Consider the following 115,343-nt stretch of genomic DNA (forward strand, 5'->3'; position numbering starts at 1 on the left):
GAGAGTAGGACGCCGCCGAACAATCATTGTGGAAATGCCCCGTACCGGGTTACCGGTACGGGGCATTTCTGCGTTCAGGGGGTTGTTTGGAATCCCTTCCGGGATTCCTGCAGAGCGGTGCCCTGCGGGACATGGGTGTCTAGAGACGGCCGGCCGATTTCAGGGCCAGGTAGGCGTCGGCGAGAGCGGGTGCCAGTTTGTCGGGGGTTGCGTCGACGACCGTTACGCCGTGCCGCTTCAGCTTTTCCGCGGTTCGGTCGCGTTGTTCCTGGGACTGGGCTCCCGCAGCGGCTTCGTACACGGACTCCACGGAACCGCGAGCTGCGGTCATCTCCTCGATGCGGGGATCGGCGACGGACGCGACCAGGACCGTATGGCGCTTGGTGAGCTGCGGGAGGACGGGGATAAGGCCTTCTTCCACGGGGGCGGAATCGAGGCCGGTGAGGAGAACGACGAGGGAGCGGCGAGGGGCGCAGGCCAGGGCTGTGGCGCTGAGGCCGTGCGTGTCGGTTTCGACCAGCTCGGGTTCCAGTGGTGCCATCGCGTTGACCAGGGCGGGGAGGAGTTCGCCGGAGGAGCGGCCCTGGACTTGGGCGCGTGTACGGCGGTCGTAGGCCAGGAGGTCGACCCGGTCTCCGGCACGGGAGGCTAGGGCGGCCAGGAGAAGTGCCGCGTCCATGGAGGCGTCGAGTCGTGGGATGTCGCCCACGCGACCGGCGGAGGTGCGGCCGGTGTCCAGGACCAGGAGGATGTGGCGGTCTCGTTCGGGACGCCAGGTGCGTACGGCGACCGTGTTCTGGCGGGCGGTCGCGCGCCAGTCGATGGAGCGGGTGTCGTCGCCGGGAACGTAGTCGCGGAGGCTGTCGAACTCGGTGCCTTCGCCACGGGTCAACACGCTGGTCCGTCCGTCGAGTTCGCGGAGCCGGGCCAGCTTGGAGGGCAGGTGCTTGCGGCTGGCGAAGGGCGGCAGAACGCGGACGGTCCAGGAGACGTCGTGGCTGCCCTGGCGTGCGGCCAGACCGAGAGGTCCGTACGAACGGACGGTGACGCGGTCGGAGCGGCGGTCACCTCGGCGGGTGGGGTTCAACTCTGTGGTGAGACGGCGGCGTTCGCCTGCGGGCACGGTTACCGCGTGGCGGGAGGCCGTTGACTCGGTGGCGGGTTGCCAGCTGCTGGGCGGCCAGGCGTCGCGGACCTGGGCGCGCAGTGGGCGGGGTGAGGGGTTGGTGACGTTCAGCTGGACTGTGGCGGTTTCGCCGAGTCGAACGGATGTGTCACCGGATCGGGTGAATTGGAGCTTTCGCACTGGCGCGGCCAGAGCGTAGTCGCACAGAATTGCGAGTGTCAGGGGTGCATTGACCGCGAGGATCCCCGACCAGTTCGGCGCGAGGATGCCGACGGGAAGTGAGCCGAGGGCCGCGAGCAGGGCGGTTCGTCCGGTGAGGGCCATGGGGTCGTCGCCGTCTCAGCGGGGGACGGGGACGTGGGAGAGGACGGAGGTGATGACGGAGTCGGCGGTGACGCCCTCCATCTCCGCTTCGGGGCGGAGTTGGATGCGGTGACGGAGCGTCGGGAGGGCCAGGGCCTTCACGTCGTCGGGGATGACGTAGTCCCTGCCGGTGAGCCAGGCCCAGGCGCGGGCGGTGGACAGCAGGGCGGTGGCGCCTCGCGGGGAGACGCCGAGCGTCAGTGAGGGGGAATTGCGAGTGGCACGGCAGATGTCGACGACGTAGCCGGTGATTTCAGGGGACACGGAGGTCTTGGCGACCGCGTTCCTGGCGGCTTCCAGATCGGCCGGGCCGGCGACGGGGCGTACGCCCGCCGCCTTCAGGTCCCGGGGGTTGAAGCCTTCGGCGTGACGGGTCAGGACGTCGATCTCGTCCTGGCGGTCGGGGAGGGGAACGGTGAGCTTCAGGAGGAAGCGGTCCAACTGGGCTTCGGGGAGGGGGTAGGTGCCCTCGTACTCGACCGGGTTCTGGGTCGCTGCGACCAGGAAGGGGTCGGGCAGGAGGCGGGGCACGCCGTCGACGGTGACCTGGCGTTCTTCCATCGCTTCGAGGAGGGAGGACTGGGTCTTGGGAGGCGTGCGGTTGATCTCGTCGGCGAGGAGGAGGTTGGTGAATACCGGGCCGGGCTGGAAGGAGAACTCGGCGGTGCGGGCGTCGTAGACCAGGGAGCCGGTGACGTCGCTGGGCATCAGGTCGGGAGTGAACTGGACGCGCTTGGTGTCGAGTTCGAGAGAGGCGGCCAGGGCGCGGACCAGCAGTGTCTTGGCGACGCCGGGGACTCCTTCGAGGAGGACGTGGCCGCGGCAGAGGAGGGCGACGACGAGGCCGGTGACCGCCGGGTCCTGGCCGACCACGGCCTTGGCGATCTCGGCGCGCAGGGCTTCCAGGGAGGCGCGGGCGCGGTCGGGGGTCTCGGCGGGGATCTCTGCGTGCTGGGCGCTCATGAGGCGCGGACCTCTCTTTCGAGGGCGTCGAGTTCGTCGGCCAGGCGGACGAGGCCGGTGTCGTGGGACGGGGTGGGACCGAAGAGGAGGGAGTCGAAGTCTCGGGCGGAGTGGGGGAGTCGGGCGGAGAGGGCCGGCAGGAGGGCCGCCGGGGTGTGTGCGTGGGCGGTGGGGACGCCCAGGAGGGAGGAGAGGCGGGTGCGGGTCGCAGAGCGCAGGGCTGAGGCGGCGCGGTCGCGGGCGTTGGCCCGGCGGTAGAGGCGGGCGCGGCCCTCGGTGGTTTCCGAGGCGCGGATGGCGACGGGCAGACGCTCGGTGACCAGCGGGCCGAGGCGGCGGGCGCGCCACAGGGCGGCGAGCAGTGCGGCCAGGGCGAGTTGGGCGGTTCCCCAGAGCCAGCCGGGCGGGACCTGGGACAGGAAGCCGCCGGTGGTGTCGTCGGAGGAGCCCCGTTCGCCGGTGGCGGTGGGGTCGTCGAGGGAGGGGAGGTACCAGGTCAGGTTGGGCCGGGAGCCGAGGAGTTGGAGGGCGAGGGAGGCGTTGCCCTGCTGGTCCAGGTGCTCGTTCTGGAGGAAGTCGGGGGCGCCGAGGAGGACGGTGTCGCCGTCGGCGGGAGTGGTGAGGCGGAGGAGGGAGGCGTGGCCGTCGACCGGGTAGCAGGCGTCCGAGCCGGAGAGGGAGGGAGAGGCGGAGTAGAGGAGGCCGCCCAGGTCGGCGTGGCCGGCGGTGGTGGCGGCGCGGAGAGAGCAGCGGGGGGCCAGGGCGGTGACCGGGGCTGGTTGGGAGGCGACGTCTACCCCCGGGGCCAGAGTGGAGAGGGTGGTGCGGGAGGGGGCTGCGAGGAGGGTGCGGCCGCCGGAGGAGGAGGTGGCTTGGTGAAGGCGTTGCTGCTGGGAGGAGGTGAGGAGGTTCGGGGAGGTGACGAGCAGGGTGGTGTCGGGGCCGGTGGTGGAGGTGGCCTCGGTGAGCGAGGTGACGACGCGGGTGGAGACGCCGCGCTCCTTGAGGAGTTCCGCGACGGCGCGGGTGCCGGCGGGGGAGGCGGAGCGGGGGTCGAGGGCGTCGTGACGGGAGCCGGACTGGAGGGCGGCGAGGACGATGCCGGAAAGGAGGACGACGCCGACGAACACCAGGAGGCCGCGGGAGCGGGTCCAGAGCTGGCGGGCGGTGGGCGAGATCGAGGTGGAGGGAGGAGCAGTCGAGGGAGAGGGGGGCGTGGTCGAAGTGGAGGGCGGCGTGGTCGTCACAGGGCGGCCCACTCGGAGGTTGGGGTGTCGGCCAGGGAGGGCTTGGCGCGCTCCAGGTCGAGGTCCAGGTCGCGCAGGCGCAGGTACGCGGCTTCGTCGGCGGTGCGATCGCCGTATGTGACGTCGTCGAAGGAGCGGGCGGCGGCGTGCAGGCGGGAGGCGTGGTCGGGCAGGGTACGGCCGGCTTCGGCGGCGGCCTCGTCGGCGGTGCGGCCGGGGCGGGGGTCGAGGAGGGTGCGTTCCTCCAGGGCGCGGACCAGGGCGCGCATGCGTTCCTGGACGGCGGGGTTCCAGCGCTGGGCGGCGGCGTGGGCGTCGGCGGCGGTGCGGTGTTCGGCGGCGCTGCGGGGGCGGTCGTCGAAGAGTGCGGCGGTGGTGGAGGAAGGGGTGCGGCTCGGGGTGCCGAGGCGCCACCACAGGCCGGCCAGGAGAAGTACGACCACCAGGGCGATGACGGCCAGGCCGAGCGGGCCGCCGGGGGTGGCCCCGGCGGCCGTGTCGAAGAGGTTGCCGATCCATTCCCAGAAGCGGTCCAGGGCCCGCTGGAGGAGGTTCGGGTCGTGCTCGTGGTACGCGGGCTTGGACAGTTCGCGTTCCGCCGCTTCGCGGGCGGGGGCGCGTGGGATGTCCAGGGGCGGATCGTCGCCCGTGCGTGCCCGCAGCCAGGCCGCGGCAGTGTCCCCCGTCACCGGCACCGCCGCATCAGCTCCCTGGGGTGTGGTCGGCCGGCTGTTCCGTGCCGTAGCCGGGGAGGCCTGCGGCGCGGGCGAGGTCCAGGTCGAGGGCCTCGCGGCGGATGCGCTGGTCGATGTAGAGGAGGACCGACACGCCTGCGGAGATCGGGTAGGTGATGCAGGCGGCGATCACCGCGCCGATGCTGCTGATCACCAGGAACGCCCAGCCGAACTCCGGAGAGTTCCCTGTCAGCAGTTCGCCCATGCCGCTGCCGTCAGTGAACAGGGCGATGGTGGAGAAGAGCATCACGATGATCATCGAGACGAGGAACGTCAGCAGGGCCGTCACCAGCTGGATGCCGAAGACCCGCCACCAGGAGCCCTGCACCAGCTTCGCGGAGCGGCGCAGCGACTGGCCGATCGACTGGCGTTCCAGCATCAGCGCCGGGGACGCCAGGGAGAAGCGGACCCACAGCCAGATCACGAGGACGGAGGCAGCCAGCACACCGAATGCGGAGAGCAGGGCGCCGCCGACCGAGCCGAGGAGCAGGCCCGGCAGTGCGGCCACGGTCAGGATTGCCATGGCGCCGACCGACAGCAGGAGGGTCAGGCCCAGCAGGTGGGGCAGCCGGGGCTTGGCCTCGCGCCAGGCGTCGCCCAGCGACACCGAGCGGCCCAGCACCGAGCGGCTCACCACGATGGTCAGCAGCGCCGTCGTGAAGAGCGTGCCGACCGTGCTGATCAGCAGGCTGGGCACCAGGCTGATCATGCTGTCCTGCATCGACTCCAGGGACTGACGAAGCGCCTCGGTCGGGTTCGACTCCGGGTCGGCGGTGATCTCCATGGGCGCCGGCAGGACGAACCGCTGGAGGACGATGTCGGCGATCTGGACGAGCACGGCGACGACCACCGTGACGCCCAGCACCGTCCGCCAGTGCGCGCGTGCCGTGGACACCGAGCCGTCGAGGATGTCGCCCAGGCCCAGCGGGCGCAGCGGGATGACACCAGGCTTGGCCGCAGGCGGCGGGCCGCCCCAGCCGCCGGGACCGGGGGCTCCCCAACCGCCGCCCTGCGGGGCTCCGTTCCAGCCCTGCGGGCGGGGCGTCTGGGCGTGGCTGCGCTGCCCGGACGTGCCCGGCGCGGACCACTGGCCGGCCGGAGGCTGCTCCTTCGACCACTTCGCTCCGGATGGCGTGGACTCGGGCGCCCCGCCGGCGGGCCCGCTGCCACCGGAGTTCTCCGGGGGACGGCCGTCGGAGGGGGCGGGTCCGGGCGAAGCCCAGCCCGGAGAGTCGTTCATCGTCGCTCCTTCACGGTGCCCGACCGCGGATGCGGCGGCTGGTTGCCAGCCATCGTGCCATGGGAGGTGTACGGGTGGACCGGCCCCCGCCCCTCCTCTCTCCCCGCAGCACCTTCAATTCCCGGGGTTCCACGGGGCAGACTGGGCGGATGGCTGATCACGACGCGCACAGCACGGTGGGCGCAGAACCGCCCACGCTGCCCTCGCTTCGATGGGAGGAGCCCCCCGAGGGGCCGGTCCTGGTGCTCCTCGACCAGACCCGGCTGCCGGTGGAAGAGGTCGAGCTGGTCTGTACGGACGTACCGGCGCTGGTGCGGGCCATCCAGAGCCTGGCCGTACGGGGAGCCCCGCTGCTGGGGATCGCCGGGGCGTACGGAGTGGCGCTCGCCGCCCGGCGCGGGTTCGACGTCGACCAGGCCGCGGCGCAGCTGGCGGGAGCGCGGCCCACCGCAGTCAACCTCGGGTACGGGGTGCGGCAGGCCGTCGGGGCGTACGCCGACGCCCTGGAGAAGGGGCTCGGCCAGGACGGGGCCGCGCAGGCCGCGCTGGACGCCGCCCGGGAACTGCACCGGGCGGACGCCGCGGCCAGCGCCGCCATGGCCCGGCACGGGCTAGCCCTCCTCGACGAGCTGCTGCCCGGCGGCAGCCACCGCATCCTCACCCACTGCAACACCGGGGCCCTGGTCTCCGGCGGCGAGGGCACCGCCTTCGCCGTGGCGCTCGCCGCACACCGCGCGGGACGGCTGCGGCGGCTGTGGGTGGACGAGACACGGCCGCTGCTCCAGGGCGCGCGCCTCACCGCGTACGAGGCGGCCCGCCACTCCATGGCGTACACCCTCCTGACGGACAACGCGGCGGGTTCGCTGTTCGCGGCGGGCGAGGTCGACGCCGTACTGATCGGCGCGGACCGGATCGCGGCGGACGGTTCGGTGGCGAACAAGGTGGGGAGCTATCCGCTCGCAGTGCTCGCGAAGTACCACCACGTGCCGTTCATCGTGGTCGCACCGCTCACCACGGTCGACCTGGCGACCCCGAACGGGGACGCCATCGAGGTGGAGCAGCGGTCCGGGCTCGAAGTGACGGAATTCACCGGGGGCTTCTCGGCGACGGGTACGGAAGGGGGCGGCGGGCAGGCCGTGGCACCGCTCGGGACACAGGCGTACAACCCCGCCTTCGACGTCACACCACCGGAACTGGTGACGGCGATCGTCACCGAGGACGGCGCCGTCTCCCCCGTGACCGGGACCGCGCTCGCCGAGCTGTGTGCCAGGTCACCACGGGCAACGATGAGCTAATGGGATGATGGCGTTTATGAAAGGTCGCGTTCTCGTAGTTGACGACGACACCGCACTCGCCGAGATGCTCGGCATTGTGTTGCGTGGAGAAGGTTTTGAGCCGTCGTTCGTCGCCGACGGCGACAAAGCGCTGGCTGCGTTCAGGGAGGCCAAGCCCGATCTGGTGCTGCTGGACCTCATGCTGCCCGGACGGGACGGCATCGAGGTGTGCAGGCTCATCCGGGCGGAGTCCGGAGTGCCGATCGTCATGCTGACGGCGAAGAGCGACACCGTGGACGTGGTGGTCGGACTCGAGTCCGGCGCCGACGACTACATCGTCAAGCCGTTCAAGCCCAAGGAGCTCGTCGCCCGCATCCGGGCGAGGCTGAGGAGGTCGGAGGAGCCCGCGCCGGAACAGCTGGCCATAGGTGACCTGGTCATCGACGTCGCAGGACACTCGGTGAAGCGGGAGGGCCAGTCCATCGCACTGACCCCGCTGGAGTTCGACCTGCTGGTCGCGCTCGCCCGCAAGCCCTGGCAGGTGTTCACCCGCGAGGTGCTGCTGGAGCAGGTCTGGGGGTACCGCCACGCCGCGGACACCCGACTGGTCAACGTCCACGTCCAGCGACTGCGCTCCAAGGTCGAGAAGGACCCCGAGCGCCCCGAGATCGTCGTGACCGTACGCGGCGTCGGATACAAGGCCGGACCGAGCTGACATGAACCGAGGCAGTGCTGCTCCGAACCCCGGGGAGCCGGGAAGCCGTACGGAGCGGACTGCCGCGGCGGACCGCCCCGCACGGGGACCCAGGAGCGACGCCCCACCGGGCGTCTCCGGCCACCCGGGACGGCGTACGTCCCGGGCCGGCCGGCTGCGGCAGGGCGGCCGGCTGCTCCAGGACGCGGCCCCCGGCGGGCCCGTCCTGCGCCTCGTCGTACGGCTCGTACGACGCCCCCTGCTGCCCGCGATACGGCTGTGGCGGCGCAACATCCAGCTGCGTGTGGTCGCCACCACTCTGCTGATGTCCCTCGGCGTGGTGCTGCTGCTGGGCTTCGTCGTCATCAGCGCCGTCAGCAACGGCCTGCTCAAGTCCAAGGTCGAAGCCGCCCAGAACCAGGCCCGCGGCGGATTCGCCGTCGCCCAGGAACGCGCCAGCGCTCCAGCCGACGCCGGCAGCAGGGACGGCGCGGAAAGCGGCAACGCCGTACGCAACGTGGCCAACTGGCGCTCCGACCTGGTGGAACAGCTCGCCAGCGGCGGCCAGAAAGCCTTCAACGTGGTCGCCCTCAGCGTCGCCAACGACGAATCCGGCAGCCAGCGCGGCCCCCGCGCCTCCGGCGGCGTCGATCCCCTGGCCAGCGTGCCGCAGGAACTGCGCGACTCCCTCGACCGGCACCCCGAGACCTTCCAGGTCAACTGGCGCATCGTCTACAGCAACGACGCGCAGCCCTCCGAGCCCGGCCTCATCATCGGCAAACGCCTCAACGACATCAGCGGCAACGCGTACCAGCTGTACTACCTCTTCCCGCTCACGCAGGAGGAAGCCTCCCTCAAGGTCGTCACGAACACCCTGCTCACCGCGGGAGTGTTCGTCGTCGTCCTGCTCGGGGCCATCGCCTGGCTCGTCGTGCGCCAGGTCGTCACACCGGTACGGATGGCCGCGGGCGTCGCCGAGCGGCTCTCCGCCGGACGCCTCCAGGAGCGTATGAAGGTCACCGGCGAGGACGACATCGCACGCCTCGGCGAGGCCTTCAACAAGATGGCGCAGAACCTCCAGCTCAAGATCCAGCAGCTGGAGGACCTCTCGCGGATGCAGCGCAGGTTCGTCTCCGACGTCTCGCACGAACTGCGCACACCGCTGACGACGGTGAGGATGGCCGCCGACGTCATCCACGACTCCAAGAGCGACTTCGACCCGGTGACGGCACGCTCCGCCGAGCTGCTGGTCGGGCAGATCGACCGTTTCGAGTCACTGCTGGCAGACCTGCTGGAGATCAGCCGCTTCGACGCCGGGGCCGCCGCGCTGGAGGCCGAGCCGATAGACCTGCGGGAAGTCGTACGACGGGTGATCGACGCGGCGGAACCGCTCGCCGAACGCAAGGGCACCGTCATCCGCGTCGTCGGCGACGAACAGTCCGTCGTCGTCGAGGCCGACGCCCGGCGCGTCGAGCGGGTGCTGCGCAACCTCGTCGTCAACGCCGTCGAGCACGGCGAGGGACGGGACGTGGTGGTACGGCTGGGCGCCGCCCAGGGCGCTGTCGCCGTGGCGGTACGGGACTACGGCGTCGGCCTCAAGCCCGGCGAGGCCACCCGCGTCTTCAGCCGCTTCTGGCGGGCCGACCCCGCACGGGCGCGCACCACCGGCGGCACCGGGCTCGGCCTGTCCATCGCCGTCGAGGACGCCCGGCTGCACGGCGGCTGGCTCCAGGCCTGGGGCGAGCCAGGCGGCGGATCCCAGTTCCGGCTGACCCTGCCCCGTACCGTCGACGAACCCCTGCGCGGATCGCCCATCCCCCTGGAGCCCGAGGACTCGCGGCGGGCACGCGCACGCGTGGCGGAGGCGGAGCGCGCGGCCGGGCGGGATGCCGCGAGTGCACGGCTCGCCTCCTTCCCCGTACAGCAGACAGGAGAGCGGCGCGCCGGGCCCCTACCCGCGCCGCGCACGGCGGCCGTACCGGCGGACCCGACGGCGCTGCCCGGCAACGGTGCACGTGTCGTCTCGCGCAGGGCGGGCGAGGAGACACAGGACGACGGCACCACCGCTGGCACCGGCGCCGGAGACAGCGGCGACAGTGCGAGCGACGGACGCGACAGTGCGAGCAACCGGCGCGACAGTGATGCGGAAGCCGCCGTGACAGAGGCACACGAACGCAGCGACAGTGGTACGGACGACGGCGACGGGGATGCACGCGAGGGCCACGGCAGTGACCGCCGCGCGCCCCGGAACAGGGACCGGGAGGACAGCCCGCGTGGGCGTTGAGGGGCACAGCCGCAGCAGGAAGCGCACGTACGACAGCAGGACCGTCAGGGAACGCGGACTGAGAGCCACCGCCCTGGTGACCGGCGCGGGCCTGCTGCTGACCGCCGCCGGCTGCGGGTCCATGCCCGACCACGGCAACGTGTACGAGGTCAAGGCCTCGCCCCAGGTCGACACCCAGGTGCGCGTCTACAGCGTGCCGCCGCGCCCCGGAGACCGGCCCCGGGCCATCGTCGACGGCTTCATGGAGGCCATGACCAGTGACGACCCGGGCTTCGACACCGCGCGCAAGTACCTCACCCGCAGCGCGTCGAAAGCGTGGAACCCCGGCAGCACCACCACCATCCTCGGCGGCGCGGTGCCCAACCCGGCAGAGACGACTTCCGGCCAGACCGGCGGCGTCCTGGAGTTCAAGATCTCCGGCGAGCGGATCGCCGAACTGGACAAGCAGAGCGCGTACCAGCCGCAGTCCGGTGTGTACGAGCAGACGCTGCGTCTGGTCAAGGAGAAGGGGCCGGGGAAGAAGGACCCCGTGGAGTGGCGCATCGACACCCCGCCGGCGGGGCTGGTGCTCGGCGAGTCCGACTTCCAGCGCATCTTCCGGTCCGTGAACAAGTACTACTTCGCCTCGACGGCGGGCGAGTCCGGGCTGCGCCCGCTGGTCGCCGACCCCGTCTACGTACGCAAGCGCACCGATCCGCAGACCCGGCTCGACCCCGTGGCGCAGGCCGTGAAGGCGGTCATGGACGGGCCGTCCGCCTGGCTCAGCCACTCGGTCCGCTCCAGCTTCCCCACCAGGGCCGGGCTCAAGGCGGGCACCAAGACGCTGCCGATCGGCGACCACAACTCGCTGAAGGTGCCGCTCAACCCCGAGATGGCGGACGCCGAGCGCAAGATCTGCATGGACATGGCGGCCCAGATCCTGTTCACGCTCCAGGACCTGACATCCTCCACCCGGATCGACCAGGTGGAGATGATGCGGCCCGACGACTCGTCGCTGTGCACGCTCCAGAAGTCCAACGCCGGCGACTACGCGCCGGGCGGATTCGTCGGACCGCCCAACCACGAGTACTTCCTGAACGGCGATCGGCACCTCGTACGGATACTCAGCGCCAGCGAGAACGCGCTGTCGGAGCCGGTGCCGGGAGCGATCGGCGAGCGACGGACGGTCGTGCGCTCGGCGGGGGTCTCCCGCGGCGAGAAGACCGTGGCGGCCGTGCTGGACAGCGGGCACGAGCTGAGCGTGGCACCCATCGCGCCGCTCGCGTCGGGCGCGGCCGACGCCAAGATCGTGTACCGCAGCGAGCGCGGGGCCAAGGAGACGCTGTCCGCGCCGAGTTGGGACGGCATGGGCGACCTGTGGTTCGCCGACCGGGACCAGCGGCGGCCGCGTGTGATGCGCCTGGTGGACGGCGGGGGCACGCCGCAGCAGGTGTCGATCGAGCGCCTCGACGAGGGGTACGTCGACTCGCTGCGGGTGTCGGCGGACGGGGTGCGGGTCGCGCTGCTCGTCGTGGGCAAGGACCAGCGCAAGACGCTCAAGATCGGGCGGGTCGAGCGCAGCAACGGCCCCGGCGGCCCCGAGGTCTCGATCGTGGGACTGCGGCCCGCGGCCCCGCAGATGGAGGACGTGACCGCGATGTCCTGGGCCGGGCAGAGCCGGCTCGTGGTGGCGGGCCGGGAGACCGGGGGAGTGCAGCAGATGCGGTACGTCCGTACGGACGGCTCCAGTTCGGCGGAGGGGCTGCTGCCCGGCGCGAACCAGGTGACGGCCGTGGCCGCATCGGACGCCGAGGGGTCGGCGGTGCTGGCGCAGACGAAGGACGACGGGATCGTGCGGCTGCCGCCTGGGGCGAACTGGAAGACGCTGGCGAAGCCCGGGTCGATGCCGGTGTATCCGGGGTAGTGGCGGGGCTCCGTGGGGTTTTCCCCGGGGTTCTGACGGGCTTTCGGGCGGGCCGTCGGGTCGGTTCGAAGGTGCGGGTGGCGGGCTCGACTCCTGGTTTTCCACAGGGTGTTGGGCCCGCCTTCGTGCGTTGTCCACAGGGGTGGCGGGAGGGTGGGGGCCCCGGCACAGTGAGGACATGAAGCAACTGCAGGGAGTTTGGCGGGAATTCACCGCTCTGATCCTGCCGGTGCCCTGCGCGGGATGCGGCAGGCCCCGGGAGCCGTCCGGGGTCTGTGCGGAGTGCGCCGGGGTGCTGTGCGGGGGTGAGCCGGGGCGCGTACGGCCCTGGCCAAAACCGCCGGGACTGCCGGTGGTGCACGCGGCGGCGCGGTACGAGGACGCCCCGAGGGCGGTGCTCCTCGCCCACAAGGAGCGCGGCACGCTCGGGGTGGCGGGGGTGCTGGGGAGGGCGTTGGCGGGGGCGGTGGGGAGTGTGGTGGGGGAGGTGGGTGGAGGGGGTGGGGAGGGAGGGGAGGGGGAGCCCCCGGAGGCGTATCCCCCGGGCAGTTGGGTAAGTGCACCCCCAGTGGACGCGATGCAGGAACTGGTGCTGGTACCCGTGCCGTCCGCCCGGCGTTCGGTCGCCGTGCGGGGGCAGGACCCGGTGCGGCGGATCGCTTTCGCGGCAGCCGGTGAGCTGCGCCGGAGCGGGAGGGCGGCCCGGGTGGTGCCGGTGCTGCGGCAGCGTCGCCGCGTCAGGGACCAGGCGGGCCTGAGCGCCCGTGAGCGGGCGGCGAACCTGGCCGGGGCCCTGGAGGTGGTCCCCGGCGCCGAAAGGCTGCTGGCGGGCTCCTGGCCTGGTTCCGGTGCGGGCTCCTGGGCTGGTTCCCGGGCGGTCTCCCGGGTGGTCCTGGTGGACGACCTGATGACCACCGGTGCCTCGCTGGCCGAGGCGGCCCGTGCGTTGCGGGCCCGGCCGGGAGCGTACGCCAGGCGCAGAGGGAGATCCGAAAGCTCCGAGGAGTCGGAGGAGTACTTCCGTACGCCTGCGGGAAGGCCCGGCAATAGCGGATTCCCGTCGGTCGCGGCAGCGGTTGTCGCGGCCCCGCCGAAATCTTTCGAAATAAACTGGAACTGAGCGGGAACTTGCATCGTTGCAGGTAGTGAGAGGGAAAAACCACCTGAACGGAGGTACGCGCCGGTAGCGGGTGCCGATACCCGGCCGGGCGGGCTATGTTCAGAAGTGAGGAATAGCGGTCGCTGTGCCTCACTTATTGCACTGCCGTGCTGGTTTTCCCTCGCGCCCCGAAAGTCGGGGGTGTGGATCTTCCCCACGGGGGAGGAGGAGAGGAAGTCGCCTAGTCCGAGACTTCGGGACTGAAACCGGAGTCTGGTGCAAAAAGGGAGACGCTCCGCAGCGAGCGGAGCAATCCGGGAACGGAGTTCTGCGTGGACATCGTCGTCAAGGGCCGCAAGACAGAGGTACCCGAGCGGTTCCGCAAGCACGTGGCGGAGAAGCTCAAGCTGGAGAGGATCCAGAAGCTCGACGGCAAGGTGATCAGCCTCGACGTGGAGGTGTCCAAGGAGCCCAACCCCAGGCAGGCGGACCGGTCCGACCGCGTGGAGATCACGGTCCACGGACGCGGTCCCGTGATCCGCGCCGAGGCGTCGGCGGGCGACCCGTACGCGGCGCTCGACCTGGCGACCGGAAAGCTGGAGGCGCGGCTGCGCAAGCAGCACGACAAGCGGCACACCCGCCGCGGCACGGGCAGGCTCTCCGCGGCCGAGGTCGGCGCGAGGGTTCCCGACGCGGCCGTCATGGACAGCGACGGTCAACTGGTCGTGGACCACGCCGAGTCGGACGGCAGCGTCCCCACCAAGAAGATCGGTTCGCTCGAGGTGCAGGGCGACGGACCGCTGATCGTCCGCGAGAAGACCCACGTCGCCGCGCCCATGTCCCTCGACCAGGCGCTCTACGAGATGGAGTTGGTCGGCCACGACTTCTATCTCTTCGTCGACGCGGAGACCAAGGAGCCCAGCGTCGTCTACCGGCGGCACGCCTACGACTACGGCGTCATCCACCTCGACACCGACCCGCTGGCGGAGTCCGAGGCCGGTGGCGCGGGCGGCGCACTCGGCGGATGAGTGACCCCAGGCGGCGCACAGGCCGCCGGACCACCTGAAGGTGGTGTCCCCGGAGGGCGTCCGCACCTCCGGGGACACCGGTGTGTGCACCCTGAAGCGAGTCCTGAAGCGAGCGCTCCGTCGCCGGGGCATGGAATCATGTCACCGCAAGTCAAGAAGTGCTCTGCGGACCGTGGTTGGCGCAGCACACGAACTTCGGGCCATGGCCTCAGGGGGAGGAACGATGGCGGACAGCTTCGGTCCGGTGCACGGCGGCGACTACGCCCGGAATCTTGACCGCGGCCCGAGCCGCGCGGGCGACCGGGACGAGGGCGAGTTCCGCAAGGAGCCGATCAGGGTCCTGGTGGTGGACGACCACGCGCTGTTCCGGCGCGGGCTGGAGATCGTCCTCGCGCAGGAGGAGGACATCCAGGTCGTCGGTGAGGCCGGGGACGGTGCGGAGGCCGTCGACAAGGCGGCCGACCTGTTGCCGGACATCGTGCTGATGGATGTACGGATGCCCCGGCGCGGCGGGATCGAGGCCTGCACCTCGATCAAGGAGGTGGCCCCCAGCGCGAAGATCATCATGTTGACGATCAGCGACGAGGAGGCCGACCTCTACGACGCGATCAAGGCCGGCGCCACGGGATACCTGCTGAAGGAGATCTCCACCGACGAGGTGTCCACGGCGATCCGCGCGGTGGCCGACGGGCAGTCGCAGATCAGCCCGTCGATGGCGTCGAAACTGCTCACCGAGTTCAAGTCGATGATCCAGCGGTCCGACGAGCGCCGGCTGGTGCCCGCGCCCCGGCTCACCGACCGCGAGCTGGAAGTGCTCAAGCTGGTGGCGACCGGGATGAACAACCGCGACATCGCCAAGGAACTGTTCATCTCGGAGAACACCGTCAAGAACCACGTGCGGAACATCCTGGAGAAGCTCCAGCTGCACTCCCGCATGGAGGCCGTCGTGTACGCGATGCGGGAGAAGATCCTGGAGATCCGCTAACCGGAAGCCCCCTTTCGGAAGCTTTCCCGGCCCCTACGCGTCCAGCGCCGCACGCAGCGGCGCATGCAGCTCCGCAGGCGTCGTACGGTCCAGGCGGACCTCCGTGCAGCCCACCCAGGACGCCGCCTCCCACAGCGCCTTCGCCAGGTCCGGCACCGCCTTCGCGGACTCCAGCGAGACCTGCCGGGCCACCAGCACGGTGCCCTCGCGGGCCGGGTCGACCCGGCCCAGCAGCCGGCCGCCCGCCAGCAGCGGCATCGCGAAGTACCCGTGGATCCGCTTGGGCTTGGGGACGTACGCCTCCAGGCGGTGCGTGAAGCCGAAGACCCGCTCCGTGCGCGGCCGGTCCCAGATCAGCGAGTCGAACGGCGACAGCAGTGTCGTGCGGTGCCGTCCGCGCGGGGCGGTGGCCAGGGCCTGAGGGTCCGCCCAGGCGGGCCTCCCCCAGCCCTCGACCTCGACCGGCACCAGGCCCGAGTCCGCGATCACCTCGTCCACCTGGGTGTTCTTCAGCCGGTGGTAGTCGGAGATGTCCTCCCGGGTGCCGACTCCCAGCGAGCGTCCGGCGAGGGCGACCAGGCGTCGTACGCACTCCGTGTCGGAGAGGTCGTCGTGCTGGAAGGTGTCGGGGATCGCGCGCTCGGCGAGGTCGTACACCCGCTTCCAGCCGCGCCGCCGGGTGCACACCACGTCGCCGTACATCAGGGCGCGTTCGACCGCGACCTTGGCCTCCGACCAGTCCCACCACTCGCCGCCGTTCTTCGCGCCGCCCAACTCGGTTGCCGTGAGCGGGCCTTCGGCGCGCAGCTGCTTGATCACGCGGTCGTACGCGCCGTCGCTCAGCTCGTGGTGCCACTGGGGGCGGGCGCGGTAGGCGCGGCGGCGGAAGGCGAAGTGCGGCCACTCCTCGACGGGGAGGATGCAGGCCGCGTGCGACCAGTACTCGAAGGCGTGGGTCTCCTCGGACCAGTACGCGTCCTCGATGCGGCGGCGCTCCACCGCTCCCAGGCGGGCGTACGGAATCAGCTCGTGCGACCGGGCCAGTACGGAGATCGTGTCGAGCTGCACCGCGCCCAGGTGCCGCAGGACGCCGCGCACGCCCGCGCGGCGGTCGAGAGCACCCAGAAATCCCTGTGCGCGCAAGGCGATCCGGCGTGCTTCGTCGGCGGAGAGGGCGACCGTTGCGGGCGGCTGGAAGGTCATGTGAGCAGCCTAGACGGCGGCACTGACATCGGACGCGGGGCGATCTCCGGCATCCGGCGCGGGCTGACGATCCCCGGCGTCCACCCGATCCCCGGCATCCACCCGGTCCCCGCCCTCCCGCGCCGGCAGATACGGGTGCAGTCCCGGCAGCCCCAGGTCCGAGGGGAGCAGCGAGCCCGTCCAGGCGTCCCGGGCGGTGCCCTTGTGGACGGTGCCGGCCCGCTGGGTGCCCTCCATGGTGAAGCCGAGCTTGCGGGCGACGGTGCGCGAGGGCTCGTTGCCGACCTCCGCCCGCCAGATCACCCGGTCGACCGCGAGGGTGGTCAGCGCCCAGCGGATCACCTCGGTCGCCGCCTCGGTGACGTAACCGTGTCCCCTGTGCTCCTTCGCCGTCCAGTAGCCGAGTTCCCAGGTGCCGGGCGCCAGGTGGAAGCCGATGCCGACCGCGCCGAGCAGTTCGCCGCCGCCGCGCGGGCGCACCGCGAAGTGGAAGCCGGTGCCGGTGCGCAGGCCCTCGCCGGAGATCTGCTCGACGAAGAACACCGCGTCCGTGTGTGCGTACGGCGAAGGAACGGTGGTCCAGCGCTGGATGTCGGGGTCCTGTGCGGCGCGGAACACCTCATCGGTGTCGGCGGCGGCGAAGGGGCGCAGTTCGAGGCGCTCTGTGCTCAGCACGAAGGGTTCCATGAACGGATTCTGGTGCCGGCCCGTGCCGAGGGCGAACAGTTTTCGAGTGCTGCCCGGCACCTTCGGGCGGCGCGGGACGTTCACCGTGTTGACAGTGGTGCGGCTTCACAGCTGCGGACCTCCCGGGGCGGCTGGGTCCTCGCTTACGATGGCCGTTGCGGTGGGGCCCGCCTGCCGTGCCCGCGCCAAAGTCAGTACCGACCAGAAGTCACACCGACCCAGTGCACAGGCCCGACCGGCAAGGAGACCAGCCTCAGTGTCCGTCTTCAACAAGCTCATGCGTGCAGGCGAAGGCAAGATCCTGCGCAAACTGCACCGCATCGCGGACCAGGTCAACTCCATCGAAGAGGACTTCGTCAACCTCTCCGACGCCGAGTTGCGCGCCCTGACCGATGAGTACAAGCAGCGTCACGCCGACGGCGAGAGCCTCGATGACCTGATGCCCGAGGCCTTCGCGACCGTCCGCGAGGCGGCCAAGCGCGTCCTCGGCCAGCGTCACTACGACGTTCAGCTGATGGGCGGCGCCGCCCTGCACCTCGGTTACGTCGCCGAGATGAAGACCGGTGAGGGCAAGACCCTCGTCGGCACGCTTCCCGCGTATCTGAACGCACTGTCCGGCAAGGGCGTGCACCTGATCACGACGAACGACTACCTCGCCGAGCGCGACTCCGAGCTGATGGGCCGGGTGCACAAGTTCCTCGGCCTCGAGGTCGGCTGCATCATCGCGAACATGTCGCCGGCGGAGCGTCGCGCACAGTACGCCTGCGACATCACGTACGGCACGAACAACGAGTTCGGCTTCGACTACCTCCGCGACAACATGGCCTGGTCGCAGGAGGAACTCGTCCAGCGCGGCCACAACTTCGCGATCGTCGACGAGGTCGACTCGATCCTCGTCGACGAGGCCCGTACGCCGCTGATCATTTCCGGTCCCGCCGACCAGGCCACCAAGTGGTACGGCGACTTCGCGAAGCTCGTGACCCGCCTGAAGAAGGGCGAGGCGGGCAACCCGCTGAAGGGCATCGAGGAGACCGGCGACTACGAGGTCGACGAGAAGAAGCGCACCGTCGGCATCCACGAGCCGGGCGTCGCCAAGGTCGAGGACTGGCTGGGCATCGACAACCTCTACGAGTCGGTGAACACCCCGCTCGTGGGTTACCTCAACAACGCGATCAAGGCCAAGGAACTCTTCAAGAAGGACAAGGACTACGTCGTCATCGACGGCGAAGTCATGATCGTCGACGAGCACACCGGCCGTGTGCTCGCGGGCCGCCGCTACAACGAGGGCATGCACCAGGCGATCGAGGCGAAGGAAGGGGTGGACATCAAGGACGAGAACCAGACCCTCGCCACGATCACCCTGCAGAACTTCTTCCGCCTCTACGACGGCCTCTCCGGCATGACCGGTACGGCGATGACCGAGGCCGCGGAGTTCCACCAGATCTACAAGCTGGGCGTCGTGCCGATCCCGACCAACCGGGACATGGTCCGCATCGACCAGTCGGACCTGATCTACCGCACCGAGATCGCCAAGTTCGCGGCCGTCGTCGACGACATCGTCGAGAAGCACGAGAAGGGCCAGCCGATCCTGGTCGGCACCACCTCGGTCGAGAAGTCCGAGTACCTCTCGCAGCAGCTCGCCAAGCGTGGTGTGCAGCATGAGGTCCTCAACGCCAAGCAGCACGACCGTGAGGCGCCGATCATCGCCCAGGCCGGCCGCAAGGGCGCCGTCACCGTCGCCACGAACATGGCCGGTCGTGGCACCGACATCAAGCTCGGCGGCAACCCGGACGACCTTGCCGAGGCCGAGCTGCGCCAGCAGGGCCTGGACCCGGAGGAGCACATCGAGGAGTGGGCGGCCGCGCTGCCCGCCGCCCTGGAGCGTGCCGAGGCCGCGGTGAAGGCCGAGCACGACGAGGTGAAGGCGCTCGGCGGTCTGTACGTCCTGGGCACCGAGCGGCACGAGTCGCGCCGTATCGACAACCAGCTGCGCGGTCGTTCCGGCCGTCAGGGCGACCCGGGCGAGTCCCGGTTCTACCTGTCGCTGGGCGACGACCTGATGCGTCTGTTCAAGGCCGCGATGGTCGAGCGCGTCATGGCGATGGCGAACGTCCCCGACGACGTACCGATCGAGAACAAGATGGTCACCCGTGCCATCGCCTCCGCCCAGTCGCAGGTCGAGCAGCAGAACTTCGAGACCCGCAAGAACGTCCTGAAGTACGACGAGGTCCTCAACCGCCAGCGCGAGGTCATCTACGGCGAGCGCCGCCGCGTCCTGAAGGGCGAGGACCTGCACGAGCAGATCAAGCACTTCATGGACGACACGATCGACGCCTACATCCAGGCCGAGACCGTCGAGGGCTTCGCTGAGGAGTGGGATCTGGACCGCCTGTGGGGCGCGTTCAAGCAGCTCTACCCGGTGAAGATCACGGTGGAGGACCTGGAGGACGCGGCGGGCGACCGCGCCGGGATCACCGCCGAGTTCATCTCGGAGTCCGTCAAGGACGACATCTACGCCCAGTACGAGGACCGTGAGAAGCAGCTCGGCTCGGACATCATGCGTGAGCTGGAGCGCCGCGTGGTGCTGTCCGTGCTGGACCGCAAGTGGCGCGAGCACCTCTACGAGATGGACTACCTCCAGGAGGGCATCGGCCTGCGTGCCATGGCGCAGAAGGACCCGCTGGTGGAGTACCAGCGCGAGGGCTTCGACATGTTCAACGCCATGATGGACGGCATCAAGGAGGAGTCCGTCGGCTACCTGTTCAACCTGGAGGTCCAGGTCGAGCAGCAGGTCGAGGAGGTCCCGGTGCAGGACGGTCCCTCGCTCACCAAGGAGGACGCCGTGCCGGCGGGCGCCTCGCGTCCGGAGATCCACGCGAAGGGCCTGGAGGCTCCGCAGCGTCCGGACCGGCTGCACTTCTCCGCGCCGACCGTGGACGGCGAGGGCGGCATCGTCGAGGGCGACTTCGAGAACGCCGCGGACGGTCCGACCCGCTCGGAGTCCGACGGTCTGACCCGTGCCGAGCGCCGCAAGGCGCAGAAGGCCGCGGGCGGTCGTCGCCGCAAGAAGTAGTTCCTTCCCGTACGTCGCCGGGCGCGCGCTCCTTCGGGGGTGCGCGCCCGGCGGCGTTTGCCTCAGGCCCGTGCGGGCACCCTCTCGCCGCCCAGTTCCAGGGCGGTGCAGCGCCAGCGCCGGTCGGGGGTCTGTTCCAGCCGGAAGGCCATGGCGCGCAGTTGCTCGCCGGCGCTGATGCGCGCGAATGCCTCGATGACGCCCCTGCGCGGGCTGAAGCCGTCGCAGCGGCGTACGACGGGACGGGCGCCCCGGGTGCGGAACGGCGTCCTGGGCGCGAGGTCGAGCAGCTGGTCGTAGGCGTCGCGGAACATCAGGTTCAGCATGCTGTGCGCCGGACGCTGTCCGCTGAGCACCGCGAGGAGGCTCTCCGCGAACTGCTGCTGCGGGGTGCGGGGGGTGCTTGGCCGGGTGCGGGCGGTGGAGGGGCCGCGGGAGTCGCGACGGGTGGTGCCGGGCCGGGCCGTCGTCGTGCTGTGCATAAGGATCGCCCCGCTCTGCCGGGCCGGTGTGATACCGGGCGGTAACTTCTGGTGTTGGACCTTGTACGGGTCCGGACCGCGCGGCGGCAAGAGGCGCACGCGGCCCCCGTGCGCGGCCCGCCGAATCACCCATCAGGGTGGCCGCCGGGCCGAAGGGCGGGACGGGCGCGGGGGGCGTGCGGCGCCGGGTGGACGGCCGTGCGGGGGGACCGCCGCCCCGATGGGGGACCCGGAACGTACTCTGGAGGCCCAGCTTGTTGCCCGGTCGAGAAGCCTCTCCGGCCAGGGAAGCGACGACGAAAGCGGCCCCGATGCGCGTTTACCTGCCTCTCACCCTTCCCGGTCTCGCAGCCACGTACAAGGCCGGTGAGCTGGGCCCCGGACCCCTCGTCGCGTACGCGGTGACGCCGGGTCTGCGTGAGTGGTACGTCTCGGACGACATCGAGGAGCTGGAGTACGCGGCCCTCGGGCGTGCCGCCGCCGCCTCGCTGCGGCTGGTCGCCGGGGACCCGGACGCCGAGCGCCGCCGCATCGTGGTCGCGGTCGACGTCGCCGACGACGTGGTGACCGCCGACCCGGACGGGCGGGGCATGGACGCCGGGGCCATCGGCGAGGTGCGCGTGGAGGGATCCGTATCCCTGAAGAAGGCGGCGGCCGTGCACGCGGACGCCGACGACGCGCGTGAGGACGTGACGGCGGCCGCGGCGGCGCTGGGGGCCGCGGACCTCGGGGACGACGACGCGCAGTTCGTGGTGGACGGCGCGGAGGACCACGAACTGCTGTGGTTCGGGGTGCAGGAGATCCCCTCGCTCATCGGCTGACCGGCCCGGATTCGGGCTTGCACCCCTGGTCAGTGGCATTGTCGGACCCGGTGGGTAACGTTCTTTCATGAGGACGCACCTGGTCTGGGACTGGAACGGCACACTGCTCGACGACATCCACGCGGTCGTGGGGGCCTCCAACGCCGCCTTCGCGGAGATCGGCCTGGCGCCGATCACCGTCGAGCGCTACCGCGAGCTGTACTGCATACCGATCCCCAAGTTCTACGAGCGGCTGATGGGCCGCCTGCCCACCGACGCGGAATGGCTCGTCATGGACGCCGCCTTCCACCGCCACTACGTCGAGCTGCGGGCCGCCTGCGGGCTGACCGACGGGGTCGAGGAGATACTCACCGGCTGGGGCGCCGCAGGGCGCAGCCAGTCGCTGCTGAGCATGTACGGGCACGACGAGCTGGTGCCCGTGGTGCGCGGCTACGGCATCGAGCGCCACTTCGTCCGGGTCGACGGCCGCACCGGCCCCTCCGGGGGCACCAAGGCGGAGCACATGGTGCGCCACCTCGCCGCCCTCGAGGACGTCGACCCGGGGCGCGTGGTGGTCATCGGCGACGCCGTCGACGACGCCCTGGCGGCGGCGCACGTCGGCGCGGCCGCCGTGCTCTACACCGGCGGCTCGCACAGCCGGGCCGTGCTGGAGGCCGCCGGGGTGCCCGTGGTGGACTCGCTGGGCGACGCGGTGCGCATCGCGGAGGACATGGCGGCCTGAAGCCCTCGCGCGGCGGCTCCCGCCCGGACGAGCGGGAGCCCGTACGAGGCCTGCTCAGGTCACCGGGGCCTTCGCCCGCAGGACGGTCAGGAACTCGCGCATCCAGCCCGAGTGGTCCGGCCAGGCGCGCGCCGACACCAGCGTGCCGTCGACGACCGTCTCCGCGTCCTGGAAGGTGGCCCCGGCACTCTGCATGTCCAGCTCCAGTGCCGGATACGCGGTGACCCGCCGTCCGCTCAGCGCGCCGACGGCCGCCGTCAGCAGCGGCCCGTGGCAGATCTGCGCGACGGGCTTGTCCGTGTCGAAGAACGCCTTGAGGATCTTGCGCAGCTCCGGGTCGTTGCGCAGGTACTCCGGGGCCCGGCCGCCCGGCACCACCAGCGCCGCGTAGTCGCCGGGGTCCACCTCGGAGAACGCGAGGTCGGCGGGCCAGGTGTAGCCGGGCTTCTCGGTGTACGTGTCGAAGCCCTCCTCGAAGTCGTGCACGACGAAGCGCAGCTGCTTGCGGGCGGGCGCGGCGATGTGGACCTCGTACCCCTCCTCGCGCAGCCGTTGGTAGGGGTAGAGCACTTCGAGGCTTTCGGCGGCATCACCGGTGACGATGAGGATCTTCGCTGACATGGCAGCTCCGCGGGGCCGGGGGAGTGGACGTGGTTCGGCCAACGTGCCTCCAGGCGCGGCTTTTGCCAAGAGGGCGTGCGCCGGCCGTACGCCCCACGCGGTGACCAGGGAGGCACACGGGGCCCCTGCGCCGGAATGGACAAAGCGTCGAACTCCTCCGCACTTTGTCCAACGCCCCGCGAATAACGCCTCCCGGGCAAGGAGGGATAGCCTGGTGCCGTGATCAGCGCGATACGCCTCGGGGGCGGTGCAGCCCCCGGCCTTCGCCCGGCGCACTACCGTGCCCGGGCCTTCGCTGGTTCTCCGACCCCGGACACGACGCCCACACCGGCGTCCGGCCCGGGTGTCATCGCTATCCCACTTCGCGGCATAACGTCGACAGCGACCGGAAACCCCGCGTCGTGGCGTTGTGCTTTCTTCACCACCTACGTCACGCAACGGCGCGCGACAGGAGCCAGAGGACATGCAGACCAAGCTGGACGAAGCCAAGGCCGAGCTGCTCGCACGGGCGGCCCGGGTAGCTGAGAACAGCCCGGCGGGGGGACTAACTCCGACTGGGTCCGAGAGCGAAGGGGCGCCCGACCAGGACGCGCTTCTCGCGTACCTCCAGCGCTACTACCTGCATACCGCCCCGGAGGACCTCAGCGACCGCGACCCGGTCGACGTCTTCGGAGCGGCGCTTTCGCACTACCGGCTGGCGGCGAACCGCCCGCAGGGCACGGCGAACGTACGGGTGCACACCCCGACCGTCGAGGAGAACGGGTGGACGTGCAGTCACTCGGTCGTGGAAGTCGTGACCGACGACATGCCCTTCCTCGTCGACTCGGTGACCAACGAGCTCTCCCGCCAGGGCCGTGGCATCCACGTCGTCATCCACCCGCAGGTGCTGGTGCGCCGTGACGTGACCGGCAAGCTCATCGAGGTGCTCGCCAAGCAGATCACCGGCGAGCTGCCGCACGACGCGATCGTCGAGTCGTGGATCCACGTCGAGATGGACCGCGAGACCGACCGCGGCGACCTCAAGCAGATCACCGCCGATCTGCTGCGCGTCCTGTCCGACGTCCGCGAGGCCGTCGAGGACTGGGAGAAGATGCGCGACAGCGCGCTGCGCATCGCCGACGAGCTGCCCGGCGAGCCCAAGGCCGCCGACCTCCCCGACCAGGAGGTCGAGGAGGCCCGCGAGCTGCTGCGCTGGCTGGCCGCCGACCACTTCACCTTCCTCGGCTACCGAGAGTACGAGCTGACCGGCGACGATTCCCTCGCAGCCGTCCCCGGCACCGGTCTCGGTGTGCTGCGCTCCGACCCGCAGCACCACGAGGACGACGAGACGCACCCCGTCTCCCCGTCGTTCTCCCGGCTGCCCGCCGACGCCCGCGCCAAGGCCCGCGAGCACAAGCTCCTGGTGCTCACCAAGGCCAACAGCCGCGCCACCGTGCACCGCCCCTCCTACCTCGACTACGTCGGTGTGAAGAAGTTCGACGCCGAGGGCAACGTGGTGGGCGAGCGCCGTTTCCTCGGCCTGTTCTCCTCCGCCGCGTACACCGAGTCGGTGCGCCGCGTGCCTGTGATCCGGCGCAAGGTCGCCGAGGTCCTCGAAGGCGCCGGCTTCACCGCCAACAGCCACGACGGCCGCGACCTGCTCCAGATCCTGGAGACCTACCCGCGCGACGAGCTGTTCCAGACGCCCGTCGACCAGCTGCGCTCCGTCGTCACGTCCGTGCTCTACCTCCAGGAGCGCCGCCGGCTGCGGCTGTACCTGCGCCAGGACGAGTACGGCCGCTACTACTCGGCGATCGTCTACCTGCCGCGCGACCGCTACACCACCGGTGTGCGCCTGCGCCTGATCGACATCCTCAAGGAGGAGCTCGGCGGCACCAGCGTCGACTTCACCGCCTGGAACACCGAGTCGATCCTCTCCCGGCTGCACTTCGTCGTCCGCGTCGAGCCGGGCACCGAGCTGACCGTCCTCACCGAGGCCGACGTCGAGCGCATCGAGGCCCGCCTCGCGGAGGCCGCCCGCTCCTGGTCCGACGGCTTCGCCGAGGCCCTCAACGCCGAACTCGGCGAGGAGCGCGCCGCCGAACTGCTGCGCCGGTACGGTCACGCCTTCCCCGAGGGCTACAAGGCCGACCACTCGCCGCGCGCCGCCGTCGCCGACCTGGTGCACCTGGAACAGCTCAGCCAGGGCGTCAAGGACTTCGCGCTCAGCCTGTACGAGCCCGTGGGCGCCGGCCCCGGCGAGCGCCGCTTCAAGATCTACCGCACCGGCGAGCAGGTCTCCCTGTCCGCCGTGCTGCCCGTGCTCCAGCTGCTGGGCGTCGAGGTCGTCGACGAGCGTCCGTACGAGCTGCGCTGCGCGGACCGTACGCACGCCTGGATCTACGACTTCGGGCTGCGCATGCCGCAGAACCCGGGCGGCGGCGACTACCTCGCCGACGACGCCCGCGAGCGCTTCCAGGACGCCTTCGCGGCCGTGTGGACGGGTGCCGCCGAGAACGACGGCTTCAACTCGCTGGTGCTGCGCGCCGGGCTGACCTGGCGTCAGGCGGTCGTGCTGCGCGCGTACGCCAAGTACCTGCGGCAGGCGAAGTCGACCTTCAGCCAGGACTACATGGAGGACACCCTCCGCAACAACGTCCACACCACCCGGCTGCTGGTCTCCCTGTTCGAGGCGCGCATGTCGCCGGAGCGGCAGAAGGCCGGTACCGAGCTCATCGACGGGCTGCTCGAAGAGCTGGACGGCGCGCTGGAGCAGGTCGCCTCGCTCGACGAGGACCGCATCCTGCGCTCCTTCCTGACCGTCATCAAGGCGACGCTGCGCACCAACTTCTTCCAGAAGGCGGACGGCGGGAAGCCGCACGCGTACGTGTCGATGAAGTTCGACCCGCAGGCGATCCCCGACCTCCCCGCGCCGCGACCGGCGTACGAGATCTGGGTGTACTCGCCGCGTGTGGAGGGTGTGCACCTGCGCTTCGGCAAGGTCGCCCGCGGTGGTCTGCGCTGGTCCGACCGGCGCGAGGACTTCCGCACCGAGGTGCTCGGCCTGGTCAAGGCGCAGATGGTGAAGAACACCGTCATCGTGCCGGTCGGCGCCAAGGGCGGCTTCGTCGCGAAGAACCTCCCGGACCCGTCGGTGGACCGCGACGCGTGGCTGGCCGAGGGCATCGCCTCGTACAAGACCTTCATCTCGGCGCTGCTCGACATCACCGACAACATGGTCGCCGGTGAGGTCGTGCCCCCGAAGGACGTCGTACGGCACGACGAGGACGACACGTACCTCGTGGTCGCCGCCGACAAGGGCACCGCGACGTTCTCCGACATCGCCAACGAGATCGCGATCGCGTACAACTTCTGGCTCGGGGACGCCTTCGCGTCCGGCGGCTCGGTCGGCTACGACCACAAGGGCATGGGCATCACCGCCCGCGGTGCCTGGGAGTCCGTCAAGCGGCACTTCCGCGAGCTCGGGCACGACACCCAGACCGAGGACTTCACGGTCGTCGGTGTCGGCGACATGTCGGGTGACGTGTTCGGCAACGGCATGCTGCTGTCCGAGCACATCCGGCTGGTGGCCGCATTCGACCACCGGCACATCTTCATCGACCCGAACCCGGACGCGGCCGTCTCCTACGCCGAGCGCCGTCGCCTGTTCGAGCTGCCGCGCAGCTCCTGGGCCGACTACAACAAGGACCTCCTCTCGCAGGGCGGCGGCATCCACCCGCGCAGCGCCAAGTCCATCCCGGTCAACGCCGCGATGCGCGAGGCCCTGGGGCTGGAGGCGGGCGTCTCCAAGATGACCCCGGCCGACCTCATGCAGGCCATCCTCAAGGCGCCGGTCGACCTGCTGTGGAACGGCGGCATCGGTACGTACGTCAAGTCGTCCGCCGAATCCAACGCCGACGTCGGCGACAAGGCGAACGACGCGATCCGCGTCAACGGCGAGGACCTGCGGGTCAAGGTCGTCGGCGAGGGCGGCAACCTGGGCGCCACCCAACTCGGCCGCATCGAGTTCGCCCGCGAGGGCGGCCGGATCAACACCGACGCCATCGACAACAGCGCCGGCGTGGACACCTCCGACCACGAGGTGAACATCAAGATCCTGCTCAACGCGCTCGTCACCGACGGCGACATGACGGTCAAGCAGCGCAACAAGCTGCTCGCCGAAATGACCGACGAGGTCGGCACCCTGGTGCTGCGCAACAACTACGCGCAGAACACCGCCCTGGCGAACGCCGTCGCCCAGTCGCCGTCGCTGCTGCACGCGCACCAGCGCTTCATGCGCCGCCTCACCCGTGACGGTCACCTGGACCGGGCGCTGGAGTTCCTGCCCAACGACCGCCAGATCCGGGAATTGTTGAACAATTCCAAGGGGCTGTCGCAGCCGGAGCTGGCCGTCCTGCTCGCGTACACGAAGATCACCGTCGCGGACGAGCTGATCTCCACGGGGCTGCCCGACGACCCGCACCTGCGGGTGCTGCTGCACGAGTACTTCCCCGCCGCCCTGCGGGAGAAGTTCGCCGAGCAGATCGACGCGCACGCCCTGCGCCGCGAGATCATCACCACGGTGCTGGTCAACGACACCGTCAACACCGGTGGTTCGACCTTCCTGCACCGGCTGCGCGAGGAGACCGGCGCGTCCATCGAGGAAGTCGTGCGGGCGCAGTTCGCGGCCCGGGCCATCTTCGGTCTCAGCGACGTCTGGGAGGCCGTCGAGGCGCTCGACAACCAGGTCGCCGCCGACGTCCAGACGCAGATCCGGCTGCACTCGCGGCGCCTGGTCGAGCGCGGCACCCGCTGGCTGCTCGGCAACCGTCCGCAGCCGCTGGAGATCGGCGAGACCGTCGAGTTCTTCAGCGCGGGCGTGGCGCGCGTCTGGGACGACCTGCCGAAGCTGCTGCGCGGCGCGGACCTGGAGTGGTACCAGGGCATCCTCGCCGAGCTGACCGCCGCCGGTGTGCCGGAGGACCTGGCACTGCGCGTGGCGGGCTTCTCCTCGGCCTTCCCGATCCTCGACGTGGTGGCCATCGCCGACCGCCTCGACAAGGACCCGATGGACGTCGCCGAGGTGTACTACGACCTCGGTGACCGGCTCGGCATCACGCAGTTGATGGACCGCATCATCGAGCTGCCGCGCGCCGACCGCTGGCAGTCCATGGCCCGCGCCTCCATCCGCGAGGACCTGTACGCCGCCCACGCCGGTCTGACCCAGGACGTGCTGTCCGTCGGGAACGGCAGCTCCACCCCGGAGCAGCGCTACAAGGCGTGGGAGGAGAAGAACGCGGCCCTGCTGGGACGCGCGCGTTCCACCCTGGAGGAGATCCAGGGCTCGGACGACTTCGACCTGGCGAACCTGTCGGTGGCGATGCGCACCATGCGCACGCTGCTGCGCAACCGGGTCTGATCCGGTAGAGCACTGAGGCGAGGGGCCCACCACTTTGTGGCGGGCCCCTCGCGCCGTACTTACTGCGTCACGGTTTCGGGTTGCTTACTGCGTCACGGTTCTGGGTTGCTTCACCGTCGACGCCCACAGCCGGCGGCACGCCAGCACCGCGGCGGCCACCAGCAGTCCGTTGCGTACGAGCATCAGCAGGCAGCCGTACACCGTCCCCGACGTCACCTGCCCGTACGCCAGCGGGTAGGCGAGAGTACTCACGAAGGACGCCACCAGCAGGAGCTTCACCACCGGGCGCAGCACGCTCTCGCGCAGCGTCATGCACACCGCCGACAGCCCGATCAGCCAGATCATGTACTGCGGGCTGATCACCCGGCTGGTGACCACGAACAGCAGCACCGCGCACAGGGCCGCGTCGCACGCCGTCGCCGGTGTCCAGCGCCGCGCCTTCACCCGCCACAGCAGCAGCCAGCCGAACGCCGCCACCGTCAGCGCCAGGGAGACGTGCGCGACGGTGGACACGTACGGGCCGAGGTACTCCATCGCTCCGTAGCGGTACTCGACCCGGTAGGCCCCTTCGTACGGCGCTCCGACGAGCCGGGCGAGCGCCAGCACGGTGCCGCCCAGCGACTCGATCTGCACGCCCCTGTTGCCCTGCTGGCGCAAGAAGTCGAAGGTGTGCGAGAACGCCAGCGCCAGCACCCCCAGCAGCGCCGCGGCCGACACCACGGCCGAACCCCAGGCCGTCTTGGTGGTACGTCCCCGGGGTGCGCCCAGCAGCGCCAGCGCCGGCCACACCTTCACCAGCGCGCCGACGGCGGCCAGCGACCCGGCCAGCACCGGCCGTGCGCGCAGCGCCAGCAGCGAGAGGACCGCCAGGGCGGTCACCTGGACGTCGTACCGCACCAGCGGCACGTGCAGCAGCAGTGGCAGCCCGGCCACCCACACCCAGGCGCCCGCGAGGCGTCCCTGCGGGCGTCCCGCGCGCACCAGTGCGGCGGTGACCACCGCGTCGACGAGGAGGGTGAGCGCGACGAACGCCTGGAAGTAGCTCAGTCCTGGCACCAGCGCCGGTGACAGGATCACCAGGGCGGCGCCCGGCGGGTACTGCCACATCACGTCGTCCAACGGGAAGGCGCCGGTGAGCAGTTGCTCGTACCAGGTGCGGTAGATCCGGTGCACCTCGCCGTTGATGCCGTCGCCGACCCGGCCGAACACCTCCGAGACCAGCAGGACCTGGAGGGTGCGGGTGAGGACCCACACGGCGGCCAGGCGGACGGGCGAGGGCCGGGGAGGGGACCCGGGGGCCGTCTGGGCGACCGGGGCGCTGGGGGCGAGCTGCGGGGGCGTCATCGCCGGGATTTTAGAACGCCCGTGCCCGGAACAGCCGTCAGGCCCGGGCCGTGAGCCGCCGTCGGTCCGTGCCCGGGAGTGCGGTCACCTGCCTTTTGCGGCGACCGACTGTTCGTAGGCGGCCACCACCTCGTCGGCGGGTCCGTCCATCCGCAGTGTGCCCGACTCCAGCCACAGGGCCCGGTCGCAGGTCTCGGTGACGGTCTTGTGGTGGTGGCTGACCAGGAACACCGTGCCCGCCTGTTCGCGCAGTTCGGCGATGCGGCGGCGGCTGCGCTCCTGGAAGCGGGAGTCGCCGGTGGACAGGGCCTCGTCGATCAGGAGCACCTCGTGGGTCTTGGCGGCGGCGATGGAGAACTTCAGGCGGGCCGACATGCCGGAGGAGTAGGTGTTCATCGGCAGCGAGACGAAGTCGCCCTTCTCGTTGATGCCGGAGAACTCGACGATGGAGTCGTAGCGCTCGGCGACCTCCTGGCGGGACATGCCCATCGCGAGAGTGCCGAGGACGACGTTTCGTTCACCCGTCAGATCGTTCAACAATGCGGCGTTCACGCCCAGCAGGGAGGGCTGGCCCCGGGTGAGCACCCGGCCCCGGTCGGCGGGCAGGAGGCCGGCGACCGCCTTGAGGAGGGTGGACTTGCCGGAGCCGTTGGAGCCGATCAGCCCGATCGCCTCGCCCTTGTGCGCGACGAAACTGACGCCCTTGACCGCGTGCACCGTGCGCACGGCGGGGGAGGGTGCGCGGGAGAGCAGCCCGCGCAGGGCCCTGACGGCGTTCCCCCGGCCCGAACCCGCCCCGTGCACGCGGTAGGTGACGTGCAGGCCGTCCACGACGACGGTGGGGGATTCCTCGGCGGTCTGCGGGTGCTCAACCACGGCCGTACCTCTCTTCCGCGCGCCAGAAGTGCACGAAGCCGCCCGCGCCCGCGACGAGCGCCCAGGCGGCGGCCAACGCCCACACGTGCGCCGGGAGCTGCGCGGTGCCGTAGCTGTCGATCAGGGCGTACCGCACCAGTGCGATGTACACGGCCGCCGGATTGCACTCCAGGAGCACGCGCACCACGCCCGGGACGCTGTCGCCCCGGACGAGCTGCGCCACGCTCCACATCACCCCGGACGTGTACATCCAGGTGCGCAGCAGGAACGGCAGCAGTTGCGCCAGGTCCGGTGTGCGGGCCGCCAGCCGGGCCAGCACCAGCGCCACACCGGTGTTGAAGAGGGTCTGGAGCGCCAGGGCAGGCACCACCAGCAGCCAGGAGGGGCGCGGGAGCTGCCCGCAGCACACCAGGACGGCGGCCAGCACGCCCAGCGAGATCAGCAGCTGCTGGAGCTGTTGCAGGGCGTAGGAGACGGGCAGTGCGGCGCGCGGGAAGTGCAGCGCGCGCACCAGGCCGAGGTTGCCGCTGATGGCGCGGGCGCCCGCCATCAGGGTGCTCTGCGTGAACGACCACACGAAGACGCCGGTCACCAGGAACGGCACGAAGTCGCTGACGTCGTCCTTGGTGTGCATCAGCTCGCCGAACACGAAGTAGTACACCGCCGCGTTCAGCAGCGGCGTCAGCACCTGCCACAGCTGGCCGAGCCGGGCGCCGCTGTACTGCGCGGTGAGCCGCGCGGTGGCGAAGGCCGCGACGAAGTGCCGCCGCGACCACAGCTGGTGGACGTACTGCCGCAGACCGGGGCGGGCGCCGCTGACGGTGAGGCCGTGCGCGAGGGCGTAGGCGGTGAGGTCGGGCGGGAGCGGGCGGGGCGGGGCGGTGGAGGTGGCCATGGGGCTGCTTTCGCTCGGTGCGCCGGTTTTGTCGCAGGCGTGGGAGGACGCCGGACGTCCTGCGCCGGGCGGCGTGGTGCCGAGCGGCGAGAGCGTCGGGACGGGACCGTATCGTCGTGGCGTCGACAGTAGGACGCATCGACGTCGAAACGCAACCGTTCCGTCGTGACGCTAGGATTTCGGCCATGACGACCGACCCGAAGACCCCGGACGCCGCAGGAGCAGGCCCCGCCAAGCGAGCCCCCGCCGGGGCCGCGGTGCTGCGCGAGGACGTCACCGAGGCCATCCGCGCCGCCGTCTTCGCCGAACTGGCCGCCGTCGGCTACGCCCGCATGTCCATCGAGGGCATCGCCCGCCGTGCGGGCGTCGGCAAGACGGCCGTCTACCGGCGCTGGAGCTCCAAACTGCACCTCGTCCTCGACCTGGTGTCCGCCGTCGCCGCACAGGGCCTCCCAGCCCCCGCCACGGGCTCCCTGTACGGCGACGTACGCGCCCTGATCGAGGTCCTCGCGCACGCCCTGCGCCACCCCGTCGCCTCCCAGGTGATCCCCGACCTGCTGGTCGAGGCCGTCCGCAACCCGGAGATCGCCGAAGCCATCCGCGCCGCCCTGCTCGACCCCCGCCGCGGTGTCGCCGCCGGACTCGTCCGGGACGCCGTCGCACGCGGCGACCTGCCCGAGGGGACGGACGTCGACCGCGTCCTGGAACTGGTGGCCGGCCCGCTGTACTGGCGGATGGTCGTCGTACGGACCGAAACCACAGAGGGGCCCGAGGGGTACGACACCCACATGGATGACCTCGCGAAGGCGGCCGTCGCCGCGCTCACCGCCTGAACGGGCAGGTGGTGCGGGGAAGATGACGAGAATCGTGGACGGCCGACACACGCGCGGACGTTGACGGCAACAATGGGGGCGCCGCCGTGGTGCGGCATCCTCCATGAGTTGACGTCACAGGGAGAGAACCATGCACCAGTCCGCTTACGACCAGATGGCGCTCTGTGTGAAGGAGTACATGCCCCTGACCAAGCGACACCGCGTCGTCGACCTGGGGTCGCGGATTTCGCCGGGGCAAAGCCTCACCCACCGCGCCCTGTTGGCGGACCACAAGGTGGACTACGTCGGCGTCGACGTCCTCGACGGGCCGAACGTGGACCGGGTCATGGCCGACCCGTACCGCATCCCGCTGAAGTCGCGCAGCGCCGACATCGTCATCTCCGGGCAGGCCTTCGAGCACATCCCGTTCTTCTGGGCCTCCATCATGGAGATCGGCCGGGTGCTGCGGCCCGGCGGGCATGCCTTCATCACCGCCCCCTCGCGCGGCAACGCCCATGACGCACAGGACTGCTGGCGCTACTACCCCGACGGCTTCCGCGCGATGGCCGCCTACTGCGGGCTCGAACTGCGCGAGGCGTTCACCGACTTCCCGCCCATGAAGGGCATCCGGCACGACTACCAGGCCATCGACGCCAAGCACGCCTACTGGGGCGACTCGGTCGGCGTCTTCCGCAAGCCGAGCCGGGCGCCCCACCTGCCGTACCGCATCTCGCGGGCGGTCGTGCGCGAGGTGACGATCCGCTGGGCCAACCACATCGGCGGCGTCGAGGGCATCCCCGCCCCGGGCGCCCACCCGGACCGCAAGCTGGCCGGACGCCCCAAGCAGGTGCCCGCCCCCGCCGCCGAGCCGGTGCAGTAGCCGCCCCTCCCGGAACAGCGGACCACCGGGCGGCCGTCACGCCCGGTGGTCACCCGGATGCCCGCACGTCGCATCCCGAGGGCGCCCACCGGCCCGTTGCAGGGTGACGGGGACATCGATCCCCTCCGGAGGGCGCCCCCGCATGGCCGTCGCATCCCCCGCCGCGCCCCGCACGGCGGCGCGTGGCACGCACCCTGCCGCCCCCCGCCACCGCCCCGCGCCGGCGCCTGTGCGGCGGCTGCCCCCGGCACCGGACCTGGTGCTCGGCGCCGTCGTCTGCTTCCTGGTGTGCATCGCCTGGCGGCTGCCCTGGATCGGCGACCTGGGGCAGCACGCGGCGGTCGTCGAGCGGCTCACCCAGAACCTCTCCGACCCCGGCAGCCCGCTCGTCGCCCGCCCCGGCGACAGCAGCCCGTACTACACGCCCTACACCGTCCTGGCGGCCCTCCTCGCACGGCTGACGGGCCTGCCGACGCTCGCGACGATGAGCGTCTGCGCCACGGCCAACGGCGTCGCCCTGATCGCCGCCCTGCGCTGCTTCGTGCGCACCCTGTCCTCCCGCGCCTGGGCACCGGTGTTCGCCACCCTGTGCATGCTCTTCCTGTGGGGGACGCAACTGTTCCTGTGGAGCGGCCACACCTCCCTGTCGGCACTGTGCCTGTCACTGTCATACCCGAGCATGTTCGCCCTCGCGCTCGGGCTGTACCTGTGGGCGCGCCTCATGCGGGCGACGCGCGGGCACACCGGTGTGCGGCACTGGGCGGTCACCGGGCTGCTGGCCGCCGTGCTGGTGCTCATCCACCCGGTGATGGCGGTGGGGGCGCTGATCGGCTGCGCCGCGGTGTGCGCCGGTACGGTGCGAGGACGCGACCGGGGCATCCTCGCGCGCGGTGCCGCAGCCGCCGCCGGCGCGGTGCTCCCGCTGCTGCTGTGGCCGTACGGGAACGTCCTGTCGGTGCCCGACTCCTCGGCGCTGGACCACTTCCACGTCGTGGCCTACCAGGCGATGCCCGAGCGGTACGGGCTGGCGCTGATCGCCGCACCCGTCCTGCTGCGCCGGTACCGGCGCTCGCGGCGCGATCCCCTGGTGCTCCTGTGCCTGGGCACCGCGGCCGTCACCGCCGCCGGATGGTGCACCGGGCACTACACCTGGGGGCGCGTGCTGCCGTACCTGCTGCTCGGGCTCCAGTGCGCCGTCGCCGTCGAGGTGTGCGCCCGGTGGCCGCGCGCGCGGGTCGAGCGGATCCGCCGCACCCTGCTCGCCGCCGTGCTCGCCGTGGCGCTGCCGCTCGGCGCCTGCGCGCAGGCGGGGGCGGTCCTCTACCTGCTGCCCGCCGACCTGGTGCCGCGTGCGTTCGCCGACCGTGTGCGGTTCCTGCCGCCGTGGCCGGACCTGGAATGGGTGATGCGCCATGTGCACCGGGGGGACGTGGTGTTGACCGACCACTATGTGGCGGAGCGGATGCTCCCCGGCTACGGCGCCTACACGGTGAAGCCCGCCTGGCCGCAACCGGAGATCCCCGTGGCGGAGAGCGACCGAAGAGCCGCCGACGTGGAACGTGCGCTGAGTGGCCGAACTGATGCGCGTCTGCGCCGAAAAGCCGTGTGCAGCGCGGGCGCCGATTGGCTGCTGCTGACCTGGCGACAGTCAATTCCCCCTGGTCAGGGGTTCTTTACGGTGGCCACAGGTCCGGACAAGTCACGTCTCGTACGGGTGGACCTGCACTGCCGAAGCACGTAAACCAAGTGGCCGGATGTTGACGAGATATAGGCGGACGGCGCTATTTCCGCGTACTGTCCGTGCGCATGGTATGGCGTAACGCCGTGAATGGCGTCCTTCAGCAACTGACCGGTTACCAGCTGCGACGCGTCCCGGTTCCAGGCCAACGTCCCCGTCAGGCGGCCCGCCCCGCGGCCGTCGTCCCGGCCCCCGCGCCCAAGCCGAAGCCCAGCCCCAAGCCCAACGTCCTTGAACTGCCCGCCGACTACGACGACGGGGCGAAGGAGATCATCCGTGCGGTGAAGCCGTACTCGATGACCTCTCCCGAGCGGCTCAACGCCTTCATCCTGGCCACCCGGCACATCGTCAAGCACAACATCCCCGGCGCGATCGTGGAGTGCGGTGTGTGGCGCGGCGGCTCCATGCAGGCCTGCGCGAAGACCCTCCTCGCCGAGGGCATCGACGACCGCGAGCTCTACCTCTTCGACACGTTCGAGGGCATGACCCCGCCCACCAAGGAGGACAAGCGGCTCGACGGCAAGTCCGCCGCAGAGCTCCTGGAGGTCTACGGCAAGGACCGGCCGATCTGGGCCGTCGCCTCGCTGGACGACGTCAAGTCCGGCTTCGAGAAGGTTCCTTACCCCGAGGAGCGGCTGCACTACGTGCAGGGCAAGGTCGAGGACACCGTCCCGGACGAGGCCCCGGAGCAGATCTCGATCCTGCGCCTGGACACCGACTGGTACGCCTCGACCAAGCACGAGCTGAAGCACCTGTACTCGCGTCTGGTGAGCGGCGGCGTGCTGCTCATCGACGACTACGGGTACTGGCAGGGCTCGCGGCAGGCCGTCGACGAGTTCCTGGAGGAGACCGGCGAGCAGCTGCTGCTGCTGCGCATGGACGAGGGGCGCATCGCGGTCAAGCCGTAACGCGCACAGGACGGACATGACTGAGGGGCCCGGCGGACAACCGCCGGGCCCCTCAGCCGTCTTTGCGCGCTCTGCTCAGCGCAGCTCCGCCGGGAGCAGGTCCGCGACGGCCTGTGCGGTGGTCCTGGCGTCCTGCTGGGAGGGCAGTACGGATTCGGGCGTGCCGGGGAAGTCGGCGGCGGGGAAGGGGCTCTGAGGGGTGCTGTCGGGTGCGGGGGCCGGGGTGCGGTCCTCCAGCGGTACGAAGCGGGGCAGGCCCTCGGTCTGGCCGAGGAAGACGCGCCGCACCACACGCTCCGCCGCGTGCCCGTCGTCGAACGGGCAGAACCGGGCGCGGAAGGCGGCGCGCAGCTGGGCGGAGCGCGAACCGCGCCAGTGGCCGGTCCGGAAGATGTCGATCAGCTCGTCCTCGGTGCGGGCGATCGCACCGGGCGGGAACTCGCGGATGTCGAAGTAGGTGCCGCGGGACGCCTCGTAGGCCTCCCAGTCGTCGATGTGCAGGACGATCGGCCGGTCGAGGTTGGCGTAGTCGAACATCAGGGACGAGTAGTCCGTGATCAGGGCGTCCGAGGCCAGGCAGAGTGACTCGATCGAGTGATGTTCGCTCACATCGACGATTCGGGCGGAGCTGTGGGAACTCGGCCGGTGCAGCGGACCGTTGGCGAAGTAGTGGGCACGGGTCAGGATCACGTGCCGGGGCCCGAGGGACCGGGCGATGCGTTCGAGGTCGAGCGTCAGGCGCTGGGTCCGCCGGTAGTCGCGGTGCGTCGGAGCGTAGAGGACGGCGGTGGAGCCTTCGGGGATGTTGAGCGAGGCGCGGATGCGGGCGACGTCGTCGGCCGTGGCGCTCTGGAAGACGTCGTTGCGCGGATACCCGTGTTCGAGGGTGGTGTAGGCGGAGGGGTAGGCCCTTCCCCAGACGAGGGAGGAGTGGCGGTTGGAGGACAGCAGGTAGTCCCACTTGTCGGTGTTCGCGAGCAGCTTCTCGAAGTCCATGGCCGCGGCGGGGCGGTCCTGGAGGTCGAGGCCCATCGACTTCAGCGGAGTGCCGTGCTGGGTCTGCAGGAGGACCTGGCCCGGGCGCTTGGTGAGCCGGTGGTCGAAGTTGACGTTGTTCACCAGGTACTTGGCGCGGGCCAGCGCGCTCCAGTACGCGGCCGAGCCGGGGCGCAGCCGGCGGGTGCCGGTGGGGACGGTGTGGGCGTGCGCGGGACCCGTGATCCACGCGGTGCGGACGTGCGGGGCGAGTTCGCGGACCTTCGCCTCGATCGCGGCCGGGTTGCAGGAGTAGCCGCGGTTCCAGTACGCGGCGAACACGGCCTGGTTCTCGCGGACGGGCAGCCGCAGTTGGACGCGGTAGTGCAGCTGCATGGCGGCCGACCGCACGGTGCGCAGCAGGGCGCGGGTGCGGGAGGTGACGGTGCGGCGCACGGCCTGGACGAGGGCGAGTGCCCGGTACGTGCGGTGGCTGCCCAGTCGCACCAGCGCCTGCCGGAGCCGGGTGCGGGGCGAGGGCGCGGCGATCCGCGGGGCGGCGGGGGCGCCGGGGCTGCGGAAGGCTGCGGCCGGGGCGCCGACGCCGGACCCCGGGCCCGTGCCGGTGACCAGGCGCAGGGCGGCGGCGTCACCGGCGGCGGTGCCGGGGGTGGTCCGCCCGGAGGTGCGGCGGGAGCGGGCGCCGGTGGTGCTGCCGGCGCCGGAGCCCCCGGTGACCCCGCCGCTGCCGGCCTGGGGCGGGACGGCGGCTTCCGGGCCGGGGGTGACCGCGGCCTGCGCGGCCGGGGCCGCTGTCGAACCCCTGCCCGCGCTCGTCCCGGCGCCCGCGCCAGCCCCCGCCCCCGCGCCCTTGGCCGCGCTGCCGGTGTCGGGCGTGGTGGAGGCGAGGCGGCGGGAGGCGGACGCGGCTGCGCGGCGGGCGGTGGCGGTCAGGGTGGCCGCACGCCGGGCGGCCGGGGTGCGCTTGCCCGCACCCGCACCCGCACCCGTGCCCGAACCCGCACCCCCACCCAAACCCGCGTCCGTGCCGGAGTCCGAAACCGAACCCGCGCCCCCACCGCCCCCCGCCCCCACGTCCGTCCCCGCCCCGCTCCCCGCCGCCCGGCGGGCCGAAGCGCTGCGGGAGGCGATTCCGCGGGGGTGGGCGGGGAAGCGGGAGGCGGTGTCCGGGGTGCGGTACTGGCGGCAGTGGGCGCGGGCCCGGCGGAAGAACTCCGCCCGGCTGCCCTTCGGGAGGCGTCCCGGCCGCGTGAAGACCGTACCGAAGTGGTCGATCATGCGGCGGTAGATGACCGGCCGCCAACCCGCCAGCTCCGGGCGGGAGTCGAGGAAGGCGAAGACCCGGTCGTACTGGTCGAACAGGTCGAAGTGCTTGCGGGAGGTGGTGGAGAGGATGTTGCCCTGCCGGCGCTGCCGGTAGTGCACGCACACCTCGTCCAGGGTGGAGAGGGAGGCCGCCGACATCAGGACCGGGTAGGTCCAGGGGGTGTCCTCGTAGTAACCGGACGGGAAGACGAAGCCCTCGCGCTCGACGAAGTCCCTGCGGTACGCCTTGTTCCAGGCGACCATCAGCACGCGCAGCAGCCCGGGGCGGTCCGCGAGCGGGAAGGACGCGGGGCCCTCCTCGTGCAACTCGCTGCTGAACTGGTTGCGTTCGACCTCGCCGCTCCAGAACGTACGGGCGTAGTCGAAGACCAGGACGTCGGGCGAGTCGGACTCCTTCAGCCGGTCGGAGATGGACTGGAGTGCGCCGGGCACCAGGGTGTCGTCGCTGTCGAGGAAGAGCAGGTAGTCGCCGCGGGCCCGCTCCATGCCGAGGTTGCGGGCGTTGCCGAGGCCGCCGTTCTCCGCCAGGTGCAGGGGGCGTACACGCGGGTCGCGGGCGGCGTACTCGTCGATGAGGTCGCCGCACGCGTCCGGCGAGCAGTCGTCCACCGCGATCAGTTCGAAGTCGTCGAAGGACTGGGTCAGCACCGAGTCAAGGCACTCCTCCAGGTATTCCTGGACCTGGTAAGCGGGCACGATCACGCTGAACCGGGGCACGGCACATCCATGGGGTCGACGCGGGCAGGGCGGGCCGCGCCCGACAAGGCGGGCGGGCCGTATGCCCGGCAACGGGCCATGTGCGAGGCCGGTTACGCCGGATGCGGCATACGGGGGAAGTTCCCGGGGCTGCTGACACGGAAGAGTGGTTCGCAGACGTCAAGGAGCTGACACGGAAGGGTGGTTCGGCCCATTGGGGCCGAACCACCCTTCACGTACCACCACTTGAGGAGGACCTACTTCACTGCCCCCGCCATCACCCCCGACACGAACTGCTTCTGGAACGCGAAGAAGACGATCAGCGGGATCACCATCGACACGAAAGCGCCCGGCGCCAGCACGTCGATGTTGTTGCCGAACTGGCGGACCTGCTGCTGCAACGCCACCGTGATCGGCGGGTTCGTGGCGTCCGCGAAGATCAGCGCGATCAGCATGTCGTTCCACACCCACAGGAACTGGAAGATCCCCAGCGACGCGATGGCCGGTCCGCCCAGCGGCATGACCACCCGCGTGAACAGCCGGATCTCGCCCGCCCCGTCGAGGCGTGCCGCCTCCAGGAGTTCACGCGGGATCTCCGCGAAGAAGTTCCGCAGCAGGAAGATCGCGAAGGGCAGCCCGAAGGCGACGTGGAAGAGGACGACACCGAAGGTCGTCTCGAAGATGCCGATGACACCGAACAGCTTCGCCACCGGTACGAGCGCCACCTGCACCGGCACCACCAGCAGCCCCACGACCACCATGAACCACCAGTCGCGGCCGGGGAACTCCATCCACGCGAACGCGTACCCGGCCAGCGCCCCGATGACGACGACCAGCACCGTCGCCGGGACGGTGATCAGGGCCGTGCTGAGCAGGGAGTCGAGGACGGTGTCGTTCTGGAGGACCGCGGAGTAGTTCTTGAGGGTCAGCTCGGCCGGTTTGGTGAAGACCTGCCACCAGCCGCTCGCCGCGATGTCGGAGGTGTCCCGCAGCGACGAGATCAGCAGTCCGATCGTCGGCATCAGCCAGAACAGCCCGACCAGGACCAGGAAGACGCGCATCACCCCGCCGCCGGCCGCCGCCGCGATCCGCGCCGGAAGGGACCGCTTCGCCCTGACGATGTCCGTGTTGACCGTCATCGGCCCTGCTCCTTCCGCATACGACGGATGTTGAAGAGCATCACCGGAATCACCAGCAGCAGCAGGAACACCGCGATCGCGGAGCCGATGCCCAGATCGGCGTCGGTGCCGAACGACGACTGGTACAGCTGGAGCGCCAGTACGTTCGCATCGTCCAGCGAGTCGCCCGGCGCGATGATGAACACCAGGTCGAAGATCTTCAGGACGTTGATCATCAGGGTGACCGTGACGACCGCCAGCACCGGTGCCAGCAGCGGCACCGTGATCCGGCGGAACACCTGCCACTCGTTCGCCCCGTCCACCCGGGCCGCTTCCAGGAGTTCACGCGGCAGCCCGGCGAGCCCCGCCGCGATCAGCACCATCGCGAAACCGGCCCACATCCAGATGTACGAGCCGATGATGGCCGGAGTCACCACGTTCGGCCCGAGCCAGTTGACGCCGTTGTACTGCTCGCGGAAGTTGTCGGCGGGCAGCCGCAGTTCGGCGCCGTCAGCCTTGGCGGAGAGGGAGAAGGAGCCGTCGGCCGCGGCCTCGGTGGACTCGACGACCTTGCCGTCCTTGACCGCCTCGATGGTCAGCCCCTTGAGGCCGGACTCCTTGCTGTCGATGACGTTCGGCTTGCCGCCGCCGCCCTTGGTGAAGTCCAGCCACGCCGTCCCGGTGACCCGGTCGGGCGCGGTCGGCGGGGCCTTGGCGAGCTGCACGTCCTTGGGCATCTGGGCCGCCGCGACACCGATCAGCGGCAGATTGACCTGCTGCCCCACCCGTACCGGCACTTTCGTGATGTACGCACCGCCGCCCGCCGCCTTGAGCGGATGGACCGGCAGCGGACGCGCCTTGGGGAAGACGGAGGACTCGGCGAACGTGTCGTGCACGCCCACCCAGACCGCGTTGGCCACCCCCTTGTCCGGGTCCTGCTCGTACACCAGCCGGAAGATGATGCCCGAGGCGAGCATGGAGATCGCCATCGGCATGAAGACGACCAGCTTGAACGCCGTTCCCCAGCGCACCCGTTCGGTGAGCACCGCGAAGATCAGACCCAGCGCGGTGGAGACGGTCGGGGCGACGACCACCCAGATCAGGTTGTTCTTGATCGCGGTCAGGATGGAGTCGTCGGTGAAGAGCGAGACGTAGTTGTCGAAGCCCACGAAGCCGGTGCCGGGCTTGTCGAAGAGGCTGCGGTAGACGGAGTACCCGATGGGGTAGACCACGAGCGCGCCCAGCAGGACCAGCGCGGGCAGCAGGAAGCCGAACGCGATGACCTTGCGTGTGCCGGTGACGCTCTTGCGTTGCCCAGGGACCTTGTCTGGGGTGGCGGGGGGCGGCGTCACGCTCGCCGCACCCCCCGCTGTCGCGGAACCCACGGCGTCAGTTCTTGTACGCCGCGGCCGCTTCGGTCTCCAGCTTCGCTTGCGTGCCCGCGATGTCCTTCGGGCTGCGCACGAAGTCCTGGAGGATCTTCCACTCGCCCTTGCCGGGCGTGCCGCCGAAGGACTGCGGCGCCTGGTCCGACATGTCGAAGCGGAAGTCGTCGCCCGCGCCGATCAGCGCCTTCGCGATGTTGCGCAGCGTGTCGTTGGGGTACGCCGACATGTCCACGGACTTGTTCGGCGAGATGAAGCCGCCGGCGCCCGCCGAGATCTTCGCGGAGTCGGTGGAGGCCAGGAAGGTCATCAGGGCCTTGGTCGCCTTGGTGTCCTTCAGCGCCACCGCGACGTCGCCGCCGGTCACCACCGGTGCCTTGTCACCGACCGCCGGGAACGGGAACACCTTGGCGTCGGTGCCCAGCTTCGCCTTCGCCTGCTCGATGTTGACGGCCACGAAGTCGCCCTCGAAGACCATCGCACCCTTGGGCGCGCTCCCTGCGAAGGTGTTCTCCACGGACTTCGTGAACGCCGTGCCGACCGCGCCCTTCGCGCCGCCGACCAGGTAGTTCTCCTTGCTGAAAAGCTGCGCCATGGTGGTCAGCGCATCCTTCACGGACGAATCGGTCCACTTGATCTCGTGCTTGGCGAGCTGGTCGTACTTCTCCGGGCCCGCCTGCGAGAGGTAGATGTTCTCGAACCAGTCGGTGAGCGTCCAGCCGTCCGAGCCGCCCACCGAGACCGGGACGACACCCGACTGGGAGATCGTTTCCGCAGTGGCCAGGAAGTCCTTCCAGGTCTTGGGCTCGCTGGCCCCCGCGTCCTCGAAGTATTTGGTGTTGTACCAGATCAGCGACTTGTTCGCGGCCTTGTAGTACACCCCGTACTGGGTGCCGTCGACGGCCGCGATGTCCTTCCAGCCCTTGGAGTAGTTCTTGTCCAACTGGGCCTGGGTCTCCGGGTCGACGGGCTTGAGCCACTTGTTCGTGACGGCCTGCTTGAGCGCGCCCGGCTGCTGGAGCAGCGCGACGTCCGGGGGAGTGCCGCCGGATATCTTCGACCCGAGGTAGGTGAGCATGGCGTCCTGGGTCGGCACATAGCTGACCGTCGCCCCGGTGCGCTTCTCGAACTCCTTGAGGACCTTCTTGAAGTTCTCGCCCTCGGCACCCGTCCACACGGCGATGACCTGGAGCTTCTCGCCCTTCAGGTCGGGGAGCTTGAGGGAGTTCGCGGGCGGCTGCGGAGCGTTCGTGGCGCCGCCCGACTCCTTCGGGTCCTTCTTGCCGTCGCTGTCGCCGCCGCAGCCCGTGAGGGCGAGCGCGCCCGCCGCCGCTGCGGCGATCAGCATCCGCCTGGCCTGCCTGCTGTGCGGCCCTGTGAAAGTGCCACGCTGTTTTTGCTGGTGAAGAGTTGTGCGCATTACTGCCCCGTCTCTCCCGTGCACGTACGAACCGGCCGAGCGCCGCCCTTTGCTGTCCCGTGAACTTCTTTTCCGTGCGTCAGTCCTACGCCCGGCGGTGATGGCCCGCAATAGTGCCTTCGGTGTCAACTCGGCTTTCGTTGTGGCCTCGTGACGTGCGCTTCGCCTGTGGTGGCAGGTGTGCGGGGGAGGGGCTGCAGGGGTACGGGTCGGGGCTCGCGGGATACGGACGGGGGCCGGCGCTCGCTCGCCGGATGCCCGGAGATCGCGGGGGCATGCCTGGAGGGGCGGGGGTGTTTTCCCGGTGCGGGCGGGGCGGGGAGGCGTGCGCTCGCCGGCGCTCTACCGGGTGCGTACGGCCACGCACCCGGTCACCCCTCGCTCACCTGGCCTCCTGCGGTGCCGCCAGCGGCGGCAGCGAGTCCGCGTTGACCGTACGGGCGGCCCGCTCCAGCGCGCTGGCCAGCAGCGCCAGGTCGGTCGGCCCGTTGCCCAGTTCGCGCACCGGGCGGCGGGTCGGCGGGTCGCCCATCCGCTCCCACTCCAGCGGCACCACGGTCGGCCGCTGCGTCGCCGTCCGCGGAATGCGGCCCGTGACCCGGCCGCCCTGGAACGGCGTCACCGAACCGTCCGGGTGCAGCAGCCGCCCCCGCCCCGGCGCGGGCTCCTCGGGCGCGGGCGCGGCGGGCGGCGGATCCAGCACCACCCGCAACAGCCGCTCTCCCCGCGCCAGTTCGGTCTCCGCCGTGCGGTCCGGGCGCGCCGAGGCGGCCACCAGGTGTACCCCGAGGCGCTCCCCGTGCCGGGCCACCGCCTCCAGCGCCCGGACGACGGAACCCGCCGAAGGCCGCCCCGTGCTCCCCAGCGCGGGCGCCACCAGCGCGTCGAAGTCGTCCACCAGCACCACCAGCCGGGGCAGCGCGGAAGGCCCGCCGCCCGCCTGCGCCTGGGCCTGCCGCTCCCGCTCCCGCACGGCGGCGGGCCGCAGCCGCAGCGTCCCGGTGTTCGGAGCCTCTATGTCAGCGGCCCCGGCCGGGCGCACCTGACCGGTCTGCCGCAGATCGCCGCCGCCCGCCTGCGGGTTGGTGCCGCGCTGCGCACCGATCGAGGCGTACGGGGCGGCCGCCTCCGGACCGGGCGCGTGCCCGGGGTCCTGGCGCACCGGGTTCTGCCCGGAGCCGTACCCCTGCGACCGCGCCGCCGGTACCGACGGAGCGGCCGGAGCCGCCGGAGCCGCTGTCAGGGGGGCGCCGCGCCCCGCGTGCCAGTCCGCGAAGTCCAGGTCGCCCAGCAGCTCCCCGCGGCGCTTCAGCTCGGCACCCAGCGCCTGCGCGAACTCCCGCATCCGTACCGGGTCGGAGGCCACCAAGTGGGTAGACACATGCGGCAGTTCGGTGCACACCCGCAGTCCCTCGCCGCGCTCGCCGCCCGCCCCGTCGACCAGGATCAGCCCGAGCCGGTCCGGGCGGGCCGCCGCCGCCAGGGAGGCCGCCGCCGAACGCAGCAGTTCCGTACGACCGCTGCCCGCGGGCCCCTCGATCAGCAGATGCGGGCCGTCCAGCGCCAGGTCCGCGCAGACCGGCCCGCGCGGGCCCGCGCCCAGCACCGCCCACGCCCGCGTCGCCCCGGGTGCCTGCTCGTCGTCGGCCGCGGCCGCCCAACGCGCCATCAGGGACGCCGGGGTCGCCCTGGCCAGACCCAGCTCGTCCAGCAGCCGGGACACCGGCGGCAGCGTCGCCGCCGACAGCCGCCCCGCACCGCGCCCCTGGCCCGGCACCCCGCCGGAGCCGGAGCCCTGGTCCGCCGCGTCCGTGCGCAGCGGGGCCAGCGCACGGGCGAAGCGCTCCGCCCAGGCCGCCGACACCGCGTCCACCGCACCCAGCGTCCCGTGCCCGGCACTGCGCCCGCCCGCCGTGCGCAACACCCGTACCGCCGTGGCCACGTCGCCGCTCAGCAGCGCCACCGCCCCGCACTCGCGGAACGCGGGCGCACTCGCGCAGGCCGTGTCGTACGTCGCCTCCACCGGCGACAAGGGGGACGCGGCCGGGGTCTCGGCCAGGCACAGCACATGGATGCCGTGCGCAGCGCCGTGCGCCGCGAGCCGGGCGGCCGCGTCCCGCAGCCCCGCCGAACCCGGGTCGCCGTCCACGATCACCACCGTGCGCGGTGCGTCCGCCTCCAGCGGGCCCTCCTCCGTACGCCGCACCAGCTCGGCGATCCGGGCGGCGGCCTGGTCGCGGTCGTACGCGAGGAGCAGCCGGCAGTCCTGCCCGTGCGCCGGGCGCAGATGCGGCAGCCAGCCCAGCCAGCCCCACTCGCGGGCCCGCTCCTCGGCGGGCCGCGAACGGTCCGCGCTGATCAGCACGATCTCCAGGTCGGTGGGGGAGTGCAGCGCGGCGAGCTGCGCCACCACGGAACGCGCCAGTCCGGCGAGCCGCGCGCGCGGCCCCGCGAGCCCCAGCGAACCCGCCTCCTTGAGCCCCACCGTCACCGGCACCGACGGCAGCAGCCCCGCACCGTCGGGCGCGGTACGGTCGGCGGTGCCCAGCCGCACCACCAGCGACTCGGGATGCGCGGGACCGCGCTCCCAGAGCCTGGGCCCCGGCTGGAGCGCGGTCAGCAGCAGCGTCGCCGCGTCCGGCCAGGGGTCGGGCACGGAGGCGGCGGGTACGGGTGCGGGCTGCGCGGCGGGAGCGGTTTGGGGCGCGGGGGCCTGCCGGGCGGGCGGCTCGCCCGCGTAGTCGTGCGTCGCCTCGTTGCGGCTCCCGGCCAGGCGGCGGGCCCAACTCCCTATGCCGCCGCGCTTCCTGGGCTCCTCCCGGGCGGGCTCGGACGTCGTACGGGCGTCGGAGCCGCTCTCGACGACCCGGCCCGCGCCGTGCGTCCGGTCGGGCGTCCCGGCGAAGGGGCCCTGGCCCTGGTAGGAGGCGGGCAGACGCGCGGAGGTGCCGTGGTGCGTCCCCGGGAGGTCGCTCTCGCGGTCGTACGGAGCGGGGCCCGGGGCACTGTCCTGGTGCCCGTACGAACCCTGCGCGGGCACCGTCCTGTGCGGCGGCACCCCGTCGGCCGGGGGCCGCCCGCTCACCCGGTGGTGCGAGGCGCTCCCCCCGTACCGCCCGGGGGCGGGAACGGCGGCGGTGGGCGCCGGCGGGGTGCGCGGCACCCGCAGATGCCCCTCGCCGTCCGGGGCGGCGGGCAGGGCGGGGCCGTGCGTGCCCGGCGGGGCCAGCCGAAGGGCGGACTCGCCGACCCGCAGCAGCGCGCCCGGGGCCAGCCGCACCTCCCGGCGGCCGACCTCGCGGCCGTCCAGCGAGGTGCCGTTGGTGGAGCCGAGGTCGGCGACGGTGACCCGGCCGTCCTCGGCGAGGGTGACCGTGCAGTGCAGCCGGGACACGTCCGGGTCGTCCAGCGGTACATCGGCGTCGGCGGAGCGCCCGATCCGGATCTGCCCGCCGTGCAGCAGGTGCACGCCGCCCGCGTCGGGGCCCGCCACCACCTGGAGCTGCGTGAGGTCCGACAGTTCGGGGGCGTCCTCGTCGGCCGGGGCCTGGAGCGAGAGCACCGCCCCGTCCACCAGCGGGGGCTCGCCCAGCGCGCACCGCTGCGCGTCCAGGCGCTCGCGCCCGGCGTACACCACCACCGCGCCCGTGGTCTCCGGGCCGCCCGGACCCTGCACGGCCGCCGCGAGGCCGGAGGCGACCGCGGCCAGGGCCGTCCCGGCGGGGGCGGTGACGAGCACGTCGCAGACCGCCGGGGCGGCGCCCGCCGCCGGCGCTCCGGGCGCGGGGGCACCCTGCGTGGCGGCTCTGCTCTGGCCGCTGCGCGGCGCGAGGACGGTCAGCCGGATCTGCATCGCGTCAGCGGTCCCTTCTGCGCGCGGCGCAGGCGGCGGGGCCGGTGGGAGGCCGCGCAATCCGCCGCTCCCCGCGAGGTCCCCCCACCCGGCGCGGACGCGTCGTCCGGTACAGGTCGGCACCCACCGTGGGGCGTTGAGGGCTTCGTGCGCCCTCGCGTACCCCACAGGTCTGTGCTGATGGCATCCTCGCACCTGCCACTGACAACCCGCCCGCCGCCCGCCACCAAGTGATCTTGAATGGTCGGCTGTGGGCGCAAAAGAACCTGTATGAGGCACGCTCGGACAGCGCGCGGGGAGCTTCGCCGACGTCACGGGCGCGGCCCGCCGAACGGCCGTGACGCACCCCGCACGTGCGTGCGGCAACCATCGGCCCGATGGTCGCGTCTTTCCCGGGAACACGCGTACGACAGGGAGTTCCCTCCCCGAGCCGTCGGGCACGACGCACGTTCGGCCTGTGCCCCGTTCGGCGGCACTACAGTTGGGCAACCAGAAAAGCGGAAGGCCGGGCGGCCGGAACACCGGCGGCCCGCACTCGAACCACGATCAGGGTCAGTCACCGACCAGCAGGGAGTGCATGACGTGCGGCCGGTAGGCAGTAAGTACCTGCTTGAGCAGCCGCTCGGGCGCGGCGCCACGGGCACCGTCTGGCGCGCCCGCCAGCGGGAGACGGCGGGCGCCGAGGCGGCCGTCGCGGGCCAGCCCGGCGAGACCGTCGCGATCAAGGTCCTCAAGGAGGAGCTCGCGAACGACGCGGACGTGGTGATGCGCTTCCTGCGCGAACGCTCCGTGCTCCTGCGGCTCACCCACCCCAACATCGTGCGCACCCGCGACCTCGTCGTCGAGGGCGACCTCCTCGCCCTGGTCATGGACCTGATCGACGGCCCCGACCTGCACCGCTACCTCCGCGACAACGGCCCGCTGACCCCCGTCGCCGCCTCCCTGCTCACCGCGCAGATCGCCGACGCCCTCGCCGCCAGCCACGCGGACGGCGTCGTGCACCGCGACCTCAAGCCCGCGAACGTCCTCCTGGACGAGCGCGACGGTGCGATGCACCCGATGCTCACCGACTTCGGCATCGCCCGCCTCGCCGACTCCCCGGGCCTCACCCGCACCCACGAGTTCGTCGGCACCCCCGCCTACGTCGCGCCCGAGTCCGCCGAGGGCCGCCCGCAGACCTCCGCCGTCGACATCTACGGCGCGGGCATCCTGCTGTACGAACTGGTCACCGGCAGGCCCCCGTTCGCCGGCGGCACCGCCCTGGAAGTGCTGCACCGGCACCTGAGCGAGGAACCCCGCCGTCCCACCACCGTCCCCGAACCCCTGTGGACGGTCATCGAGCGCTGCCTGCGCAAGGACCCCGACCAGCGCCCCAGCGCCGAGAACCTGGCCCGCGCCCTGCGCACCGTCGCCTCCGGCATCGGTGTGCACTCCACCTCCGCGCAGGTCGAGGCCGCCATGGGTGTCGGCGCGCTGCTGGCACCGGACCCGGCGCCGGCGCCCGTTCCCGACACCGGTGCCGGTGCTGGTTTTCCCGGCGAGGCGGACCCGACGCAGGTGCTGCCGAGCAACGCCGGATCGTACGACCCCAACGGTGCGACCAGCGTGCTGCCCTCGACCGGAGGACCCGGCGCCCCGCGCGGTGCGGCCGACCCGACCGCCGTCATGCCGCCGGTTCCGCCCCGCCCGGCGGGCGCCCCCTCAGGTGCCGGCCCCGAGGACCCGCACCCCTGGCAGAACCAGCTGCGCGCCGCCCGCGACCGCAACGAGCAGACCCAGGTGCAGTACCTGGACCCCAGCCAGGACCCGCTGCGCCGCCGCCCCCAGCGCCAGCCGCAGCGCGGCCAGCAGGGCCAGGGACAGCAGGGCCAGTACGGACAGCAGAACCAGGGCGGCTACGGCTACCCCCAGCAGCAGCCCCCGCAGCGTCAGCCCCAGCACCCCCAGCCCCAGCAGAACTACGCCCCCCAGCGCCGGCAGCCCCAGGCCCCGCCCCCGCAGCAGCGGTACGCCCCGCAGCCGCCCCAGCCGCAGCCGCAGGCCCCCACGCCGCCCGCCCCGCGCGAGCCGCGTCCGCCGAGGGAGCCGCGCCGGCGCAGCGCCAACCCGATGCGCATCCCCGGCCTCGGCTGCCTCAAGGGCTGCCTGTTCACGGTCGTCCTGCTGTTCGTGGCGGCCTGGCTGATCTGGGAGCTGACCCCGCTCCAGGAGTGGATCGGCACCACGAAGGGCTTCTTCGCGCAGATCGGCGACTGGTGGGACAGCGCCGTGAAGTTCTTCGACGACCTCGGCGGCTCCAAGCCGTAACGCCGAGCCGTGACCCCCGTGCAGGGTGGTCAGGTTGGAGACTTGTCGACTTCCGGGGGCGGATTTCGTCCCCGGAAGTACGGAATGACGGGCCACAGGGGCCATCCTGTGCACTCAACGCCTCGTCGGCGGCGTACTTTGAGGGCCGACGCCAGCCGCTGAGGGAGCAGTCTTGGCACGGAAAATCGGCAGCCGGTACACCGCCCACCAGATTCTCGGGCGAGGCAGCGCGGGCACGGTGTGGCTCGGCGAGGGACCCGAGGGGCCCGTCGCCGTCAAGATGCTGCGCGAGGACCTCGCCTCCGACCAGGAGCTGGTCGGACGCTTCGTCCAGGAGCGCACGGCCCTGCTCAAGCTGGACCACCCCAACGTGGTCTCCGTACGCGACCTCGTCGTCGACGGCAACGACCTCGCCCTCGTCATGGACCTCGTACGGGGCACCGACCTGCGCACCCGCCTCGACCGCGAACGCAGGCTCGCCCCCGAGGCCGCCGTCGCCATCGCCATCGACATCGCGGACGGCCTGGCCGCCGCCCACGCCGCCCAGATCGTGCACCGCGACGTCAAGCCCGAGAACGTCCTGCTCGACATGCAGGGACCGCTCGGCCCCGGCGGCGCACACCCGGCGCTGCTCACCGACTTCGGCGTCGCCAAGCTCATCGACACCCCGCGCCGCACCAAGGCCACCAAGATCATCGGCACGCCGGACTACCTGGCCCCCGAGATCGTCGAGGGCCTGCCGCCGCGCGCCGCCGTCGACATCTACGCACTGGCCACCGTCCTGTACGAGCTCCTCGCGGGCTTCACGCCCTTCGGCGGCGGCCACCCCGGCGCCGTGCTGCGCCGCCACGTCACCGAGACCGTGGTCCCCCTCCCGGGCATCCCGGAGGAGCTGTGGCAGCTGATAGTGCAGTGCCTCGCCAAAGCCCCCGCCTCCCGCCTGCGCGCCTCCGAACTGGCCGCCGGCCTGCGCGAACAGCTCCCCTCCCTGGCCGGAATGCCGCCGCTGGACGTGGACGAGCCCGAGTCCGAGGCCTCGGTCCCGACCGTCTCGATGGCGTACGAGGACGAGTCCCCCGGCACGGAACCGGCACCGCGCAAGGGGGCCGTGCCCCTGGTCCCCGGCGGCTCCCACGACTCCTCCAACCGCGACACCCACACCTCCATGCGCGTCCCCGCCCCCGACGAGCTGGCCGGCGGCCCGCTGGGGACCGCCCGGGTGCCCCGCACCCCCGGCGACCGCCGCCCCGGCTCCGCCCGGCACCGCTCCGAGGTGCGCCGGCGCCGCCTGATCATGACCACCGCCGGAGTCGCCCTCCTCGCCGCCCTCGGCGTGGGCGGCTGGCTCGCCGCCACCTCCTCCGACGAGGACCCCGCCCCGCCCCCCACCCACTCCTCCCCGGGCCGCCCCTGACCGCACGGGCGAAGGCCCCGGGGAGGGACCCGGGGCCGGGGTCTGCGGGTACCGGTTAGGCTGGTGCACGTGGCAGTCGTCGATGTATCCGAAGAGCTGAAGTCCCTCTCCTCGACCATGGGGTCGATCGAGGCCGTCCTGGACCTCGAAAAGATGAGGGCCGACATCGCCGTGCTCGAAGAGCAGGCCGCGGCGCCGTCCCTCTGGGACGATCCCGATGCCGCCCAGAAGATCACCAGCAAGCTCTCGCACCTCCAGGCCGAGCTGCGCAAGACCGAGGCCCTGCGCGGCCGCATCGACGACGTCGGCGTCATGTTCGAGCTCGCCGCCGACGAGGACGACGCGGACGCCCTCGCCGAGGCCGAGACCGAGCTGGTCTCCGTGCGCAAGGCGCTGGACGAGATGGAGGTCCGCACCCTCCTGTCCGGCGAGTACGACGAGCGCGAGGCGCTGGTCAACATCCGCGCCGAGGCCGGCGGCGTCGACGCCTCCGACTTCGCCGAGCGCCTCCAGCGCATGTACCTGCGCTGGGCCGAGCGGCACAACTACTCCACCGAGGTCTACGAGACCTCCTACGCGGAGGAGGCGGGCATCAAGTCCACCACCTTCGTCGTGAAGGCCCCGTACGCGTACGGCACGCTCTCCGTCGAGCAGGGCACGCACCGCCTGGTGCGCATCTCCCCGTTCGACAACCAGGGCCGCCGCCAGACCTCCTTCGCGGGCGTCGAGGTCCTCCCGGTCGTCGAGAAGACCGACCACGTCGAGATCGACGAGTCCGAGCTGCGCGTGGACGTCTACCGCGCGTCGGGTCCCGGCGGCCAGGGCGTCAACACCACCGACTCCGCGGTGCGCCTGACCCACATCCCCACCGGCATCGTCGTCTCCTGCCAGAACGAGCGCTCCCAGATCCAGAACAAGGCGAGCGCCATGAACGTCCTCCAGGCGAAGCTCCTGGAGCGCCGCCGCCAGGAGGAGCAGGCGGCCATGGACGCCCTCAAGGGCGACGGCGGCAACTCCTGGGGCAACCAGATGCGTTCGTACGTCCTGCACCCCTACCAGATGGTCAAGGACCTCCGTACGGAGTTCGAGGTCGGCAACCCGCAGTCGGTGCTCGACGGCGAGATCGACGGCTTCCTGGAGGCGGGCATCCGCTGGCGCAAGCAGCAGGAGAAGTAAGCACCACAGTTACGTCGACGGAGGCGCCGGGCCCGGAGGGGTCCGGCGCCTTCGCGCGTTGCGGAACCGGGCGCCGTATATGTCACAGCCCTGTGTGCATCTCTCGGGCAAGTGATCGTATAAGCGGGCATCGCGCCCGGAACGTTCTTGACGCCCTTCTCGCGACTGGGGGAGTGTAGCGGGCAGCATGCGTATGTCTGGGGCGGGTGTGAACGGGGGCGAGTGGGCGGCCTCTTGAGAGGCGGTCCCATGAACTGACATCCCCGCCAAGGCCGTTGCCCCTGCATAGCTGCGCCAACGACTCGATTCACAAGAGCTCGCCAGCTACTGGGGGTAGCAACCAGATGACCAACAAGATGCGGGTCCGTGTCGCGCGTATAGCCGCCAGCGCGGTGGTCGCCGCCGGAGCGTCGCTGACCGTCGCGGGTGTCGCGCAGGCCGCCGGTTCCGGTGACGGCGCCAAGGAGAAGGTCGGCGTCCAGCTCGAGGCCGGCCCGGTCAAGCTCGACGCCGGTGTCGACGCGGCCGACGGCGGCACGGAGGGCGGTGCGAACCAGGGCACCACCGACGGTGCGAACCAGGGCACCACGGACGGTGCGAACCAGGGCACCACGGAGGGCGCCGGTGGCGCCGACCCCGGTGGCACGACCGAGGGCAAGCCGACCACGGGTGGCACCACGGAGGGCAAGCCCACCACCGGCGGCACCACGGAGGGCAAGCCCACCACGGGCGGTACGACCGAGGGCAAGCCCACCACCGGTGGCACCACCGAGGGCAAGCCGACGACGGGCGGTACCACGGAGGGCAAGCCCACCACCGGTGGCACCACCGAGGGTCAGCCCACCACGGGCGGTACGACCGAGGGCAAGCCCACCACGGGCGGCACTACGGAGGGCAAGCCCACCACCGGTGGCACCACCGAGGGCAAGCCCACCACCGGCGGCTCCACCGAGGGCACCGGCGGCCAGGAGCCGACCACGCCGCCCACCACCGACCCGACCACCGGCGGCACCGCCGGAACGAGCACCGGCACCGGTGCGAGCGCGGGCACCGGCACCGGCGGCAACGACAACACCGACGCCGACTCCGTCGCCAACCGTCCCGTCGAGCAGGCCAAGCCGAAGGACGAGCTGGCCGCCACCGGCGCCGGTGACACCACGCTCCTCATGGTCGGCGCCGCGACGATGATCGCCGGCGGCATCGCCTTCCGCTTCCTGCCCCGCTTGGGCGGACGCGGCAACACCGCGGCCTGATCCACTGCCGTACGCGTACGAGAAAGGGGCCCGGGGTGCACTCAGCACCCCGGGCCCCACATCACTCTTCGTACCTGCGAACCCCTACGCGGCCTGATGGGCCAGCAGGGCCATCGCCGCCACCAGCACCACCAGCAGCGCCACCAGCGTCGCCGGATTCAGCTGGGCGAACGGCCCTTCCCGCTGCTCCAGGCGCTGCCTGCTCGCCCGGCAGGTCGGGCAGCGGCCCTCGGCCACCGGTCCCGCGCAGTTCGCGCACACCAACCGGTCATAGGTCATGCGCTGTCCTCCTCCGGTCACCGGCCGCACACTCCGCACTACCTGGATGCACATCCCGAATACTTCGCGTTCTCTCCCCATAACGCCCGGGGAAACGCATCCGTTCCCCTCCACTGTGCCAGCCGGACGCCGGACGTGCGCGGCCCGGGAGCAAAGGGCCCCCGGCAAACCGGAGCAAACCGCTCATCGCGGGGAAGCAGCCTGCACGCCCGAGGCCGGGTCGCGTATGGTCACGCACACCTACTACCGGCGACCGTGGTGCACCTGTGATCCGATTCGACAACGTGTCCAAGTCCTACCCGAAGCAGAACCGGCCCGCCCTGCGGGACGTCTCCCTGGAGGTCGAGAAGGGAGAGTTCGTCTTCCTGGTCGGTTCCTCCGGCTCCGGAAAGTCCACCTTCCTGCGGCTGCTGCTGCGCGAGGAGCGCGCCAGCCAGGGGCAGGTGCACGTGCTGGGCAAGGACCTCGCGCGCCTGTCCAACTGGAAGGTCCCCCAGATGCGGCGCCAGCTCGGCACCGTCTTCCAGGACTTCCGCCTCCTGCCCAACAAGACGGTGGCCGAGAACGTCGCCTTCGCGCAGGAGGTCATCGGCAAGCCGCGCGGCGAGATCCGCAAGGCCGTCCCCCAGGTGCTCGACCTGGTCGGCCTCGGCGGCAAGGAGGACCGGATGCCCGGCGAGCTCTCCGGCGGTGAGCAGCAGCGCGTGGCCATCGCCCGCGCCTTCGTCAACCGGCCGATGCTGCTGATCGCGGACGAGCCGACCGGCAACCTCGACCCGCAGACCTCCGTCGGCATCATGAAGCTGCTGGACCGCATCAACCGCACCGGCACCACTGTGGTGATGGCGACCCACGACCAGCAGATCGTCGACCAGATGCGCAAGCGCGTCATCGAACTCGAGAAGGGCCGTCTCGTACGCGACCAGTCTCGCGGCGTCTACGGCTACCAGCACTGAAAGGACGCCGATGCGCGCCCAGTTCGTCCTGTCGGAGATCGGTGTCGGTCTCCGCCGGAACCTCACGATGACCTTCGCCGTCGTCGTCTCCGTCGCACTCTCCTTGGCCCTCTTCGGCGGGGCCCTGTTGATGCGCAACCAGGTCAACGAGATGAAGACCTACTGGTACGACAAGGTCAACATCTCCATCTACTTCTGCAACAAGAACGACGCCGAGACGGGCGTCCCGCAGTGCGCCAAGGGCGCCGTCACGGCGGAGCAGAAGCAGCAGGTCAAGGCCGACCTGGAAAAGATGGACATCGTCGACAAGGTCTATTACGAGGACGCCGACCAGGCGTTCAAGCACTACAAGGAGCAGTTCGGCGACACGCCGATGGCGAACGTCCTGACGCCGGACCAGATGCAGGAGTCCTACCAGATCAAGCTGAAGGACCCCGAGAAGTACAAGGTGGTGACGACCGCCTTCCAGGGCCGGGCCGGTGTGCAGGCCGTGGAGGACCAGCGCTCCATCCTGGACCAGCTCTTCGAGCTGATGAACGGCATGAACGTCGCCGCGCTCTTCCTGATGGGCCTGATGCTCGTCATCGCGCTGATGCTGATCGTGAACACCGTCCGCGTCTCCGCGTTCAGCCGCCGGCGCGAGACCGGCATCATGCGGCTCGTCGGCGCCTCCAGCTTCTACATCCAGGCGCCGTTCATCATGGAGGCCGCCGTCGCCGGTCTCATCGGCGGTGCGCTCGCCTGCGTGATGCTGGTCCTCGGCCGCTACTTCCTGATCGACCACGGCCTCGCGCTCGCCGACAAGATGGAGCTGGTGAACTTCATCGGCTGGGACGCGGTCCTCACCAAGCTGCCGCTGGTGCTCGCGATCAGCCTGCTGATGCCGGCGCTCGCCGCCTTCTTCGCGCTCCGCAAGTACTTGAAGGTGTAGGTCCGGTCGTGACCGTGTAACCCGCGACACCCGTTCCCCCTGTGCCCCGTACGGCAACAAGCCGTACGGGGCACGGCGTTTGTCCTAGACTCGTCGCCATGCCAGGCCCGGAATTCGGTATCCGGCCCCGCGGCCTGTGCCGCGGGGCGGCCCTGACCTTGGTCTTCGCGGGGGCGCTGGCCACCGTCTCGACGACCGGTTCATGGGTGTACGACGACGAGCCGCAGCCCGCGTCGGCGGTGCGGCCCGCCGCACCCCAGGCGACACGCGACGCGGTCGCCCGGGCGGCGGCCGAGGCGGTCGCGGACGGCAAGTCCGGCAAGCAGGCCGCCGAGGAGGCGGTCAGCCGCAGCGGCGACCGCTGGGGAGCGGTCTACGACCCGGCGGAGTACAAGGACTTCGAGAAGTCCCTCGACGGCGAGTACACCGGCGTCGGCCTGGTCGCCAAGCGGTGCGCCGACGGCAGCGTCCAGGTCGAGCGGGTGCGTCCCGGCGGCCCCGCCGCGAAGGCGGGTCTGCGGCGCGGGGACGCGCTGCGCAGCATCGACGGCCGCGACGTGGATCGCCGCCCGGTCACCGAGGTCGTCTCGCTGCTGCGCGGCGACGGCTCGGGCGCCGGGGCGGGCACTCCCGTACGCATCGAGCTCCAGCGGGGCCAGAAGGTGTGGACGCAGGAGGTGCGGCGGGCGAACCTGCCCACCGACGCCGTCACGGTGGAGCAGCTCGCCGACGGGGCGGTGCTGATCCGGGTGACCTCCTTCCCCCGGGGGTCGGGGGAGCGGGTGCGCGAGGCCGTGCGCCGGGCGCCGGCCGGCAAGGGCGTGCTGCTGGACCTGCGCGGCAACGAGGGCGGTCTGGTCGACGAGGCGGTCACCGCGGCCTCCGCCTTCCTGGACGGCGGTCTGGTGGCGACGTACGACGACCGCGGCAGCCAGCGTGCCCTGCACGCCGAGCGCGGCGGTGACACCAGGAGACCGGTGGTCGCGCTCGTCGACGGCGGCACGATGAGCGCCGCCGAACTGGTGACGGGCGCGCTCCAGGACCGGGGCCGGGCGCTGACGGTCGGTTCGCGGACCTTCGGCAAGGGTTCGGTGCAGAAGCCCAGCCGGCTCGCGGACGGCTCGGTCGCCGAGCTGACCGTCGGCCACTACCGCACCCCCGCCGGGCACAATCTGGACGGCAGGGGCATCACGCCCGACCTGGTGGCCACCGAGCGGGCCCAGGAGCGGGCCCAGACAGTATTGAGTGGCCTTCAGGGGGGCTCGTAGTGCGAAAATGACCGCACTATGGCTAAGGAAAAGGACCCCAAGCGCAAGATCATCGCGCAGAACAAGAAGGCCCGGCACGACTACACCATCCTCGACACCTACGAGTGCGGTCTCGTGCTCATGGGCACCGAGGTGAAGTCCCTGCGGCTCGGCAGGGCGTCACTGGTGGACGGCTTCGTGCAGATCGACGGCGGCGAGGCCTGGCTGCACAACATCCACGTACCGCTGTACTCGCAGGGCACCTGGACCAACCACGCCGCGCGGCGCAAGCGCAAGCTGCTGATGCACCGGGCGGAGATCGACAAGCTGGAGTCGAAGTCGGGCGAGACCGGCCACACGATCGTGCCGCTCGCGCTGTACTTCAAGGACGGCCGGGTCAAGTGCGAGATCGCGCTGGCCAAGGGCAAGAAGGAGTACGACAAGCGGCAGACGCTCCGCGAGAAGCAGGACACGCGCGAGACCAACCGGGCCATCGCCGCGGTGAAGCGCAAGGAGCGCGGGTACCTCTAGCCTTTATTGGCTGGCATCGGCGGACGATGGTCACGTACGATGGAACATGTCGCACCCCACATGGTGATGGGTCAGGCGACGGGGAAGGTGGCGCAAGCCCCCGGACCCACTTTGAAAAATCAACATGGGGATGATCGGTTTCGACAGCGGATGTCGAAGCAGGGGAAGCGTGTCGAGGAAGCGGCAATGATCTCGTAAACCATATGTCGCAACCAATAATCGCCAACACCAAGCGCGATTCCTTCGCCCTCGCTGCCTAAGTAGCGACTTGCGAAGTGTCAGCCCGGGGGTGATCCCGACCCGGATCCTGGCATCATCAAGGGATCTAAACTCACCGTCCCGGTCACGGGGACGGTGAGGAAATCAAACAGTGACTGAGCCCGTCGGAGACTTGTCTGCGTGATCTCCGGGGCCGAGAAAATCGCAGCAGACTGCACACGGAGAAGCCCTGATTCTGCACCGTTGGACGCGGGTTCGATTCCCGCCATCTCCACAAGCCCCATGTGAGACCAAGGCCCGGCCGCCTCGAGCGGCCGGGCCTTCGTCGTGTCCGGGCGGGCCCACTGTCGTATGCGTCACGTGATGTCTTATCTGCCCTAGAGATAGGGGGTAAATAGGTCGAATCGGACACGGAACGATCCATTCCGGCTCTGGATATGTCATTGATGTGTGACAAGAGTGCACTCGCGAGAAGCTCTGTCACCCGCGTGCGCTACATTCGACGTCCGGGTGCAGTGTGATAGGGACGCTTGGACGGGTGGGGGCCCGGGCCGACGGCGGTTCCATTTGGTCGCGCGCGCCCACCGATGAGCCAGTCAGTGGGGGATGTGCGAAGAGCCGTGAAGAACACTCCTGAGGGTGCCCAGACCGGGCAGACCCGCCAAATACGCCAGATACGCAACGCCGACGACCGGACGATGCAGATCAACTCCGTCGGCGCGCACTTCGGACAGCGCCGGCACGAGCCTCCGCTGCTCCCGGAGCTGTCCACGGAGAGCGCCGACGGGCCGGTGTTCGTCGACGAGAGCGGCCGCCGCGGCAAGAAGCTGCGCCGGATCGGCTGGGTGCTGGGCGCGGTGTGCGCCGCCTACGCCGCGATGCTCATCATCTCCCTGATCGGCGGCAACTCCCTTGCCCCGGGGCTGCCGGTGCCGGACTTCGCCTCCGACAAGACGGCGGAGAAGGTCAAGTCCGACCCCGACCCGACCCCGTCCGTGCCGAAGCCGGACGGCGTCCCGCCGGTCACCGGCGGCGAGGTCCCCGCGGGCACCCAGACCGCCGGTGCCACCACCGGCAAGGTCCCGGCCGGCGGCGCCAAGAAGGACGACGCCAAGGACGGCAAGACCCCGGACAAGCAGGTCCCGGACAAGCAGAAGCCCGGCAAGACGGCCGGCAACGGTGACGCGACCGGCGGTCAGAAGCCGCCGCCGGACCCGACGGGCGGTCAGAAGCCCCCGCCGGACCCGACCGGCGGCCAGAACCCGACCGGCGGTCAGAACCCGACCGGTGGCCAGAACCCGACCGGTGGCCAGAACCCGACTGGCGGTCAGAACCCGACCGGTGGCCAGAACCCGACCGGTGGCCAGAACCCCACGGGCGGCACCGAGACCGGCGGCACGACTCCCACCGGTGGCACCGACCCCATTCCTGACCCGGTCAACAACCCGGCGAAGTAGAAGGCACGGCACGTAGATGTCCAACCCTCGCAGGCGTTCCTCCCAGGGCGCCCGCCGCTCCGCCGCGCGCGCACGCACGCCGCGCAACCGGCGGCGCTGGTTCCCCATGCGGTACCTGTTGCCCTCGCTGGTCCTCGTCGCCCTGATGGCGATGCTGATGCTGCGTGGTTACGTCCACAACGAGATCGACTCCGACCAGACCGGCGCCCGCCCGCCCGTCGACCAGGGCACGGTGCCGGAGGTCATCAGCAAGGGCGGCCCGGTCATCGACACCCGGGACCCGAAGAAGCCCGAGGCGCGGCACGTCAAGGACAAGCACGTCGTCATCACCTTCGACGACGGTCCGGACCCGAAGTGGACGCCGAAGGTTCTGGACAAGCTGAAGGAGTACGGCGCCCACGGCGTCTTCTTCGTCGTCGGCTCCAACGCCACCCGCTACCCGGACCTCGTCAAGCGCATCGTGGACGAGGGTCACGAGCTGGGTCTGCACACCTGGAACCACCCCGACCTCTCGTACAAGACGCGCGACGGCATCGACTCGCAGTTCTCGCGCAACCAGCTCGCGATAGCCGGGGCGGCCGGGGTGCACACCTCGCTGTTCAGGCCGCCCTACTCGTCGTTCGCCTACGCCTTCGACGACGCCAGCTGGCCGGTCGCCAAGTACGTCGGCGAGCTCGGTTACCTCACGGTCGTCAACGACACCGACTCCGAGGACTGGAAGCGGCCCGGCGTCGCGGAGATCATCAAGCGCGCCACGCCCAAGACCACCAAGGGCACCGTCGTGCTGATGCACGACTCCGGCGGTGACCGCACGCAGACCATCCAGGCGCTGGACCAGTTCCTGCCGGACATGCAGAAGCGCGGCTTCAAGTTCACCAACCTCACCGAGGCGATGGGCTATCCCTCGGCGCACTCGGCGGTGACGGGTCCCGAGCTGTGGAAGTCGAAGCTGTTCCTGACCGCGATCACCGTCTCCGACGGCATCACCGACACCCTCACCTGGGGTCTGGCGCTCGTCGGCTCGCTGGTCATCGCCCGCTTCGGCCTGATGCTGATCCTTTCCTTCGTGCACGCCCGCAAGGTACGGAAACGAGGGTTCCGCTGGGGGCCGGAAGTCACCAGACCGGTCACCGTGCTGGTGCCCGCGTACAACGAACGCGAGTGCATCGCCAACACCGTGCGCTCCCTGATGTCCAGTGACCATCCGATCGAGGTCATCGTCATCGACGACGGCTCCACGGACGGCACCGCCGACATCGTCGAGCAGATGCGCATCCCCAACGTCCGGGTGGTCCGCCAGCAGAACGCGGGCAAGCCCGCCGCGCTCAACAACGGCATCCGGCACGCGCGCTACGACATCATCGTGATGATGGACGGCGACACGGTCTTCGAGCCGTCCACCGTCCGCGAGCTGGTCCAGCCGTTCGGCGACCCGCGCGTCGGCGCGGTCGCGGGCAACGCGAAGGTCGGCAACCGCGACTCGCTGATCGGCGCCTGGCAGCACATCGAGTACGTGATGGGCTTCAACCTGGACCGTCGCCTCTACGACATGCTCGGCATCATGCCCACCATCCCGGGTGCGATCGGCGCGTTCCGTGCGGACGCCCTGCACCGGGTCGGCGGCATGAGCGAGGACACCCTCGCCGAGGACACCGACATCACGATGGCCTTCCACCGCGAGGGCTGGAGGGTCGTGTACGCGGAGGACGCGCGCGCCTGGACCGAGGCGCCGGAGTCCGTGCAGCAGCTGTGGTCGCAGCGCTACCGCTGGTCGTACGGCACGATGCAGGCGATCTGGAAGCACCGCCGCTCGATCATCGAGAAGGGCCCCTCGGGCCGCTTCGGGCGCGTCGGCCTGCCGATCGTCTCGCTCTTCATGATCGTGTTCCCGCTGCTGGCGCCGCTGATCGACATCTTCCTGATCTACGGCTTGGTCTTCGGGCCGACCGGCAAGACCGTCATCGCCTGGTTCGGCGTGCTGATGCTCCAAGTGATCTGTGCGGCCTACGCGTTCCGGCTGGACAAGGAGAAGATGACGCATCTGCTGTCCTTCCCGCTCCAGCAGATCCTGTACCGCCAGATCATGTACGTCGTCCTGCTCCAGTCCTGGATCACCGCCCTCACCGGCGGCCGGCTGCGCTGGCAGAAGCTGCGCCGCACCGGTGTGGTCGAGGCGCCGGGGGCCCTGCCGGGCCAGCGGCGCGAAGAGGAGAGGTGGCCGGTCGGATGAGCCACGGATATCCGGGCCCGAACGGCAGTCACTATCCCGAGGACCAGGGTTACGGTCCCGAGTACGACGCGGACGGCTTCCCGCTGCCGCATCAGTCCGGCACCGGCCCCGCCCCCCAGCAGGGGGGCGGCGGCTGGCCGACGGTCCGCAACAACCCCGGTCCCGCGCTGCCTTCCGCCGCGTACGGTCAGGGCCAGACCGCCGGCTACCCGCAGGCGTACCCCCAGACCGGCGGCTACCCGCAGCAGCCCCAGCAGGGCGGCTGGCCCCAGCAGTCCCCGCAGCAGGGCGGTTACGCCCCGCAGCAGGGCGGCGGGCACGGGAACGCCACCACGGCGTTCCCGCCCGTCGGCGGCGGTTACGGCGGACAGCAGGAGGAGACTCCGGCGTTCGCCAGGACCGCGGTGGGCGCTCCGACCCGGCAGCAGCCCGCGTGGGGCCGCGACGAGGCGGAGACGGACCCGTACGGACCGAGCACGTCCGCCTGGCCCCAGACGGCGGACGCGGACGGGCTGGACCGCACCGACGCCCCCGCCGAGGAGAAGCCCGAGGAGACCCCGGAACCGGCCGCGCCCAAGAAGCCCGGCCGTGACCGCTACCTCGACCTGCTGCGCTCCATCGCGCTGGTCCGCGTGGTGCTCTTCCACGTCTACGGACAGGCGTGGATGACGATCATCTTCCCGTCCATGGGCGTGATGTTCGCGCTGGCCGGTTCGCTCATGGCGCGCTCGCTGAGCGCGCGGTCGGCGGGCCAGGTCATCAAGAGCCGTGTGCGGCGACTGATGGTGCCGGTGTGGGTGTTCGCGATCGTCACCCTCGCGCTGATCTTCAACGGCGGCTGGAAGCCCACCGCGGGCGAGGACGGCGAGTCGATCATCTGGTGGTGGATCAGGCTCGCCTGGTGGTTCGTGCCGGTGGGCGCGGCGACCGGTCCCGACGAGGTCGGCTCGCCGGGCGGTCTGCTGGATGTCAGCTGGGCCGCGCAGACCTCGGGTCCGCTCTGGTACATCCGGGCGTACCTGTGGTTCGTCATGCTCTCGCCGCTGATGCTCAAGCTGTTCCGCAAGCTGCCGTGGCCGACGCTGCTCGCGCCGCTGGCGCTGTCCGCGGTGCTCGGCATGAAGCTGATCGAGATCCCCGGTGAGACCGGCAACGCGATCACCGACTTCACGACCTTCGCGTCCTGCTGGATGCTCGGCTTCGCCCACAACGAGGGCACGCTCAAGAAGCTCAAGCCCTACATGATCCCGTCGTTCGCGGCGGTGCTGATGGGGCTCGGCCTGTGGTGGGCGGGCACGCACATCGGCGAAGCGGGCTGGAACTTCGACGAGATCCCCACGGCGAACGCCCTGTGGTCGCTCGGCTTCTGTGCCGTGCTGCTGCACTACTCGCCGTCGTGGGAGGTCCTCCCGGACAAGCTGAAGGGCTTCGACACCCCGATCACCCTGGCCAACAACCGGGCCGTGACGATCTATCTCTGGCACGAGATGGCGATCATGCTGACGATCCCGGTCATCGACCAGATGTGGTCGCTGGGGTCGCTGCCGGTGGTGGGCGAGCTGATCAACGCGAACCTCGGCAAGCTCTACCAGGTGCTGATGTTCATCCTGGCCTGGCCGTTGATCGCCGCCGCGATCGCGGGCTTTGGCTGGGCGGAGGACGTCGCCGCCAAACGCAAACCGAGGCTGTGGCCCAACGGGGCCAAGAAGAAGCCCCGGGCCTGACCCGCCGAACGAAGCGCCCGCTCGTCCCCTTGCAGGGGGGCGGGCGGGCGCTTCTGCGTTCCGGGCGAGCACCCCCGGTGCCGGGCGCGGTGTGAAAAGGCCCCGTGGCACCGGGGGTTCCGGTGACGCGCACCGAAGGGCACTCTGGAGGGCACGGGGGACCGGCGGCGAGCCCGGAGGCCAGCGACATGGGCGTGAGCAACACAGGCACCGGCACCAACACCTTCTGGTGGTTCGACTCCGGCCGGGTCTGCCTGGACCTCCTCGCCACCCGGGCCCGGGGCCACGAACTCCTCTCCGGTGCGAAGGAGTTGGCCGAGTGGGCCGTGGGTGCGGGCCTGGTCCCCGCCGGAACCCCCCTGCGCCCCGACCCCGGCTGGACCCCCCGCTTCCGCCGCCTCCGCGACCAGATCGCCGACGTCCTGGACGGCGGCAGGGGCCCCGCCCTCGACGAGGTCAACGCCCTCGCCGCCCTGCCCCCGCCCGCCCCGCGCGCCGTCCGCACCCCCGACGGCACCCTCGCCCGCGCCCTGGCCGCCGAGCCCCGCTGCGAACAGCTCCTGGCCGTGCTGGCCCGGGACGCCGTCGCCCTGCTCACCGACCCCGTCGCCCGCACCCGCCTGCGCCGTTGCGAGGGCGACACCTGCGACCGGCTGTACCTGGACACCTCCCGGGGGCGCCGCCGCCGCTGGTGCTCCAGCGAGACCTGCGGCAACCGGGAGCGGGTCGCCCGCCACCGCCGCCGCGCGGCCGTCTCCGCCGCCGGCCGGGCGTGAGCGGGGGGCGGGCGGGGATGCGTACGGAAAAGATCTTGCGCCCCCGTTGAGTCGCGGGCACCCGCCCGTCCGTATGGACCCTCGAAGAAGTTCCGACGGGGTCGACCGGGAGGCTTAAGGTGCGCGAGGATGCGGCCGTGGCCGATGAACGTCCGCAGCGCGGGGCACGGCATGTTCGCAGCGCCGGGCAGGGCGACGTCAACACCCCCTCCCCGGAGGAGGAGTTGATGCGTTCGCTCTACCGCGAACACGCCGGTCCGCTGCTCGCTTTCGTCCTGCGACTCGTCGCGGGGGACCGTCAGCGCGCCGAGGACGTCGTGCAGGAGACGCTCATCCGTGCCTGGAAGAACGCCGGTGCGCTCAACCGGGCCACCGGCTCCGTCCGACCCTGGCTGGTGACGGTCGCCCGTCGCATCGTCATCGACAACCACCGCAGTCGGCAGGCCCGGCCGCAGGAGGTCGATCCGTCGCCGCTGGAGGTCATGCCCGCGGAGGACGAGATCGACAAGGCGCTGTGGTTGATGACGCTCAGCGATGCACTCGACGATCTGACGCCCGCCCACCGGGAGGCGCTCGTCGAGACCTACTTCAAGGGACGTACGGTCGGTGAGGCGGCCGAAGTCCTCGGAGTGCCCAGCGGGACCGTGCGCTCCCGCGTCTTCTACGCGCTCCGCTCCATGAAACTGGCTCTTGAGGAACGAGGTGTGACGGCATGAGTGCACAGGACAGCGAGTCGGTCCACGACGCCGTCGCCGCCTACTCCCTCGGCATTCTGGACGAGTCCGAGGCCACCGCCTTCGAGGCCCACCTGGCGGGCTGCGACTACTGCGCCGCCCAGCTCGACGACTTCGCGGGGATGGAGCCGATGCTCGCCGCGCTGGCCGAACCCCCGGGCCCGCCAAGGGAGTTGACGCCCCCGAGCCCGGCCCTGCTCGCGAACCTCGTCGGCGAGGTCGCCGTACAGCGCAGCCAGCAGGCCCGTCGCAAGAGGCGCGGCCTTTACCTGGTGGCGGCCGCCGCCGCGGTCGTCATCGGCGGTTCGAGTGCTGTCGTCCTCGCGGCGGCGGACAACGGCCCCGGACGCCTCCAGGCCGCCCCCGACCCCCACCCCACCAGCCCCGCCGAGGACGCCTTCTTCCACCACATGGAGAAGAAGACGCAGGCCACCGACCCGGTCACGAAGGTCACGGCCGTCGTCGGCACCGAGAAGAAGGGCTGGGGCACCCACACCGTCCTGGAGCTGAAGAATGTGAAGGGCCCGCTGAAGTGCAGCCTGGTCGCCGTCTCCAAGAAGGGCGAGGAGGAGGTCGTCAGCAGCTGGTCGGTCCCGAAGTGGGGGTACGGCATCCCCGACAGCCCCCACAAGGCCGCCAAGAACCCGCTCTACGTGCACGGCGGAGCGGCCATGGACGTCAACGAGATCGACCACTTCGAGGTCCGGACATTCGACGGCAAATCACTGGTCAAAGTCGAGGCCTGACATAACGGTCCCCTTCGCGTACGGTTGACGGCTGCCCAGTGCACGTCAGAAGGGGGCCTCGGTGGCCGCGCAGGATGCCGCTGTCGATTCGGTCCGCGACCGTGAAATCGGCGTGGAACAGGATCATCTGGATCAGGTGTACCGCCGTCTTGAGGAGAAGATCCACGAGGCCGAGTTCCTGATGAACGACGCCGCCCAGCGGGGTCAGGTCGGCACGCCCGGCGCGCTCGCCGAGCGCGACGCGCAGGTCTTCCGGGCGGGGGTGCACCTCAACCGTCTCAACAACGAGTTCGAGGACTTCCTCTTCGGCCGGATCGACCTGCTCCACGGCAAGGACGGCAAGAAGGGCCCGGACGGCGCGTTCACGTCCGTGGAGCCCGCCGACGACGCCGTACGGGAGGACCTCACCGCCGACATCGGCGAGACCCTCCACATCGGCCGCATCGGGGTCCTGGACTCCGACTACGCGCCGCTGGTGATCGACTGGCGGGCGCCCGCCGCCGCGCCGTTCTACCGCTCCACGCCCAAGGACCCGGGCCGGGTCGTGCGCCGGCGCGTCATCCGCTCCAAGGGCCGCCAGGTCCTCGGCGTCGAGGACGACCTGATGCGGCCCGAGCTGACCGCCTTCCTGAACGGCGACAAGCTCGCCGTGATCGGCGACGGCGCGCTGATGGCCGCCCTCGGGCAGGCCCGCAGCCACACCATGCGCGACATCGTCTCCTCCATCCAGGCCGAGCAGGACCTCGTCATCCGGGCCCCCGCCGCCTCGGTCACCGAGGTCGCGGGCGGCCCGGGCACCGGCAAGACCGCCGTCGCCCTGCACCGCGCCGCGTACCTCCTCTACCAGGACCGCAGGCGCTACGCGGGCGGCATCCTGATCGTCTCGCCGACCCCGCTGCTCGTCTCGTACACCGAGGGCGTCCTGCCCTCCCTCGGCGAGGAGGGCCAGGTCGCGATCCGCGCGCTGGGCTCCCTCGTCGACGGGGCCGAGGCGACGACGTACGACGAACCGAACATCGCCCGCATCAAGGGCTCCTCCCGCATGCTCAAGGTGCTCCGCAAGGCCGCCAGGGGCGCGCTGGAGACGCCGGGCGCCCCCGTGGCGGAGGAAGAGGGCCAGCTGTCCTTCGGGGACTTCGGCGACCCGGAGGAAGAGGCTCCGCAGGCCGTACGGACCGACCTGCTGCGGGTCGTGGCGTTCGGCGCGCGCCTGGAGCTGGAGGCCGGCGACCTCCAGCGCATCCGCAACACCGTCCTGTCCGGCACCGCCCCGGTCAACCTGCTGCGCCCGCGCGCCCGCAAGCTCCTCCTGGACGCCCTGTGGGCCAAGTCCAACGGCCGCGCCCGCTACACCGACCCGGAGCTGGCCGCCGAGCTGCGCTCCTCCTTCGACGACGACGTCTCGTCCGAGGACTCCTTCCTGGCCTTCCTGAGCGCCTGGTGGCCGGAGCTGACCCCGCGCGGCGTCCTCGCCGACATGGCCGACGAGAAGCGCCTCGCCCGCTGGGCCCGGCGCATCCTCAACCCGCGCGAGGTCCGCCAGCTCGCCCGCTCCCTCAAGCGCGACGAGCTGTCCGTGCACGACGTCGCCCTCCTCGACGAGCTCCAGCTCCTCCTGGGCACGCCCGCGCGTCCGAAGAAGAAGCGCGAGTACGACCCGCTGGACGCCCTCACCGGCCTCGAGGAGCTGATGCCGCAGCGCGAGGAGACCCAGTGGGAGCGCGCCGAGCGCCTGGCCGCCGAGCGCACCGAATACGCGCACGTCATCGTCGACGAGGCGCAGGACCTCACCCCCATGCAGTGGCGCATGGTCGGCCGGCGCGGACGCACCGCGACCTGGACGATCGTGGGCGACGCCGCCCAGTCCTCCTGGACCGACCCCCAGGAGGCCGCCGAGGCCCGCGACGAGGCCCTGGGCTCGCGCCCGCGCCGCACGTTCGAACTGACGGTCAACTACCGCAACCCGGCGGAGATCGCCGAGCTGGCGGCCAAGGTCCTGGCGCTGGCCGCCCCCGACATGCAGTCGCCGCGTGCGGTGCGGTCGACGGGGGTCGTGCCGCGATTCGTCTCCGTACGAGACGATCTTGAGTCGTCCGTACGGGAGGAGGCCCGGCGCCTCCTGGAGCAGGTGGACGGCACCGTCGGCGTCGTCGTCGCGATGAACCGGCGCGCCCAGGCGCGGCGTTGGCTCGCGGACCTGGGGGAGCGGGTGGTCGCGCTCGGCAGCCTGGAGGCGAAGGGGCTGGAGTACGACGCGACGGTGGTCGTGTCGCCCGCGGAGATCGCCGAGGAGTCCCCGGCGGGGCTGCGGGTGCTGTACGTGGCGCTGACGCGTGCGACGCAGCAGCTCACGGTCGTGTCGGGGAAGCGGGACACCCCTGATGAGGACGGGGTTCCGGCGCTGCTGCGGGACTGATTTCGAGTCAACTGCCCTACTGGGAATCACTTCCGTGGAGGGTTTGTTAGTCTCGAATGTGACACCGGCTCGATCCAAGCCCCCGGGCCCAACCTTAGTCGCTTCGAGCGACCACTTGCCGCGAGGCGAGCATGGCGGGCCGGTGTCGCTTGACTGTTGAGGAAGAGGTCCGGAGCGCTCTTTTGAGCACTCCGGACCTCTTTTTTTGGGGCTTCCGCCAGAGGGCAGGTTCTCGTATGGTGGAAAACAGTTTCCGAAAATGAAGCGCCCATTACCTGCTACCCGCCGGTAGGTGCGACGATCGGACTGCGTTGCCCGGTTTCGGACCGGAGCGGCGTAGCAATGAAGCTAGGGAAAGCAGAGGAAGTCGGCCATGGCAACGGCGCCCAGCGTCTCGTACTCGATGACGGTCCGACTGGAGGTGCCCGCGAGCGGCACCTCGGTCAGCCAGCTCACCTCGGCCGTCGAAGCCTCCGGCGGCTCCGTGACCGGCCTCGACGTCACCGCATCCGGCCACGAGAAGCTGCGGATCGACGTCACGATCGCCGCCACCTCGACCTCGCACGCCGACGAGATCGTCGAGAAGCTGCGCGGCGTCGAGGGGGTCGTGCTCGGGAAGGTCTCCGACCGTACGTTCCTGATGCACCTCGGCGGCAAGATCGAGATGGCGTCCAAGCACCCCATCCGCAACCGTGACGACCTCTCGATGATCTACACGCCGGGCGTCGCCCGCGTCTGCATGGCCATCGCCGAGAACCCCGAGGATGCGCGCCGCCTCACCATCAAGCGCAACACCGTCGCGGTCGTCACCGACGGCTCCGCGGTGCTGGGCCTGGGCAACATCGGCCCGATGGCCGCCATGCCGGTCATGGAGGGCAAGGCGGCCCTCTTCAAGCGCTTCGCCGACATCGACGCCTGGCCGATCTGTCTGGACACCCAGGACACCGACGAGATCGTCTCCATCGTCAAGGCCATCGCCCCCGGCTTCGCGGGCATCAACCTGGAGGACATCTCCGCGCCGCGCTGCTTCGAGATCGAGGCCCGGCTGCGCGAGGCCCTGGACATTCCGGTCTTCCACGACGACCAGCACGGCACCGCGATTGTGGTCCTCGCCTCACTGACGAACGCACTGCGGGTCGTCGGCAAGTCCATCGGTGACGTCCGCGTCGTCATGTCGGGCGCCGGCGCCGCCGGTACGGCCATCCTCAAGCTCCTCATCGCGGCGGGCGTCAAGCACGCCGTCGTCGCCGACATCCACGGCGTGGTGCACGCCGGGCGCGAGGACCTGGTCTCCGCCGACGCTCCCGGTGCCGGCGGCGCCGCGCTGCGCTGGATCGCCGACAACACCAACCCCGAAGGGGTGACGGGCACCCTCAAGGAGGCCGTCGTCGGTGCCGACGTCTTCATCGGCGTCTCCGCCCCGAACGTCCTCAACGGTGACGACGTGGCCGCCATGGCGGAGGGCTCCATCGTCTTCGCGCTGGCCAACCCCGACCCGGAGGTCGAGCCCTCAATCGCCCGTCAGACGGCGGCAGTTGTGGCCACCGGCCGCTCGGACTTCCCGAACCAGATCAACAACGTGCTGGTCTTCCCCGGCGTCTTCCGCGGCCTCCTGGACGCGCAGTCGCGGACCGTCAACACGGAGATGATGCTGGCCGCCGCGAGCGCGCTGGCCGACGTCGTCACCGAGGACGAGCTGAACCCGAACTACATCATCCCGTCGGTCTTCAACGACAAGGTCGCGGGTGCCGTGGCGGGCGCCGTCCGCACCGCCGCCAAGGCCGCGGGCGCGACTGTGACGGGTCCCACGTCCGCCTGACGCGCGGCGCGTCGCGGGTCGCGGCGTATCCGGGGCACCTCTAGGGTGGCGGGCAATGAGCCTGCGGAACCCGGTCGTCCCGGGGGCCGCGGCCCGTAAGCAGTCCGCGACAGTGAAGTCGACGGAGCGTCACGACACGAGGCAGTGACGCTCTCCTGGTGACCTTCGGGTGACTCTGCCGGGTGCCGGATTGGCTTTCCCGCCGCTGGTGGGGGCAGGATGCGTAACCGGGCGCGAGGGTCTGAACACCAGACCCGGTCCGGGGACTGTCCTAGAGCCCTGGCAGCATCGGCTTCGCTGTGCCCCAACATGCGGCTCCGCCGCGTGGCACGCCTCACAGGCAAGAAGAACACGGGAGTAACAACATGAACCGCAGTGAGCTGGTGGCCGCCCTGGCCGACCGCGCCGAGGTGACCCGCAAGGACGCCGACGCCGTGCTGGCCGCGCTCGCCGAGACCGTCGGCGAGATCGTCGCCAAGGGCGACGAGAAGGTCACCATCCCCGGCTTCCTGACCTTCGAGCGCACCCACCGTGCCGCTCGTACCGCTCGTAACCCGCAGACCGGCGACCCGATCCAGATCCCGGCCGGTTACAGCGTGAAGGTCTCCGCGGGCTCCAAGCTCAAGGAAGCCGCCAAGGGCAAGTAACACCCCCAGGCGACACAGGCTGAACCTTCAGGGGGCGGCCGTCCGGAATACGACGGACGGGCGCCCCCTGTGGTGTGTCCGGGTGCCGTCTAGCTGTCTGCGATGTGTACGTCCTCCAGGGAGGCGTACAGGTACGTCCTGGGCCCCGGCTCGATCCCGGGCACCGACGGGACCGCCAGGAGCCTGCAGCCCGCCGCCAGCGCCGCCTGGGCGCCCGTGGGGGTGTCCTCCACGGCCAGACACTCCGCCGGGTCCGCGCCGAGCGCCCTCGCGGCGGCCAGGTACGGGTCCGGGTGGGGCTTGCCGCGCTCCGTCTCGCCCTGCGTGATGGAGGCGGCGAAGCGTTCCGCGCCCAGTCCCTTCAGCACCAGGTCCGCGACCTTCCGCTCGGACGCGGTGACCAGGGCGACGGGGATCCCCAGCTCCCGGGCCCGGTCCAGGAGGCGCATCGCGCCCGGCTGGACGCTCACCCCGGCCGCCACCAGCTCCGTGAACTCCCGGTCCAGGCGCTCCGCCGTGCCCAGGACGCCGTGCCGGTCGGCGAAGAGTGCGGCGGCGGTGTCGATGGCGGCCCCGGCGAAGGGGGCCAGCACCTCGGGCGCGGGCTCGATGCCGTGCTCCTCCAGCAGGGCGGCGACCACCTCCAGCCACTGGTGCTCGGTGTCGACGAGGGTGCCGTCCATGTCGCAGAGCAGGGCGGCGGGGCGGGGGAGTGCGGGCAGGGTCATGGGCGGCCTCTCGGGTTGCTGCGGATGCGTGATCGGTGCGCGCAGTGTGCCGGGGCCACGTGAACACTTGGTGGGTGTACGGGGCAAGGGGTTGGCCGCAGGAGGTTGCCGGTGGGCCCTGAGCGCCTGCCGGGGACGCTGGGGCGGCGGGGCGCGCCCCAAGTGCCCGGGGGCGTTGACGGAGCCCCTGGGGCGCTGGATCGTGGACCGGACCGGGGACGCCTCATGTGCCCCCGACTCGCGCGCCGGGCGGGGTGAACCGGCGTGCGGACGTGCTAGCGCCGGGGGGCGGCATGGGGGCAGGGGATCGTTCGCGCGACGACGGCGGCCGGGGCCCGCGGGACGGGGACCGGGACCCGCGGGAGGTGCGGGACGCGGTGGAGTCCGGGGGCCGGTGGGATCCGCGGGAGCCGAGGGACGCGGTCGAGGACGCGGGGCCTCGGGGGGAGTCGGGGCCGGTGGTTTCCGGTGCGCCGGCCGGGGCGACGCAGTCGGCGGCCGAGCGGGGGCCGCAGTCGGCGCAGGCCTCGGAGCCGCCGCCGCTGCCGGCGGGGGTGGAGAGCGCGAGGGAGACGGCGAGTCCCGGGCGGGGAGCGGGGGCTGACGGGGCGTCGGGGGCCGGGTCGTCCGTCGGGTCGGCCGTCGGGTCGGCCGTCGGGTCGTCCGTCGGGTCGCCGTCGGGCGGTAGTGCGGGGGCGCATCCCGGTGGGCCCGGGGATCCTGCCGGGTTCGGGCCGCCGCCGGGTGTGCCTGGGGGGCCGCCTGCCGGGTCGCCGCCCGGTACCGGTGCGGGTCCGTATCCCGACGGGCCCGGGGGTGCCTCCTCCGGGTTCGGGCCGCCTCCGCCTGCGGGGCCTCCTCCTGCGGGATACGGGCCGCCGCCCGGGCCGATCGGGTACGGGCCGGTGCCTCCGCCGCCGAGCAGGCCGCCGGAGGTGGGGCCGCCGCCGGAGGCGGACGCGGGGCGGGCGGTCGGGGCCGGGTTGCTGAATCTTTCGGGGCTCGGGCTCGGATACGTACTCCTGCGGCAGTGGCCGCTCGCCGGGGTGTGCCTGGCCGCGACGGCCGGGTTGCTGGTGTACGCCCTGCCCGCCGACGTGGACGGGGTGTCGGGGTGGGTCGTGCTGGGGTACCTCGCGCTGCTGGTGCTGGCCGGGCTGGACGGGGCGCGGCGCGGGCTGCGGGCGCGGCGGCCGCTGCCGGTGAAGCCGTACGTGGCCCTGGCGCTCGGCGTCGTACTGCTGGCGCTGCCCGCGACCGGGACGGTGCTCTACCGGGGCGCGCAGGAGGAGGCCGTGCAGGACATGCTGCTGGGGCGGCTCGCGGAGGCGGACGCGCGGGTGGCGAAGGCGGCGGCGGGCAGCTTCGCGCAGGGGAAGGGCGAGTACGAGGCGGCACTCGCGGCGTACGGGCGGCTCGTCGACGACCACCCGCACTCACGGGCCGCCGAGCTGGTGCCCCGTCGGCTCTCCGCGTACTACAGGGCGGTCGGCGCTCCGTACGAGAAGGGCGAGCGCTGCACTGCCGTCGAGCCGCTGAAGCACCTGCGCACCGTACCGGGACGGATCGACGTGGGCGCGGTCGACGGCCTCGCCGCGTGGCCCGACGCGCGGCTGGCCACGGCGCTGTACGACTGCGGGATGCAGGGGCTGGGGACCTCCGGCGGCGGGGAGCTGGGCGAGCTGATGGCCACCTTCCCCGAGTCGCCGCAGGCCGGGCGGGTGGAGTCGGGGGTGCGGGCCAGGATCGCCGACCGCAGGAAGAGCCTGGGCGGCCAGGACCCGTGCCCGGTCTCCGCCGAGCTGGAGCGCATCCGTACGACCGCGTCGGGGCTGCCCGGCACCACCGCGACCTCGCTGCGCGGCGACGCCGACTCCGCCGTCGAGGCGGGCACCTGGGAGTGCGGGCTCGACCAGTTCGAGGACAAGGACTTCGCCAGGGCGCGCACGACCCTGACCGGTTTCGCCGACACCTACGGCAGCAGCCCGAACGCCGGGCGGGCCCGCACCGTCGCCATCGCCGCCGAGATCGCCGCGGCGCGCCCGGCGGCGGGGGCCGGGCTGCCGCCGGAGCGGGCACCGGGCGGGGCGAGGATGCCGTACGTGGTCAGCAACGACTCCACACGGCCCACCGTGATCCTCTACACCGGGCCGGTGACCGGGAGCTTCACCATGCCGCGCTGCGCGGACTGCACGTCGTACAGCACCCGGGCGGCGGCGCAGGGCTCCGCCTGCAAGGACGGGCGGAAGTCGTACCCCAAGCACCGGCTGTCGCTGCCCGCCGGGACGTACTACTTCCTGGCGAAGCCGGAGGGCGGCCAGGGGGAGAGCGAGGGCGTGCTGGAGAGCTCGGTGCGGCCGGGGTACCGGTACACGCACTGCACGTACCGGGTGAACCGGTTCGGGATCGACCTGCCGAGTCCGCCGGGGACGCGGACGGGGTACTGAGTACGGGGTGCTGATACGCCGCTGGGGGCGCCCGCCGCTTGTCGCGCGGGGCGCCCCCAGGGACGTACGAGACGAGGTACTAGACGAGCGCGCCGCCCGGCAGTTCGACCTTCGCGCCGAGCTTTTCGAGCTTCTCCATGAAGTTCTCGTAGCCGCGGTTGATCAGGTCGATGCCGTGCACGCGGCTCGTGCCCTGTGCGGCGAGGGCCGCGATCAGGTACGAGAAGCCGCCGCGCAGGTCGGGGATGACGAGGTCGGCGCCCTGGAGCTTGGTGGGGCCGCTCACGACCGCGGAGTGCAGGAAGTTGCGCTGGCCGAAGCGGCAGTCGGAGCCGCCGAGGCACTCGCGGTAGAGCTGGATCTGCGCGCCCATCTGGTTGAGGGCGGAGGTGAAGCCGAGGCGGGACTCGTAGACCGTCTCGTGGACGATGGAGAGGCCGGTGGCCTGGGTGAGGGCCACGACCAGGGGCTGCTGCCAGTCGGTCTGGAAGCCGGGGTGGACGTCGGTCTCCAGCGCGATGGACTTGAGCGCGCCGCCCGGGTGCCAGAAGCGGATGCCCTCGTCGTCGATCTCGAAGGCGCCGCCGACCTTGCGGTAGGTGTTGAGGAAGGTCATCATCGAGCGCTGCTGGGCGCCGCGCACGTAGATGTTGCCCTCGGTGGCGAGCGCGGCCGAGGCCCAGGAGGCCGCTTCGAGGCGGTCCGGGAGCGCGCGGTGCGTGTAGCCGTCGAGCTTGTCGACGCCGGTGACGCGGATGGTGCGGTCGGTGTCCATCGAGATGATCGCGCCCATCTTCTGCAGGACGCAGATGAGGTCTTCGATCTCGGGCTCGACGGCCGCGTTGGACAGCTCGGTGACGCCCTCGGCGAGGACGGCGGTGAGCAGGACCTGCTCGGTGGAGCCGACGGAGGGGTACGGGAGGCGGATCTTGCAGCCGCGCAGGCGCTGCGGGGCCTCCAGGTACTGGCCGTCCGCCCGCTTCTCGATGGTCGCGCCGAACTTGCGCAGCACCTCGAAGTGGAAGTCGATGGGGCGCCCGCCGATGTCGCAGCCGCCCAGACCCGGGATGAACGCGTGGCCCAGACGGTGCAGCAGCGGGCCGCAGAAGAGGATCGGGATGCGCGAGGAGCCCGCGTGCGCGTCGATGTCGGCGACGTTCGCCGACTCCACGTGCGAGGGGTCCAGGATCAGCTCGCCCGGCTCCTCGCCGGGGCGGACCGTGACGCCGTGCAGTTGGAGGAGCCCGCGTACGACGCGTACGTCGCGGATGTCGGGCACGTTGCGCAGTCTGCTCGGACCGCTGCCGAGGAGGGCCGCGACCATCGCCTTGGGGACGAGGTTCTTGGCGCCGCGGACGCGGATCTCGCCCTCCAGCGGAGTGCCGCCGTGGACAAGCAGTACATCGTCAGTGCCGGTCATGTATCTCGCGTTCCGGAATCGTCGGGCAGGGGGCCAAGAGGAAAGGGTAATGGGCTGATGCCCCCGTTCAGCGTGTGTGAACGGGGTGGACGTACGTCATGAATTCGCCACAACACGCTCTGTTTTACGGGCATCAGCGGAGGGTTACGGTCCGGTTGTGTTCGGGCGTGCGCGCTCCCGTTGCTGCCGTGCGCCCTGAGCTGGGGACCTGTTCGGGCTGTCACGGACTCCCCGCAGAGGGCGAAACTGCGGGATCATGTGCCGCATGACGGAGGTGTCCTCGCTCACAGGGCGGCTGCTGGTGGCGACCCCGGCACTCGCGGACCCGAATTTCGACCGTGCCGTGGTGCTGCTCATCGACCACGACGACAAGGGCTCGCTCGGCGTGGTGCTGAACCGGCCCACGGCGGTGGGGGTCGACCAGATCCTCGCGCCCTGGGCCGAGCTGGCGGGCGCGCCCGGGGTGGTCTTCCGGGGCGGGCCGGTCTCGCAGGACTCGGCGCTGGGGGTGGCGGTGGTGCCCGGCGCGGACCCGGTGGGCAGGCGCGTGGGGGTGGGGCCCATGGGGTGGCGGCGGGTGCACGGGGCGATCGGTCTCGTCGACCTGGACGCGCCGCCGGAGCTGCTGGCCGCCGCGCTCGGCTCGCTGCGGATCTTCGCGGGGTACGCGGGGTGGGGGCCGGGTCAGCTGGAGGACGAGCTGAACGAGGGGGCCTGGTACGTCGTCGAGTCGGAGCCCGGGGACGTGTCCTCGCCGCGGCCGGAGGGGCTGTGGCGGGAGGTGCTGCGGCGGCAGCGCAGCGGGCTGGCGATGATCGCGACGTATCCGGACGATCCTTCGCTGAACTAGGGCGGGTCGGCTTCCGGGTGGCCTTGTACCCTTGGCCCGTATGAGCACTCTTGAGCCCGAGCCCGAGCGCGGGGCAGGTACGGGGACACTTGTCGAGCCGGTTCCGCAGACGTCGCGCGGCGACGGGGACCACGAGCGGTTCGCCCACTATGTCCAGAAGGACAAGATCATGGCGAGCGCCCTGGAGGGCACTCCCGTCGTGGCGCTCTGCGGCAAGGTGTGGGTCCCGGGCCGCGACCCGAAGAAGTACCCGGTCTGCCCGATGTGCAAGGAGATCTTCGAATCCCTTGGCGACAAGGGTGGCAAGGGCGGTAAGGACGGCAAGGGCGACAAGAAGTAGCCCCTCGTTCTGATTTCTGATCGTTGAGGGCAGCCCCCTCACGGTGCGTTGACGCGCGCCGTGAGGGGGCTGTTTTGCGTCCGGGGCGTGCGCGTTTGTGTTCGGGGGTTGTTCGGGCCCGGGGGGCCGCCTAGTCTCCTGCCTGTTGTGTTGTGCAGTACGAAACGTGCGTTGCAGAGAATGCAACGGCGCTTACTCGACAGGGGTTTCCGTACATGAAGCGCATCGTCCGAACTTCCCTGCCCGCGGCGGCACTTGTCCTGACCGGTGTGCTGGCGGCGAGCGCCTGCGCCCCGCAGACCTCCGGCGGAGGCGGCGCCAAGAGCGACGAGAAGAGCGGCACGCTCCGGGTCTGGCTGTTCCAGGAGGTCTCCAACGGCCCCAAGAAGAAGGTCGTGGACTCCGCGGTGGCCGCCTTCGAGAAGGCCCACGCGGGCACGAAGGTGGAGGTGGAGTACATACCCGTCGACACCCGCGCCCAGCGCATCAAGGCCGCCTTCAACGACCCGAAGAGCGCCCCCGACGTGATCGAGTACGGCAACACCGACACCGCCGGATACGTCCGCGACGGCGGACTGGCCGACGTGAGCGCCGAGTTCGGGGCGTGGGCCGAGGCGAAGGACACCGACCCCACGGCCAAGCAGTCCGTCACCGTCGACGGCAAGGTGTACGGCGCGCCGCTCTTCGTGGGCGTGCGCGCGCTGTACTACCGCACCGACGTCCTCAAGGAGGCCAAGGTCGAAGTGCCGACGACCCAGGCCGAGTTGATCACCGCCGCCAAGGCGCTGCACAAGGCGAAGCCGGACATGTACGGGCTGGCCGTCGGCGGCGCGTACACCTACGGCGCGATGCCCTTCGTCTGGGCGAACGGCGGCGAAATTGCCACCGGGAGCGGCTCCTCGTACAAGGCCGCCATCAACAGCGAGGCCGCTCGCAAGGGCATCACCGCCTACACCTCGCTCTTCGGCGACGACAACTGCCCGGCCGCCAAATGCGCCAAGATGGGCGGCAACGACACCATCACCGCCTTCGCGGCCGGCAAGGCGGCCATGTCGATCGGCGGCGACTTCAGCCATGCGGCCGTCGAGGCGGGCCCGGTGAAGGGCAAGTACGCGGTCGTACCGCTGCCGGGCATCGAGAAGGGCTCCGTCGCGCCGGCGTTCGCGGGCGGCAACAACATCGGCGTCATGAAGTCCACTTCGCGCCGCACGCTCGCCGTCGACCTGATGAAATCGCTGACCTCGAAGAAGACCCAGGGCGAACTCTTCGACGCGATGGGCTTCCTGCCGACCTTCAACGACGTGCGGGAGGCGGCGGCGAAGAAGGAGCCGTTCGTGGCGCCCTTCGTGAAGACGCTCGGCGCGGGCACCAAGTTCGTTCCCGCGTCGCCCGGTTGGGGGCAGATCGACGCCTCGCTCGTGCTGCCGACGATGTTCCAGCAGATCGTCAGCGGCAAGAGTGACGTGGCGAAGGCGTCCGACGAGGCGGCGAAGAAGATGGACGAGGCGTTCGGAGCGGCGGCCAAGTGAGTTCCGTACCTGTGACCGCGCCTGCGGGGCCGGGGTCGGGGCCCGGAGCGGGGTCGGATTCGGCTTCGGTGGGCAAGCGCGGGTCCGCTCCGGCGGGGCGCGGGGGCGGGGCGTCGGGCCGCGGGTCCTCGCGCCGTGGCCCGGCGCGCTCGCCGCGCGGGCGTGCCGGGTGGACGCCGTGGCTCTACCTGGCCCCCGCCCTGGTCGTCCTCGCGGCGCTCCTCCTCTACCCGATCTACCAACTTGGCCTGATCTCGTTCCTCGAATACACCCAGGCCCAGGTCAGCGGCGGCGAACCCACCACCTTCCAGGGCTTCGGCAACTACGCGGCGCTCTTCGGCGACGGGCAGTTCTGGCAGGTGCTGGGCGCGACGGTGGCCTTCGCCGCCGCGTGCGTCGTCACGACCCTCGCGGTCGGGTGCGCGCTGGCCGTCCTGCTGACGCGGGTGCGGGCGCTGCCCCGGCTCGCGCTGATGCTGGCGGCGCTGGGGGCGTGGGCGACGCCCGCGATCACCGGCTCCACGGTGTGGGTGTTCCTCTTCGACCCGGACTACGGGCCCGTCAACCGGCTCCTGGGCCTCGGCGACTTCTCCTGGACGTACGGCCGCTACAGCGCCTTCGCGCTCGTCCTGCTCGAAGTGGTCTGGTGCTCCTTCCCGTTCGTGATGGTCACCGTGTACGCGGGGATCCGGGCGATCCCGGGCGAGGTGCTGGAGGCGGCGGCGCTGGACGGGGCGTCGCAGTGGAAGATCTGGCGCTCCGTCATGGCGCCGATGCTGCGGCCGATCCTGGTTGTGGTCACCATCCAGTCGATCATCTGGGACTTCAAGGTCTTCACCCAGATCTACGTCATGACGGGCGGCGGCGGCATCGCGGGCCAGAACCTCGTGCTGAACGTGTACGCGTACCAGAAGGCCTTCGCCTCCTCGCAGTACAGCCTCGGCTCGGCGATCGGCGTCGTGATGCTGCTGATCCTGCTCGCGGTGACGCTCGTGTACTTGCGGTTGATGAGGCGTCAGGGGGAAGAGCTGTGAGCGCGGTTGAGGTGCCTTCGGGGGTGACGGCCGGGGCGACCGGCGAGGTGTCCGGGGGACGTTCCGGGCGGCGTCGGTTCCGGATACGGCGGCCGTGGCGGCTGCTCGCCGAGGCGTCGGCGCTGCTGATCGCCGTCGTGGTGGCATTCCCGCTGTACTGGATGGTGCTGTCGGCGTTCAAGCCGGCCGGGGAGGTGCAGTCGACGGAGGCCAAGCCCTGGACGCTGTCGCCCTCCCTGGACTCCTTCCGGCGGGTCTTCGCACAGGAGGACTTCGGGCGGTACTTCCTCAACAGCCTGCTGGTGGCGGGCTCGGTGGTGGTGCTCTCCGCGCTGATCGCGTTCCTGGCGGCGACCGCGGTGACCCGGTTCCGCTTCCGGTTCCGCACCACGCTGCTGATCATGTTCCTGGTGGCACAGATGGTGCCGGTCGAGGCGCTGACGATCCCCCTCTTCTTCCTGATGCGGGACTTCGGGCAGCTCAACACCCTCGGCTCGCTGATCCTCCCGCACCTGGCCTTCTCCCTTCCCTTCGCGGTGTGGATGCTGCGCGGGTTCGTGAAGGCGGTGCCGGAGGCGCTGGAGGAGGCGGCCTACCTGGACGGGGCGTCCCGGACCCGGTTCCTGTGGCAGATCCTCTTCCCGCTGGTCTTCCCGGGCCTGGTCGCGACGAGCGTCTTCTCCTTCATCTCGACCTGGAACGACTTCCTCTTCGCGAAGACCTTCCTGATCAGCGACGTCTCGCAGTCGACGCTGCCGATGGCGCTGCTGGTCTTCTTCAAGCCCGACGAGAACGACTGGGGAGGGATCATGGCAGCCTCGACCGTGATGACCGTTCCGGTGCTCGTCTTCTTCGTACTCGTACAACGACGCCTGGTCTCCGGACTGGGCGGAGCGGTCAAGGACTGAACCGGACGCCCCGCACGGGGCCGAAGGACCGATGTCCCGCAGGGGACTGGCTGACGGACCGATGTCCCGCACGGGACTGAATGGGAGTGATGGACGTGGCGGACCTGATACCGGCCCCGGTGGCGGTACGGCAGTCCCCCGAGGGCGCGGTACGGCTGGACGCGGCGGCCACCGTGCACGCGGCCCCCGGCACCGAGGACACCGCGCGCTGGCTGCGCGGAGCGCTCGGTGCCGCGTTCGGCCTGCCGCTGGACCCGGCGGCGCGGGCCGAGGAGGCGACCGTACGGCTGTCGCTGGACGAGTCGCTGGCGGCGGAGGCGTACCGGCTGGACATCGGCCCCGACGAGGCCGTGCACCTCACCGGTGGCGGCCCGGCCGGTGTCTTCTGGGGTGCTCAGACGCTCCGGCAGCTCCTGGGGGCGGAGGCGTTCCGCAGCGCGCCGGTCGCGGCGGCGGAGGCGGTGCTTGCGTACCAGCGCATCGAGGACGCGCCGCGCTTCGGCTGGCGCGGCATGATGCTGGACGTGGCCCGGCACTTCATGCCGAAGAACGACGTCCTGCGCTACCTCGACCTGCTCGCCGCGCACAAGCTGAACGTCTTCCACTTCCACCTCACCGACGACCAGGGCTGGCGCATCGAGATCAAGCGCCACCCCCGTCTCACCGAGGTCGGCTCCTGGCGGCCGCGCTCCAAGTGGGGGCACCGGGCGTCGGAGTTGTGGAACGACACCCCGCACGGCGGCTACTACACCCAGGACGACATCCGCGAGATCGTCGCCTACGCCCACGCCCGGCACATCACCGTCGTCCCCGAGATCGACATCCCGGGCCACTCGCAGGCCGCGATCTCCGCGTACCCGGAACTCGGCAACACCGACGTCGTCGACACCTCGGCGCTGGGCGTCTGGGACACCTGGGGCATCAACCCCAACATCCTCGCCCCGACCGACGGCGTCCTGCGCTTCTACGAGGAGGTCTTCGAGGAGGTACTCGCCCTCTTCCCCTCGCAGTTCGTGCACATCGGCGGCGACGAGGCCCCCAAGGACCAGTGGAAGCAGTCGCCGACCGCGCAGGCCCGGATCAAGGAACTCGGCCTGGCCGACGAGGACGAGCTCCAGTCCTGGTTCATCCGGCACTTCGACACCTGGCTCGCCGAGCGCGGCCGCCGTCTGATCGGCTGGGACGAAATCCTGGAGGGCGGCCTCGCCCCCGGCGCAGCGGTGTCCTCCTGGCGGGGCTACCGGGGCGGCATCGCCGCCGCCAAGTCCGGCCACGACGTGGTGATGTGCCCCGAGCAGCAGGTCTACCTGGACCACCGCCAGCACGGCGGCCCCGACGAACCGATGCCCATCGGCTACGTCCGCACCCTGGAGGACGTCTACCGCTTCGAGCCCGTCCCGCCGGAGCTCTCGGCCGAGGAGGCCCGGCACGTCCTGGGCACCCAGGCCAACGTGTGGACCGAGGTGATGGAGAACCGCCGCCGCGTCGACTACCAGGTCTTCCCCCGCCTCGCCGCCTTCGCCGAGGTCGCCTGGTCGGCCCTGCCCGCCCCGGCCGAACGGGACTTCGCCGCCTTCGCCTCCCGGATGACCGAGCACTACGCCCGCCTGGACGCCCTCGGCGTCGACTACCGCCCGCCCGCCGGGCCCCGGCCCGATCAGCAGCGCCCTGGAGTGATCGGACGCCCGATCGAGGGGGCGCCCCCAAACGTGTGAGCCGCGTGGCCAGATGCGCGCCCCACGCGCCCGGCCCTGGGACCGTTCCCTGGAACCGTCCCGGGGCCTTTCCCGTGCCGCCGTCACCGGTCTCCTGCGCCGGCGGCACCGCATTCCCGCTGCCGTCGTCCGGGACGGCCGGTCGCGCAACGGACCCCCAAACCGTGCAATGTTGAACAACCACCTTGAAGGGTGCGGGGTTGCCCGAATGATCCGAAGCGTGCTGATGCGGTCAATCCGGCCTCTTCGGGAGGAGCGGCCCAAAGGGGCGGTGCGCCCCTGCCTGCGGTGGGAAGTCCCAGGGCGGACCCTCGCGTCGGGCCGATTCGAAGATGTGCCAGAGTTGCCACGTCCGGGCCGGGAGCACGTACCGTACGGCGCAACAAGGCGGGACACCGGGAAGGGGCAGCTGGGTTGACCACGCACGCACCGCAGGCGGCGCAGTCGGTGACGCTGCCCGCTTCGCTCGACGAGGCCGTGGCGGCTCTCACCGCCATGCCCGCCGCCGTGCCCGTCGCGGGCGGCACCGACCTGATGGCCGCCGTGAACTCCGGGCACCTGCGCCCCTCGGGGCTGGTCGGCCTCGGCCGGATCAGCGAGATCCGGGGCTGGCAGTACCAGGACGGGCACGCCCTCCTCGGCGCCGGACTCACCCATGCCCGCATGGGCCGCCCCGACTTCGCCGCCCTCATCCCCGCCCTCGCCGCCGCCTCCCGCGCCGCGGGCCCGCCGCAGATCCGCAACGCCGGAACGCTCGGCGGCAACATCGTCACCGCCGCCCCGACCGGCGACTCCCTGCCGGTGCTGGCCGCCCTGGAGGCGACCCTGGTCGTCGCGGGCCCCGGCGGGCAGCGCGACATTCCGGTCTCCCACCTGCTGGCCGGGCGCGCGATGCTGGAACCCGGCGAGCTCATCGCCTTCGTCCGCGCGCCCCTGCTGCACGCCCCCCAGGTCTTCTTCAAGGCCACCGGCCGCACCGGCCCCGGCCGCGCCACGGCCTCGGTCGCCCTCGTCCTGGACCCGGCCCGGCGCGGGGTGCGCTGCGCGGTGGGCGCGATCGCGCAGATGCCGCTGCGCCCGCTGGAGGCCGAGGCGTGGATCGCCTCGCTCATCGACTGGGACGGCGAGCGCCGCCTCGCCCCGGAGGCCTGCGAGGCGTTCGGCGAATACGTCGCCGCCGCCTGCATCCCGGACCCGCCCCAGCCGGCGGACGGGGGAGAGGCATCGACGCTGCCCCCCGCCGTACTGCACCTGCGGCGCACGGTCGCCGCGCTGGCCCGACGAGCACTGGGGAGGGCGCTGTCGTGACGGACAACACCGAGCACACCGAGCACACTGATCACTCCGAGCACACCGGTGGCGACGGCCACCAGCAGCCGCACGCCCCGGCGTTGGGCCTCACCTCCCACGGCTGGCAGCCGACGCCGCAGGGCGGGGAGTACGACGCCGACGCCACGGCGTTCGTCCAGCTGCCCGAGGGCTTCGACTTCAGCAGCACCGGCACCCCGCTGGCCGCCCCCGGCCACGACTACGTGCCCCCGCACATCACGGCCCCCCTGGAGACCGGGACCTGGAACGTCCACCTCCACGAGGACCCGCAGCCCTACCAGGACCCGCAGGGCCAGAACCCGGGCCAGCACGGTCACGCCCCGCAGGGGCAGGGGCAGGGCCTGGGGCAGGGGCAGGGCCAGCAGCCCTACGGCACGCCGGGGTACGGCGAGTCGGCCCACGGCGAGCACGACCAGGGCGTTCCTGGTGTTCCCGGTGATGCAGGCGTTTCCGGTGCCGCCGGTGTTGCCGGGGTCCTCGGGGTCCCTGGGGTCCCTGGGGTCCCTGGGGTGCAGACCCACCGGCCGTCGGCCGCTCCGGGCTGGCCGGAAGCAGGTCACGACGCCGGTGCCACCAGCCAGTGGAACTTCACCGAGGCCCTCGACACCACCCCGTCCACCACCGACCCGCGACCCGCCGCCTCCGGCCAGGGTGCAAGCCCCGACACCGACGGCGTCGGCGTCGGCACGTCCACGGGCCAGTGGGCGATGCCCTTCACCGACGACGACTCCCGGGACGACTCGGGCGAGTACCCGGCCCTCGGGGCCGTACAGCCGACCCCGGACACCGGGGCAGTGCCGCGCGTCGCGGGCGTGCCGCACGCCGGAGACGCGTCGCTCCCCGACGGCGCGCCGCATGCGTCCGCCGAGCAGGACGTGCACGGCGAGCACGGCGTGCACAGCGAGCCGACCGCCCCGTCCGGTCAGGGGACCGCCCCCGGCGGCCCGGTGCCTCCGGCGCCCTGGCAGATGCACGGTGCTCCCGCGACCCTCCCCGGCGGTGCCGCCGCACCCTGGGCCCTTCCGGCGGCTCAGCCCACCACCGGTACCGCCACCTCCGCGGACGAGCCCGTCCCGGGCGACGGCTCGCACCCCACCGCTGCGGGACCCTTCGTGGGACCGGAGGAGCCCTCGACCGGCACCCCCGCAGCCGGAACGCCCCTCCCGTCCCTCGATTCCGCCTCGGCCCCGGACGCCCCGGCCTCTGCGGCCGACCTCGGCGCAGAGGCCGACACCTCCGAGTCGGCCAGCGCCCACGCCGGAGAGGACGCCCCGGAGGCCCGCGCAGGCGAGGCAGACGCCGGTCCCGCCTCCCCCGAGCCCGGTGCGGACGAGACCTCCGCCTCTGAAGTCGTCGCTTCCGAGGCCGTCGCTTCCGAGGCTTCCGCTTCCGAGGCCTCCGCCGCCCCGGACGCCCCGACCGGCGAAGCGACGGCGAGCCCCGAGGCCCCTCCCGAGGACCCGACCGCCGACCCGGAGGCCGCGGCAGCCGCAGCACCGGACCCCTCCGTCGGCTACGGCACCGAGTACGCCCCCGACTCCGGCCTCGCTCCCTCCCCGGAGCCGGACTTCGCGCCGTCCTACGCCGCCCCGCACGAGCCCCCGCCCTTCCACGACGCTCCCAGCGAACACCCCAGCGCCTCCTACGTGCTGCGGGTCAACGGAGCCGACCGGCCCGTCACCGACGCCTGGATCGGCGAGTCGCTCCTGTACGTACTGCGCGAGCGCCTCGGCCTCGCCGGCGCCAAGGACGGCTGCTCCCAGGGCGAGTGCGGCGCCTGTGCCGTCCAGGTCGACGGGCGCCTCGTCGCCTCCTGCCTGGTCCCCGCGGCCACCACCGCCGGCTCCGAGGTCCGTACCGTCGAGGGCCTGGCCACCGACGGCGAACCCTCCGACGTCCAGCGGGCCCTGGCCAACTGCGGTGCCGTCCAGTGCGGCTTCTGCATCCCCGGCATGGCGATGACCGTCCATGACCTGCTCGAAGGCAATCACGCGCCGACCGAGCTGGAGACCCGGCAGGCCCTGTGCGGCAACCTCTGCCGCTGCTCCGGCTACCGGGGCGTCCTGGAGGCCGTGCGCGACGTCGTCGCCGAACGCGAAGCCAGCGCCGAAGCCGCCGCCACCGGCCCCACCTCGGACGAGGCCCGCATCCCGCACCAGGCATCCCCCGGCGCGGGCAGCGCCCAGCACACCCTTCACCACCCGCACGACGGAGGCATGGCGTGAGCAACGACGCGGCCACCGCGACCGCAGCGGTCGGCGGCACGCAGCAGGAACAGCCCGCCCACGGCCTCGGCGCCTCGCTCCCCGCAGCCGACGCCCGCGCCAAGACCGAGGGCACCTTCCCCTACGCGGCCGACCTGTGGGCCGAGGGCCTGCTGTGGGCCGCGATCCTGCGCTCCCCGCACGCGCACGCCCGGATCCTCTCCGTCGACACGTCCGCCGCGGCAGCCATGCCCGGCGTCCGTGCCGTCGTCACCCACACCGACGTCCCCGGTGACCCGCACTACGGCCGCAAGGTCATCGACCGCCCGGTCTTCGCGTACGACCTGGTCCGCCACCACGGCGAGCCGATCGCCGCCGTCGCCGCCGACCACCCCGACACGGCCCGGCTGGCCGCCGCCGCGATCGCCGTCGAGTACGAGGTCCTCGAACCGGTCACCGACCCCGAGCATGCCTTCGCCGCCGAACCCCTGCACCCCGACGGCAACCTGATCCGGCACATCCCGCTCAGCTTCGGCGACCCCGAGGCCAGTGGCGAGGTCGTCGTCGAGGGCCTGTACCGGATCGGTCGCCAGGACCCCGCCCCCATCGGTGCCGAGGCCGGGCTCGCCGTGCCCCGCCCCGACGGCGGCGTCGAGATCTACACTGCCTCCACCGACCCGCACACCGACCGTGACCTGGCCGCCGCCAGCTTCGGCCTGGACCGCGAACGCGTGAAGATCGTCGTCACCGGTGTGCCCGGAGCCACCGGCGACCGCGAGGACGCCGGCTTCCAACTCCCGCTCGGATTGCTGGCGTTGCGCACCGGCTGCCCGGTCAAGCTGGCCGCGACCCGTGAGGAGTCCTTCCTCGGCCACGCCCACCGCCACCCGACCCTGCTGCGCTACCGCCACCACGCGGACGCCGAGGGCCGCCTTGTCAAGGTCGAGGCGCAGATCCTGCTCGACGCGGGTGCGTACGCCGACGACTCGTCCGAGTCCCTCGCCGCCGCCGTGTCCTTCGCCTGCGGTCCTTATGTCGTCCCGCACGCCTTCATCGAGGGCTGGGCCGTCCGCACCAACAACCCCCCGTCCGGCCACGTCCGCGGCGAGGGCGCCCTCCAGGTGTGCGCCGCGTACGAGGGCCAGATGGACAAGCTCGCGGCCAAGCTGGGCCTGGAGCCCGCCGAGCTGCGCATGCGCAACGTCCTGGCCACCGGTGACCTGCTGCCCACCGGCCAGACCGTCACCTGCCCGGCTCCCGTCGCCGAACTCCTGCGTGCTGTACGGGACTTCCCGCTGCCCACCCTCCCCAAGGACTCCCCGGAAGAGGGCTGGCTGCTCCCCGGCGGTCCTGAGGGAGCGGGTGAACCGAGCGCCGTCCGCAGAGGCGTCGGCTACGCCCTGGGCATGGTGCACATGCTCGGTGCGGAGGGGGCCGACGAGGTCTCCACGGCCACCGTGAAGGTCCACGACGGCATCGCCACCGTCATCTGCGCCGCCGTGGAGACCGGGCAGGGCTTCTCGACGCTGGCCCGCCAGATCGTCCAGGAGACCCTGGGCATCGACGAGGTGCACGTCGCCTCCGTCGACACCGACCAGCCCCCGGCCGGGCCGGCCACTCACGGCCGCCACACCTGGGTCTCCGGCGGTGCGGTCGAGCGGGCCGCGAAGATGGTCCGCACCCAGCTCCTCCAGCCGCTGGCCCACAAGTTCGGCATGTCCACCGAACTCCTCTCCATCGCCGACGGCAAGATCACCTCCTACGACGGTGTTCTGAGCACCACCGTCACCGAGGCCATGGACGGCAAGGAACTGTGGGCCACCGCCCAGTGCCGCCCGCACCCCACCGAACCCCTGGACGAAACCGGGCAGGGCGATGCCTTCGTCGGACTCGCCTTCTGCGCGGTCCGCGCGGTCGTGGACGTCGACATCGAACTCGGCTCCATCCGCGTCGTGGAGATGGCGGTCGCCCAGGACGTCGGCCGGGTCCTCAATCCGGCACAGCTCGCCGCCCGTATCGAAGCCGGCGTCACCCAGGGCGTCGGGGCCGCCCTGACGGAGAACCTCCGCACCCCGCGAGGCCTTGTGCGCCATCCCAACCTCACGCACTACGCCCTGCCGACGGCCCTGGACGCCCCGGACATCCGGATCGTCAAGCTGGTCGAGGAGCGTGACGTCGTCGCCCCGTTCGGCGCCAAGGCGGCGAGTGCGGTGCCCGTCGTCACCTCGCCCGCCGCGGTCGCCTCGGCGGTCCGGGCCGCCACGGGCCGGCCGGTCAACCGGCTGCCGATCAGGCCTCAGGCGGCTGTCAGCAACCCTTAGCCGCGCAGCAACTCATGAGACGCGTACGGCAGTTCTCGATACGGTCCTTTCATGGTCGACTCCAAGATTGCAGAACTGGATTCCGCCGTCGTTCTCGTGACGGGCGCGATGGCCGCGGGGAAGTCCACCGTCGCCCAGGCGCTTGCCGAGCGGCTGCCTCGTGCCGTACATGTCCGCGGGGACGTCTTCCGGCGGATGGTGGTGTCGGGCCGCGTCGAGATGACCCCTGACGCGGGCGAGGAGGCGCTGGCCCAACTCCGGCTCCGCTACCGGCTTTCCGCCGTCACCGCCGACACGTACGCCTCGGAGGGGTTCACCGCAGTCGTGCAGGACATCGTCCTCGGCGAGGAACTGGAGAGGTACGTCGGCCTGGTGCGCACCAAGCCGCTGTACGTCGTCGTCCTCGCCCCGGACGCCGGGGCCCTCGCCGCCAGGGAGGAGGGGCGGGCGAAGACCGGTTACAGCGAGGGATGGACCCCTGCCCTCATGGACCAGGGCATGCGGGAGACCACCCCGAGGATCGGCCTGTGGCTGGACTCCTCGGAACTGACCCCGAAGGGCACCGTCGACGAGATCCTCGTGCGGCTGAGTGAGGCGAGGGTGTAGGGAGCCGACGGCGAGGCAGGGCAGTGAGGTACCGGGCCTCTCGCGCGGCCGGGGAGAAGGCGGGCCGCGCTGTCCAGTGAGGAGGGCCTGCCGGGAGGAGAGCCGGGTCGGCTCTCACGGTCTTCCCTATGCAGTTCACAAGGAACCGGCCGCCGCAGCGACTTCGCACGAAATTCGTGCGTGGAAGAGAGTGTGGCACCTGGGTCTGACAATCGGCCTCTACCCGCTCTGAACTCCGGCTTTCCCTTGTCCTGAGGGACCGGCCCGCTCTGTCGTCCGCCGGGTGCGTGCGGCGTGGTCCCCTTGCCGCTGTCCAGTGGTCTACGCCAGCATGCGGGGCGCGACACGACGTACCGGTGGGACGGAAGGGGCGTGAGGGACTTCATGGGCGAGAAGCAGGTGCCACGCGAGGCGGACGGGGCGGGCAGGGCGGGCGGCGCGCGCGGGTTGCGCGAGGCGGACGGGCCGCGTGGGGAACGTACGAGCAGGGAATCGGAAGGCGGCCTGACCCGAAGGGGACTGGGCCTCCTCGCAGGCGCGGGCCTCGCCGGCCTGGTCCTGCCGGGGTGCGCATACGCGGAAGGCCCCGCTCCGGATGCTCGTACCACCGAGTCTGCTTCGGGCGGTTCCGCCGCCGAGTCCGCCCCGGACGACGGCCCCGCCGCCACCGCGCTGCGGGCCGCGTACCTGGGCACGTACACCACACAGCCCGGCGGCGGGACCGGCATCGGCCTTGCCACGTACCGTCCGGACCGTGGCGCACTCGCCTCGACCGGCGTGCTCGACGGGGTCGCGAACCCGTCCTACCTCGCCCTCGCCCCCGATCGTCGCACCCTGTACGCCGTCAACGAGCAGGCGCAAGGGGCCGTGACCGCGATGCGTCTCGGTGACGGCCGTCCACCCGAGGTGCTCGGGGCCAGGTCGACAGGGGGAGCCGACCCGTGTCATCTGTCGGTGCACGGAAGGTTTCTGCTGAGTGCCAACTACACGGGCGGCAGCCTCGCCGTGCACCCTCGCGGGCGCGACGGTGCGCTGGGCGAGGCCAGCGACCTGGTGCGGCACCAGGGCTCGGGGCCCGATCCGGGGCGCCAGGAAGGCCCGCATGTGCATCAAGTCGTCACGGATCCGGCGGGCCGCCATATCCTGGCCGTCGACCTCGGGACCGATTCCGTGTACACGTACCGGCTGGACGAGCGGAAGGGGACGCTCCGCGAAATCGGCCGGACCGCCACTCGGCCTGGCGCGGGCCCGCGGCACCTGGTCTTCCATCCGGCGGGAAGGCACGTGTATCTGGTCAACGAGCTCGACAGCACCCTCGTGGTGTGTGCGTACGAACCGCGAACCGGAATGCTCACCCCCGGAAAGCCGCAGCCGACCCTTCCGCGCGGAACGGTGCCCGACGAGCGCAATTACCCGGCAGGAGTGATCATTTCGCCGGACGGACGCTTCGTCTACGTGTCCAATCGGGGCCACGACAGCATCGCCGTATTCGCCGTCCAACGCGGCGGGGCCGAGCTGCGCCTTGTTGCCCTCACGCCTTCCGGCGGTTCGTACCCGAGGCACATCGTGCTCGACCCGACGGGTCGCCTGCTGTTCGCTTCCCACCAGAAGTCGGGATCGGTGACGACCTTCCACGTGGATCGGAGGACGGGTCGCCTGAGGTCGGCGGGAGCAGCGCTGGAATTCCCTGTTCCGGTATGCGTATTGCCGCTCTGAGCAGGGGATCTGGGGTGCTCGCGGTCGATTGTCAGTGGGTGCGTCTAGTCTTTTTCGTACGCGGAGATCCCGCGTACGAAAAAGGACAGGAAGGGGGTGCAGGACAGAGGCCGTGATCGGAATCGAACCGACGTAACTCGCTTTGCAGGCGAGCCCCTGAGCCACTCGGGCACACGGCCGTGTGCGGAACCGGTTCACGGGGGAATCGACGAGGTACTGACTGCTCCCCAGAGAGCTTGTTCCTTGGCAACTCCAGAACAGTAGAACGGAATTGAGGGCCCCCTCAAGGGAATCCGGCGGTGTGCAATGCGACTGCCACACCCCGTTCACAGAGCGCGTCACGGTGAGGCGTCACAGCGCTCCGAGGAACGAGGCCACCGCCGCCCGGAAGCGGTCCGGGTCGTCGCCCCAGGGGGGGGAGAGTCCACCCCTGCAAGCCGCCGCCGCTCGCCGCGGGGGAAGGCGTCCACGACGACGGTCCTCCAGGTCGTCGTGGCTGCTCCGGGGCGCGTCGTACGGCGTCCGGTCGTACGACCAAGGGCGGAGATCGGTACCGCCTGCGGACAGGGGTCCACGCCGGATTCGGCCCTTACTCTGAGGCTATGACCGTGCTGGGGCCCCGCGACGCCGATGTCGCACCGACCGACATTCCTGACGACCCGCCGAACGGCTCAGCTGAAGTATCCGCCGAGGTCCCCGACGCCGGGGCGGCGGGTGACGCGGCGCGCAAGTCGGGTGAGGCGCCGCGCGGGGCGGGCGATGTGTCCGGGGGGACGCCCGGCGACCGGTCCGCCGAGGAGGCTCAGGCCGTCGACGTCCTCACGCTGTCCGCGCCGGAAGGGGTGCTCGGCAAGAAGCACCGGGCGCTGAGCATCGGCATCGTGTCGGTCGTTCTGCTCATCGCCTTCGAGGCGACGGCCGTAGGTACGGCGATGCCGGTGGCCGCCCGTGAGCTGCACGGCATTCCCCTGTACGCCTTCGCGTTCTCGGCGTACTTCACCACCAGCCTCTTCGCGATGGTGCTGTCCGGTCAATGGGCCGACCGGCGGGGCCCTCTCGCACCGCTCACCACGGGCATCGCCGCCTTCGCCGCAGGGCTGCTGCTGTCGGGCACGGCGCAGACCATGCTGCTGTTCATCCTGGGGAGGGCCGTCCAGGGGCTCGGTGGCGGGCTGGTGATCGTCGCCCTGTACGTGGTGATCAGCCGGGCCTATCCGGAGCGGCTGCGACCCGCGATCCTGGCAGCGTTCGCCGCGAGCTGGGTCATCCCCTCGGTCGTCGGACCGCTCGCGTCCGGGGCGATCACGGAGAACCTCGGCTGGCGCTGGGTGTTCATCGGCATCCCCGCGCTGGTGGTCTTCCCGCTGGCGCTCGCCCTGCCGGCGATCCGGCGGATGGCCGCCGGACCCGCCGACCCCGAGGCGCCGGTACCTCCCTTCGACCGCAAGCAGATCCGGCTGGCACTGGGCATCTCGCTGGGCGCCGCGCTGCTCCAGTACGCGGGCCAGGACCTGCGGTGGCTGTCGCTGCTGCCTGCCGCGCTGGGGGCGGCGCTGCTGGTGCCGGCGGTCCTCGGGCTGCTGCCCCGGGGCACGTACCGGGCGGCGCGGGGGCTGCCGTCGGTGGTGCTGCTGCGCGGGGTGGCGGCGGGTTCGTTCATCGCGGCGGAGTCGTTCGTGCCGCTGATGCTGGTCACCGAGCGGGGGCTGTCGCCGACGATGGCCGGGTTCTCGCTGGCGTTCGGCGGGGTGACCTGGGCGCTCGGGTCGTTCATGCAGTCGCGGCCCCGCATGGAGCCCTACCGGGAGCGGTTGGTCTCGTTCGGCATGGTGCTGGTCGCGGCGGCCATCGCGGCGGTGCCGACGGTGCTGATCCCGTCGGTTCCGGTGTGGATCGTGGGTGTCGCGTGGGGCTTCGGGTGCTTCGGCATGGGCATGGTCATCGCCTCGACCAGCGTCCTGCTGCTCAAGCTCTCCGCCCCCGAGGAGGCGGGCAGCAACTCGGCGGCCCTCCAGATCTCCGACGGCCTGTCCAACGTGATGCTGCTGGCGGTCGGCGGGGCGGTCTTCGCGGCCCTGGGCGGAGGCTCGGTGGCGGCGCACTCGTCGGTCACGGGTGCGGCCGGGGGTTCCCACCCGACGGCGTTCGCGGCGGTGTTCCTGCCGATGGCGTGCGTGGCGCTGGTGGGGGCCTGGGTGGCGACGCGGCTGCGCGAGCGGGAGCCTGCGTAGGAGCCGTGGTGGGCCCAGCGGGGCGGGGCGGGGCGGGTCACGACGGGGCGCGGCGCCTGCCCGGACGGTGGCATGCCGTGCCCGGGCAGGGCCGGGTTTCGGGAGCGGGCGGCGACGGCCGCCCCGGGCCGGACCCGGGCCGATTCCGAGCCGAAACCGGGCCGGTCCCGAGGCGAAACCGGACCGGACCCGAGCTGGACCCGGGCCGGCCCCGCGCCGGATTCGGGCCCGTCCCCAGCCCGTCCCCAGCCCGTCCCGGGCCCGTCCAGAGCCGGTCCCGGTCAGGCCCGCCGAGCCGGCGCCGGTCTGCTCGACGGGGTTGTGAGGTGAGTCCCAAGAGGGCCCGTCCGGACGCGCTCGCCGCGCGTCGCGGGTGGAGCGCCGGTAAGGTGGCCCGGTTGTCGTACGGGCCCCGGATGTTCATCCGGCAGGCCTCCGCGGCAGCCGCCACGTACCCGACGCTGCGACCGGAGACCGTGACTACTACCACCTCCCACCACCTCTCACCCGCCTTCCCCGGCCGTGCCCCCTGGGGCACCGCCAACAAGCTGCGAGCCTGGCAGCAGGGGGCGCTGGAGAAGTACATCCAGGACCAGCCCCGCGACTTCCTCGCGGTGGCGACGCCCGGCGCCGGAAAGACGACCTTCGCGCTGACGCTCGCCTCGTGGCTGCTGCACCACCACGTGGTGCAGCAGGTCACGGTGGTCGCCCCGACCGAGCACCTGAAGAAGCAGTGGGCGGAGGCCGCCGCCCGGATAGGCATCAAGCTCGACCCCGAGTACAGCGCGGGACCGCTCAGCAAGGAGTACCAGGGCGTCGCGGTGACGTACGCCGGAGTCGGCGTACGCCCGATGCTGCACCGCAACCGGTGCGAGCAGCGCAAGACGCTGGTGATCCTCGACGAGATCCACCACGCCGGTGACTCCAAGTCGTGGGGCGAGGCGTGCCAGGAGGCGTTCGACCCGGCGACGCGCAGGCTGGCCCTGACCGGTACGCCCTTCCGGTCGGACACCAACCCGATTCCCTTCGTGGCGTACGAGGAGGGGAACGACGGGATCAGGCGGTCATCGGCCGACTACACCTACGGCTACGGCAACGCCCTCGCCGACGGCGTCGTGCGGCCCGTGATCTTCCTCAGCTACAGCGGCAACATGCGGTGGCGGACCAAGGCCGGCGACGAGATCGCGGCACGGCTCGGCGAGCCGATGACCAAGGACGCCATCGGACAGGCCTGGCGGACGGCCCTCGCGCCGACCGGCGAGTGGATCCCCAACGTCCTGGCCGCCGCCGACAAGCGGCTGACCGAGGTCAGGAAGGGGATCCCCGACGCGGGCGGGCTGGTGATCGCCACCGACCAGGACTCGGCCAGGGAGTACGCCAAGATCCTGAAGAAGGTCACCGGCGAGAAGCCCACCGTGGTCCTCTCCGACGAGAAGGCGGCGTCGAAGAAGATCGACCAGTTCAGCGGGGACGAGTCCCGCTGGATGGTGGCGGTGCGCATGGTGTCGGAGGGCGTCGACGTGCCGCGCCTCGCGGTCGGGGTGTACGCGACGACCATTTCCACACCGCTCTTCTTCGCGCAGGCCGTGGGGCGTTTTGTGAGATCGAGGCGCCGGGGCGAGACGGCGTCGGTGTTCGTGCCGACGATCCCCATGCTGCTCGACTTTGCGAACGAGATGGAGGTCGAGCGGGACCACGTCCTCGACAAGCCGAAGAGCGGCAGCGAGGAGGAGAACCCCTTCTCGGAGGAGGACAAGCTCCTCGCCGACGCGGAGAAGCTGGAGGACGAGGAGACTGAGGACCAGCTGCCGTTCGAGGCGCTGGAGTCGGACGCGGTCTTCGACCGGGTGCTGTACGACGGGGCCGAGTTCGGGATGCAGGCGCACCCGGGCAGCGAGGAGGAGCAGGACTACCTCGGGATTCCGGGGCTCCTGGAGCCCGACCAGGTGCAGCTGCTGCTCCAGAAGCGGCAGACCCGGCAGATCGCGCACAGCCGGCAGAAGCCCGCCGCCGAGGCCGACCTGCTGGAGAAGGCGGCCGAGGCCAGGCCGGTCGTCACCCACAAGCAGCTGCTCGAGCTGCGGAAGTCGCTGAACACGATGGTCGGGGCGTACGTCCATCAGAGCGGCAAGCCGCACGGTGTCATCCACACCGAACTGCGCCGGGTCTGCGGCGGTCCGCCGAGCGCGGAGGCGACGGCCGGGCAGCTCAAGGAGCGCATCAAGAAGGTCCAGGAGTGGGCCACCCGGATGCGGTGAGGTCCGGGCCCGGGTGACGGCCCCGGGGGGCATGGGGTCCCGGGGGCGGGGCCCTGGGGGCCCGGGGCGGGGACCTGGGGTCCCGGGGCGGGGCCTGGGGTCCCGGGAAACGACTGAGGGCGGGATCCGGATCTGTGCGTGCTCCGGGTCCCGCCCTGCCGTCCCGCGAGGACGGGATCACATCCGAGGGTCGGCCCCCACGGTCGGCCCTCGGCATGACAGTCACAGTATTGCGCTGGTCAGCGCGGGTATATGCCCAAAAGTCCCACCCGTTCGTGACTTTGGTCCCGAAGGGGCCCCGGGTGTTCCCGACGGGGGATTCCGGTGGGTTTCGGTGGGTGGTGTGCGGGGTGCCGGAGGGGTCAACTCCCTTTCCGCGCCCGGATTCTGGACGAGGTCTTCCGCTGAGCGGAGTGGATCGCTACCTTTCCGGCAACGCATAACGCCCCGTGGCAGCGCCGCCTCGGAGCGCAGCCGGTGCCATGGCCTGCCGGCGGCCTCTGCGCGCGTTGCCGACGGGACCGGCGACGCGATCGATGCGCAGCAGGACCGTCCGCACTCACCACAGAGGAGTGGGCGTCGTGACCGCGGAGACTTCCCAGACGCTCGACAGAGGACTACGGGTCCTCAAGCTGCTCGCCGATACGGACCACGGTCTGACGGTCACCGAGTTGTCCAACAAACTCGGCGTCAATCGCACGGTGGTCTACCGGCTGCTCGCCACGCTGGAACAGCACGCCCTCGTCCGCCGGGACCTGGGCGGCCGCGCCCGGGTCGGGCTCGGGGTGCTGCGGCTGGGCCGGCAGGTTCACCCCCTGGTGCGGGAGGCGGCGCTCCCCGCGCTGCGCTCCCTCGCCGAGGACATAGGGGCGACGGCCCACCTCACCCTGGTCGACGGCGCGGAGGCCCTCGCCGTCGCCGTGGTCGAGCCGACCTGGACGGACTACCACGTGGCCTACCGGGCGGGCTTCCGCCACCCGCTCGACCGGGGGGCCGCGGGGCGGGCGATCCTGGCCGCCCGGCAGAGCGTCCTGACCGAGCCCGGGTACACGCTGACCCACGGCGAGCTGGAGGCCGGGGCGAGCGGGGCCGCCGCGCCGCTCATAGGGGTCACCGGGGTGGAGGGGAGCGTGGGGGTCGTCATGCTCTCCGACTCGGTGCCCGAGCGGGTCGGGCCCCGGGTGGTCGACGCGGCCCGGGAGGTCGCCGACGCACTCAGGTAGGGGCGCGGCTCGGCCGGACAGGGGCGCGTCCCGGCTGGACAGGGGCCCGGCCCGGCAGGACAGGGGTGTGCGGGGCGGCCGATAGATTGGGGGCGTGCTCCCTCTTTTCTCTCGGCTCTCCCGCAACAGCCGTCTCGCCCTCTGCGCCCTGCCCGTCGTCGTGCTGCTGGGGGTGGCGGCCCTGGCGCCGTTGCCGTTCGCGGTGGCGCAGCCCGGGTCGGCCACCGATGTCCTGGGCAAGGACAGCAAGGGCCGGCCGGTGATCAGCGTGACCGGGGTGCCGACCCGGGAGACCGACGGGAAGCTGCGGATGACGACCATCGTCGCCACCGGCCCCTCCATCGACCACCGGGTTGCCGAGCTGGCCGACGCCTGGTTCCGGGACGACCGGGCGGTCATGCCGCACAGCGTGGTCTACCCGGTCGGCGGCGACGACAAGGAGATCTCCGAGTACAACCAGGGCGAGATGGTGAAGTCGCAGAACAGCGCCGTCTCCGCCGCCCTCAATTACCTCGGCGACAAGGGCAAGGGCGCCAAGGTCACCCTCAACCTCGCCGACGTCGGAGGGCCCAGTGCCGGGCTCCTGTTCACCCTCGGCATCATCGACAAGATCGACGGCAACGGTGCGGGCGGCGACCTCACCGGCGGTCTCGACGTCGCCGGTACGGGGACCATCGAGGCGGACGGCACGGTCGGCCAGGTCGGCGGCGTACCGCTGAAGATCAAGGGCGCCAGGGCGGACGGCTCGACCGTCTTCCTCGTACCGAAGGCGGAGTGCGAGCAGGCGAAGTCCGACCTGCCGGACGGGATGCGCCTGGTGCCGGTGAGCACCCTCGACGACGCGGTGTCCTCGCTCAGGGAGCTGGCGAAGAAGGGCGGGGCGGGGAAGGTTCCGAGCTGCTGACCAGCGCAGGCTGCTCCGCAGCCGTTTGCGGGGTGGCCCCCGGAGCTCGCAGCGGCATCGCCCCCGCAGCCCCCTCCGGTGCCATCCCCGGAGTCGTCTCCGGCGGTACGTCGTCCATGGTTCGCCAGGACGGGAAGACCAGCGGGCTCAGCGTCGCCACGAAGTAGAGCCCGCCGACCAGCAGCAGCGCCGTGCGCAGGCTCGTTCCCTCGACCAGGAAGCCCGCCGTCAGGCCGCCCAGCGGCATCGTCAGCTGGCAGCCCGCCGTGATGATGCCCTGGACGCGGGTCCGCAGCTGCTGCGGTACGCGCTCGAAGACGACCGTGGACAGGATCGGGTTGAGCGTGCCGATCAGCAGCCCGCCGAAGGCCATGGTGAACGCCAGCGGCAGTGTGCTGTCCGTCAGCGCGGCGACCAGGAAGCGCGGCACCTCGCCCAGGAGGAACGCGGTCGTGAAGACCGCGCGCCGCGAGAAGCGGTGCCCCACGGCCCCGTACAACAACGATCCGAGCAGCGTCGCCGCGCCGAACATGGCGCTCAGCAGGCCGAGTTGGGTGGCCCCGCCGAGGTTGTCCCGGGCGTGCACGGGGAAGAGGACCGCGCTCCACGACTGGTTCAGTCCGTTGGTGAGCATCACCATCAGGACGACGGCCAGCAGCAGTCCGCCGGACGCCACGTACGCGTAGCCCTCGCGCAGGTTGCGCCGGTAGTCGGCGAAGGAGGTCCGGGCGGTCGACTTCATCGGCTCCGCCGCCCGCACCCCGCGCACCCCGCCCGCGATCAGTGCCGCCGAGACGGCGAAGGTCGCCCCGTCGAGGAACAGCACCGCCTCAGCGCCCAGCAGCGCGATCAGCACACCGGCGAGCGAGGCGCCGGCCATGCGGGCCCCGCCCGACGCGGCCTCGAAGAGGGAGGCGGCCCGGGAGAGGGTGGTCCCGGCGCGTTCGGCGAGGTCGGGGATGAGCACCGACCGGGAGGTCATGCCGGGCGTGGCGACCAGACCGCCGAGCGCCATCAGGGTGCACAGCATCCAGAACTCCAGCACCCCCGCGTAGTGCAGCAGGGGGATCGCGGAGACCGTGAGGCCGCAGATCAGGTCCGTGGTGACGCTGGTGCGCCGCCGCCCGAACCGGTCGATCAGCGGCCCGCCCACCAGCGCCGCCACCACCACCGGCAGCGTCGCGCAGAACGCCACGACACCGGCCCGGCCCGCGCTGCCGGTGGTCTGGAGCACGAACCAGGGCACGCCGATCAGGGTGAGCGAGTTGCCCATGGTGGAGATGGTGTGCGCGGTGAGGAGGGCGGCGAGCGGTCGCCGGTCGGTTCCGCCGCTCGCGCCTCCGGCGCGGCCCCGGCCCTGCGGCCCCCCTGCCCGCAGGCCGCGGCTCACGAGACGTCGGCCGTACGGAACCGGGTGTCGCCGGAGGTGCGGACGAGCCGCAGGCCCAACTCAACGAGGGCCCAGCCCACTTGGGCGCGTACATCACGGGTGGGCAGGTCCGTGTGCGGCGCGGCGGAGGCCCGGCGGTCGGCGGTGGCCTCGCGCTGGAGGTCGGCGGTGCGGGCGTGGTGTACGTGGCGGAAGGTGTCCGGGTGCATGGCGGTGCTTCCTCTCGGTCGTGGTGGTGCCGGGGGAGGGGTGGGCCGTGCTCAGGAAGGGGGGCGTCAGCCCTTGGGGAGCGGGAAGCCGTGCAGGTGCAGCCGGTACTTCCGGGAGCCCTCCGGCAGCTCGTCGCCGTCGTCGGCAGGACGGTAGCTCTCGATCAACTCGTTGATGCGGACGTTGAGTTCACGCGCCAGCTCCGGAGTGAGGGCCATGGTGAAGTCGCTCATTTCGGTGGACCGACGCCAGTTCTCCGGCCAGTCGCGCGCGGTGGCGATCCAAGTGCTGAGCTCCTGTGTGTGCTGGTTGGCGACCTCGTGCATGAAGAGGTCCGCCGCCCCGCGCACCGCCGGGTCCGGGCTGTTGGCCAGCGACGAGTCGAACGTCGTCCCGTCATGTGCCGACCGCCACCACCGCTCGCGCCCCTTGCCCCGCTCCGGGGCGTCCTCCACGAACCCGTACGCCGCCAGCTGCCGCAGGTGGTAGCTGGTCGCCCCGCTCGACTCGCCCAGTCTTTCCGCCAGTTGGGAGGCGGTGGCCGGGCCGGTCAGGCGCAGGGCGCGCAGGATCTGGATGCGCAGGGGGTGGGCGAGGCCACGCAGGGTGCGGGCGTCGAGCGCGTGGATCTTCCGCTCGGCGGACTGCTCCTGGGGCCCCTCGGGGCTCGGGGCGTCCGGCAGCGGCTCGGCCGGACCGGTGGCGGCGTCGTCAAGTTCGGGCATGCCTCAACCGTAGAGTTGCAAAGACTCAGTTGCAAGGGTCTTTTTGCAACTAGTGCTTTGCAACGAAGTGTTGGCACCCAGCGTCCACCTATGACTCACCCCGCGCCCCCAACTCCCCACCCCCTACCCCTCCTTGATGAAGCCCTCCCTGACCAGCCAGTCCTTCGCCACCGCATGGGGATCGTCCCCGTCGACGTCCACCTTGGCGTTCAGTTCCTGCGCGACCTCATTGCTGAGCTTCGCCGTGATCGGGGCCAGCAGGTCCGCGATCGCCGGGTGCTTCTTCAGGGTCTCGCTGTTGACCTCGGGGGCGGCGTTGTAGTTGGGGAAGAAGCGCTTGTCGTCCTCCATCACCGTCAGGTTCATCGCCTTGATCCGGCCGTCGGTGGTGAACACCGCCCCGTACGTGCAGGACGTGCCGGCCGCGATCTGGGTGTAGATGACGCCGGTGTCCATCTTGATCAGGTTGGCGGGCGGGATCTTCATCCCGTACGCCTTCTCCATCCCCGGCACCCCGTCGTCCCGCGACGCGAACTCCGCGCCCACGCACGCCGTCACCGCCGCCGGGTCCTTCTGGGAGAGGGCGGCCACGTCGGAGAGGGTCTTGGTCCCGTACTTCTTCTCGTTGGCCGCGTTCATGGCCAGCGCGTACGTGTTGTTGAGGGTGGCCGGGGGCAGCCAGCTGATGCCGTTCGCCGCGTCCGCGTCGCGGACCGCCTCCCACTGCGCGCGCGGGTCGGTGATCGGTTTGTCGTTGCCGAGGTACGTGATCCATGCCGTGCCCGTGTACTCGTACATCACGTCCGCGTCGCCGCCCTTGACGGCCTCCCGCGCACCGATCGAGCCCTGGATGCCGGTCCGGTCCAGTACGTCCGCACCCGCCGCCTCGAAGACGAGCCCCAGGATCTGCCCGAGCACGAGCTGCTCCGTGAACTCCTTCGACGTGACCGTCAGCCGCGCACCCTTCAGCGGCAGCCCCGCCCCGACCGTTCCGGGCCGTACGTCGTCCACCATCGGGCTGCCGCTGGTCAGGCCGCAGCCTGACGCGCCGGAAACCAGTACCCCGCCGAGAGCCAGCCCCACCAGAGCGCGCCTCATACCCCGACCTCCAGTCCCCGCGGCCGCAGCAACAGCTCCACCAGCGACGCCAGCCAGTCCACGAACAGCGCCAGCGCCACCGTCAGCAGCGACCCCAGCACCAGCACCGGCATCCGCTGCGTCTGGATGCCGCTGGTGATCAGGTCGCCCAGCCCGCCGCCGCCCCCGAAGGCGGCCAGCGTCGCCGTGCCGACGTTCAGCACCAGCGCCGTCCGTACGCCCGCCAGGATCAGCGGCACCGCCAGCGGCAGTTCGATCTTCGTCAGCACGCCGGCCCTCGACATGCCGATCCCGCGCGCCGCCTCCAGCAGCGTCGGATCGTTGGCCCGCAGTCCCGCGATGGTGTTGGAGAGCACCGGCAGCACCGCGTAGACGACCATGCCGATCAGGGCGGCCTTCTTCCCGATCCCCAGCCAGATCACCAGCAGGGCGAGGAGTCCGATCGCGGGCGTCGCCTGCCCGATGTTGGCCAGCGCGGTGGCGACCGGTGCGGCCCTGCGCAGCGCGGGCCGGGTCAGCAGGATGCCCAGCGGGATCGCGATGACCAGCACGAAGAAGGTGGAGATCGCGGTCAGTTCGACGTGTTCCTTGAAGCGCAGCCACACATTGCCGTCGGCCAGCGCGTTCTGTGCGATCGAGTCCAGGTCCGCCGAGCGGAACCACAGCCACGTCACCAGCAGCACCACCGCCAGCACCGCCGGCATCAGCACCACCTTCAGCCACGTCACCCTTCGAGGCAGCCGCTCCGAGGCCACCGCCGACCCCACCCCCGCCGCCTCCGGCGCCCCGGTCTCGGCCCCGTCGTCCCGGAAGGCCACACCCCGCACCTCGTGCTCACCCTCGGGCCGCCCCCGGTCACCGCCGCCCGAACCGCCCCGGCCGTCCGCGCCCGCGCCCGAGCCCGCCCCGCCCACGCTCGACGGGCTCACGCGGGCCCCTCCGGCCCACCCGCATCCCGTACGAAGGGATGCTCCAGCCCCTCCTCCGGCAGGCCCCCCGCCGACCGGTGCTCCGCCGCCTCCAGCCGGTCCGCCTCCAGCATTTCCTGTACGGAGTTCATCAGCGTCGCCATGTCCACGACGCCCGTGTACTCCCCGCGCCGCCCGGTGACCGCCACCCGCCCCCCGTTGTCGATCAGCACCGCCTCCAGCGCGTCCCGCAGCGTCGCGTCCCGCGTCACCGTGTCGTGCACCAGCGTCCCGGCCCGCGCCAGCGAACCCTTCGCCCGGCTCAGGTCGCCCCGCCGCAGCCACTTGTACGGCCGCCGATGCCGGTCAAGGAGCAGAAGCTCGTTCCCCTGCGAGTCCCGCAGCTTGTCGAAGATGTCCTGGAGCGGGTCGTCGACCGTCACCGTCGGGAAGTCGGCGATCTCCACATCCCGTACGCGCGTCAGGTTCAGCCGCTTCAGCGCCGCCCCCGCGCCCACGAACCCCGACACGAAGTCGTCCGCCGGGTTCGTCAGGATCGCCTCGGGCGTGTCGAACTGGGCGATGTGCGACCGGTCCCGCAGCACCGCGATCCGGTCCCCGAGCTTGATCGCCTCGTCGAAGTCGTGCGTGACGAAGACGATCGTCTTGTGCAGCTCGTGCTGGAGCCGGATCAGCTCGTCCTGCAAGTGATCACGGGTGATCGGGTCGACGGCCCCGAACGGCTCGTCCATCAACAGAACCGGCGGATCGGCCGCCAACGCCCTTGCCACACCCACCCGTTGCTGCTGCCCGCCCGACAGCTGGCGCGGATACCGCCCCCGGAACTGCCCCGGATCGAGCCCCACCAGGTCGAGCATCTCCTCGACCCGGTCCTGAACCCGCGACTTGCTCCAGCCCACCATCTTCGGCACCAGCGCGATGTTCTGCGCGACCGTCATGTGCGGGAAAAGACCGGACGACTGGATGGCGTACCCGATTTTCCGGCGCAGCTTCACCGGATCCATGTCGGTGACGTCCTCGCCGTCGATCCGGATCCGCCCGGACGTCGGCTCGATCAGCCGGTTGATCATCTTCAGCAGGGTGGTCTTGCCACCGCCGGAGGGCCCGACGAAGACGACGGTCTCGCCCGCCCTGATCTCCATCGTCACGTTGTCGACGGAGGGGTACGGGTTCCCCGCGTACTGCTTGGTCAGGTTCTCCAGCCGGATCGCGGCACCGGAAGCCGAAGCAGCCCCGGAAGCCGAAGCAGCCCCGGAACCCGCGGCGGCACCACTCGTGGCAACGGGCGTCTCAGGCACGAATCCCCCTCGGGATGGTCAGACGCCCCACCAGGACGTACACGGCGTCGAAGAGCAGGGCGAGCAGCACGATGCCGAGCGTCCCGGCCAGCACCTGGTTCAGCGCGTTCTTGCTGCCGAGCGACGAGATGCCCCGGAAGATCTCGTTGCCGAGTCCGGGCCCGGAGGCGTATGCGGCGATCGCGGCGATGCCCATCAGCATCTGCGTGGCGACCCGGATCCCGGTCAGGATCGGCGGCCACGCGAGCGGCAGCTCCACCCGCACGAGCTGCGCCGCCCGCGACATGCCGATGCCGCGTGCCGCGTCCACCAGCGTCGGGTCGACGCCCCGCAGGCCCACGATCGCGTTCCGTACGATCGGCAGCAGCCCGTACAGCACCAGCGCGATCACGGTCGGCGCCACACCCAGTCCCACCAGCGGAATCAGCAGACCGATCAGCGCCAGCGAGGGCACGGTCAGGATGCCGGAGGCCGCCGTGGTGGCCAGGTTCCCGGCCCATTCGCTGCGGTACGTCAGGACGCCGATCAGCACGCCGAGCACGGTCGCCACGACCATGCACTGGAACACCGCGCTCGCATGCTGGAACGCGTCGGCCAGCAGCTGCTGGTACCGGTTGCCGAGGTACTCCCAGAAATTCACGGGTCACTCCTCGGCGTACGTGAGGCAACGGTCAGGACCGCTGCCAGGACAACGGTCAGGTCAGCCCGGACGCCTGCTCCACCAACGGGATGATCCGCAGCGGAACGGGATTTTCCATGACGATTGCCGTGGAAGCCCGGACGATGCCATCAAAACCCACAACCCGGTCGATCACACGTTGAAGGTCCGCGTTCGAGCGCGCGACCAGCCGGCACAGCATGTCCCCGTGTCCGGTCGTCGTGTGCAGCTCCAGCACCTCCGGCACCGACGTCAGATGCGCCCGTACGTCCGCCCCCTGCCCCTGTTTGATCTCCAGCGTCGCGAACGCCGTCACCGGATAGCCGAGCGCGGCGGGGTCCACGTCCGGCCCGAACCCCCGGATGACGCCATTCGACTGAAGCCGGTCCATCCGCGCCTGCACGGTCCCGCGCGCCACACCGAGCCGTCGCGACGCCTCCAGCACACCGATCCTCGGCTCCCGCGCCAGCAGCACGATCAGCCGCCCGTCGAGCTCGTCCACTGCCATGCCTGCCCCCAGGGGTGGTCATCCTGTACAGATAGCCCGGCCATCCTCGCCCTCCGCTATGCACATTGACCAGCGTTTGTGCGAACTATTGCGCACCTTGCGATGTGGATGGACGCTCCCCTCATGACTGAGACCACTGAGCACGTCACCCCGACCACCGCGCGCGAGGCCGACCCCTTCCCGGTCAAGGGCATGGACGCGGTCGTCTTCGCCGTCGGCAACGCCAAGCAGGCCGCCCACTACTACTCGACCGCCTTCGGCATGAAGCTCGTCGCCTACTCCGGACCGGAGAACGGCAGCCGCGAGACCGCCAGTTACGTCCTGACGAACGGCGCCGCCCGCTTCGTGTTCACCTCCGTCATCAAGGCGGCCACCGACCACGGCCGCTTCATCGAGGCCCACGTCGCCGAGCACGGCGACGGCGTCATCGACCTCGCCATCGAGGTCCCGGACGCCCGCGCCGCGTACGCCTACGCCACCGCGCAGGGCGCCACCGGTCTCACCGAGCCGTACGAGGTCAAGGACGAGCACGGCATCGTCGTGCTTGCCGCCATCGCCACGTACGGCAAGACCCGCCACACCCTGGTCGAGCGCAAGGGCTACGAGGGCCCCTACCTGCCCGGCTTCGTCGCCGCCTCCCCGATCGTCGAGCCGCCGGCCAAGCGGACCTTCCAGGCCATCGACCACTGCGTCGGCAACGTCGAGCTCGGCAAGATGAACGACTGGGTCGGCTTCTACAACAAGGTCATGGGCTTCACCAACATGAAGGAGTTCGTGGGCGACGACATCGCCACCGAGTACTCCGCGCTCATGTCGAAGGTCGTCGCGGACGGCACCCTCAAGGTGAAGTTCCCGATCAACGAGCCCGCGATCGCGAAGAAGAAGTCGCAGATCGACGAGTACCTGGAGTTCTACGGCGGCGCGGGCGTCCAGCACATCGCGCTCGCGACGAACGACATCGTCGCCTCGGTACGGGCCATGCGCGCGGCTGGTGTTCAGTTCCTCGACACCCCCGACTCGTACTACGACACCCTCGGCGAGTGGGCCGGCGAGACCCGCGTGCCCGTCGAGATCCTCCGCGAGGAGAAGATCCTCGTCGACCGCGACGAGGACGGCTACCTGCTCCAGATCTTCACCAAGCCGGTCCAGGACCGCCCGACCGTCTTCTTCGAGATGATCGAGCGCCACGGGTCCATGGGCTTCGGCAAGGGCAACTTCAAGGCCCTCTTCGAGGCGATCGAGCGCGAGCAGGAGAAGCGGGGCAACCTGTAACTCCCTTGCGGGGCGCGTGACTTCCCCTTCGGGCGCCTCACTCGATCTCTGCGGCCCCACGGACCTGCCCCGTGGGGCCGCAGTGTTTCTCCGTACCGGGGTCAGCGCCGCTTGCGGGGTGCGGCGGGTGCGGTGCCCCGGGTCTCCTGGCCGCGCGGCTCCGTCTTGCGCGCCTTCGGCCGGTAGCCCCACACATTGCGCGGACCGCCCTCCGGCGGCTCGCCGAGCCGGTCCAGGGAGGTGCGGGCGCGCGGGGCCCACAGCGGCGAGAACGCCGGGTGCACGCGCAGCGCCTCCTCCAGGTGCCGGCGGGCCGCCCCGTACTCGCCGAGCGCCCGCTCGATCTCGCCCCGGTGGTACAGGAACAGCGCGTTCCGGGCGCCCTCCTTCACCGCCCTGCGCGCGTATTCGAGGGCCGCCTCGTCGTCGCCGGTACGGTGCAGCGCCCAGCCCAGCGCGTCCGCCACCTCCGCCCCCGGATGCCGCGAGAACTCCTCCCGCAGCAGCTCCACCGCCGTGTCCGCGTCGCCGTGGTCGCTCTCCAGCCGCCCCAGTACGAGGTCCCCGCGCACCCCCTGCCGGGCGTTCCACGCCACCTCGGCCCGCGCCACGTCGTACTGGGCGCTCCCGTTCCCGGTCGTGGCCTCCATCAACTCGCCCAGTTCCAGGGAGTATTCGGGCCTCGGAGTGAGTGCGAGTGCCGTCTTGTACGTCTTCGCCGCCTCCGCCGTACGGCCCAGGGCCGCCAGCACCCGGGCCCGGCCGGCCACCGTCGCGCCCTGCCCCCGCTCGATGCTGAGCGAGGCGTCGTAGTAGCCGAGCGCCTCCGCCAAGTCGCCGCGCTCCCAAGCGAGTTCGCCCGCACGGCGCAGCTGTTCGGCCTTCTCCGGGCCGCCGCCCGCCGCGATCACGGCCTCCGTCGCGAGGACGGCGGCGTCCTCCCGCCAGCCCTTGTCTCGGTACGTCTGTGCCGTCCAGCCCAGTGCGGCCGCCCCGCCGCGCTTCTCCATCAGCTCCTCGGCGGTCCGCGCCGCCGCCTTCGCGTCGCCCATGCGGCCGTACGTGTCGATCAGTAGCGGATACGTCGCCCACTCGTTCGGTGCTTGCATCTGCACCACCTCCGCCGCGCGCTTGGCGGCGGCGAAGTTGCCCCGTGCGTGGGCGAGTTCGGCCATGGCGACCAGGGCGCGGAAGTTGCCCCGCTCGGCGGTGCGGACCGTCAGGGAGTGGCGCAGGGCTGCTTCCGCCTTCGGGTAGTACAGGGTGTCCGCCGCCCGCAGGCCCCGGGCGGTCAGGGCCGCACCGAGCTCCGCCCAGACCGCCGCGTCCCGGGGGTTCGCCCGTGCGCGCGCCTGCATGGCGGCGAGGGCCGCGGCCGATCCGGGCGCTCCCGCGACGGCCCTCGGTGCGGGCTTCTCCTCGCCCCCGATGGCCGTCACCGCGACCCCTCCGGCGACCAGCGCCCCCACGACGCCGAGCACCGCAGCCCCCTTCCACCCGACCCAGGCCCGGGCCCCCTTGGGCTCCGCCTCTTCCACCCCATCCCCCTCGGGCGACGCGGCCGGAAGGGGGTCGGGCCGGGGCGCATCCGGGTGGGCCGGAAGCGGGAGGGGCCGCCCCCCTTGCCCGCCCGTCCCGCCCCCGGGGGGCGGCCCCGCCGCCCAAGGTGGGCTGGGCGGGAGGGCAGACCTCGCCCCCGGATACGGCGCAGGCCCCTCCGCCCCGGGGGGCGGTCCCTCCCCCCAAGGAGGGCCGGGCGGAGGCACCCCCGGGCCCCCCTCCACCCCACCCGCCCCAACACCCTGTTCCGGCTCCCGTGCATCCATCCCGCCACCATGCGCCAGTACGACGAGCACACCCGCCCACCCCCATCCATTCCGCAGACGGGTTCACACCGATGGCCCCGAGTGCCAGGCTGGCCCCATGCCCCTGGACGATCTTCAGGCCCGGCTCCGCACCGGCCTCCCGGACGACGCCCTGATCACCGACACCGACGTGATGGCCTCGTACGCCCACGACATGGCCAGCTTCTGCGCGGCCGGCACCCCCGCCGCCGTCGTGCTGCCCCGTACCGTCGAGCAGGTCCAGCACGTCATGCGCACCGCGACCGAGCTGCGCGTCCCCGTCGTCCCCCAAGGTGCCCGCACCGGCCTCTCCGGCGCCGCCAACGCCACCGACGGCTGCATCGTCGTCTCCCTCACCAAGATGGACCGCATCCTCGACATCAGCCCCGTCGACCGGATCGCCGTCGTCGAGCCGGGCGTGATCAACGCCGTCCTCTCCCGCGCGGTCGCCGAGCAGGGCCTCTACTACCCTCCCGACCCCTCCAGTTGGGAGATGTGCACCATCGGCGGCAACATCGGCACCGCCTCCGGCGGCCTGTGCTGCGTGAAGTACGGCGTCACCGCCGAGTACGTCCTGGGCCTCGACGTCGTCCTCGCCGACGGACGGCTGCTGCGCACCGGCCGCCGCACCGCCAAGGGCGTCGCGGGCTACGACCTGACCCGGCTCTTCGTCGGCTCCGAGGGCAGCCTCGGCATCGTCGTACAGGCCGTCCTGGCGCTGAAGCCCACTCCGCCCGTCCAGCTCGCCCTGGCCGCCGAGTTCCCGTCCGCGTCCGCCGCCTGCGAGGCCGTCTGCGCGATCATGGAACGCGGGTACGCCCCCTCGCTCCTGGAACTCATGGACCGCACCACCCTCCGCGCGGTCAACGCCATGGCCCACATGGGCCTCCCCGAAACCACCGAGGCCCTCCTCCTCGCCGCCTTCGACACCCCCGACCCGGCCGCCGACCTGGCCGCACTCGGCGCGGTCTGCACGGAGTTCGGCGCCACCGAGGTCGTCCCCGCCGACGACGCCGCCGAGTCCGAACTCCTGCTCAAGGCCCGGCGGTTGTCCCTCACCGCCCTCGAAGCCGTCAAGACCGCCACCATGATCGACGACGTCTGCGTGCCCCGCTCGCAGCTCGCCGCGATGATCGACGGCACCGCCGCCATCGCCGAGAAGTACGACCTCGTCATCGGCGTCTGCGCCCACGCGGGCGACGGCAACACCCACCCCGTCGTCTGCTTCGACGCCGCCGACCCCGACGAGTCCCGCCGGGCCCGCGAGTCCTTCGACGAGATCATGGCGCTCGGCCTGGAACTGGGCGGCACCATCACCGGCGAACACGGCGTCGGCATCCTGAAGAAGGACTGGCTCGCCCGCGAACTCGGGCCCGTGGGAATGGAGTTGCAGCGCTCCGTCAAGGCCGCCTTCGACCCGCTCGGCCTCCTCAACCCCGGAAAGCTGTTCTAAGCCGTACGGACCAGGTCCAGCGGCCGCCCCCGCATGGGCCGTTGGTCCGATGCGGCCTGCGCGCGGTCCCGAATAGCGTGCCGGGTACGGCAGTCGACCGTATCCCCGAGGAGGAATCGTGCCCGCACGACTCGACCACACCATCGTCCACAGCCGCGACCGCTTCGCCTCCGCCCGCTTCCTCACCGAACTGCTGGGCGCCCCGGACCCCAAGCCCTTCGGCCCCTTCGCGAGCGTCCCGCTGGAGAACGGCGTCACCCTCGACTACATGGACGACAGCGGCCGTATCGTCCCCCAGCACCTGGCCTTCCTCGTCACCGACGCCGAGTTCGACGAGATCTTCGCCCGCATCCAGGAACGCGCCGTCCCGTACTGGGCCGACCCGTACTCCTCCAAGCCGCAGCAGATCAACCACGAGCACAAGGGCCGCGGCTTCTACTTCCGCGACCCGGACAACCACTCCCTCGAAGTCCTCACCCACACCTACGTGACCGACTGACCCCGCCCTCAGCCCTCGCCCTCCTGCGAGGTCGCCAACAGCTCGGCCAGGGCGTCGTCCAGGCCGAGCTGCCCGCGCTCGCTGCCCAGCGGCACCACGTTCAGCGTCCGCTCCAGCCAGGCCGACACGATCGGCGACGACGCCTCCAGGAGTGCGTCCCCCTCGGGCGAGGTCAGCGCCAGACACACGACCGAACGCCCGTCGACCTTGGTCGGCCAGATCCGGACATCTCCGTGCCCGCAGGGCCGGAACACCCCGTCGACCAGCAGTTCGCGGGCGAACGTCCAGTTGACCGGGTAGTCGGAGCCGATGTGGAAGGTGACGTGCACGGCGTACGGGTCACTCGTCCGGTAGACCAGCCGTGCCGGTACGGGGATGGTGCGTTCGGGGGACAGGACGAGGTTCAGCTCCAGCTCTCGTTCCACGACGGTGTGCTGCATGGGGTTCCGCATGGGGGTGCACTTCCTTTCCGGTACGGGGCCCGAGGGCGGGCCGTACAAGGTGAGAGCGCGTACCCCGCTTCCCATTACGCGACTTCGGCGGAAGTTTTTCCGGACGACCGGCAATGACCGAAAAGTGGTGCATCCCGGCGGACCGGCCCGGTGGCAGGCGGGCGTCTGGTAGATGTGGACCCCGGAAATCAAGACATCCACACCTCAAGACATCGCGGCCACTCACAGATACGGGACACGGTGATGAGCGCCCCCACACCGGCCAACGGCGAGAACACACCCGGCCACGGCTTCTATCCCGATCCGTCCATCCCGGGCTACGTCCGCTACTGGAACGGCAGTTCGTGGGTGCCCGGCACCAGCCGCCCGGCCCCCGCGCCCGGCGAGCCGATGCCGACCCCGCCCCCCGGCGCCGTCCCGGCCCCCGCGCCCGCCGGCCTGCCCGACCTGGCCTCGGTCCCGGCCCCGGCGCCGACGCCCCGCGTGGAGGAGACCGGGCCCTTCCCGCCCGCCGTCGAGGAGACGGGCCCCTTCTTCTTCGACGAGGACGACCAGCCGGCCGCCCAGTCCCCGGCCCCGTCCCAGGAGCGCGCCAAGCCCGCCCCGTCCGCCTCCGGCCGCGAGGTCCAGGTCCGCCGCGCCCCGGAGGCCCCGGTCGCCTGGCAGGCCGACACCTCCCGCCAGTCCGGCTTCGGCGGTGACCACGACCGCCGCGTCTCCTGGGGCTCCCCGGCGGACGCCCCGTCCCCGTCCGCCGCGCCCTCCTCCTCCGGTACGTCCGCCACGCGCCCGGCGGCCGCCGCCCTCACCCCCGCCCAGGACCGCGCCCCGGCCCCCCGCGACCCCCGCACCCCGGCCGACGCCCTCCCCCCACGCACGGAACGCCCCGCCCTCGAATCCACTGCCCCCGATTCCGCCAGCCCCCTTGGGCGGAGGGGCCGCCCCCCGGGGGCGAGTGGGGCATCCCCTGCACGAGCGGAGCCGAGTGCTTGGGGAAGGGCGGACAAGGGGGCGGCCCCCGGCGGTGCCGCACCCCTCGCTTCCCCCCGGCCGACCCCCGACACCGCCGCACCCAAGACCGCCGCACCCAGGCCCCCCGCCCCGACGCCCGCCGACGGCACGATGTCCATCCGTACCGTCAAACCCCACCCCCGCCCGACCGCACCCGCCCAGGCCGCCCCCCACCCCCAGACCGCGACCGCACCCCCGGTCACCCCCTGGAAACCCCCCGTCGAAGACCCCTTCACCCGCGCCGCCCGCGAGCAGGCCAACGCCCGCCCCGCGAGCCTCGGCCGCCGCCTCGCCGCCCGCCTCCTGGACACCCTCGTCCTCGGCGCGGCCGTGGCCGCCGTCGCCGTCCCCCTGGTCACCCGGGCCGTCGACCACATCGACGAGAAGATCCGCGCGGCCAAGCTGTCCGGCACGACGGTCACCGTCTACCTCCTGGACAGCACCACCGTCGGCATCCTGGGGATCATCCTCGGCACGTTCCTGGCCCTCGGCCTGCTCTACGAAGCGGTCCCCACCGCCAAGTGGGGCCGCACGCTGGGCAAGAAGGTCTTCGGCCTCCAGGTCCGCGACATCGAGGAGCACGAGCCGCCCCGGTTCGGCGGTGCGCTGCGCCGCTGGCTGGTGTACGGGGTGCTGGGCGTGCTCGGCATCGGGATCCTCAACGTCCTGTGGTGCCTGGTCGACCGCCCCTGGCGGCAGTGCTGGCACGACAAGGCGGCCCGTACGTTCGTCGCGGGCAGGCCCGGCGGCCGCTGACCCCGGGGGCCCCCACCACCCCCTCCTCACCGACTTGGCCCACACCGTCCCCCGAACGGCGTCCGACCCCTTGCGGGCCCCGGACGCCGGGGGTCGACTGCCCGTATGAGCACCGACCAGCCGCCGCCCGGCGTGCCGCCTGAGAACGACCCGTTCCAGAAGTACCCGCCGCCCCCGCCGCCGCAGGGCGGTGCCGGCAGCCCCTACGACCAGAGCGGAAACCTGCCCCCGTACGGAGGAGGCGGCCCCTACGACGGGGGCGCCGGCGGTTACGGCGGCGGGGGCTACGGCGGGGCCGACCCGCTGGCCGGAATGCCCCCGCTGGCCTCGCTCGGCAAGCGCTTCGTGGCCCGCCTCATCGACATGCTGATCGTCGGCATCCCGATGGGTCTGCTGGGCATCCCGTTCGGCTCGTACGAGCGGATCACCGAGACCACGGACGACTTCGGGGACACCTTCACCCAGGTCACGTCGGGCAAGAGCCTGCTCTGGTCGGTGATCGTCATCGCGGTCTACCTCGCGTACGACACGATCATGACCGCGAAGAACGGCCAGACGGTCGGCAAGCGCGTGATGGGCCTGCGGGTCGCCATGCTCAACGACGGCAGCACCCCGCAGTCCAGCGTGGCCCTGATGCGCGCCGCCGTGCTGCTGGTGCCCGCGCTGATCTGCTGCTACTGCCTGTGGTGGCTGGTCAACCTGGTGATGGTCGCCGTCGACAAGCCCTACCGGCAGGGCCTGCACGACAAGGCGGCGAAGACCGTCGTGGTCACCACCGCCTAGTACGTACGGAGTCGCTCGCCCGCGCGGTCAGCCGCGCAGCGAGTGCTCGCCCACCGAGCCCACCGAGGTGCGTGCGCGGGGTCCGGGAACCCGGACCTCGTCGTACGTCTCACAGGCGGCGGGAGCGGAGACGGCCGCAGGACCGGCGACGGTCGTGCGGGCCGTCTCTCGCGCGTTGCGGGCCCTGCGGGTGGCCGGCATCGGCACCGTCATGGCCACCAGCACCCCCAGCGCGAGAGCCGCACACGCGATGACCGCGACCCAACCGCCGGACGTGGTCTGCGAGAGCAGCAGCATGGCGAGGGTGGAGAAGACGGTCGTGAGTGCGCCGTACGTGCACTGGGCGACGGTGGGCGCGGGGACCTGGATCCGGTTCGGAGTCTGGCGCGTGAGCTGCATGGCAGTTCCGTCCTCGGAGCACGGGGGGTGGGGTCGCGGGGTCTGAGCTGACCCTACGACCATCAAGTTCCCGCAGGGAACGGCAAGTAAGCGTGACCTAACACACGGTGCCGATGCACGGGGGGCGCACAGTGTCATGCGCCCGTCCGCCCTGTGAGACGCGAGCGCCCGTGCGGCCCGGGGCCGACTGCCTCCGTCCAACTGCCTAGCGCCTACATCTATTTGATGTCAAGGACTGTCTTTTCTTCGCCAACTCCGGTCGAATGACGTCACTTGTGACGCGCGCCGCGAACGGTACCCCTCCTACCCCATCGGGATCGGCCGGCGGCCGCGGGGGAGGAACCACCAAGTGAGCAGCAAGAGACAGGTCTTCCGAGGTACGGCGATACTCGCGGCCCTCGCCGCGACGGCGGCCACCGCCTCGGTCTACGCCACCGCGCAGGCCGACGAGCGGTCCCCGGCGCCCATCGAGCGCCAGGACCCGGCGCACACGGAGACCGGCAAGGGCCACGGCCACGGTGGCAAGGGCCACCTGATCGACGGCCCGTTCAGCGCCCAGCAGGCCCAGCAGCGGCAGACCGCGCTGGAGCAGGTGATCACCGGCAAGGCCAAGACCGAGAAGCGCGGCAGCTCGCAGGTCGTCAAGCTCGGCGACAAGAAGTACGTCGAGCTGGGCCGCGAGCGCACCGACCAGATCTTCACCATCCTGGTCGAGTTCGGCGACAAGGTCGACAACACCACGATGTACGACCCGGACGGCGACGGCCCCAAGCCGCCCGTCCCGAAGTACGGCGGGACCCCCGGGCCGCTGCACAACCAGATCCCGGAGCCGGACCGCAAGAAGGACAACTCCACGGCCTGGAAGAAGGACTACAACCAGGAGCACTTCCAGAACCTGTACTTCGGTTCCGGCAAGGGCCCCGACGGCAAGCCCGTCGACTCCCTCAAGACCTACTACGAGAAGGCCTCCTCGGGCCGCTACTCGGTCGAGGGCAAGGTCACCGACTGGGTCAAGGTCGACTACAACGAGGCCCGTTACGGCTCCAACTACTGCGGCAGCGACAACTGCCCCAACGTCGAGGACCTGGTCCGCGACGGCGTCAACGCCTGGGTCGCCAAGGAGAAGGCGGCCGGCAAGACCGACGCCCAGATCAAGGCCGACCTCGCGAAGTACGACCAGTGGGACCGCACGGACCACGACAACGACGGCAACTTCAACGAGCCCGACGGCTACATCGACCACTTCCAGGTCGTGCACGCCGGTGAGGACGGCTCGGCCGGCGGCGGCGCGCAGGGCGGCGACTCGGTCTGGGCGCACCGCGGTTACGCGTACAGCCGCGACGACGGCGAGACGGGCCCGGCCGGCTTCAAGGCGGGCGGCGTAGCCGTCGGCGACACCGGCATCTGGGTCGGCGACTACACCGCGCAGCCCGAGAACGGCGGCCTGGGCGTCTTCGCCCACGAGTACGGCCACGACCTGGGCCTGCCGGACCTGTACGACACCACCAACGCCGCCGAGAACTCGGTCGGCTTCTGGTCGCTGATGTCGGCGGGCTCCTGGCTCGGTACCGCCAAGAACGAGATCGGCGACCTGCCGGGCGACATGACCGCCTGGGACAAGCTGCAGCTCGGCTGGCTGAAGTACGACAAGGCGAAGGCCGCCACGACCTCCCTGCACAAGCTGGGCGTCGCGGAGTACAACACCAAGAACCCGCAGGCCGTCGTCGTCGAACTGCCGAAGAAGAACGTCACCACCGAGGTGGTGGCGCCCGCCGAGGGCAGCAAGCAGTGGTGGTCGGACTACGGCGACAACCTCTCCAACACCCTCTCCCGTGACGTGGACCTGACGGGCAAGAAGTCCGCCTCCCTGGAGCTCAAGGGCTGGTGGAACATCGAGAAGGACTACGACTACCTGTACACCCAGGTGTCGACCGACGGTGGCGCCAGCTGGAAGACCATCGACGGCAAGGCCGACGGCCAGACCATCCCGCGCGACGGCGGCGACAAGCCCGCCCTCACGGGTGACTCGACCACGTACAAGAACCTGGTCTACCCGCTCGACGCGTACGCGGGCCAGAAGATCGGCGTCCGCTTCCGCTACAAGACCGACGGCGGCGCGGGCGGCAAGGGCTTCGCGGCCGACGCCATCTCCGTCAAGGCCGACGGCGCGGCGCTCTTCACCGACAACGCCGAGGACGCCGGTGACAACGGCTGGACCGTCCGCGGCTTCTCCAAGGTCGGCGCGTCGATCAACGGCGACTACCCGCAGTTCTACCTGGCCGAGAACCGTCAGTACGTCTCGTACGACAAGACCCTGAAGTCCGGCCCGTACAACTTCGGCTGGCGCAAGGCCGGCGACCCGAAGTACAGCTGGGTCGAGCACTACGCCTACCGCCCCGGCCTGATGGTCTGGCAGTGGGACACCTCGCAGCGCAACAACAACGTCTACGAGCACCCCGGCAAGGGCCTCCTGCTGCCGATCGACGCCAACGCCAAGCCCCTGAAGTGGGCGGACGGCAAGAACCTCAGCAACAAGATCCAGCCCTACGACGCCGCCTTCTCGTGGTGGCCGTCGGCCGGCTTCACCCTCCACAAGCTGGGCGTCCCCACCAAGATCCCCGGCCACCTGGGCACCCCGGTCTTCGACGACCGCAAGGGCACCTACTGGTACAAGGAGAACCCGACCGGGAGTGTCCAGACAACTGACACCAACACCCGGATCTCCATCGTCAGCCAGCCGCTCGACGGCCAGACGATGACCATCCTGGTGGGCAAGAGCGGTCGCTGACCGTAACTTTTAAGCCATTCCCCCAGGTCAGAGCATGATCGGCCGTCGCCCCTCTAGCGGGCGGCGGCCGATCGCGTTTAGATGCCTCTTACGTACTCACTATTGACGCGACGTCTTACGGGCCATCCCCGGAACGTCGCACGGGGGAGTGATCGGCATGTCCGCAGGAGGTTTCAACAGACTCCCGAACGGGAGCGTGGTCGTGGCCCTGACCCTGCCGCGCCCCGGCCCCACCGACACCAAGGTCCGCATCCTGGTGCACGCCGCGAACCGCGCCCGGGCCCTTACCCGCCTGCGTAACCTGGGCCTGCGCGCCGTCTACCTCCGCGGCAACACCGAACCCCCGACCCCGGACGAGATCACCGCCGTCCTCCACCACCCCGACGGCCTCCTGTGGCGCGCGGCCCCCGAATCCCGCCAGGAACTCTGGCACCCGATACGCAGCCTCATGCGCCCGGCGTCCTGAGCCCGGGAAGGCTCAGACCACCGGCTTGCCCGTGAGGGTCACGCCCGCGTCCCGCAGCTCCGCCAGGGCCTTCTCCGTGGTCGCCTCGGCGACGCCTGCCGTGAGGTCGAGGAGGACGTGGGTGGTGAAGCCCTCGTGGGCCGCGTCCAGGGCGGTGGCGCGGACGCAGTGGTCGGTGGCGATGCCCACCACGTCGACCTCGGTCACGTCGTGGGAGCGCAGCCAGGCGGCCAGGCCGATGCCGTTCTCGTCCGTGCCCTCGAAGCCGCTGTACGCCGCCGAGTGGGCGCCCTTGTCGAAGACCGCGGCTATGGCTCCGGAGGCGACCGCCGGGGCGAAGTTCGGGTGGAAGCCCACGCCCTCCGTGCCCGCCACGCAGTGCACCGGCCAGGAGTCCACGTAATCCGGTTCCACCGAGAAGTGCGGGCCCGGGTCGATGTGGTGGTCGCGGGTGGCGACGACGTACCGGTAGCACGCCTGGGCCTCGCCGACCAGGTCGGTGATCGCGGCGGCCACGTCGGCGCCGCCCGCGACCGCGAGGCTGCCGCCCTCGCAGAAGTCGTTCTGCACGTCGACGACGATCAAGGCGCGGTGCATGGGGCTTCCTCACGTGGTGGGCGGGCGGTCGGGGCGGTCCCTACCGAGGGTAGGGACTCCGGCCGCCGTGCGGGAGTGGGCATCGGAGGGGGAGCGGCGGTCAGACGTACTCGGTGGGGATCACCGGCTCGCCCCGGGAGAGCTGGACCGAGGACATGGGGAGCGCCGAGCGGGCCGCCGTGTGGCGGTCGCGGGCCGCGTCCAGGGGTTCGCGGGCGACGACCTGGCCGGACTTGACCAGTTCGACCTGGAGCTGGTGGTCGAGCAGATCGGAGGGGACCGGTCCGGTGCCGATGACCTCGGCCTCCGCGATGCCGTCCGGGCCCGGGCGGCGGGCCGCCCACTTGCGGCCGCCGCGCGAGGACTTCGCGCCCATCGACTTCTTCGCCACCGGGATCAACGGCGCCTTGGGGTCGGCGGACTGGGCGCGGGCGACCAGCTTGTAGACCATCGAGCAGGTGGGGTGGCCGCTGCCGGTGACCAGCTGGGTGCCGACTCCGTACGCGTCCACGGGCGCCGCCGCGAGCGAGGCGATGGCGTACTCGTCCAGGTCGGAGGTGACGACGATCTTGGTCTTGGTGGCGCCGAGCGCGTCCAGCTGCTGGCGGACCCGGTGGGCCACCAGAAGGAGATCGCCGGAGTCGATCCGTACCGCTCCGAGCTCGGGGCCCGCGACCTCCACGGCCGTGCGGACGGCCTCGGTCACGTCGTACGTGTCGACGAGGAGGGTCGTGCCGCTGCCCAGGGAGTTGACCTGGGCCTGGAAGGCGTCGCGCTCGTTGTCGTGGAGCAGGGTGAAGGCGTGCGCGGAGGTGCCGACGGTGGGGATGCCGTAGCGGAAGCCCGCCGCGAGGTCCGAGGTGGAGGCGAAGCCGCCGACGTACGCGGCACGGGCCGAGGCCACGGCGGACAGCTCGTGGGTGCGGCGGGCGCCCATCTCGATCAGCGGGCGGCCGCCGGCCGAGGCCGACATCCGGGAGGCCGCGGCGGCGATGGCCGAGTCGTGGTTGAGGATCGAGAGGATGACCGTTTCGAGGAGTACGCACTCGGCGAAGCTGCCCTCGACGCGCAGGATCGGCGAGCCCGGGAAGTAGACCTCGCCCTCTGGGTAGCCCCAGATGTCGCCGTTGAAGCGGTACGAGGCGAGCCAGGCGAGGGTCGGCTCGTCGACGATCTTCTGTTCGCGGAGGAAGGCGATCACGTCCGCGTCGAAGCGGAAGTTCTCCACGGCGTCCAGCACACGGCCCGTACCTGCGACGACGCCGTAGCGGCGGCCGGAGGGCAGGCGGCGGGTGAAGACCTCGAAGACGGAACGCCGGTCGGCGGTGCCCGCGCGCAGCGCCGCCTGGAGCATGGTCAGCTCGTACTGGTCGGTGAAGAGAGCCGTCG

88 protein-coding genes, 1 tRNA gene and 1 other RNA gene (1 of these 90 running past the window's edge) are annotated in these 115,343 nt (G+C 71.4%); 56 read left to right on the top strand and 34 right to left on the bottom strand.

Features of this window, described 5'->3' with window-relative positions; genetic code table 11:
• Positions 1-139: 139 nt before the first annotated feature.
• From IE269_RS17300 to IE269_RS17320, 5 genes are read right to left on the bottom strand one after another with little or no spacing between them, the layout of a single operon-like run.
• Positions 140-1,450, bottom strand: a complete 1,311-nt coding sequence (locus tag IE269_RS17300) for a DUF58 domain-containing protein (protein WP_189823906.1) — start codon at positions 1,448-1,450, stop codon at positions 140-142.
• Between the two features lie 15 nt (positions 1,451-1,465).
• Positions 1,466-2,452: an AAA family ATPase gene (locus tag IE269_RS17305; RefSeq protein ID WP_189823907.1), complete on the bottom strand. Its 987-nt coding sequence runs from the start codon at positions 2,450-2,452 to the stop codon at positions 1,466-1,468.
• The gene (locus tag IE269_RS17310) at positions 2,449-3,699 is read right to left on the bottom strand and encodes a DUF4350 domain-containing protein (RefSeq protein ID WP_189823908.1); all 1,251 of its coding nucleotides are present in this window, start codon (positions 3,697-3,699) and stop codon (positions 2,449-2,451) included. Before IE269_RS17310 ends, IE269_RS17305 begins: the two co-directional genes overlap by 4 nt.
• Complete coding sequence (locus IE269_RS17315) at positions 3,696-4,394, bottom strand: DUF4129 domain-containing protein (protein WP_318299654.1); 699 nt, start codon at positions 4,392-4,394, stop codon at positions 3,696-3,698. Before IE269_RS17315 ends, IE269_RS17310 begins: the two co-directional genes overlap by 4 nt.
• 7 nt (positions 4,395-4,401) lie before the next feature.
• Positions 4,402-5,673 carry a DUF7847 domain-containing protein gene (locus IE269_RS17320; RefSeq protein WP_189823909.1) on the bottom strand — a complete coding sequence of 424 codons (1,272 nt, stop codon included), beginning with the start codon at positions 5,671-5,673 and terminating at the stop codon, positions 4,402-4,404.
• A gap of 149 nt (positions 5,674-5,822) precedes the next feature.
• Between IE269_RS17320 and mtnA the strand changes: the two genes are divergently transcribed.
• From mtnA to IE269_RS17355, 7 genes are all read left to right on the top strand, one after another.
• Complete coding sequence (gene mtnA, locus IE269_RS17325) at positions 5,823-6,968, top strand: S-methyl-5-thioribose-1-phosphate isomerase (RefSeq protein ID WP_189823910.1); 1,146 nt, start codon at positions 5,823-5,825, stop codon at positions 6,966-6,968.
• A gap of 4 nt (positions 6,969-6,972) precedes the next feature.
• Positions 6,973-7,662 carry a two-component system response regulator MtrA gene (mtrA, locus tag IE269_RS17330; protein ID WP_189823911.1) on the top strand — a complete coding sequence of 230 codons (690 nt, stop codon included), beginning with the start codon at positions 6,973-6,975 and terminating at the stop codon, positions 7,660-7,662.
• Between the two features lies 1 nt (position 7,663).
• The gene (gene mtrB / locus IE269_RS17335; RefSeq protein WP_189823912.1) at positions 7,664-9,925 is read left to right on the top strand and encodes an MtrAB system histidine kinase MtrB; all 2,262 of its coding nucleotides are present in this window, start codon (positions 7,664-7,666) and stop codon (positions 9,923-9,925) included.
• Positions 9,915-11,828 carry an LpqB family beta-propeller domain-containing protein gene (locus tag IE269_RS17340; RefSeq protein WP_229897932.1) on the top strand — a complete coding sequence of 638 codons (1,914 nt, stop codon included), beginning with the start codon at positions 9,915-9,917 and terminating at the stop codon, positions 11,826-11,828. Before mtrB ends, IE269_RS17340 begins: the two co-directional genes overlap by 11 nt.
• A gap of 187 nt (positions 11,829-12,015) precedes the next feature.
• Entirely contained in the window at positions 12,016-12,948 is a 933-nt protein-coding gene (locus tag IE269_RS17345; protein ID WP_189824265.1) for a ComF family protein, read from the top strand.
• 311 nt (positions 12,949-13,259) lie between these two features.
• Positions 13,260-13,955, top strand: coding sequence for a ribosome hibernation-promoting factor, HPF/YfiA family (gene hpf, locus IE269_RS17350; protein WP_189823914.1), 696 nt, complete (start codon positions 13,260-13,262; stop codon positions 13,953-13,955).
• Positions 13,956-14,178: 223 nt separating this feature from the next.
• Positions 14,179-14,940, top strand: coding sequence for a response regulator (locus IE269_RS17355; RefSeq protein ID WP_189823915.1), 762 nt, complete (start codon positions 14,179-14,181; stop codon positions 14,938-14,940).
• Positions 14,941-14,973: 33 nt separating this feature from the next.
• Here IE269_RS17355 and IE269_RS17360 read toward each other — a convergent pair whose 3' ends face one another.
• Positions 14,974-16,143 (bottom strand): winged helix-turn-helix domain-containing protein, encoded by a 1,170-nt coding sequence (locus IE269_RS17360; RefSeq protein WP_189823916.1) that lies wholly within the window; start codon positions 16,141-16,143, stop codon positions 14,974-14,976.
• A gap of 9 nt (positions 16,144-16,152) precedes the next feature.
• Positions 16,153-16,830, bottom strand: a complete 678-nt coding sequence (locus IE269_RS17365) for a GNAT family N-acetyltransferase (RefSeq protein WP_189823917.1) — start codon at positions 16,828-16,830, stop codon at positions 16,153-16,155.
• 256 nt (positions 16,831-17,086) lie between these two features.
• Here IE269_RS17365 and secA point away from each other — a divergent pair, with 256 nt between their 5' ends.
• Positions 17,087-19,903, top strand: coding sequence for a preprotein translocase subunit SecA (secA, locus tag IE269_RS17370; protein ID WP_189823918.1), 2,817 nt, complete (start codon positions 17,087-17,089; stop codon positions 19,901-19,903).
• Positions 19,904-19,965: 62 nt separating this feature from the next.
• Here the strand turns inward: secA and IE269_RS17375 are convergent, their stop codons facing one another.
• Complete coding sequence (locus IE269_RS17375; RefSeq protein WP_189823919.1) at positions 19,966-20,385, bottom strand: Rv3235 family protein; 420 nt, start codon at positions 20,383-20,385, stop codon at positions 19,966-19,968.
• A gap of 311 nt (positions 20,386-20,696) precedes the next feature.
• On the opposite strand from IE269_RS17375, the gene IE269_RS17380 reads away from it, so the two are divergent.
• Together IE269_RS17380 and IE269_RS17385 are read left to right on the top strand one after the other, a co-directional pair.
• Complete coding sequence (locus tag IE269_RS17380; protein WP_189823920.1) at positions 20,697-21,206, top strand: DUF6912 family protein; 510 nt, start codon at positions 20,697-20,699, stop codon at positions 21,204-21,206.
• Between the two features lie 67 nt (positions 21,207-21,273).
• A complete protein-coding gene (locus IE269_RS17385; protein ID WP_189823921.1) occupies positions 21,274-21,927 on the top strand; it encodes an HAD family hydrolase in 654 nt (217 codons plus the stop codon).
• 54 nt (positions 21,928-21,981) lie between these two features.
• Here the strand turns inward: IE269_RS17385 and IE269_RS17390 are convergent, their stop codons facing one another.
• Complete coding sequence (locus IE269_RS17390; protein WP_189823922.1) at positions 21,982-22,548, bottom strand: DJ-1/PfpI family protein; 567 nt, start codon at positions 22,546-22,548, stop codon at positions 21,982-21,984.
• 463 nt (positions 22,549-23,011) lie between these two features.
• Between IE269_RS17390 and IE269_RS17395 the strand changes: the two genes are divergently transcribed.
• Positions 23,012-27,946, top strand: a complete 4,935-nt coding sequence (locus IE269_RS17395) for an NAD-glutamate dehydrogenase (RefSeq protein WP_189823923.1) — start codon at positions 23,012-23,014, stop codon at positions 27,944-27,946.
• 84 nt (positions 27,947-28,030) lie between these two features.
• Here the strand turns inward: IE269_RS17395 and IE269_RS17400 are convergent, their stop codons facing one another.
• From IE269_RS17400 to IE269_RS17410, 3 genes are all read right to left on the bottom strand, one after another.
• Entirely contained in the window at positions 28,031-29,290 is a 1,260-nt protein-coding gene (locus tag IE269_RS17400) for a glycosyltransferase family 87 protein (RefSeq protein WP_189823924.1), read from the bottom strand.
• A gap of 84 nt (positions 29,291-29,374) precedes the next feature.
• Positions 29,375-30,166 carry an ABC transporter ATP-binding protein gene (locus IE269_RS17405; RefSeq protein WP_189823925.1) on the bottom strand — a complete coding sequence of 264 codons (792 nt, stop codon included), beginning with the start codon at positions 30,164-30,166 and terminating at the stop codon, positions 29,375-29,377.
• Positions 30,159-31,061 (bottom strand): ABC transporter permease, encoded by a 903-nt coding sequence (locus tag IE269_RS17410; RefSeq protein WP_189823926.1) that lies wholly within the window; start codon positions 31,059-31,061, stop codon positions 30,159-30,161. Before IE269_RS17410 ends, IE269_RS17405 begins: the two co-directional genes overlap by 8 nt.
• 185 nt (positions 31,062-31,246) lie before the next feature.
• Here IE269_RS17410 and IE269_RS17415 point away from each other — a divergent pair, with 185 nt between their 5' ends.
• From IE269_RS17415 to IE269_RS17430, 4 genes are all read left to right on the top strand, one after another.
• Positions 31,247-31,894, top strand: coding sequence for a TetR/AcrR family transcriptional regulator (locus IE269_RS17415; protein ID WP_189823927.1), 648 nt, complete (start codon positions 31,247-31,249; stop codon positions 31,892-31,894).
• Between the two features lie 130 nt (positions 31,895-32,024).
• Positions 32,025-32,753, top strand: coding sequence for a class I SAM-dependent methyltransferase (locus IE269_RS17420; RefSeq protein ID WP_189823928.1), 729 nt, complete (start codon positions 32,025-32,027; stop codon positions 32,751-32,753).
• Positions 32,754-32,895: 142 nt separating this feature from the next.
• Positions 32,896-34,494, top strand: coding sequence for a hypothetical protein (locus IE269_RS17425; RefSeq protein WP_189823929.1), 1,599 nt, complete (start codon positions 32,896-32,898; stop codon positions 34,492-34,494).
• 65 nt (positions 34,495-34,559) lie between these two features.
• Positions 34,560-35,399, top strand: coding sequence for a TylF/MycF/NovP-related O-methyltransferase (locus IE269_RS17430; RefSeq protein ID WP_189823930.1), 840 nt, complete (start codon positions 34,560-34,562; stop codon positions 35,397-35,399).
• Positions 35,400-35,474: 75 nt separating this feature from the next.
• Here the strand turns inward: IE269_RS17430 and IE269_RS17435 are convergent, their stop codons facing one another.
• The 5 genes from IE269_RS17435 to IE269_RS17455 form a co-directional block, all read right to left on the bottom strand.
• Positions 35,475-38,438 carry a bifunctional glycosyltransferase/CDP-glycerol:glycerophosphate glycerophosphotransferase gene (locus tag IE269_RS17435; protein ID WP_189823931.1) on the bottom strand — a complete coding sequence of 988 codons (2,964 nt, stop codon included), beginning with the start codon at positions 38,436-38,438 and terminating at the stop codon, positions 35,475-35,477.
• Between the two features lie 236 nt (positions 38,439-38,674).
• The gene (locus tag IE269_RS17440) at positions 38,675-39,556 is read right to left on the bottom strand and encodes a carbohydrate ABC transporter permease (RefSeq protein WP_189823932.1); all 882 of its coding nucleotides are present in this window, start codon (positions 39,554-39,556) and stop codon (positions 38,675-38,677) included.
• A complete protein-coding gene (locus IE269_RS17445; RefSeq protein ID WP_189823933.1) occupies positions 39,553-40,920 on the bottom strand; it encodes a carbohydrate ABC transporter permease in 1,368 nt (455 codons plus the stop codon). Before IE269_RS17445 ends, IE269_RS17440 begins: the two co-directional genes overlap by 4 nt.
• A gap of 4 nt (positions 40,921-40,924) precedes the next feature.
• Entirely contained in the window at positions 40,925-42,268 is a 1,344-nt protein-coding gene (locus tag IE269_RS17450; protein WP_189823934.1) for an ABC transporter substrate-binding protein, read from the bottom strand.
• 454 nt (positions 42,269-42,722) lie between these two features.
• Entirely contained in the window at positions 42,723-46,193 is a 3,471-nt protein-coding gene (locus tag IE269_RS17455; RefSeq protein ID WP_189823935.1) for an FHA domain-containing protein, read from the bottom strand.
• 582 nt (positions 46,194-46,775) lie between these two features.
• Here IE269_RS17455 and IE269_RS17460 point away from each other — a divergent pair.
• The 4 genes from IE269_RS17460 (at position 46,776) to IE269_RS17475 (ending at position 52,343) form a co-directional block, all read left to right on the top strand.
• Complete coding sequence (locus IE269_RS17460) at positions 46,776-48,500, top strand: serine/threonine-protein kinase (RefSeq protein WP_189823936.1); 1,725 nt, start codon at positions 46,776-46,778, stop codon at positions 48,498-48,500.
• A 172-nt stretch (positions 48,501-48,672) separates the two neighbouring features.
• Positions 48,673-49,914, top strand: a complete 1,242-nt coding sequence (locus IE269_RS17465; RefSeq protein ID WP_189823937.1) for a serine/threonine-protein kinase — start codon at positions 48,673-48,675, stop codon at positions 49,912-49,914.
• 69 nt (positions 49,915-49,983) lie between these two features.
• On the top strand, positions 49,984-51,090 hold the full coding sequence (gene prfB, locus IE269_RS17470) for a peptide chain release factor 2 (protein WP_189823938.1): 1,107 nt from the start codon (positions 49,984-49,986) through the stop codon (positions 51,088-51,090).
• 344 nt (positions 51,091-51,434) lie between these two features.
• Positions 51,435-52,343 (top strand): hypothetical protein, encoded by a 909-nt coding sequence (locus tag IE269_RS17475; RefSeq protein ID WP_189823939.1) that lies wholly within the window; start codon positions 51,435-51,437, stop codon positions 52,341-52,343.
• An 84-nt stretch (positions 52,344-52,427) separates the two neighbouring features.
• On the opposite strand, the gene IE269_RS17480 is transcribed toward IE269_RS17475, so the two are convergent.
• The gene (locus IE269_RS17480; protein WP_189823940.1) at positions 52,428-52,622 is read right to left on the bottom strand and encodes a hypothetical protein; all 195 of its coding nucleotides are present in this window, start codon (positions 52,620-52,622) and stop codon (positions 52,428-52,430) included.
• Between the two features lie 266 nt (positions 52,623-52,888).
• Between IE269_RS17480 and ftsE the strand changes: the two genes are divergently transcribed.
• From ftsE to IE269_RS17550, 14 genes are all read left to right on the top strand, one after another.
• Positions 52,889-53,578 carry a cell division ATP-binding protein FtsE gene (gene ftsE / locus IE269_RS17485; RefSeq protein ID WP_189823941.1) on the top strand — a complete coding sequence of 230 codons (690 nt, stop codon included), beginning with the start codon at positions 52,889-52,891 and terminating at the stop codon, positions 53,576-53,578.
• Positions 53,579-53,588: 10 nt separating this feature from the next.
• The gene (gene ftsX / locus IE269_RS17490; protein WP_189823942.1) at positions 53,589-54,509 is read left to right on the top strand and encodes a permease-like cell division protein FtsX; all 921 of its coding nucleotides are present in this window, start codon (positions 53,589-53,591) and stop codon (positions 54,507-54,509) included.
• Positions 54,510-54,607: 98 nt separating this feature from the next.
• Positions 54,608-55,777: a S41 family peptidase gene (locus IE269_RS17495; protein ID WP_189823943.1), complete on the top strand. Its 1,170-nt coding sequence runs from the start codon at positions 54,608-54,610 to the stop codon at positions 55,775-55,777.
• 18 nt (positions 55,778-55,795) lie between these two features.
• On the top strand, positions 55,796-56,287 hold the full coding sequence (gene smpB / locus IE269_RS17500; protein WP_189823944.1) for an SsrA-binding protein SmpB: 492 nt from the start codon (positions 55,796-55,798) through the stop codon (positions 56,285-56,287).
• A 126-nt stretch (positions 56,288-56,413) separates the two neighbouring features.
• Positions 56,414-56,783, top strand: a transfer-messenger RNA (tmRNA) gene (gene ssrA, locus IE269_RS17505).
• 343 nt (positions 56,784-57,126) lie between these two features.
• Entirely contained in the window at positions 57,127-57,963 is an 837-nt protein-coding gene (locus IE269_RS17510; RefSeq protein WP_189823945.1) for a hypothetical protein, read from the top strand.
• Positions 57,964-58,069: 106 nt separating this feature from the next.
• Positions 58,070-60,193 (top strand): bifunctional polysaccharide deacetylase/glycosyltransferase family 2 protein, encoded by a 2,124-nt coding sequence (locus IE269_RS17515; RefSeq protein WP_189824266.1) that lies wholly within the window; start codon positions 58,070-58,072, stop codon positions 60,191-60,193.
• Positions 60,190-61,917 carry an acyltransferase family protein gene (locus IE269_RS17520; protein ID WP_189823946.1) on the top strand — a complete coding sequence of 576 codons (1,728 nt, stop codon included), beginning with the start codon at positions 60,190-60,192 and terminating at the stop codon, positions 61,915-61,917. Before IE269_RS17515 ends, IE269_RS17520 begins: the two co-directional genes overlap by 4 nt.
• Before the next feature lie 188 nt (positions 61,918-62,105).
• Positions 62,106-62,693, top strand: coding sequence for a CGNR zinc finger domain-containing protein (locus tag IE269_RS17525; RefSeq protein WP_189823947.1), 588 nt, complete (start codon positions 62,106-62,108; stop codon positions 62,691-62,693).
• 119 nt (positions 62,694-62,812) lie between these two features.
• Positions 62,813-63,409, top strand: coding sequence for a sigma-70 family RNA polymerase sigma factor (locus IE269_RS17530; protein WP_189823948.1), 597 nt, complete (start codon positions 62,813-62,815; stop codon positions 63,407-63,409).
• Positions 63,406-64,173 carry an anti-sigma factor family protein gene (locus IE269_RS17535; protein WP_189823949.1) on the top strand — a complete coding sequence of 256 codons (768 nt, stop codon included), beginning with the start codon at positions 63,406-63,408 and terminating at the stop codon, positions 64,171-64,173. Before IE269_RS17530 ends, IE269_RS17535 begins: the two co-directional genes overlap by 4 nt.
• A gap of 61 nt (positions 64,174-64,234) precedes the next feature.
• Entirely contained in the window at positions 64,235-66,589 is a 2,355-nt protein-coding gene (locus IE269_RS17540; protein ID WP_189823950.1) for a HelD family protein, read from the top strand.
• Positions 66,590-66,962: 373 nt separating this feature from the next.
• Positions 66,963-68,408, top strand: a complete 1,446-nt coding sequence (locus IE269_RS17545) for an NAD-dependent malic enzyme (protein ID WP_189823951.1) — start codon at positions 66,963-66,965, stop codon at positions 68,406-68,408.
• A gap of 365 nt (positions 68,409-68,773) precedes the next feature.
• On the top strand, positions 68,774-69,055 hold the full coding sequence (locus IE269_RS17550; RefSeq protein WP_003954777.1) for an HU family DNA-binding protein: 282 nt from the start codon (positions 68,774-68,776) through the stop codon (positions 69,053-69,055).
• A gap of 89 nt (positions 69,056-69,144) precedes the next feature.
• Here the strand turns inward: IE269_RS17550 and IE269_RS17555 are convergent, their stop codons facing one another.
• On the bottom strand, positions 69,145-69,783 hold the full coding sequence (locus IE269_RS17555; RefSeq protein ID WP_229897929.1) for an HAD family hydrolase: 639 nt from the start codon (positions 69,781-69,783) through the stop codon (positions 69,145-69,147).
• A 905-nt stretch (positions 69,784-70,688) separates the two neighbouring features.
• Between IE269_RS17555 and IE269_RS17560 the strand changes: the two genes are divergently transcribed.
• The gene (locus IE269_RS17560) at positions 70,689-72,230 is read left to right on the top strand and encodes a hypothetical protein (protein WP_189823952.1); all 1,542 of its coding nucleotides are present in this window, start codon (positions 70,689-70,691) and stop codon (positions 72,228-72,230) included.
• A 79-nt stretch (positions 72,231-72,309) separates the two neighbouring features.
• Here IE269_RS17560 and murA read toward each other — a convergent pair whose 3' ends face one another.
• Positions 72,310-73,650 (bottom strand): UDP-N-acetylglucosamine 1-carboxyvinyltransferase, encoded by a 1,341-nt coding sequence (murA, locus tag IE269_RS17565; RefSeq protein ID WP_189823953.1) that lies wholly within the window; start codon positions 73,648-73,650, stop codon positions 72,310-72,312.
• Between the two features lie 265 nt (positions 73,651-73,915).
• Between murA and IE269_RS17570 the strand changes: the two genes are divergently transcribed.
• The 11 genes from IE269_RS17570 (at position 73,916) to IE269_RS17620 (ending at position 88,202) form a co-directional block, all read left to right on the top strand.
• The gene (locus tag IE269_RS17570; RefSeq protein ID WP_189823954.1) at positions 73,916-74,500 is read left to right on the top strand and encodes a YqgE/AlgH family protein; all 585 of its coding nucleotides are present in this window, start codon (positions 73,916-73,918) and stop codon (positions 74,498-74,500) included.
• A 40-nt stretch (positions 74,501-74,540) separates the two neighbouring features.
• A complete protein-coding gene (locus tag IE269_RS17575; RefSeq protein WP_189823955.1) occupies positions 74,541-74,840 on the top strand; it encodes a DUF3039 domain-containing protein in 300 nt (99 codons plus the stop codon).
• 215 nt (positions 74,841-75,055) lie between these two features.
• Complete coding sequence (locus IE269_RS17580; protein ID WP_189823956.1) at positions 75,056-76,369, top strand: extracellular solute-binding protein; 1,314 nt, start codon at positions 75,056-75,058, stop codon at positions 76,367-76,369.
• A 68-nt stretch (positions 76,370-76,437) separates the two neighbouring features.
• Positions 76,438-77,403, top strand: a complete 966-nt coding sequence (locus tag IE269_RS17585; RefSeq protein ID WP_229897928.1) for a carbohydrate ABC transporter permease — start codon at positions 76,438-76,440, stop codon at positions 77,401-77,403.
• 47 nt (positions 77,404-77,450) lie between these two features.
• Entirely contained in the window at positions 77,451-78,311 is an 861-nt protein-coding gene (locus tag IE269_RS17590; protein ID WP_189824268.1) for a carbohydrate ABC transporter permease, read from the top strand.
• An 89-nt stretch (positions 78,312-78,400) separates the two neighbouring features.
• On the top strand, positions 78,401-80,026 hold the full coding sequence (locus tag IE269_RS17595; RefSeq protein WP_189823957.1) for a beta-N-acetylhexosaminidase: 1,626 nt from the start codon (positions 78,401-78,403) through the stop codon (positions 80,024-80,026).
• A 414-nt stretch (positions 80,027-80,440) separates the two neighbouring features.
• Positions 80,441-81,334, top strand: coding sequence for an FAD binding domain-containing protein (locus IE269_RS17600; RefSeq protein ID WP_189823958.1), 894 nt, complete (start codon positions 80,441-80,443; stop codon positions 81,332-81,334).
• Positions 81,331-83,580 (top strand): 2Fe-2S iron-sulfur cluster-binding protein, encoded by a 2,250-nt coding sequence (locus IE269_RS17605; protein ID WP_308436967.1) that lies wholly within the window; start codon positions 81,331-81,333, stop codon positions 83,578-83,580. The genes IE269_RS17600 and IE269_RS17605 overlap by 4 nt, the downstream gene beginning before the upstream one ends.
• On the top strand, positions 83,577-85,880 hold the full coding sequence (locus IE269_RS17610) for a xanthine dehydrogenase family protein molybdopterin-binding subunit (protein WP_189823959.1): 2,304 nt from the start codon (positions 83,577-83,579) through the stop codon (positions 85,878-85,880). Before IE269_RS17605 ends, IE269_RS17610 begins: the two co-directional genes overlap by 4 nt.
• Positions 85,881-85,931: 51 nt before the next feature.
• The gene (locus IE269_RS17615) at positions 85,932-86,486 is read left to right on the top strand and encodes a P-loop nucleotide/nucleoside kinase family protein (RefSeq protein WP_189823960.1); all 555 of its coding nucleotides are present in this window, start codon (positions 85,932-85,934) and stop codon (positions 86,484-86,486) included.
• 372 nt (positions 86,487-86,858) lie between these two features.
• A complete protein-coding gene (locus IE269_RS17620) occupies positions 86,859-88,202 on the top strand; it encodes a lactonase family protein (RefSeq protein ID WP_229897927.1) in 1,344 nt (447 codons plus the stop codon).
• A gap of 107 nt (positions 88,203-88,309) precedes the next feature.
• On the opposite strand, the gene IE269_RS17625 is transcribed toward IE269_RS17620, so the two are convergent.
• A tRNA-Cys gene (locus tag IE269_RS17625) sits at positions 88,310-88,381 on the bottom strand.
• 423 nt (positions 88,382-88,804) lie between these two features.
• Here IE269_RS17625 and IE269_RS17630 point away from each other — a divergent pair.
• The 4 genes from IE269_RS17630 to IE269_RS17645 all read left to right on the top strand — a co-directional run bounded on the left by IE269_RS17630 (position 88,805) and on the right by IE269_RS17645 (position 94,818).
• Positions 88,805-90,433, top strand: coding sequence for an MFS transporter (locus IE269_RS17630; RefSeq protein ID WP_229897926.1), 1,629 nt, complete (start codon positions 88,805-88,807; stop codon positions 90,431-90,433).
• Between the two features lie 416 nt (positions 90,434-90,849).
• The gene (locus IE269_RS17635; RefSeq protein WP_438817587.1) at positions 90,850-92,691 is read left to right on the top strand and encodes a DEAD/DEAH box helicase; all 1,842 of its coding nucleotides are present in this window, start codon (positions 90,850-90,852) and stop codon (positions 92,689-92,691) included.
• Between the two features lie 581 nt (positions 92,692-93,272).
• On the top strand, positions 93,273-93,914 hold the full coding sequence (locus IE269_RS17640; protein ID WP_189823961.1) for an IclR family transcriptional regulator: 642 nt from the start codon (positions 93,273-93,275) through the stop codon (positions 93,912-93,914).
• Positions 93,915-94,008: 94 nt separating this feature from the next.
• Positions 94,009-94,818 carry a hypothetical protein gene (locus tag IE269_RS17645; protein ID WP_189823962.1) on the top strand — a complete coding sequence of 270 codons (810 nt, stop codon included), beginning with the start codon at positions 94,009-94,011 and terminating at the stop codon, positions 94,816-94,818.
• Here the strand turns inward: IE269_RS17645 and IE269_RS17650 are convergent.
• The 8 genes from IE269_RS17650 to IE269_RS17685 form a co-directional block, all read right to left on the bottom strand.
• The gene (locus IE269_RS17650) at positions 94,769-96,091 is read right to left on the bottom strand and encodes an MFS transporter (RefSeq protein WP_189824273.1); all 1,323 of its coding nucleotides are present in this window, start codon (positions 96,089-96,091) and stop codon (positions 94,769-94,771) included. The two genes, IE269_RS17645 and IE269_RS17650, sit on opposite strands and share 50 nt — an antisense overlap.
• A 113-nt stretch (positions 96,092-96,204) precedes the next feature.
• On the bottom strand, positions 96,205-96,417 hold the full coding sequence (locus IE269_RS17655) for a hypothetical protein (protein ID WP_189823963.1): 213 nt from the start codon (positions 96,415-96,417) through the stop codon (positions 96,205-96,207).
• Positions 96,418-96,483: 66 nt separating this feature from the next.
• Positions 96,484-97,143: an ArsR/SmtB family transcription factor gene (locus IE269_RS17660; protein WP_189823964.1), complete on the bottom strand. Its 660-nt coding sequence runs from the start codon at positions 97,141-97,143 to the stop codon at positions 96,484-96,486.
• Between the two features lie 123 nt (positions 97,144-97,266).
• Positions 97,267-98,241 (bottom strand): glycine betaine ABC transporter substrate-binding protein, encoded by a 975-nt coding sequence (locus tag IE269_RS17665; RefSeq protein WP_189823965.1) that lies wholly within the window; start codon positions 98,239-98,241, stop codon positions 97,267-97,269.
• Positions 98,238-99,170: an ABC transporter permease gene (locus tag IE269_RS17670; protein ID WP_438817584.1), complete on the bottom strand. Its 933-nt coding sequence runs from the start codon at positions 99,168-99,170 to the stop codon at positions 98,238-98,240. Before IE269_RS17670 ends, IE269_RS17665 begins: the two co-directional genes overlap by 4 nt.
• Positions 99,167-100,468: a betaine/proline/choline family ABC transporter ATP-binding protein gene (locus tag IE269_RS17675; RefSeq protein ID WP_189823966.1), complete on the bottom strand. Its 1,302-nt coding sequence runs from the start codon at positions 100,466-100,468 to the stop codon at positions 99,167-99,169. Before IE269_RS17675 ends, IE269_RS17670 begins: the two co-directional genes overlap by 4 nt.
• Entirely contained in the window at positions 100,461-101,108 is a 648-nt protein-coding gene (locus IE269_RS17680; RefSeq protein WP_189823967.1) for an ABC transporter permease, read from the bottom strand. The genes IE269_RS17675 and IE269_RS17680 overlap by 8 nt, the downstream gene beginning before the upstream one ends.
• Positions 101,109-101,163: 55 nt before the next feature.
• Positions 101,164-101,634, bottom strand: coding sequence for an Lrp/AsnC family transcriptional regulator (locus tag IE269_RS17685; protein WP_189823968.1), 471 nt, complete (start codon positions 101,632-101,634; stop codon positions 101,164-101,166).
• A 123-nt stretch (positions 101,635-101,757) separates the two neighbouring features.
• On the opposite strand from IE269_RS17685, the gene hppD reads away from it, so the two are divergent.
• A complete protein-coding gene (gene hppD, locus IE269_RS17690; RefSeq protein WP_189823969.1) occupies positions 101,758-102,906 on the top strand; it encodes a 4-hydroxyphenylpyruvate dioxygenase in 1,149 nt (382 codons plus the stop codon).
• A gap of 101 nt (positions 102,907-103,007) precedes the next feature.
• Here hppD and IE269_RS17695 read toward each other — a convergent pair whose 3' ends face one another.
• The gene (locus IE269_RS17695; RefSeq protein WP_189823970.1) at positions 103,008-104,444 is read right to left on the bottom strand and encodes a tetratricopeptide repeat protein; all 1,437 of its coding nucleotides are present in this window, start codon (positions 104,442-104,444) and stop codon (positions 103,008-103,010) included.
• Positions 104,445-104,835: 391 nt separating this feature from the next.
• On the opposite strand from IE269_RS17695, the gene IE269_RS17700 reads away from it, so the two are divergent.
• Both IE269_RS17700 and IE269_RS17705 read left to right on the top strand, forming a co-directional pair.
• Positions 104,836-106,203: an FAD-binding oxidoreductase gene (locus IE269_RS17700; RefSeq protein ID WP_189824275.1), complete on the top strand. Its 1,368-nt coding sequence runs from the start codon at positions 104,836-104,838 to the stop codon at positions 106,201-106,203.
• 118 nt (positions 106,204-106,321) lie between these two features.
• Entirely contained in the window at positions 106,322-106,702 is a 381-nt protein-coding gene (locus IE269_RS17705) for a VOC family protein (RefSeq protein WP_189823971.1), read from the top strand.
• An 8-nt stretch (positions 106,703-106,710) separates the two neighbouring features.
• Here IE269_RS17705 and IE269_RS17710 read toward each other — a convergent pair whose 3' ends face one another.
• Complete coding sequence (locus IE269_RS17710) at positions 106,711-107,142, bottom strand: SsgA family sporulation/cell division regulator (RefSeq protein WP_189824276.1); 432 nt, start codon at positions 107,140-107,142, stop codon at positions 106,711-106,713.
• A gap of 255 nt (positions 107,143-107,397) precedes the next feature.
• Between IE269_RS17710 and IE269_RS17715 the strand changes: the two genes are divergently transcribed.
• Both IE269_RS17715 and IE269_RS17720 read left to right on the top strand, forming a co-directional pair.
• Complete coding sequence (locus IE269_RS17715) at positions 107,398-108,921, top strand: RDD family protein (RefSeq protein ID WP_189823972.1); 1,524 nt, start codon at positions 107,398-107,400, stop codon at positions 108,919-108,921.
• Positions 108,922-109,026: 105 nt separating this feature from the next.
• The gene (locus tag IE269_RS17720) at positions 109,027-109,704 is read left to right on the top strand and encodes an RDD family protein (RefSeq protein ID WP_189823973.1); all 678 of its coding nucleotides are present in this window, start codon (positions 109,027-109,029) and stop codon (positions 109,702-109,704) included.
• A gap of 27 nt (positions 109,705-109,731) precedes the next feature.
• Here the strand turns inward: IE269_RS17720 and IE269_RS17725 are convergent, their stop codons facing one another.
• Positions 109,732-110,103: a hypothetical protein gene (locus tag IE269_RS17725; protein ID WP_189823974.1), complete on the bottom strand. Its 372-nt coding sequence runs from the start codon at positions 110,101-110,103 to the stop codon at positions 109,732-109,734.
• 349 nt (positions 110,104-110,452) lie between these two features.
• On the opposite strand from IE269_RS17725, the gene IE269_RS17730 reads away from it, so the two are divergent.
• A complete protein-coding gene (locus IE269_RS17730) occupies positions 110,453-112,891 on the top strand; it encodes an immune inhibitor A domain-containing protein (protein WP_189823975.1) in 2,439 nt (812 codons plus the stop codon).
• 157 nt (positions 112,892-113,048) lie between these two features.
• On the top strand, positions 113,049-113,357 hold the full coding sequence (locus tag IE269_RS17735) for a hypothetical protein (protein ID WP_189823976.1): 309 nt from the start codon (positions 113,049-113,051) through the stop codon (positions 113,355-113,357).
• Positions 113,358-113,369: 12 nt separating this feature from the next.
• On the opposite strand, the gene IE269_RS17740 is transcribed toward IE269_RS17735, so the two are convergent.
• Together IE269_RS17740 and IE269_RS17745 are read right to left on the bottom strand one after the other, a co-directional pair.
• The gene (locus tag IE269_RS17740; protein WP_189823977.1) at positions 113,370-113,954 is read right to left on the bottom strand and encodes an isochorismatase family protein; all 585 of its coding nucleotides are present in this window, start codon (positions 113,952-113,954) and stop codon (positions 113,370-113,372) included.
• Between the two features lie 100 nt (positions 113,955-114,054).
• On the bottom strand, positions 114,055-115,343 hold the 3' portion of the coding sequence (locus tag IE269_RS17745) for a nicotinate phosphoribosyltransferase (RefSeq protein ID WP_189823978.1). Its footprint extends 40 nt past the window's final position; 1,289 of the gene's 1,329 nt are visible here — the last part of the coding sequence; the start codon falls outside the window, past its right edge — the gene reads right to left on this strand; its stop codon occupies positions 114,055-114,057.

Origin of the sequence: Streptomyces spiroverticillatus, from assembly GCA_014650415.1 — a bacterium.
GTDB lineage: Bacteria > Actinomycetota > Actinomycetes > Streptomycetales > Streptomycetaceae > Streptomyces > Streptomyces spiroverticillatus.

Bases quoted from the DNA above. Each gene is read 5' to 3' on its own strand.
- IE269_RS17300 (WP_189823906.1), bottom strand. From the start codon at position 1,450: ATGGCCCTCACCGGACGAACCGCCCTGCTCGCGGCCCTCGGCTCACTT.
- IE269_RS17305 (WP_189823907.1), bottom strand. From the start codon at position 2,452: ATGAGCGCCCAGCACGCAGAGATCCCCGCCGAGACCCCCGACCGCGCC.
- IE269_RS17320 (WP_189823909.1), bottom strand. From the start codon at position 5,673: ATGAACGACTCTCCGGGCTGGGCTTCGCCCGGACCCGCCCCCTCCGAC.
- mtnA (WP_189823910.1), top strand. From the start codon at position 5,823: ATGGCTGATCACGACGCGCACAGCACGGTGGGCGCAGAACCGCCCACG.
- mtrA (WP_189823911.1), top strand. From the start codon at position 6,973: ATGATGGCGTTTATGAAAGGTCGCGTTCTCGTAGTTGACGACGACACC.
- mtrB (WP_189823912.1), top strand. From the start codon at position 7,664: ATGAACCGAGGCAGTGCTGCTCCGAACCCCGGGGAGCCGGGAAGCCGT.
- IE269_RS17355 (WP_189823915.1), top strand. From the start codon at position 14,179: ATGGCGGACAGCTTCGGTCCGGTGCACGGCGGCGACTACGCCCGGAAT.
- IE269_RS17360 (WP_189823916.1), bottom strand. From the start codon at position 16,143: ATGACCTTCCAGCCGCCCGCAACGGTCGCCCTCTCCGCCGACGAAGCA.
- IE269_RS17365 (WP_189823917.1), bottom strand. From the start codon at position 16,830: ATGGAACCCTTCGTGCTGAGCACAGAGCGCCTCGAACTGCGCCCCTTC.
- IE269_RS17375 (WP_189823919.1), bottom strand. From the start codon at position 20,385: ATGCACAGCACGACGACGGCCCGGCCCGGCACCACCCGTCGCGACTCC.
- IE269_RS17380 (WP_189823920.1), top strand. From the start codon at position 20,697: ATGCGCGTTTACCTGCCTCTCACCCTTCCCGGTCTCGCAGCCACGTAC.
- IE269_RS17385 (WP_189823921.1), top strand. From the start codon at position 21,274: ATGAGGACGCACCTGGTCTGGGACTGGAACGGCACACTGCTCGACGAC.
- IE269_RS17390 (WP_189823922.1), bottom strand. From the start codon at position 22,548: ATGTCAGCGAAGATCCTCATCGTCACCGGTGATGCCGCCGAAAGCCTC.
- IE269_RS17395 (WP_189823923.1), top strand. From the start codon at position 23,012: ATGCAGACCAAGCTGGACGAAGCCAAGGCCGAGCTGCTCGCACGGGCG.
- IE269_RS17400 (WP_189823924.1), bottom strand. From the start codon at position 29,290: ATGACGCCCCCGCAGCTCGCCCCCAGCGCCCCGGTCGCCCAGACGGCC.
- IE269_RS17410 (WP_189823926.1), bottom strand. From the start codon at position 31,061: ATGGCCACCTCCACCGCCCCGCCCCGCCCGCTCCCGCCCGACCTCACC.
- IE269_RS17415 (WP_189823927.1), top strand. From the start codon at position 31,247: ATGACGACCGACCCGAAGACCCCGGACGCCGCAGGAGCAGGCCCCGCC.
- IE269_RS17420 (WP_189823928.1), top strand. From the start codon at position 32,025: ATGCACCAGTCCGCTTACGACCAGATGGCGCTCTGTGTGAAGGAGTAC.
- IE269_RS17425 (WP_189823929.1), top strand. From the start codon at position 32,896: ATGGCCGTCGCATCCCCCGCCGCGCCCCGCACGGCGGCGCGTGGCACG.
- IE269_RS17430 (WP_189823930.1), top strand. From the start codon at position 34,560: ATGGTATGGCGTAACGCCGTGAATGGCGTCCTTCAGCAACTGACCGGT.
- IE269_RS17440 (WP_189823932.1), bottom strand. From the start codon at position 39,556: ATGACGGTCAACACGGACATCGTCAGGGCGAAGCGGTCCCTTCCGGCG.
- IE269_RS17450 (WP_189823934.1), bottom strand. From the start codon at position 42,268: ATGCTGATCGCCGCAGCGGCGGCGGGCGCGCTCGCCCTCACGGGCTGC.
- IE269_RS17455 (WP_189823935.1), bottom strand. From the start codon at position 46,193: ATGCAGATCCGGCTGACCGTCCTCGCGCCGCGCAGCGGCCAGAGCAGA.
- IE269_RS17475 (WP_189823939.1), top strand. From the start codon at position 51,435: ATGACCAACAAGATGCGGGTCCGTGTCGCGCGTATAGCCGCCAGCGCG.
- IE269_RS17480 (WP_189823940.1), bottom strand. From the start codon at position 52,622: ATGACCTATGACCGGTTGGTGTGCGCGAACTGCGCGGGACCGGTGGCC.
- ftsX (WP_189823942.1), top strand. From the start codon at position 53,589: ATGCGCGCCCAGTTCGTCCTGTCGGAGATCGGTGTCGGTCTCCGCCGG.
- IE269_RS17495 (WP_189823943.1), top strand. From the start codon at position 54,608: ATGCCAGGCCCGGAATTCGGTATCCGGCCCCGCGGCCTGTGCCGCGGG.
- smpB (WP_189823944.1), top strand. From the start codon at position 55,796: ATGGCTAAGGAAAAGGACCCCAAGCGCAAGATCATCGCGCAGAACAAG.
- IE269_RS17515 (WP_189824266.1), top strand. From the start codon at position 58,070: ATGCGGTACCTGTTGCCCTCGCTGGTCCTCGTCGCCCTGATGGCGATG.
- IE269_RS17520 (WP_189823946.1), top strand. From the start codon at position 60,190: ATGAGCCACGGATATCCGGGCCCGAACGGCAGTCACTATCCCGAGGAC.
- IE269_RS17525 (WP_189823947.1), top strand. From the start codon at position 62,106: ATGGGCGTGAGCAACACAGGCACCGGCACCAACACCTTCTGGTGGTTC.
- IE269_RS17535 (WP_189823949.1), top strand. From the start codon at position 63,406: ATGAGTGCACAGGACAGCGAGTCGGTCCACGACGCCGTCGCCGCCTAC.
- IE269_RS17545 (WP_189823951.1), top strand. From the start codon at position 66,963: ATGGCAACGGCGCCCAGCGTCTCGTACTCGATGACGGTCCGACTGGAG.
- IE269_RS17550 (WP_003954777.1), top strand. From the start codon at position 68,774: ATGAACCGCAGTGAGCTGGTGGCCGCCCTGGCCGACCGCGCCGAGGTG.
- IE269_RS17555 (WP_229897929.1), bottom strand. From the start codon at position 69,783: ATGACCCTGCCCGCACTCCCCCGCCCCGCCGCCCTGCTCTGCGACATG.
- murA (WP_189823953.1), bottom strand. From the start codon at position 73,650: ATGACCGGCACTGACGATGTACTGCTTGTCCACGGCGGCACTCCGCTG.
- IE269_RS17570 (WP_189823954.1), top strand. From the start codon at position 73,916: ATGACGGAGGTGTCCTCGCTCACAGGGCGGCTGCTGGTGGCGACCCCG.
- IE269_RS17575 (WP_189823955.1), top strand. From the start codon at position 74,541: ATGAGCACTCTTGAGCCCGAGCCCGAGCGCGGGGCAGGTACGGGGACA.
- IE269_RS17580 (WP_189823956.1), top strand. From the start codon at position 75,056: ATGAAGCGCATCGTCCGAACTTCCCTGCCCGCGGCGGCACTTGTCCTG.
- IE269_RS17595 (WP_189823957.1), top strand. From the start codon at position 78,401: ATGGACGTGGCGGACCTGATACCGGCCCCGGTGGCGGTACGGCAGTCC.
- IE269_RS17615 (WP_189823960.1), top strand. From the start codon at position 85,932: ATGGTCGACTCCAAGATTGCAGAACTGGATTCCGCCGTCGTTCTCGTG.
- IE269_RS17630 (WP_229897926.1), top strand. From the start codon at position 88,805: ATGACCGTGCTGGGGCCCCGCGACGCCGATGTCGCACCGACCGACATT.
- IE269_RS17635 (WP_438817587.1), top strand. From the start codon at position 90,850: ATGTTCATCCGGCAGGCCTCCGCGGCAGCCGCCACGTACCCGACGCTG.
- IE269_RS17650 (WP_189824273.1), bottom strand. From the start codon at position 96,091: ATGGGCAACTCGCTCACCCTGATCGGCGTGCCCTGGTTCGTGCTCCAG.
- IE269_RS17655 (WP_189823963.1), bottom strand. From the start codon at position 96,417: ATGCACCCGGACACCTTCCGCCACGTACACCACGCCCGCACCGCCGAC.
- IE269_RS17660 (WP_189823964.1), bottom strand. From the start codon at position 97,143: ATGCCCGAACTTGACGACGCCGCCACCGGTCCGGCCGAGCCGCTGCCG.
- IE269_RS17665 (WP_189823965.1), bottom strand. From the start codon at position 98,241: ATGAGGCGCGCTCTGGTGGGGCTGGCTCTCGGCGGGGTACTGGTTTCC.
- IE269_RS17685 (WP_189823968.1), bottom strand. From the start codon at position 101,634: ATGGCAGTGGACGAGCTCGACGGGCGGCTGATCGTGCTGCTGGCGCGG.
- hppD (WP_189823969.1), top strand. From the start codon at position 101,758: ATGACTGAGACCACTGAGCACGTCACCCCGACCACCGCGCGCGAGGCC.
- IE269_RS17710 (WP_189824276.1), bottom strand. From the start codon at position 107,142: ATGCAGCACACCGTCGTGGAACGAGAGCTGGAGCTGAACCTCGTCCTG.
- IE269_RS17715 (WP_189823972.1), top strand. From the start codon at position 107,398: ATGAGCGCCCCCACACCGGCCAACGGCGAGAACACACCCGGCCACGGC.
- IE269_RS17720 (WP_189823973.1), top strand. From the start codon at position 109,027: ATGAGCACCGACCAGCCGCCGCCCGGCGTGCCGCCTGAGAACGACCCG.
- IE269_RS17725 (WP_189823974.1), bottom strand. From the start codon at position 110,103: ATGCAGCTCACGCGCCAGACTCCGAACCGGATCCAGGTCCCCGCGCCC.
- IE269_RS17735 (WP_189823976.1), top strand. From the start codon at position 113,049: ATGTCCGCAGGAGGTTTCAACAGACTCCCGAACGGGAGCGTGGTCGTG.
- IE269_RS17740 (WP_189823977.1), bottom strand. From the start codon at position 113,954: ATGCACCGCGCCTTGATCGTCGTCGACGTGCAGAACGACTTCTGCGAG.